Origin of the sequence: Pyxidicoccus trucidator (assembly GCF_010894435.1) — a bacterium.
In the GTDB taxonomy this organism is placed as follows: Bacteria; Myxococcota; Myxococcia; order Myxococcales; family Myxococcaceae; genus Myxococcus; species Myxococcus trucidator.
In genome coordinates, this window is sequence record NZ_JAAIXZ010000018.1 from 1 (window position 1) to 115343 (window position 115343).

A 115343-nucleotide genomic window follows, 5' to 3' on the forward strand; every position below is an offset into this window, starting at 1 on the left:
CGTAGTTGGTGTTGACCACGGGGTCAGCGTGCTCCGGCTGACCCTCGGTGCGCACCACCGCGCCCGGCAGGGTGCTGGTGTTGTTGCCGTTGTGCATCCGGCGGTTGAGCGCCTCGTGGATGGTCGGCACGCGCAGGAGCAGGTCGCCCGTCGTCGCGTCCACCAGGAGGATGTCGCGCACGGGGGTGCCGTCCGCCTTCTCACCGGTCTGCATCAGCTTGTACATCAGGCGCAGCTCGTCGCCGTCACGCCAGTACACCAGCTCCGCGTCGGGGCTGGTCACGAAGCCCTCGAGGGCCTCGCGGTCCGAGGCGGCCGTCGCCACCGCCGTCTCGGCGGAAACGGTGGCCTTCTCCACGGCCTTCAGGTCGCTGCGAACGTTGGTGTTCGCGGCGATGATCTGACCGGCGCGCACGTGCAGACGGAACTCACCGCCGAACACGGGGAGGTCGTTGTGACGCACGGCGTAGCGGAAGTGGCTGTCGCCCTGCTTGTCCTCGTAGCCCTTGATGAACACGAGGTTCGCGGGGGCCAGGTGGAACGTCGGGGCCAGGGCCTCCACCGCGGGGGCCAGCGCCGCCTGCGAGAGGGCCGCCGCACCAGCGCCCGCCAGCACCGGCGTCGCGCCCAGGTTGCCCGTCACGAACGTGGCCACACCGGCCCCGTCCGTCGACACTACGTTCTGCCCATTCTCCAGGGCCGCAGTCTTCGCGGCATCCCCGGACTGAGTCTCGGGGGTAGGGTTGGACTCATTGCAGCCGACAACGACCGACAGCGCCGCGATTCCGAGTGCTCCACGCACCCGATTGTTCTTCGCCATGTAATCCTCCTAAGCGGAAAGATTAGGAAGGATAGTGGCATAGCGCGGCCGGGGATTTCAAGGTTGCGCGATTATTTCAGGCTATCGTCAATTCTCACAAATCAAGGTTTGTCATTCAAGCCTAAAAGTTCCATGGGCTTACACGGACCCAGCCGAGTCCCCCCAGACTTGAGGCAGGACGTAGCAGGTCATCTCCCGATCCACACTTTTTTCGAAAAAGTTGGTGGCCGCCACGCCAGTTACGAGGTCCGCGCGCGAGGCCGGGCGCAAGGCCGGCCCGGCCGGGGCGTGGCCAAAAACCCTACCACGGGGTCCGCGCGCGCGAGGCGGGGCCGAAACGCGGCCAGGCCGCGACGAGGGCGAGGCCCTTCGAGGGCATCACCATCGCGCGGCCGGGCCGGGACTGAGGGAAGGAGAAGTGGCGTCCGAGTGGAGAAGCCGTGAGTTTCAAGGCTCGCGCTCTAACCCCTGAGCTACCTCCCGGCAGCTATCGGGAGGGCCGGATTCGAACCGGCGACAACGGGCACCCAGTGCGTGTAGGGCATCTCCGGCCGGACGCCGAAGCTTGTGAAAGGAATTGAAGCGCCCGAAGGGCGAAGCCATGGGTGCTGCTCGAACGGGCGCTTCAAAAGTGTGGGCGGGGTGTCGGGCGGTGCTGCCGTCGACCTTGCCTGCGAGGAAGAAGACGCGCGCGGTGCGCCGCACCTGACGGCGGGATTTCGCGGCTGAAGAATCCCGCGCCGTGCCGACGTGGGCGCCGTTACGCTAGGGCCACCCTGGAGGTAGAAACATGCGCGCACTGCAGCTGCAGCGGCTGGACGGACCGGACGGACTCCAGCTCGTGGAAACCCCCGAGCCCGAGGGCAGTGATTTGGTGCTCATCGACGTGGTGGCCGCGGGAGTGAGCTTCCCCGACCTGCTGCTCACGCGAGGGCAGTACCAGATGAAGCCCGCGCTGCCCTTCATCCCGGGCGTGGAGGTAGCGGGCGTGGTGCGCAGCGCCCCGGCTCGTGCGGGCGTGAAGCCTGGAGACAGGGTGATGGCGTTCAGCTTCGGGCTGGGCGGCTTCGCCGAGGTGGCGGCGATTCAGCCGGAGATGGTGTTCCGCATCCCCGAGCGCTGGAGCTTCGAGGCGGCGGCGGGCGTGGTGATGAACTACCACACGGCGCACTTCGCGCTGCACCGGCGCGGCCGGGTGAAGGCGGGCGAGACGGTGCTGGTCCACGGCGCCGCGGGCGGCGTGGGGACGGCGGCCGTGCAGGTGGCGCGCGGCGCGGACGCGCGAGTCATCGCCGTGGTGAGCGACGAGCGCAAGGCCGAGGTGGCGAGGAAGGCCGGCGCGCACGAGGTGGTGCTGTCCACCGGCGACTGGGTGGCGCAGGTGCGCGAGAAGACGGGCGGCCTGGGCGCCAACGTGGTGTTGGACCCGGTGGGCGGCGACATCTTCGACAAGAGCCTCAAGTGCCTGGCACCGGAAGGACGGCTGCTGGTGGTGGGCTTCGCGAGCGGCCGCATCCCCGAGGTGCAGGCGAACCGGCTGCTGCTGCGCAACATCGACATCGTCGGCGTCGCCTGGGGCGGGTTCCTCCTGCACGAGCCGTCGCTGACGCCCAGCATCGCCAAGGACCTGGAGGCGATGGCCGAGCACGGCATCCTCGACCCCGTGGTGGGCAGCGTCTTCCCGCTGGAGCAGGGCGCGCAGGCGCTGCGCGAGCTGGAGTCGCGGCGGGCCACGGGCAAGGTCGTGCTGCGCGTCCGGGCAGGCTGAGACGGGAGGCGCCCCGACGCGTCCGGCATCTCCGCTGGACGCGGTGCGGCACCCGCGCGTGAGGCCCGGGTGCCAACCGGACATGCGACCGAGCGCGAGCGCCCGCTCCCCCGCTGCCATCCTCCAGGGCGGGCTGCACCTTGGGGCAGGAGGTGACAGCACCATGGCGGACAACCCCATCGAGAGGCAGCACCAGCGGGAGCGGGAACAGGAGCGGGAGCGGCTGCGCACGCAGGAGGAGAAGGACCTGGAGGTGGAATCCCGCCGGGGGCCTCGTCCGCTGGAAGGCTATGCCGGAGGGCACACCACGTGGACGGGCTCGCAGGACGACGAGGCCGCCGCCCGCGTGCACGCCCGCGACGCCGACGAGTCCTGGGAGGCCAGCCAGCGGCAGGCCCGGCTGGAGCCCGAGCCCGAGTCGCGCAGCCCCGACGAGGACGAGGAAGCACGCAACCGCGGCGAGGAGCCCGTCTCCCGGCGCGAGTAGGCGGGTGAGGCGGTGGATGCACGGAGGCGCCGGAGCGGGGGCCTGTTAACGTCCCGCGCCGTGCCTCCGTCCTCTCTTCCTCCCACCGTGGTGCTGCCTCCGGACGAAGCGCGGCGCTACCTCGTGGGCCAGCTCGGCCTGGCCCGTCAGTCGTTGCCCCCGGGTACTCGCGGGGTTCGCGCGCTGCTGAAGACGCTGCGGTGCATCCAGTTGGATCCGCTGGACGTCCTCGGCACCAACGCGGACCTCGTGGCGCTGGCGCGCGTGGACGGCATCGCCCGTGGCGACGTGTACCGCCACCTGATGCCGGGCCATGCCTTCGAGCACTTCGCGAAGGAGCGCTGTCTGCTGCCCGCCAGCGCCTTCCCCTACTACCGCGAGCGCGCGGCCCAGGCCCCGTGGTGGCGGCTGGAGGAGCGGCTCAAGCGCGTGCCGGAGGCCGTGCTGCAAGCGGTGCTCGAGGAAGTGGACCAGCTGGGCCCCGCGTCCGCGAAGCAGCTGACCGACCACGGAGCCGTGGTGCCCCTGGACTGGAGTGGCTGGAAGGGCACCGCCCGCGCCACCGCCATGGCCCTGGAGGTGCTGTGGACGCGCTGCCAGGTGGTGGTGTGTGGCCGCGCCCCGGGTGGCAAGGTGTACGACGTGCCACGCCGCGCCCTGCCCCGCCTCGCGGACGCGCCGGTGGAGCGCCCCTTCGAGCGGTGGGCCCTGGAAGAGCGCGTGGAGGCCGCGGGCCTGCTCAGCCGCGTCAGCGGGCCGCACTGGTCCATGCTCTCCGACGTGCGCACCTCGCCCCTGCCGGACACGCTGGTGAAGGAGGGCGTGCTGGAGGAGGTGTCGGTGCCGGGCTCGCCCCGCCGCTACCTGGCCCCCCGGGGCTTTCGCGAGCGCGACTTCCCGGAGCCGGATGACCGGATGCGCATCCTCGGGCCGCTGGACCCGGTGCTGTGGGACCGCGCGCTGGTGAGCCTGGCGTTCGGCTTCGACTACGTGTGGGAGGTGTACAAGCCCGCCGCGCAGCGGCAGTGGGGCTGGTACGTGTGCCCGCTGCTGCACCGGGGAAGACTGGTGGGCCGGCTGGAGGCGCGCGTGCGCGAGGACACGCTGCACGTGGACAACCTGTGGCGCGAGAAGGGCGTGAAGCTGGACGACGCGGCGCTGGACGCGGCCCTCGCGCGCCATGCGGTGGCGTGTGGTGTGGAGCTCGTGCGTCGTCCCCGGGCCCGCGTCGCGTCGTGAGCGCGGGCCGGGCTCTGGCCAGGGGTCAGCCCGGCTCGGGCAGCTCGCGCTCCAGCGTCTCCGCCGCGTGGGCGTCCCGCGACACGCCGAAGCGCTGGCGCGAGCAGGCCAGCAGCTGCCCCGCGTAGACGGTGTCTTCCAGCGCCCCCTTGAAGTCGCCTTGCTCCGCGAGGGCCCGCGCCCGCTCGTCCACCAGCCGGGCGAAGATGCGCGCCTGCTCCGCGTGCGCGAACAGGCGGACCACGGAGCGCGCGTCGAAGCACACCAGCGTGTCGAACTCCATGCCCAGCGACAGCGTGCAGGCCTCGCGGATGCCCTGGAGACACTCGTCCAGCGAGGACCTCGCCCTCGCGCGGGCGATGTCCGGAGCCAGCCGGGCGAGCTCACGCACGGCATTCAGCGTGAAGACGTAGCGCAACACGGGCATGCGGAAGGGAACTACACCTCAGACCCGGAGATTCATCCAGTCCCGTCGTCAGGCGCTCCTCGTGAAATCTTCCCGGCTCACTTCAGCCCGTGGGAAGGAACGTGCGGGTCCAGGTGGACCGTGCTCGGTGAGGCGCGCCAGACTCGCCGACATGCACCTGACGCGTGTCGCGATGTTCGTCCTGCTCCAGTCGCTTGCCGCCCAGGCCGCCGAGTACCGGGTGGGTCCCGGCCAGACGTACACCTCCATTGGCGCGGTGCCCTGGGAGTCGCTCGCCCCGGGGGACACCGTGCTCATCCACGCACGGCCCACGCCGTACGCGGAGAAGTGGGTGCTGGGCCGCCGGGGCACCGCCGCCGCGCCCATCACCGTGCGCGGCGTGAAGGACGCCGAGGGCAACCTGCCCATCATCGTCGGCGAGGGCGCCACCACGCGCTCGCAGCTCAACTACTGGAACGAGGAGCGCGGCATCCTCAAGATTGGCGGCGCCAACACGCCCGCGGACACGCTGCCCGCGTACCTCGTGGTGGAAGGACTGCACCTGCGCCGGGCGCGCGGCGCCTTCACCGGCCGCAACGGCGCGTCCTCGTACGCGGACAACGCCGCCGCCATCTTCATCGAGAAGGGGGAGCACATCACCCTGCGTGGCTGCGTGCTGGAGGACAGCGGCAACGGCCTGTTCATCGCCAATGCCGCGTCGGACGTCACCGTCGAGCACAACTCCATCCGCGGCAACGGCAACTCCGGCAGCATCCTGGAGCACAACGCGTATACCGAGGCGCTCGGCATCACCTACCAGTTCAACCACTTCGGCCCGCCCTGCTCCGGCTGCCTGGGCAACAACCTGAAGGACCGCTCCGCCGGCACCGTCATCCGGTACAACTGGATTGAGGGCGGCAACCGGCAGCTGGACCTGGTCGATTCCTCCAGCGCCACGCTGCGCGCGGACCCGTCCTACGCGCGCACCTTCGTGTACGGCAACCTGCTGCTGGAGCCGGAGGGCGCCGGCAACCGGCAGGTGGTCCACTTCGGCGGCGACAGCGGCACCACCGCCAACTACCGGGGCACGCTCTACTTCTTCCACAACACGGTGGTGTCCTCCCGCACGGACCGCACCACGCTGCTGCGCCTGTCCGACAACGCGCAGACCGCGCACGTGACGAGCAACGCCGTGGTGGTAGCCCCCGCCGCTGGCAACACGCTGTCCCTCACGGATGCGGCGGGCACGCTGCGCCACGGTGGCAACTGGTACAAGCCCGGCTACGTGTCCAGCTTCGGCACCGTCACCGGCTCCGTGGTGGACACGGGTGGCAATGTCACTGGCAGCGACCCGGGCTTCGTCGACCTGGCCGGCCAGGACTTCCGCCTCACCGCCGGCTCGCCGCTGCGGGGCAAGGCGGTGGCGCCTCCCGCCGAGGCCAGCGGGCACCCCTTGGCCTTGCAGTACGTGAAGCACACCGCGAGCGGGCTGCGCACGGAGGCCAGCCCGGAGCACATCGGCGCGCATGGGAATGCTGGGTCCTCCGACGATACGGATGGAGGAACTTCAGACGGTGGAATCTGCCGCTGCGATGCGGGCACGGGCACGCCTACCGATGCGGGTACCACTGCTGACGCGGGGACTTCGCCCGACCCCGAGAACCCGCCGGACTCGGATGAAGACGACGACGGCGGATGTGCCGCGACCGGGGGTGCACTCGCCGGTCCGCTCGCGCTCCTCGCGTTGCTGGGAGCCCGGCGAAGGACGCGCGCGGGCTGACCCGGGTGGGGCGACCACTGCCACCGTGCCGCCCCTCCCCTGTCGTCACGCCTCCGCGAACCTGTCCCTCCAGGACGTTGGGCCTCCGGCCTTCGCGTCACTCCGTCAGCATGGCGACAACTCCGGGTGCGGGTGGCACATCCCAGGTGACGGGGCCGCGAAGGTGCGCGAGGAGCGATGGTAGGCTTCCCTGCCTGGAACCTCCGCATGTCCACTGACTTCACACCTCCCGAGTACGAGGTCCGGTCCGCGCCTTCCCAGCCGGGGAACGCGACATGAAAGACCTGGACGCCATCCTCCGCGCCCGGCAGCGCGCCCGGGGTCCGCTGGTGCTGGCCACCGTGGTGGCCGTGTCCGGCTCGTCGTACCGGAAGCCCGGCGCCCGCATGCTGATGGGCGAGGACGGGTGGCTCGCCGGTGGCGTGAGCGGTGGGTGCCTGGAGTCCGACATCGTTCGCAAGGCCTTCTTCTGGACGAGCACGGGGCCCCGCGTGCTGCGCTACGACTCCACCGGCGACAACGCCGAGGAAGAGGGCAGCCTGTCCTTCGCGCTCGGGTGCAACGGCGTGGTGGACGTGCTGCTGGAGCGCTGCGAGCCCGGCCCCGTGGATGCGCTCGCCTACGCGGCCGAGGCCCGGAACGAGGGACGACGCGCCGTCGTGGCCACGGTGTACCGGGGCCCCTCCAATGCGGTGGGCTCGCGGCTGCTGGTGCGCGAGGACGGCTCGGAAGAGGGAGACCTGTCCGGAGCGCTGCGCGACGCCGTGCGCGACGCGGCTCGCGAGGCGCTGGAGGCGGGACGGACGTGGAGCGGCCCGTGCGGCGGCGCGGACGTGCTGGTGGAGGTGGTGGAGCCGCCCCACCCGCTGGTGCTGTTCGGCAGTGGCTTCGACGTGGTGCCCGTGGTGACACAGGCGGCGAGCCTGGGCTGGCAGGTCACCGTCGTGGCGGACCGCCCCTCGGAGACGCTGCGGCGACGCTTTCCGCTGGCGCACGCGGTGGTGTCGGCGAAGGCGCGTGACGCGGTCGATGCGCTGACTCTGTCTCCTCGCACGCTCGCGGTGCTGATGACGCACAGCCTGCCACAGGACCGGGAGCTGCTCCCCCGGCTGCTGCCGAAGGCGCTGCGCTACCTGGGCGTGCTGGGTCCCCGCTCGCGCACGGAGCGGCTGCTCGCGGAGCTGTCCCCGGCCCCCACGCCCGCGCAACTGGAGAAGCTGCACGCGCCCGTGGGGCTCGACCTGGGCGCGGAGGGCGCGGAGGAGATTGCCCTCTCCATCGTCGCGGAGCTGCAGTCGGTGGTGTCGGACCGCGAGGGCGGCAAGCTGCGCGAGCGGCAGGCTCCCATCCATTCTGCGGCCTCACCTCCGGCACGGAAGCTCGCGTGACGGTGGGCGTGGCGCCGACCCTGATGAGCCCATCACAGGTGGCCCGGAGGCTGGCATGACGGTGGGCGTGGTGGTGTTGGCCGCGGGAGGCTCGTCGCGGCTGGGACGACCGAAGCAGCTCGTGGTCCACCAGGGGAAGACGCTGGTGCGGCGGGCCGCGGAAATCGCCGTCACCGCGGAGTGTGGCCCCGTGGTGGTGGTGCTGGGCGCGCATCACGACACCGTCGCCCTGGAGCTGGCCGGGCTTCCCGTGCTCAAGGTGGAGCATGCGGAGTGGGCAGCGGGGCCCGGGGGTTCGCTCGTCGCCGGAGTCCGGGCGCTCACCCAGATGCGCGCCATTGACGGCGGCACCGTGGACGCAGTGCTCGTCATGCTGTGCGACCAGCTCCGCGTGGACTCCGCGCACCTGCGGGCCCTGGTGGAGACGTGGCGACGGACAGGCGCGGACGTGGTGGCGTCCGCCTACGAGGAGACCCGGGGCGTGCCCGCGCTGTTCGCCCGCGCTGTGTTCCCCGAGTTGGCAGCGCTCGGCCCCGAGCAGGGCGCACGCGGCGTGATTGCCCGCGAGCCCTCCCGTGTCACGGAGGTTCCACTGCCCGGCGGCGGTGAGGACGTGGACACGGCGGCGGACCTCGCGCGCTTGAAGTGAGCCGACCTCCCCGCTTCCAGCGCTCCCGTGCCGCGCGCCTTTATTCTCCGGGCCCAGGCACCTTGTGGGCCAGTGACTGCCCAGCGAGCGGACTGCCGAAGCGTCCTGGGACACCCGTTGCCGCCCGGCGGTGACGTCCCAGTCTTGCCGAGGACCCGCGAGCCTCCGTGCGCCGCGGGCCCCACGTGACACCGAAAAGACACCGGAACCGAAAGCGTCACCGTCACGTGACACGCATTCGCACGCTCGAAGGAGACGCACGCCATGGCGAACAGGGACTACGAGAATCGTCGCTACCTGGGAGACGACCGGGAGCGGTGGGGAGCCCGGGAGCGGGACTTCGATGACGGCTACCGGACCGGCGACCTGGGGCCGAGGCAGGAGCGTGGCCCGTGGCAGGGCGGGCAGGGGTACTCGGGTGGCGGCTTCGGCCGCGGCTTCGAGGACTACGGCCGGAGCCCCCGCGAGGACACCAGCCGCTACAACCGGGACTACGAGTCGGGTGGCCTGGGCCGCTCGCAAGGCTTCTCCGGAAACGACGGGTATGGCCGCCCGCTGGCGTACCCGAGCTACTCCACCCCGCCGGGCAACCTCGGCAGCGGCACTTGGTCCGAGCGAGACCTCGGCTACGACCGGGGCTACGACCGCGGCTTCGGAACCTACATGGCGCGCGACAGGGTCGAGGGGCTTCATGGCCGCCGCGACTTCGACGAGCGCGGCCCCCTCGAGCGGTTCGGCGACAGGCTCCGCGAGGGCGTGCGCAAGCTGGGCAAGGGCCCGAAGACGTACACGCGCTCGGATGACCGCGTCCGCGAGGACATCTGCGACCGGCTCATGCACGGGTGGGTGAACGCCGAGGACGTGGAGGTCCAGGTGAAGAGCGGCGAAGTCACCCTGACGGGCTTCGTCGACGAGCGCCGCGACAAGCGCGTCATCGAGGACATCGTCGAGGACGTCCTCGGAGTGAAGGACGTCCACAACCAGCTCAAGGTGGGCCGCCCGGAGACGCTCGGCGCCGCGCCCACCGGGACGCCAGGCACGCCGACCACGAAGCTTCCCCGCTCGTAGCGCGGGCCAGGGAGCCCTTCCAGCTCCCCGCCCCGGTGCGGGGAGCTGCCGTGCACGCAGCCCACGATTCCCCTTCCAGTCCGCCGCGCTGACGGCACCGCCAGGCCCCTCGTGTCCCTGGCGGCCTCGGGCCGTGGCCGCGTAGGGTGGCGACATGGAGAGTCGTCCCATCCTGGTGTTCACCGACGGTGCATGTTCCGGCAACCCTGGCCCGGGCGGCTGGGGCGTCATCATCGTCACGCCCGACGGACAGGTGACCGAGCTGGGCGGCCATGAGCCGGAGACCACCAACAACCGGATGGAGCTGACGGCCACGGGCAAGGCGCTGCGCCACCTGGAGAACACGCCGGGCCCGCTGCACATCCTCACGGACTCCACCTACGTCATCCAGGGCATCACCAAGTGGGCCTTCGGCTGGAGCAAGCGCGGGTGGAAGACCGCCGAAGGCGGCGACGTGGCCAATGCCGCGTACTGGAAGCGGCTCATGTCACTGGTCGTCCAGCGCAAGCAGACCTTCCCGGGCGAGGCCGCCATCGAGTGGAAGTACGTCCGCGGGCACATGGGCGTCCCGGGCAACGAGCGCGTGGACGAAATCGCCGTCGCCTGGTCCAAGCGCCGCCCCATCGAGCTCTACTCCGGCCCGCTGCAGGGCTACGGCGTGGCCGTGCACGACATCCCCGACGACACCTCCGTCCCCGAGAAGAAGCCCGGAGAGCGCACCGGCAACAGCAAGGCGTACTCCTACCTCAGCGAGGTGGGCCGCACCGTGAAGCGCCACGCCACCTGGGCAGCATGCGAGCGCCGGGTGAAGGGCGTGGCGGGTGCCCGCTTCAAGAAGACGCGGAGCGCCCAGGACGAGGCCCAGGTGCTGGAGGAGTGGGGCGTCCAGGCCCAGGACGTCCAGGCCGAGGACTGAGCGCGGCGCCGCGTCCTCCGGGCTACTTCTTCAGCGGGAAGTAGCCCACCCTCGTGACGATGGACTGCCCCTCGGGAGAGAGCGCGAAGTCGATGAACGTCTTCGCCGCGCCCGAGGGCTCGCCGCGCGTGTAGAAGAAGAGGTCGCGGCTGAGCGGGTACAGGCCGCTCTGGATGTTGGCCTCGCTCGGCGCCACCTCCTCGTTGCCGACCTTCACCGCCAGCTCCCGGATGCCCTTGCCGTAGGCCGCGCCACCGAAGCCGATGCCGTGCTTCTCCTTGGCCACCGCGTTGACCACGGCCGCGGTGCCCGGCAGCGTCAGCGCCTCGGAGGTGAAGTCCTCGCCCTTGAGCACCTCGTCCTTCACGAAGACATAGGTGCCCGACGAGTTCTCACGCGAGTAGACGACGATGCGCGCGTCCGAGCCGCCCACCTCCTTCCAGTTCTTCACGTCCCCCAGGTAGATGGCCTGGAGCTGGTCGATGCTCAGCGCCCGCACCGGGTTGGACTCGTGCACGTAGAAGGTGACGCCGTCGCGGGCCACCGGTGTCTCCCGCGCCTGGACCTTGAGCCGCGTCTGGAGCTGCTGCGCCTCGGCCGGCTTGATGGAGCGGCTGGACATCGCAATCTCGGTGGTGCCGTTGAGCAGCGCGGCGATTCCCGTGCCCGAGCCGCCGCCCGTCACCTGGATGCGCTGGTCCGGGTTCGCCTTCATGAAGGCCTCGGCCCACTGCTGGCCGAGGATGACCATGGTGTCACTGCCCTTGATGGTCAGCGCGTTGCCGCCCGCTTGCGGCGCGCTCGCCTCCGGCTTCGCCGCGTCACCCGCCGGCGCCTTCGGGTCCTTGTCCCCTCCCTTGCAACCGGTGACGAGCGCGAGCAGCGCGAGGGTGAGCAGGGAGGCAAAGGCATTCTTCATGGAAGCTCCAGGAGCAATGTGGAACGGGTTCAGGCGCGGAAGCGCGAAGGCCAGGTCCCGGACCTTCCCACGACACTGTCGGAACGCCGGAAGTCACACCACGGCTTCCGTTGTGTCGGCAACTTCGCCCTCCGAGCGGGCCGCTTCCGTGCGTCGACGCCCGCCGCGTCAGGCCCGGTGCGGAAGGTGCGCGAGCAGCCGCTCCAGGTCGGGCTGCAGCTCATCCGGCGTCGCGCTGGCCAGCTCCTCCGGAGAGTGGGTGCCCCACGTCACGGCGTAGGTGCGCAGGCCCGCGGCCTGGCCGGCTCGCAGGTCCAGCGTCGTGTCCCCCACCATCCACAGTCCGCCGGTGCCCAGCGCCGCGAGGGCGCGGTGGAGCACGTCCGGCGCGGGCTTGTGCGGGAAGCCATCCGTGCCCTGCACGTGGTGCAGCAGGTCCCCCAGCCCCAGCGCATCCACGAAGCGCCGCGCCATGTCGCTGCGCTTGGTGGTGGCGACGGCGAGCAGGTAGCCCCGCTCGCGCAGCGTCCGCAGCACCCGCTCCACGCCCGGGAAGGGACGCGAGCTGTTGAGGAAGTTGCGCGGGTAGTGCTCACGGTAGGCCACGCACAGGGCGGGCACGTGCTCCGGAGCGAACTGGTTGTACATCACGTCCAGCGGCTGGCCGATGAGGGCCCGCACCTCCGCATGCGGAGGCACCGGCAGCCCCAGGTGCGTGAAGCCGTGCAGGAAGCTGTCGATGATGTCCGGCAGCGAGTCCACCAGCGTGCCGTCGAGGTCGAAGAGGATGCCACGGGGTTCGTTCGCGCTCACGTGCCAGTCCATACGCCTTCCGGGCCTCCCGTGCACGGAGCTTGTACGCCGCCCCGGAGCCTGCCAGCCCCTGGGGAAAGCGAAGATTGTGAGGCTTCCGCGTTCTGCTCCCACCAAAGGAGTCAACGCACATGAAGTCCTTCCGAATCTTTCAGGCCCGCCGGGCATGGGGGCTGGCGTGCGCGCTGGCCCTGAGCGCCTGCGGTGACGCGGGCCAACTCGGAGCGGGCGCACCTTCCGAGCTGGAGACCGGCACCTCGGCCCAGCCCCTCGCCTTCTCGTCCCCCATGGAGTTCAGCGAGCTGCGCGGACTGCCGCCGCCGCCCGCGGCCATGGACACCACGGTGGCGGAGCTGCTGCGGGTGCTCCCGTCCCCGCGCTTCGATGACGTGCGCGGCGTGCTCTCCACCCGGCACAACCCCACGGACAAGGTGCGGCTGCTGACGTCGTACGCGCGGGACTACCCCGTGTTCCTGCGGAAGAACCAGGCCCTGCTCCCCCAGGCGGATGGCGTCCTGGGCGTACAGTCACCCGTGGTGACGAAGGAGATGCTGTTCGAGGGCGACAGCGCGTGCAGCACCACCCACGCGTGCGCCAACCTGTTCGTGCCCACGACGGAGGAGCCCGCGCTCCAGCCCTATGCGGCCATCGTCCTGGTGGCCCCGCGCGTGGAGTTGGCGGCGCCGGTGCAGACGGGTGGGACGACGCTCATCATCGCCGCCGGAGAATACGTCTCCCACGGCTACCAGGTGGAGACCTCGCCTCTCGAGCGAACCGCCGCGCAACGGCCCGAGGTGTACCCCCTGCCCCCCGCGCGGAACGGCCGCAACGGCGGCAGCTTCGTCCTCTACACCAACGTCCTCAACGGCGTTCGCGTCAACGCCACCGGAGAGAAGGGCGATGACGGCTGGGCGGGCCGCAACGGACTGGCCAGGGACCTCACCGCCACCATCTCCGGCAACAATGGCCCCAACCCCACCGTGAGCTGCACCGCGAGCGCCATCGTCAATGAGGCCCAGAACGGAGGCAAGGGCGGCAAGGGTGGCCGCGCGGGAGACATCGTCGTCCGCTACACCTCGCTCACCGGGCCCGGCCTCATCAACGAGCCCAACAAGTCCGCGCCGGTGACGCCCGAGCAGTGCTTCATGGACGACACGCTGCACTGCCAGAGCCTGCGCTGCCGGTGGAACCCGGCCATCGCCCTGTGCGACGTGATGACGGAGGCGGACAACGCACAGTGCTCCGACGGCATCGACAACGACCACAACGGCTACAAGGACTGCGCGGACTACGGCTGCTCGAAGAACCCCCACGTGACGGTGTGCCCGGAGGCCGCCTGGTCTCCCCTGGCCAGGGAGTCCTCCGCCGAGGCGTGCAGCGACGCCCGGGACAACGACGGCGACGGGAAGACGGACTGCGCGGACCCGCAGTGCGGCATGCGCGGCTTCTGCCAGCAGGGCCGCCCCTCCAACAGCGAGTTCTCCGAGGACGCCTGCCAGGACGGCCTGGACAATGACGGGGACGGCTACAAGGACTGCGCGGACTTCGGCTGCACGAAGTACTCGACGACGTGCGGGAGCGCTGGCGAGGGCGGCGACGAGGAGTGCGCGGACCTGCTCGACAACGACGGGGACGGGCTGGGCGACTGCGCGGACCCGGGCTGCATGAGCCTCTCCGCCTGCTCGCGCGGGCCCGTGCTGGCGCTCACCAGCGGCTTCGAGGAGCTGAGCGACGCGGCGTGCTCGGACGGGTTCGACAATGACCTGGATGGCGACGTGGACTGCGCGGACCGCGAGTGCCGCGTCAGCCCCAAGGTCACCACCGCCTGCGGCAGCGAGCGGACGCCGCAGAGCTGCTCGGACGGCCTCGACAACGACGGGGATGGCCAGGTGGACTGCGGCGACTCCGGGTGCGCGGGCAACCCCTACGTGAAGCTGTGCGAGCCGGACACCTACCCCTTCACCCTGGAGAGCACGGCGGCCACGTGCAGCGACGACGTGGACAACGACGGGGACGGCTACGAGGACTGCTCCGACTTCCAGTGCAGCAACAGCCCACTGACCGGCACCCTCTGCGGCGTGCAGGAGAACACCGTCGCCGAGTGCTCGGACGGGGTGGACAACAACGGGAACAACCTCGTCGACTGCGGTGACAGCACGTGCAGGAACAACCCGTTCTACGGGGACCTGCTCTGCAAGGGGAAGCTGGCGACGTGGCACGACGTGTCGATGTCCGAGCCCTACAACGGGCGCTACACGGACACCCGCGCCGGGTTCCTCGACGTCGCCGCGATTGGCGGCAAGAAGGGCCTGGCTGGCAAACAGGACTCCAGGACGGTGACGGTGGTGGTGCGGGATGCGCCGCCCGGCTCCTGCGAGTTCTACGACGACTACCTCTGCCAGCCGCGCAACGAGCAGCGCATGTGCGTCGTGGGCATCAAGGCCACGGACGGCACCGCCGGAGCCGTGGGCACCGCCGGCACCGTGAGCACCCTGCGCGCGACGCGGCGGGACGTGGACATGCTGCGCGCGCTGCTGGCGCCCCAGTCCTGGCGCGTGTCCGGGGCGCAGGGCAACGAGCTCTTCAAGAAGGGAGAGCTGAAGAAGGCCGCCTTCATCTACACGCAGGACATCACCGAGCTGGGCGGCATCCTCGCCCAGGCGGGGCTCGTCTGTGACGAGGCGCCCACCGGCAGGCCCTTCGCGGACATGTACCTGTACGGGGCGCTCTGCCCGCTGATGGCGCACGACGTGACGAAGCTCAGCTACCTCCAGAACCAGCGCAACTTCCATGGCCTGACGAAGGACACAGTGCTCAACCCGCATGTGCGCTACGAGCAGCTCCGCTCGGAGTTCGACACGCTCTATGGCGTGCTCGACAGCTCGGTGGGCCACTGGCTGACGCTCTCCGCCACCCTGCAGCTCTCCGCGTGGATGTCCGCGCACCAGGCCGAGCTGGGCAACGAGGTGGTGGCGCTGAGCCAGGAGAAGGCCGTGGCGGACCAGCGCATCGTCGTGGCCGCGGCGGGGCTGAACGCCCTGGAGCAGTCCATGGCCAGCCGCAAGGCGGCCATCCAGACGCTGACGCAGGCCACCCAGGCGGCGGACACCCGCATCCAGCAGCACTACAACGGCACGAGCAAGAGCTTCGGTGACTTCCTGCTCGACATGGTGGGGACGGTGGCCAAGGCCTACGGCGCCGAGTTCGCCACCGCGCTGGGAGGCAAGGCGGCGGAAGCGATGTGGGGCGAGGTGAAGAAGAGCTTCAAGTCGGAGACGAGCGCCACGTCGGTGCCCGGCGCGGGCCCGCCCAGCAGCGACAGCAAGTCCTTCCAGTCCCTGGCCTGGGAGGCCCTGAAGACCAGCGGCACCGAGGCGGCGAAGAGCAAGCCCTTCAAGGACAAGCTCAAGAGCGGCGGCACGCAGCTGTGGGACGTCGTCAGCGGCAACCAGAAGAAGCCGGCGCGCAGCGTGCTGTCGGACGAGGTGAAGAAGGAGCTCCTCAGCCAATCGCAGATGGAAATCACCCTGGACCTGCTGGACCTCCAGGCCCAGCTCAGCAAGGCCCAGGCGGAGTACCAACTGGCGATGATGGAGCGCGACACGGTGCTGCTGCGCCAGCGCAACGCGGTGGCGGCGCGCGACGCGCTCAACGCAATCCTCGCCTTCGGTACGAGCACCGAGCTGCGCCAGTTCGACCAGCTGCTCATCGGCCAGCAGGTGTACAGCACGGCGGTGCGCACGCTGGACCAGCTCACCTCGCGCTACTGGGAGCTCATCCGCGTGGCCGAGTACCAGTACCTGCCCTTCGACCCGTCCACCGGCGACAGCGCCATTCCGGCGGACTTCCGGGAGCAGTACGCCTTCAACCTCGTCTCCTACCCGGACATGCTGACGCGGCTGGTGCAGCTGGACAACCTGCAGGCCCACTACGTGCTGAGCAACACGAAGTACTACCAGCGCCTGCCGGGCAGCCGCTTCCACCCGCTGACTCCGGACGAGACGGCGCGGATGACGGAGCTGGGCGACCTCATCACCGGGACGACGACCTACGTGGGGGCGCGCTTCCAGATTACCGGGAGCGACCTGGCGGCCAGTCCGGAGCTGGCGCTGCGCAACGGCCACCGCGTGCGCAACGTGCGCATCAACGTGGTGAACGCCAGCGGCACGACGGTGACGGTGCCGGCCGTGCTGGTGCGCGACACGCTGGATGCCTTCAAGCTCGGCGGCTTCCGCGCGGAGTTCGAGCTGGTGGACAAGGACCGGTACCCCTCCGGCGCCACGCGGCAGGTGCTGCACTACGTGCCCTTCACCGCCTGCGTGTCCCGCCCGCCGGTGTGCGACCTGGAGGACGTGGCGTGCTCCACGGACTTCCAGGCGTCGTCCTTCTCCGACGAGTGCAGCGTGGCGCCGGGCGGCTCCAGCCCCGCCAGCAACTCCTTCTATGACCGGAGCCTGCTGGGCGAGTGGACGCTGCTGGTGGACTCGGTCCGCTTCGCCGCGCTGGGTGAGGTGCGTGCGGTGGAGGTGGTCTTCATGGCCACCGGCACCGTCATCTGAAGCAGGGGCTGGGATGGGCACGCGCCTTGCCGTGTGCCCATCTCACCGCGCCGCCTGGCCAACTCATTTTGCTGCGTTACGGTGGGAAGGCAGTGACCACCTGACGCTCGGACTGAGAGGGACGCATGCAGGCAAGGAACTTCATCGGAAGCGCGCTGCTGGCCGCCGGAATGCTGGTGTCCGGGGGCGCCGCGGCAGCTGAAGCGAGCGAGCCGGGCCACCTCGCCCTGAGCGAGGAAGCACTGCCGGACCGCACGGTTCAGGACTTCGAGTACACGTACTACAGCGACCCTTCGATGACGGACGTCATCGGTGGCCAGGGCCGTTCCTCGGGCTCCTGGTTCCGCTGGGGCACCACGTCGTCCTACTACGACTACACTTCGGGCCCCTTCTACTGAGAGTGCCCCACCGGGACGCACCGCGGCCCGCTCCGGACACCTGCCGGGAGCGGGCCGCCGTGCCGCTGATGCGGGCTACTTGTCGGTAGCGTCCTCGATTTTGTCACCGGCCTCCTCGGCGGCGTCCTCCACCTTGTCGCCGGCCTTCTCCGCGGCGTCCTCGGTCTTCTCGGCGGCCTGCTCCGCGTCGCTCTCGGCGCTCTCGCGGGTGTTGCGGTGACAGCCCACGCCCAGCACCAGCGCGCCCAGGGCCACGGCCAGCAGCGTCTTCCTCTGCATGTGCTCCTCCTCGTGCATGGCGCCAGGGCCCGAGGCCCCGGCGCCGGAATGTGCGCGCGAAGATAGTCACGACCTCCCGGGTGCCAAGTGACCGCTACCGCGTCGCGCGCACCCGGGGCTCGGTGATGTCGTCGAACTTCGACGGGAAGTGGCTCAGGTCCGTGTCGGTGTTCTGGGCCACCGGGTTGTGGCAGCCGAAGCAGCCGGCCTTGTTCGCGTTGGAGAGACCCGAGCCGTTGGGGTCATACGCCGTGGAGCCCGTCTGGAGGTACGTCTCCAGCGTGGTGTTCGCGAGGTTGGGGAAGCCCACGGCCGTCTTTTCGGGCACGCCGGACTTGGGCTGCTGGAAGATGGAGATCCAGAAGTCCTCGTTGGGCGCCTGGGTGCCCTTCGTCCACAGCGTGCCGATGAGCTGGTAGTTCTTCCAGACGCCCGTGAGCTGCGGCCGCACCGTGGCGTTGAGGCACGACACGTTGCCTCCGCTGTTCGCGTTCGGGTCGTTCGTGGACGAGCCCACCACGGCGCAGTTGGCGTCGCTCACGCCCCCCGCGGGCAGCGCGTCGGTCCGACAGATGTTGACCTGCTCGAAGCCCGAGCCCTCATGCGGGTCCAGGTTGCACTGGGGGCTCGCCGGGGTGACGCCGCAGGTCTTCGAGGACATCACCCCCGCGGGCGCCGTCGCCGGGTTGAAGAACGACCACGGCGTCCCGAGCGGCGACTGCGTGTCGATGGGCGTGCTGGAGCCCGGAGCGCAGTCCGGCGTGTTCGCGACGTGCTCGAACGAGGCCCAGACCCACTCACCGTGCGTCGGCGTCTTCTGCACGAGGTGCAGCCCCACCAGCCCCAGGTTGGTGCCGGCGCAGTACATGACTCCGGCGGGGCAGTCGTTGGCGGGGAACTGCCTCCAGGCGCTCTTGATTTCGACGGAGCCCATGGCGGTGCCATCTCCCCACGGCAGCCAGAACTGCTGCGGGTTGTTGCAGTTCGTGAAGGGCGGGCTGCCCGCTGGCGGCTGGCAGAAGGCGTCGTAGTTCTGCTGCGTGTAGTAGCCGCTGCTGACCACCGCGTCATAGAACGGCTGGTTGAAGCGGAGGTCGTAGAGCACCATCTGCCCCGCGACGTCGATGAGCGCGTCCTGCCCCGCGCCGGCCTGCTTCTGGTCCAGCATGGCGACCTCGAGCGTCGTCTCGCCACCGGGGAACGCGCCGGGCGCGGACGAGCCGTTCGGCTTCAGCATGTTGTACCAGGGCGCATAGGACAGGAACCGGGGCTTGGTGGGCGTCACCGGGTCGTTCCCGTCCTCGACGATTTGCGTCAGGTAGAGGAACTGGTTCCACGCGAAGGTGTGGAAGTCGCAGAAGGACTGCTCGGGCAGCGGCACCTCGCCCAGAGGCTGCGGGTTGGCGACGCTGAGGCGCGTCCCGTTGCTGAAGATGCCGTCGCAGCGCACCTGGGGATTCGTGCCCGCGTCCGGCTGAGGCGCGGGCTCGACCGTATTGGAGTCCTTGCAGTGGACCAGGGAGGCCCCGAGGGTCGCCGCCACGAGGGTGGTCTTCAGGAGCTGCCGGGGACGGGAGCGCGACGGGAGTGGCATCGAGGGTCTCTCAGGAAAGAGGAGTCACGGGCCCGCGCCTGGGGGTACGCGGGCCCGTGAGCAGGGGTGGACGGGCGGGCGACGTTGCAGGGCGGATGCCATGGCCCGCCGGAGCCGCCGCCGCGGGTAAGCCCCGGGGATTCCATCGAGGCCTCGTGGCGCCTGCCGGGCCTTGCGTTGTGTGGGTACGCGGGTGCGTCCCGAGCGAACGGCGCTGGCACCTTCACGGGAATGCAGGACGGGCATCCGGTGTCGGTAGGGCCGGATGCCCGCCCACCCGAGGAGCTGGACACGATGAGACAGGCCCATCCAAGGTTGGCTGCCTTCCTGGTGCTGCTGGCAGCCCTGAGCGCGGGCGCAGCTCCGGCGACGGCGCTCCCGGCGCGACTGACTCCCGAGCAGGAAGCGGCCATCACCCGCGCCATCGAGGAAGAGCTGCGCGAGTCCGGCGCTCCCGGCGCGGCCGTCGCCGTGATTCAGGGCGGCGAGACGCTCTACCTCCGCACCTTCGGGGTGCGCAGCAGCGAGGAGCGCACGCCCGTCACGCCGGACACACTGTTCCGCCTGGGCTCCACCACGAAGATGCTCACCGCGCTGGCGACACTCGATGCGGCGGCGAAGGGTCGGCTCGGCCTGGACGTTCCGGTGCGCACGTACGTGAAGGACCTGAACCCGACGCTGGGGAAGGTGACGCCGCGCCAGCTCCTGTCGCACTCGGCGGGCATGCGCGAGGCGTCGCCCTCCGTGCAGTCGAAGGACGACGAGGCCCTGGGGCGGATGGTGCGAGGCTGGAAGGGCGACTACCTCTTCGCGCCTCCGGGCGACGTCTTCTCGTACAGCGGCCCCGGATACTGGCTGGCGGGGCTCGTGCTGGAGCGCGTCCACGGCAAGCCCTATGCGGACACGCTGCGCGAGACGCTGTTCCAGCCGCTCGGCATGGAGCGCAGCACGCTCCGCCCGCTGGAGGCCATCACCTCCGACTTCGCGCAGGGCCATGAAGAGAGCGGCAGTGAGCTGAAGGTCGTCCGTCCCATGGCGGAGAACACCGCGATGTACCCGGCGGGCTCGGCGTTCTCCTCTGCTCGCGAGCTGGCGCGCTTCGCTTCCATCGTGGTGCGGGGCGGCCTGGACGGGGAGCGCCGCGTGCTACCCGAGGCCGCCGTGCGGGACTTCTTCACCGCGCACGTCCCCCTGCCCGGAGCGGGGCCGGAGGAGGCGCGTTATGGCTTCGGCCTGGTGCGGCTCCGTCTCGGTGGCACGGAGGTCTTCGAGCATGGCGGCGTGCGCCGGGGGTATGGCTCGCACTTCCGCTTCCTGCCGGAGAAGCAGGGCGCGGTCATCCTGCTCACCAACAAGAACGGCGTCACGCTGCGGAAGTCACTCGACGTCATCTCCAAGGCGGTCTTCGGCCTGCCGGAGCAGCCCCCACCGCCCGCGGACGACCCGCCGCTCACCGCCGCCGAGGCGGAGCGCTACACCGGCACGTACCGCCACGCGGACCTCGTGAGCTTCGCGGTGGCCTGGGATGGGAAGCAGCTCGTGCTGACCCTGGACACCGCGAAGCCGCTCCAGCGAATGAAGCAGGACGGCTTCCGGACGGCGGACGGGCAGGAGCTGGTGTTCATCTTCAAGCCGGGACAGCCGAAGGCGCGCTACCTCCACATGGACCTGCTGACCGCGGTGCGCTCCGGACGGTAGGCGGAGCCAGCGTCAGTCCAGCGTCTCGGGAACGCGCGCCCCCGCCTGCTCCACCCACTTGCGCGCCTTCGTCAGCGCCTCATCGAGCCAGGCGGCCGCGTTCTCCTCCTCCACCTCGTCCCAGGTGAAGCCCGGGCCTTCCGAGACGTGAAGCGGGTGCTCCCGGCGCCAGCGGGCAGCCATGGCACGCGCCAGGTCCGAGCGGCTCCGGGACAGCGCCACCACCAGCGCCAGCGCCCCCGGCTCACGCTCCATTCCCTGGAGGGCCGCCGCCAGCTCGTGGTGACACCAGGGCCGGTCCAGCACGAAGAGCACGGCCGTGACGAGCTGCCGCGCGATGGGCGTGGTGGAGCGCAGCGCCAGGCGCACCAGCTCACGCGCGTGCTCGTGCGCATACTCCAGCGCGAGCAGCGCGAAGTCGCCGATGAACGGGTTGCCACCGTAGCCCTTCACCGGGTTCACCCGTGCGAAGGCGAGCATCGCTTCGAGGACGCGCTCCCGCTCGATTCCCCGCTTCAGCAGATAGTGCGCGGCGGCGTGCATGGAATAGGGGTGGTGCTCCGTGGGGGACAGCCGCTCCAGCGCGAGGCGCAGCACGGCGTCGCTCCCGGCGGCCCCTGGCATCCTGTCCAGCCGCTGCACGGCTTCCGCCGTCGCCGCGGACACCGGGCCATGCTCGATGACCCGCGTGCAGGCACGGACCTGCTCCTCGTCGGTGGAGAGCGACTCCAGGGCCGCGAGGGCGTCGCCCGCCGTCCAGGGACTCCCGGCTTGCGCGAGGAGCCAGTTCCGCCGGGACTGGCGCACCGCCTCGACCTTCGCCTGGAACACCTCCCCCCCCGGGCGAGACACCAGCGCCTCGAAGTCGCGCAGGTGCGCGAGGCACCGCGCGGTGGCCTCGTCGTTCGATAGGTCGAGCGCCGCCGCGCTCTCCGCGAGCGTCTCCAGCTCGGCGGGGAGCCGGAACACATTCTGTCGCTGGGGCCGTCCAAAGAGCCCCACCGCGCTCAGGTCATCGATGGCGGCCGCCAGGAGCGACGCGCCGGGCAGGAGCGCGCGGAGCCGGGCCTCGGGCAGCTCGGGCGCGGTGAGCGACTCGATTCGATGGGCGAAGAAGTACGCGTCGATGGACGCCCCCTCCTCGTCATGGAAGTCCACGTCGATCAGCTCGCCCGGGCCCTCGAAGCAGCAGCCGATGCCATGGAAGTTGTACCGCCAGCCCGCGTACCCCGGCACGTCGCCTTCATCCTCGTCGAGGCCGCGTCCGGTGATGCGCTCCTTCACCATCTGCGTCACCCAGCGCTGCCGGCTGACCTGCCGAAGCAGGCACAGCAGGAGCCAGCCATGCGCCACCGAGGGGACGTCGTCCTCCTGGAGTAGCTCCTGTGGCGTCGGCGCGGGCGCCTCCGACACCACGGCGCGCACCGCCGCCTCGAGCTTCCGTGCGACTTCGCCGTCCATCTCCGCTGCCTCCTCTCGTCCCGGCCCCGTGCGCGCTACCGCGCCTTCACGCAGCCCGGCGCGCTTCCGAAGAACTTCTCCCACGCGTCGCGGTCATGCGCGGGGAGGAATTGCAGCTCGGGGGCCAGCTCGTGGAGCTGGGACAGCCGGGCCACCTGGTCGCGCGCGGCCTCCGAGTCCGTGTCCGTGAAGAACTGGAGCAGCGTGCTCTTGGGCAGGCGCCGCTCCACCGACTCGACGAGGTTGACGGTGTCGCCCACGTGCACCAGCCGCCGCTCGGGTGAGAGGTTCACGAAGGTGGCGATGCTGCCCGGCGTGTGGCCGGGAATCCGCGCCACCACCACCGCGCCGTCCCCGAAGACGTCGAAGCTCTCGTCGAAGTTCTCATAGGGCCGGGGCTCGAAGGCCATGGCCGTCATGCGCCCCTCCACCGCCTGGGCGTGCTCGGGGAAGACCTCCTTGCGCGTCCGCCAGCCCTCGATGAGCGCCTTCTCCTCCGCCGGCAGCAGCACCGGCACCTGCCGCAGCTCCACCATGCCGCCCAGGTGGTCCAGGTGCGCGTGCGAGGGGATGAACCACTTCAGGCCCTCTGGCGTGGCGCCCACCTTCTGGAACGCCGCCGCCAGCGTGGACCTGTCACGTATCCCCTTCAGCGCCGACTCGTTGAAGAAGCGCGCGAGCGGGGGCCGCTGCTTCACCTCCTCGTGCACGTTCGGGCTGTAGCCCGCATCGATGAGCACGTCTCCCTGGGGATGCCGCACCAGCAGCCCGGAGGCCGTGTTCCGCCACGTGCCCGTGCGCGTGAGCCCCGCCGTGCCGAGCTGGCCCCAGACGTCGCTGCGCGACAGCTCCAGCCAGCACACCTCCACCTCGGGCAGGGCCTTCAAGTCCGGCACGGCCCGGGCATGCGCGGGCGCGGCAGGCAGCTCCGCCGTGAACAGCTTCACGCCGCCCGCGAGCAACCCCGCGACCAGGAACATCCCGAAGAGGCGGCCCCAACGAACCTTGAATCTCGCCATGCGCCGTGCTTACCACGCCCGGCGCGCGGGCTGCCCGGGGGGTGACGACCCGGCAGGGAGAGAAACGAACGAAGAGCGCGCGCAATGTGAGCGCGCCTCGTGCGGAGGATACGCAATGGCACCGCCCGGGCGATGGCCCACGCCCGGGGGAAGGTGCTCGTCCGGATAGGCGAGGCGGCTGGGGAGCGCTTGTCGCTGTAGCGACTGGAGAACGGCTGGTAGCCGCTGGACGCGCTCCCTTCAGCTCATGCCAGTACCGGGGGCGTGGTGCCTCCCTCGTCAGGCGTGAGCGGACCCAGCGCGTCTTCCAGGAAGCGCAGTGCCCCGCGCAGGTCGGAGGAGGCCGCCTCCGCCGGAGCCCTGCGCGCCCGGTCCATGCGCCGACGCGCCGCTTCCCGGAGCTGCCTTGCCCGCTCGCGGCCTTCCGGCAGGGCTCGCGCGTCGGCCACGTCCACCGCCGCACGTAGCAGCGCGCCCAGCTCGCGCAGCACCGGGTCGTCCCGCAGCTCCATCGCCCCCTCCAGCACCACGAAGCTCGCCTCCGCCGCCGCGGGGTCTCCCAGGAAGGCCTCCACCGCCGCGCGGTGGATGGCGAAGCGCAGCGCCTGGCCTCGCGACACCCGGCCCAGGCCGGACACGGCTTCCGACAGCCGCGCCCATGCCGCCTCCATCGCGCCCAGCGCCAGCTCCGCGCGGCCCAGCTCGCCCAGCGCCGTGCCCTCCAGGAGCCGCTGGCCCAGCTGCCGTCCCATGCGCCCCGCCGACAGCAGGTGCTCGCGCGCCTCCAGCGACCGGCCCTCCTCCAACAGGAAGCAGCCCAGGTTGAGGCGCGCCAGTGCGTGGCCCACCCGGTCTCCCACGCTGGCCGAGCGGGTCATCGCATCCTCCAGCAGCGCCAGCGCCTCGCGCGTACGCCCCGCCTCGCCAATGGCCACCGCGCAGTTGGTGAGGAAGCCCACTTCGAACGTCACGTCCCCCACGTCGCGGAACAGCGCCTGCGCCGAGCGCAGGTGGGGAATGGCCGCCTCCGCGCCACAGCGCGCCTGCTCCACCAGTCCCAGGTTGCCCACCGCGTACGCCTCCAGCCAGCGGTCGCCTTCCGAGGGCAGTTGCTGCGCCTCGAGCACCAGCGCCCAGGCGCGGGCCACCTCGCCCTCGTGGCGGGCGACGATGGACAGGTCCACCAGCACGCGCTTCTCCCCCGCCACCGTCCCCAGCACCCGCAGCGTGGAGCGCGCCCCTTCCAGGTCCTTCCGCGCCGCGTCCAGGTGCCCCGCCTCCAGCAGCACCCGGCCCCGCACCGCCAGCGCCTCGGCCACCAGCAGCGGGGAGACGGCGACGGTGCCCGCAATCGCCAGCGCCGAGTCCAGCCGCGCCAGCAGCAGACTCACCGGCCCGCGAGTGATGACCTCCGGCTCCAGCGCGACCAGCGCCTCCAGGGCCCGCTCCACGGAGCCCACCGTGGCCGGCATCACCAGCAGCGCGTTGTCACACGCGGCCAGGAGATTCTCCCGCTCCACTGCCAGCTGCCGCAGCGCCTCCGCGCCCCTGGCGCTGCGCACCCGCTCGCGCAGGCCCCGCGCCAGCGTGAGGTACCAGTCCGCATGTCGCTCCGCCAGCGTCTCCCCCCCGCGCAAATCCCTCAGCTTCGCGGCGGCGTACTGGCGGATGCTCTCGTACTGTCCCAGTCGCGGCTCCCCGTCCGGACCCTCCGCCTCCAGCACCCGCAGCAGCGACTTGGAGCGCAGCGACTCCAGCACCTCCAGCACGTCCGGCGCGTCGGGAGGCAGCGCCAGCACCACCTCCGCCGCCTCCAGCGTGAAGCCCCCGCGGAACACCGAGCACCGCGCCAGGGCCATCTGCTCGACGGGCTCCAGCAGGTTCCAGGACCAGTCGATGGCACCGCGCAGCGTGGCCTGCCGCGCGCTGGCGTCCCGCCGGCCTCCACGCAGCAGCTCGAAGCGGCGCGGCAGCCGCTCGCGGAGCTGGCTCACGCTCAACAGCCCCATGCGCGCCGCCGCCAGCTCCAGGGCCAGGGCAATGCCGTCCAACTGGCGCACGATGTCCGCGACGCGGGGCGCGTCATCCACCGTCAACTCGAAGTCGCCCCGGGCCTCCCTCGCGCGCTGGACGAACAGGCGCACCGCGTCCGAGCGGGCAATCTCCTCCAGCCGCACTTCGCCTGGCTCCGGCACCGCCAGGGGCGTCAAATCCAACAGGCGCTCGCCGGGCAGGCGCAGCGCCTCGCGCGAGGTGGTGACGAAGCGCGCGCGCGGGGCCAGCGCCATCCACCGCCCGAGCGTGGCCGGCACGTGCCGCACCGCCTGCTCCAGGTTGTCGAGGATGACCAGCACGTCCCCGCAGTCGCCCAGCGCGCGGCCCAGCCGCTCCACCGGCTCCGTGGGGTCGCCGTCCCGCCGCAGCGCCACGCCCAGCGCCTGGCCCACGGCATGGCAGAGCGCATCCGCCGTCTGCGCCTCCGCCAGCTCGCACAGCCAGACGCCGCCCTCCCACGCGCCCGACTCCAGCTCCAGCGCGCCGAAGTGCGAGGCCAGCCGCGTCTTGCCCATGCCCCCGGGTCCCAGCACCGTGACGAGCCGCGCACCGTCCGCGAGCCAGCGCCGCAGCGTGCTCAGCTCCGAGCTCCGGCCCACCAGCCCTTCCCGCGCCACCGGCACGTTTCCCTGCCTGTCACGCGGCGCCCTCGGCGCGCCGAAGCGCCGGTCCGACAGCGAGGCAGGCAGCACCTCCACCAGCGCCACCGCGTCGTCGATGCCCTTGAGGCGGAAGGAGCCCAGCGGGCGCACCGCGGTACGGCCCAGCACCTCCACGGAGGGCGCGGCCTGGGCCCAGGCAGTGCCGCTCACCAGCACCTGTCCGCCATGGCCCGCCGACGTCACCCGCGCCGCCACGTTCACCATGCGGCCCAGGTAGTCCGTCCGGCCCGTGCGCTCGTCGACGCGGCACTCGGCCTCGCCCACGTGCACGCCCATGCGCACGCGCAGCCCCCGGTGCAGCGGCCCGCGCGGCCCCGCCTCTTCCGCCGCCTCGGGGTACATGAGGAGCTCCGCCGGCCACGGCGCGCGCAGCAGCGCCTCCTGCGCCTCCAGGCACCAGCGCAGCGCCTCCAGCACCGTGGAGAACGCAATCATGAAGGAGTCGCCCTGCGTCTTCACCTCATAGCCGGAGCCGTCCTCGAGCAGCGAGCGCAGCACCCCGTCATGCACCTCCAATGCGGCGCGCATGCTCGCGCCACAGCGCTCCCACAGCCGGGTGGAGCCCTGCACGTCCGTGAAGACCAGCGCCACCGTGCCCTCGGGCGGCATGGCCCGTGACGTGTCTCCCGGAGCCGCCGACGCACGGCCCGGGAGGGCTCGCAGTGTGCCCGCCGAGGGAAGAGTCAGCCTTCGCAAAGCATCTCCCATCGCCCTCTCCCGCTGTGCCACTCGGGGACCCCGGAGCCAGACAGGCCCGTCTGCTGAAGGAGGATCTCACCACGCGAATTCCACGCCGCCCATCCTCGACGGAGACATGCTCGCAGCGATGACAGGGCGAGCATCAGGCAACGGACGGATGTGAAGCACAGCGTCCACCACGCCACGCGCCAGGTGCCCCGCGAGGCCAGGGGCGCGAAGCCCACGTTGCTGCACCGCGAGTCCCGCGACACCCATGCGCGTGGAACATCCATTCCGGGACGCCTGCGCACACACGCGTTCGCCGCCGCACGCATCGAGTGTCGGGCAACGGGAAGGCCCACGGTGCCCCCCACTTCCTTGGACACGCTCCGGATGCAACTTCTACGCTGGGAATCCCGCCGACATCGTGCCCGTGCTCCTCGCGTGGTCTTCCTGGACCTCGCCCACAGCGAGTCCGCCGGTGACGTCAAGGTTCCGAGGGGCCGATGAAATCGAGACTGTTCGAGAAGACTTGCCGTGTGCTCATCACCGCGCTGCTGTTCACCGGCGGCTGCGGGCCCGTGGAAGAGGAAGCGTCCCCTCCACCGCTGACGTACGGGGTGCAGGCCGAGCTGTCGGACAACGGGCTGTCCTTCAACGGCCTTTCGTTCAACGGGCTGTCCTTCAACGGCCTTTCGTTCAACGGGCTGTCCTTCAACGGCCTGTCCACGAGCAACTTCAACACGTGGTTCCAGGCGGACCCGGCGCTCGCCAGCGGGGTGATGCGCTACCTGGTCCGCTGCGCGGTGCCGGCGGGACAGACGCGCACGTACACGTCGTCCACCGGCCATCACTACGCGTGGGCCGGCGAGCTGGGACTGGCTCCAGCGTGGGCCTCCGGCGCGGCCCCCACGCTGTACGAGCAGCAGGTGGTGTCCGCGTGCCTGGCGGCGCACGCCAACCGGCTCGCGACGGAGGTGTCCATCTCCGTCCTGGGCCGGGACGCGGGGGGAGCGGCCATTCCCTATACGTCGGCGGAGCTGGCCTCGCACTCCCGGCGGGAGTCCTGCTTCTTCGGCAACGTCTTCACCGGGCAGGGCCTCTACGTGGGCACCGAGCGCGAGCCGCTGGGCCCCAACGAGAGCACCAGCCGGGCCTGCGGCGCCCTGCTCCACGGCGGCACCGAGGCCGCGACGCCCTGCGCGCCCCTGGTGCATGTGGGTGACTGCACGGCGTTCTGCACGCTGGACAGCAGCGGGCACTTCTTCTCGTCCTGCACCTACAACGGCACCACCTACCACCGGCCCCTCACCACCCGGCTGCGCGTCGAGGACATCCATAAATGCGGGGACACCCACTGCCAGGCCACGGAGCGGTGCGGGACCTCCTATCGATATGACAGCTGTGGACTGGACTGCGGTTCCTGCCCCTGAGTCCCGGGAGGTGCCTCCTCCCGGCCGGCTATAGTGGGCCGGGTGAAGGGGCTCGCCCGACGGCACCTCGTGGTCCTGCTCGCCTGTGCGTTGCTGATGCTCGTGGCCCTGCCGCGCATCATCGGCGGGCTCAAGGCGGATGAGGCTCCGTTCCGAGCGCCGGCACCGGGCCTCCTGCTGGTGGCGCGGCCGCACCGGGTGAGCGGCCTGTTCGACCAGACGGTGGTGCTCCTGCTGGAGACAGGCGGCGAGCGCACGTGGGGGCTCGTGCTCAACCGTGCGCGGCCCCGCCCGGCGGAGGTGCCGACGACGGGCGTGGACCGCTGGGGCGGCCCCGTGCATCCCGAGCACCGCATCACCCTGGCGCGCGGGGACACGGTCCCCGCGCAGGCCCGCCGCGTCTTCGAGGACCTGTCCTGGTACGAGGGCACGCGGGAGCCAGGCGCGTCCGGGGGCACGTCACTCACCTTCGCGGGCATGGCGGCCTGGGGCCCGGGCCAGCTCGAGGAGGAGCTGGCCCAGGGCGCGTGGTGGCTGGTGGAGGGCAGCACCCGCGCCGTGTTCACCGCGCCCGAGGCGTCATGGGCGGAGCACGCGGCGCGGCGACTGTGACGGCCGCCCCGCACCGGCCTCAGCCGCAGGTGCCGCAGTCCTCCTTGCAGGAGAGGAAGTCGTTCTTGTCCCCGCAGGACTCGGTGGGCTGGCAGATGCCGTCACCGCACTTGTAGAGGCTGCGCCGGTCCAGCCGCGTGGTGAGCGACGGGTAGGTGACACCGTTCCAGGTGCACGACGCATAGAAGGACTTCGACTCATCCATCACACAGTGTCGCGCGCACCGGCCAATGTAGACGAGCGGCGCGCAGCGGTGGCGGTTGAGCTCCAGCTCCTCGGGCGGGTCCTGCTCGCCGCCGTCGAGCTCCTCCGCCGCTTCGTCCTCCTTGTCACCCCGACTGGCCGCCACCGAGCAGGCCCGCGACGAGCTCTCGCGTGGCTTGAGCCGCCCCTTGTCGCGGCCCACGTAGACGCCCTCGCCACTGAAGAGGTTGCCGAAGAAGCAGGACTCCCTCCACTGGTACTGCTTCAGCTCCTCGTCCGTGACGGAGATGGCCACTCCATCCGCCCGGCGCCCGAGCACGGAGATGGGGACCCGCTGGTTGTACTTGTTCGCATGCGCGGCCAGGCAGGCGGAGACCACCTGCTGCTCGCGCACCGTCGCCGTCGCTCCGCCCGCCCACGCCGGAGCCAGGCCCAGCCCCCCCACCCAGCCATACGTGCGGCCTTCCGCCGTGTACGTGCGCACCTCCCCGGCCGGGACGGCGCAGTGGACCAGGTAGCGCATCACCCCGCTGGCGAGCGTCGGGTTCGACTGGAACCAGGAAGCGAAGGCGCTGCTCGACAGCCCGTTGAACGACAGCCCGTTGAACGACAGCCCGTTGAACGACAGGCCATTGAACGACAGCCCGTTCACGGAGAGGCCATTGTCGGTCTCCAGGGCCTGGGCCGTGTTCGCTGCTCCCGCCGACGTGTCGGCCGGCGCCCACACCCCGCGCTCCTCTGTCGGGCCGCAGCCCACCCCGAGCAGCAGCACCGCCAGGCACAGCCCCACTCCCGGCCCGACGCGGCGGCACCGGCGCTCTTCCATCCGTATGAGAGTCATCCGCTTCCTCGTGAGAGTCTTTGGGGACACCGGACGAGGCGCTCCGCCGCATCCGGAGGGGCGAACGGGGGCAGGAAGGAACGCGGAGAACCCCTCGCGAAAGAGATATCCCTCTTTCTCTCAACCCATAAGCCAACCAGCACCGAAGGCGGAGACCTCCCTCCATGGGCAACCTTCGACGCGTCGCTCGGCGGACACGGAGGTTCGACCTTCCGCCAGCAGTCCTCGCGTCCACGCCGTCGAGGGTCATCCTCCCGACAGAGTCTCCCTGCCGAGAGGCGGAAACAGCCGGAGCGCGGGAACGTGGCTTTCTTCACAGGCTTCGCCGTGGGAGCCTGCTTCTCCCCGCATGCGCCCTCCTCGCTCCGACTTCCCGACCCTCCTCGCCTCCGCGCTGCTGCTGGCTTCCGCGCTGCTGGCCCTTCCTTCCCACGCGCAGTCCAACACGCCGCTGGAAGACAACCGCATCATCACCGAGGGCTACATCCAGCTCGCGTACGAGCTGGGCGGCGTGCTGGACCCGACGCTCCAGCCCGGCGGCGTCAGCAGTGTCCGCCCCAACTGGTTCGTCTTCGCGCCGCACGCGTCGCGCACCGGAGGCGAGGGCATGCTCGGCACGGCCATCGCCCGGCGCATCATCAGTGCGGCCCGCGGGCAGCCGTCGCTGTCGGTGCTGCACGCCCTGCAGCGCGTGGGACTCACCGGCAGCCTGAGCCTCTCCGCGCAGCGGCTGGGGCTGGAGCTGGTGCTCTACGGGATTCCCCTCGACGCGGCCGCCTCGCTCGCCGCGCTGGCCACGGCCATGAACTGGGAGGCGCTCGCGGACCCGCGCACGCTGCTCACCACCGCGGCGCGCTTCGCCGCGCTCTACTGGAGCGCTCCCGGCTTCTTCCCGCTCGACAAGGCGGAGCGGCTGGTGGTGACGCTGGAGCGCACGCTGCACGAGGGCAACCTCGCCATCTACACCGACGTCGGGGGGGCCGGACGCCTCTACCTCGACTGGCGCCAGGGCGCGGGCGCGGTGACGCCGGAGCGCGTGCTGACGGAGTTCACGCTGACTGGCGCGGTGCCGGCCCAGGCGCGTCAGGCGTATGACTTCGCGGTGGCCCACGCGTACGACACGCCGCGCCCCTACCAGCTCCACCTCCTCTTCCCGGGCATGAACTGGAAGAGCCTGCTGGTGGCCGCCTTCGCCGTGTACGAGCAGGCCCGCCTCGCGCCCACTCCGGCCGCGCGCGACGCGCTCATCGCCATGGGCAACAACTACGTCGCCTGGCGCGAGCAGCACGACATGGCCCAGCCCGTCTTCACCCCCGCCTCGCCCCGCGCGGACGAGGTGTCCCGCCCGGCGCTGATGGAGACCCTCACCCCGCTGCTCACCACCGACTTCGGCACCATGACGTGGAGCTACGCGGACTATGCCTACAGCCAGGCGGACCGCGACGGCAATCCGCTCACCTCCCAGCCCACCGAGTACAGCTGGGCCGTCTTCTGGGACCGCTGGACGGGAATCCTGTATGCCTTTGACCAGGCCTATCTCCAGCCCGAGGCGCTCTGGGCCATGCCGGAGCCCGTGGTGGACCCCACCGCGCCCTCCACCTGGAACTAGCGCGATGGAAAGCCTCCGGCCCGAAGGTACCCGGGTGGAGTTGCCGACGCTCGAACGGTCCCCGGGGCCATCGGCTGTCGGCAATGGTCATTCGCTTGACGCCCCCCTGACGCGGGGACACCTTGCAGACGACATGAGCTCCGTGCCTCCTTCGGCGCCCGGCAGCCCGGTGGAGCCTCCCTCCACCGAGCGGTCGGCCCAGCCCGCAGCAGCAGCCGACGAGGCGGGCCTCTCCTCCGAGGCGCGGCTGTGCGTGCTGCGGGAGATGATGGACGAGGCCTTCTTCTCCCTGGACGCGCATGGGCGCATCCGCGAGCTGAACACGCGCGCCGCCACGCTGCTGGGCCTGCCCGCCGCCGCGCTCCTGGGCCAGGAGCCCTGGCGCGCGTGGCCCGAGCTGGCGGGCTCCGTGCTGCATGAGCGGCTGATGGCGGCGCTCACCACGCGCGAAGGAGGACGCTTCCTCGCGGAGCTGCCCTCGCGCGTCTGGCTGGAGGTGAATGTCCGCGCCGTGGGCGACGAGACGTGGGTGCTGGCCGCGGACATCACCCGCCGCCAGCAGGCCGAGGACGAGGTGGCGCGCACCGTGGAGCGCTTCCGCCAGCTCGGCGAGCGCTTCCAGGTGGCCCTGGAGTCCGCGCAGATGGCCGTCTGGGAGACGAACCTCGTCACCGGACACGTGTTCCGCTCCGAAGCGCATGACCGGCTCTACGGCTACCCCCAGCCGCTGGAGGAGTGGACACACGAGCGGTTCCTCGCCTCCATCCACCCGGAGGACCGGCCCGCGGTGGAGGCCCAGGTCGCCGCCATCTCCTCCGGGGGCGTGGACGCCTACGCCTCCACCTTCCGCACCCGCTGGCCGGACGGGACGTGGCACTGGCTCACCAGCCGCGCCACGGTGCTGCGCGACGCGGCGGGAGAGGTGGTGGTGGTGCGCGGAGCCATCCTCGACATCACCGCGCTGAAGGAGACGGAGGCCGCGCTCCAGGAGGCGGTGCGCACGCGCGACGACTTCCTGTCCCTGGCCAGCCACGAGCTGCGCACGCCGCTCACCTCGCTGCGCCTCCAGCTCCAGATGCTCCGGCGCATCGCGGACACCACGCCCGGAGAGCCGCTCGGCGCCGTGAAGGTGGCGGCGAAGCTGGACACCACCGAGCGCCAGCTCCGCAGGCTGGGCGCGCTGGTGGAAAACCTGCTGGACGTCAGCCGCATCCAGACGGGCAAGCTGGACTTCCAGTTCAGCGAAGGCGACCTGGCGGCGGTGGTGTCGGACCTCGTCGCGCGCTTCGCGGACGAAGCGCGGCAGGCGGGCGTGATTCTCAGTGCGCGGGTGGACGGGCCGGTGCACGGCCGCTTCGACCGGCTGCGCATGGAGCAGGTGGTGAACAACCTGCTGGTCAATGCCCTGCGCTACGGCGCGGGCACCCCCGTGCGCGTGTCGCTGACCCACGAGGAAGGCACCACCCGGCTGGTGGTGCGCGACGGAGGACCGGGCGTGCCGGAGACGGACCGCGAGCGCATCTTCGAGCGCTTCGCGCAGAACCACCATGCCTCGTACAAGGGCGGCCTGGGGCTGGGGCTCTACATCGTGCGGCAGATTGTCGAGGCGCACGGGGGCCGCGTCCACGTGGAGGACGCGCCCGGAGGCGGCGCGGCCTTCGTGGTGGACCTGCCGCTGTAGGGCCGCGGCTCAGGCCGCGTCGGGCTCGTCCCGGATGAAGGAGAAGCCCTCCGACGCGTCCAGCCGGTAGCCGGGGTCCTCGAACACCACCCGCGTGCCGGTGCCCTCCAGCAGCTCGCGCAGGTAGCTCACGTGGACGCGCAGCGAGTTGTCGTGCAGGCGTGGGTCATGGTCCGTGTCCCACATGGCGCGCACGCACTCCTCCTTCGACAGCGTGCGTCCCGGCTGCCGGGCCAGCGCGTACAGCAGCCGACGCGGGAGGGCCCGCTTCGCCAGGGACACGGTGCGCCCCGCGACACGCAGCTCGTGCTGGCGCGCGTCCACCACCACCGCGTCTGGCGCGCCAGCGGAGGCGTCCAGGCCGGGCCTCGGGTCCCCTGGCGCCGCCGCCGGGGATGGGGCCAGCGCGCGGGCCAGCTCCGGAATCAGCTCCGGGTCCACCTCGCCCTCCGCGGCTTCGCGCGCCGCGGCCTCCAGCGCCGCCTGGGCCTCCGCGCCCCGCTCGGCCCGCTGGTGGAGCAGGGCCCGCGACAGGTGGCCCAGCGCGCGCTCCAGCGCGAAGTCCTCTCCGCGCGCCAGCGGCTCCAGCGAGGCGAGCAGCCCCGTGACTCGCACGCTGTCGCCCTGCGCCGCGGCCTGGAGCGCGGCGAGCGCACGCTGACGTGCGGCCACTCCCGGGCGCACCTCGCGCGGCTCCACGGTGACGGGCAGCGCCACCTGCCGCTTCACGTCCGAGGCGCGCGCCACCTCCGCCGCGCGGGCCAGGCCGCTCGCGCCCCGGGCCCGGGCGTCGGACTCCACCACGTCCAGCAGCGCCAGCCCCTCCGCGCGCCGGCCCAGCTCCAGCAGCATGCGTCCGGCGGCGACGCGGGAGAGGTGACGGATGAAGAGGTAGCCCGCGTGCTCGGCCCGGGCCTCCGTCTCCCGCAGCTCGGCGAGCGCGGCCCGGCGCTCGCCCCGGTCCGCCCGGCACCACGCGGCGATGCAGTCCAGCTCCAGCGCCAGCCGGGGGGCGCCGAGCTGCCCCAGCCGCTCGCGCGCGTTCGACAGCGCGGTCTCCGCCTCCGTGAAGCGCCCCAGCCGGCTGAGGATGCCCGCGGACAGGGCCGTCACCATCGGCCCCCGCGAGTCGAGCGGCGTGCCCTCCAGCAGGGACATGCACCGGGCCAGCGGCTCCGCCAGCTCGCTGTCGCGGCCCTCAATCCAGAGCATCAGCACGCGGGCATACGCGCACCAGCCCAGCACCCGCCGGTCCTCCGACGCGGCCGCCGCGCCATCCACCATCTCCAGGGACTCGGCCATCCGGTCCTGGAAGAAGCGCAGCGCGGCCCAGGCCAGCAACTGCTGGAGGAAGACCTCCGGCGCGCGCGGCATGGGCATGGACCCGAGCGTCCGCTCACACGTGTCCAGCTCCAGCGAGAAGAGCGCCACGCGCACCAGCACCGTGCCCACGTCCTCCCGGAGCGCGTCGTCGCCGCCGGACGGCGCGGTCTCCAGCGAGGCGCGCAGCTCCCGCAGCTCCGTCAGGGCGTGACGCAGGTCGAGCAGGCGCACCAGCGCGCGCGCACGGGCCAGGCGCACCCCGGGCGGGCGCGGCTCCGCGGGCAGGGAGTCGAGCAAGGAGAGCAGCTCCGCGGCGGCACCGTGCCGCACCAGCGGCTCCGCCTGCTCGACGATGAAGGCCGCGCGCTCCGCGTCACGGCCGAGCGCCTGGAGGTGGCGGCACATCGCGCGCACGCGCACCACGGTGGGCAGGGGCTCGCGCGCGAGCAGCGCCAGCAGCGCCTCGTGCGCGGCGCGCACCTCGTCCGGATTGAGCAGCGACGTGAGCGCCTCGCGCACCAGGTCGTGGACGCCGTGCCGGCCCTGCGCGTCCGTCTCCACCAGCAGCCTCGCCGCCAGCCGCCGCAGCACGTCGCCAGAGCCACTCGCGGTAGCGCCACTCGCGGTAGCGCCACCCGTGGTAGCGCCACTCGCGGTAGCGCCACCCGTGGGCGAGTCACTCCCAGGTAGCACGCCCTGGAGCGCCCGCGCCGGCAGCGGCAGCTCGCTGAGCGCCAGCACCGCCGCCAGCCGTCTCTCATCCCCGGGCAGCGCCGCCAGCGCCGCGCGCACCGGCTCCTCGTCGCCCGCGTCATCGGCATGTGCGCGGCGCAGGAGGAAGGGCAGTCCCCGGGAGCGGGCCCACGCGGAGTCAAAGCCCTCGCGCGTGCCGTACAGCGAGTCCAGTTGCTCCCACAGGGCGCGGGCGGCGGGCTCCGGCAGGCCGTCCAGGCGAAGCTCGAAGCGGTCCGGGCTGGTGGTGCGTCGGGGCACCGCCTCGCGAGAGGTGGCCAGCAGCGCCCCCTGCCGCAGGCGCCCGCCCACCTCCTCCAGCAGCGCGGCGCGCTCCTCGGGCTTCAGTCCATGCAGGTCGTCCAGCACGCACAGCGCGCGGCGTGCCTCCAGTTCGCGCGCCAGGTCCTCCAGGCGTGACGCATCCGACAGGGCCTGCGCGACGGGGGCTTCGCGCAGCAGGCGGCGCACGTCGTCCACCACCGCGTCCAGCGTGTCACCGGGACGGATGCGGCGGTGCACGACGGGGCCCCGGTAGCGCGCGGCCACGGCCGCCGCCAGCGCGGACTTGCCTACACCGGGCAGGCCGTAGACGACGCCCGTCCGGACACGCCGCAGCATGCTGCCCAGGCGCTGCACCTCCTCGGCACGGCCCACGAAGACAGCGGGGGGCCCCAGGCCCTGACGAGACGACGTGTGCATTCCTGGACCATTGTAGGGCCGGAACCACCCAGGCCGCGCGGCACCGGCGCGAGGCCCCACGTCAGGCGTGGGTGTCGGCTCCCGTATACATGCGGGGCCGAGCCCCCGGCTGTACCGCACCGGAGACGGGGTTCGGCAACCGGGTGCGAGGCTCACACACTTCAGTTTCTTACATGCTGACGCCTTTCGAGAATGAATTGGCGCCGGAAGTGAAACGAGTCGCTGCTGAATCGCGCATCATGTCGCCGTTACCCGAGGCTCGGGGGCACGCTGTCCAGGTCGCCCGCCGCACCCTCAGGTCCTCCGTCCGGGGTGCTCAAGATGTGGATCGAGACCATCATCATGCCGCGCGAGGAGTCCGAGCCCTATGTGCCCGCGCAGCAGAGAGACCGACGGAACGTCCTCAAGGCCGCGGCCAACGAGGGACGGGCACTCCGTGACGCCGTGCTGGATTACCTGAGCACGCACCAGCTCTCCGACGCAGTGAAGTGGATGAGCGAGCCGGGCTTCCTTCCCATCATCACCATCCACTGCACGGACTTCGCGCTGGCGAAGCTACGCGACGCCGCCGAGTTCGTGGTGGGCTGTGCCGCCCCCGTCGAGGCCTACCCGGCCCTGGCCCAGCCAGGTCCCCACGTGGCGCCCGAGGCGCTGCTGCCCGCCGTCTCCATGTACGAGAGCCGGCTCTGACCCGCTGACCGCTCGAAGCTACCCGCGCCCGGGTTCCACCATCGTCGTGGGCTCGTGCAGGACGGGGAAGTTGACCGAGTTCGCGATGAAGCACTTCGCATGCGCCTCGTGGTGGAGCGCCTGCGCCTTCTCCCGGTCCGAGCCGGCGGTGATGGTGACTCGGGGCCGCAGCACCACTCGAGTGAAGCGGCCGCCGCCATCCGCGCTCTCGGACATGAGGCCCTCGGCCGCGTCCACGTAGTCCGTCACCACCACGCCCGCGGTGGCGCACAGGTTCAGGTACCAGAGCTTGTGACACGCGGCCAGCGAGGCCACGAGCAGCTCCTCGGGGTTCCACCGCTTCGGGTCTCCGCGGAAGGCCGGGTCCGACGAGCCCGGAATCACGGGCTTGCCCTCCACGCTCAGCTCATGCGCGCGCTCGTAGCCACGGTAGCTCGTGGTCCCCGCGCCCGTGTTGCCAGTCCACTTCAACGCCACCGCGTAGCGATGCTCCTGTCCCGACATGACGCCTCCCTGGAGGTCCAGCGCGGGTTGGATACCGCGTCGCGGGCCGCGCGTCACGGCGTTGCGATGCGGCGGTAGCGCGCCTCCAGGAGCTGGTAGACGGCGTACGCCACCAGCCCCAGCGCCACCAGCCCCAGCAGCCACGGGCCGAACGGCTGCGACGCCAGTGTCTCCAGCGCCTCGCCGAGGCCACCCGCCTCGCCCGGGTCCGCCTGCACGGCGGCCTGGAGGAAGAAGGTGCCCACCAGCAGGAACACCACCGAGCGGGCCAGTGCGCCGGCCTTGCTGATGCGCTCCACCCAGGTGCGCTGGCGCGCGGCCAGGCCCGTCAGGCTCAGCTTCTCCAGCATCTTCCCCGTCGTCGCCTGCTTGAACTGGTGCACGGCGAAGCCAATCACCGCCACGCCCACCAGGGCCACCAACACCTGGCCGAAGGGCCGCGACAGCAGCTCCGCCGTCAGGCTCTTCGTGCCGTCGCCTCCACCGCCGCCACGCCCGCGCAGCAGGTTGAAGGCGAACAGCGCGAGGCCGGCGTGAATCACTCCGCTGATGCCGAGCACGACGCGCGTCACCACGCCCTTGCCGGAGCGGCCCTTGCCCTCCACGTCCATCACCGCCTGCACGAAGCGCCAGACAGCGAAGGCCAGCAGGCCCACGCCCAGCACCACCAGCAGCACCGAGCCGAAGGGCTGGCGCGCCACTTCCTCCACCGCGCCGTGCGTGTCCGTGGCGCGGCCTCCCTCGCCCGCCGCGAGCATCAGGGCCAGCACTCCAATCACCGCGTAGACGACCGCGCGGGACGCGTAGCCCACCCGGGCCGCCAGCTCCACACCGCTCCTGCCTGCCTGCCGTCCCGCGTGCGTCATGCGTTGCAGGTCGGGCCCGCGCAGTGTTCCCGTCGCCATGTCCCCCATCCTTTCGTGCCCCCTCCAGGCGGCCTCGGGGACGATGCGCATGAGCAGACGTTCGCCCAACGAGCGCCCGGCTGGCAGCCTGCTCCAGGGGCGCGAGGCCGCGGTGCGCTCCAGCCTGGAGCCACACCGTCGGGTGACGGAGTTGGTCGGTAGCACTTCTCCCTACCCATGAGGCCGGAGGGCCGCTCCATGCCCGCATATAATGATGCGGGCTCGGGGTGGGTTGGCGTCCCCACGCTCCACCGGGCATGCTCGCGGCGGACTCCGCCCAACGCATGAACCTCCTGCCCTTCGCTGGCGTCCGCCGGCCCCCCGTCCCGCTCCCTGGCACCCACCGCGTCGCGGCTCCGGCTCCCAGCCGGAAGCCCTGGCGCCGCGCCCTGCCCTGGCTTGCCGCCGTCTTCCTCGTCGCCTGCAAGGGCTCCGCGCCCGCGCCAGCCGCCTCGGCTCCGGCTCCCGAGACGAAGCCCGCCGCGCCCGTGGCCGCTCCCGCGCTCCAGGCGCCGGACGCGGGCCCCACCGCCGTCACGCCCGTGAAGGACGACACGGCCGCGCGCGAGGAGCTGGCCGGCATCCTCACCCGCTACCGGCAGAACATCGTCCTCGCCGCGGACGAGGACACGCTGGACGAGGACACCCGCGAGCGCGCGTCCGTCATCGGCCGCATGCTCTTCGACGAGAACCGGCACGCGCTGGAGGCCCTCGGCGAGCGGCTCGGCGGCGCGCTGACGTCCGGCGCCGAGCCTGGCCCCGTCACCGCGTTCCTGGACTGGCTGGAGAAGGACGCCGAGCTGCACGACGCCGACAAGCTCGCCTTCAAGGACACGCTGGCGGACCTGCACGACGCGCTCACCGCCCTGTCCCCCGCGCCCGCGTGGAAGGCGCCGCTGCTCGCCCGCCTCGAGGACGACCAGCGCGCGCTCCAGACCATCCGGTCGCTCTACGAGAAGGAGATGCAGGCCGTCTTCGGCCGCTTCGACACCCGGGGCATGACGATGCGCCGCGAGGCCTGGGAGGCGTACCTCGCCTTCCTCAAGGGCCGCTTCACGCGCGAGTCCATCCTCCAGTCCTTCGAGGAGACGCTGGGCTCGCTGGGCGGGGGCATGCGCGGCAAGGGCCCGCGCAAGGAGGACCCGAACATCATCACCGGCAACACGCTGCCGCCGAAGACGCTGGTCCTCACCTTCGACGACGGCCCGCACCCGAAGCACACCGCCTCCATCCTCGCCACGCTGGAGAAGTTCGGCGTGAAGTCCATCTTCTTCGAGGTGGGGCAGAACGTCGCCGTGCGCACGAAGAACGCGGGCGACGCGGGCACGCTCACCCGCACGGAGGCGTCCGCGTACTCGGAGCGCATCCTCCAGGCGGGGCACATGCTCGCCAACCACTCGCTGACGCATGCCTTCCTGCCCAAGCTCAGCGACGAGCGGCTCACCCGGGAAATCGACGAGTCGAAGCGCATCATCGAGGAGGTGACGAACAGCCAGATTGCCCTCTTCCGCCCGCCCTACGGCGCGCGCAACGAGAAGGTGCACGCGGCGCTCGCGGCCCGGAAGCTCAAGGCGTACCTGTGGAACGTGGACTCGCTCGACTGGAGCGACCCCATCCCCACCTCCATCGCCAACCGCGTGGTGCAGCAGGTGGAGGCCAACGGGCGCGGCGTCATCCTCCTCCACGACGTGCACAGCCAGACGGCGGAGGCGCTCCCGCTCATCCTGGAGACGCTCCAGGCCCGGGGCTACCGCTTCGCCCTCTGGGACGGCACCACGGTGGTCGGCGATGCGGCGGACGGCGGCACGCCCCCCGCGCCCACCCCCACGCCCGGCGACCTCTACCGCGAGAGCTGGGCGGTGGTCATCGGCATCAACGCGTACCAGAAGTGGCCGAAGCTCTCCTACGCGGTGAACGACGCGGAGGGCGTGCGGGACTTGCTGGTGCGCAAGTACCGCTTCAAGCCGGAGAACGTCACCGTGCTGCTGGACGCGCAGGCCACGCGCGAGCGCATCCTCTCCGTGCTGGGGGACGCGCTGGCGGACCCGGCGAAGGTGCAGCGCGAGGACCGCGTCTTCGTCTTCTTCGCGGGCCACGGCATCACCCGCCGCCTGCCCAACGGGAAGAGCCTCGGCTACATCGTCCCGGTGGACGCGGACACGTCCAACTACCAGAGCACGGCCATCTCGATGACCAACTTCCAGGACATCAGCGAGGCCATGCCCGCCAAGCACGCCTTCTTCGTCATGGACGCCTGCTACAGCGGGCTGGCGCTGACGCGCGGCGGGGCACCGGCGGGCGCGGACGTGCGCAAGTACCTCCAGGAGGTGACGCGCCGGAGCGTGCGCCAGGTCCTCACCGCGGGCGGCGCCGACGAGCAGGTGGCGGACCAGGGCCCCAACGGCCACTCCATCTTCACCTGGACGCTGCTGCAGGGAATGGAGGGACAGGCGGACCTCAACGCCGACGGCTACGTCACCGCGTCCGAGTTGGCTGCCTACGTGGGCCCCACCGTGTCCTCACTGTCGCGGCAGACGCCCGCCTTCGGCAGCATGCCCGGCAGCGAGGGCGGCGAGTTCGTCTTCGAGCTGTCCCGCGAGGGCGAGTTCCTCAGCGAGAGCTCCGAGCAGCTCGACACCGAGGCCATCACCCTCAACGCCGAGCTGGAGCGCGTGCGCTCCGAAATCGCCGCGAAGACGGCGCGCAACGAGGCCCTGGCGCGCGAGCTGGCGGAGGCGAAGAGCCAGCTGTCCCGCCTGCAGGACGCCGGCACCACGAGCGCCGTGGCGACCACGCCGGTGCCGCCCGCCACGCCCGCGGAGGAGGCCCGCCGCCGCAGCGACCGGGGCATGACGCTCTACCGCGAGAAGCGCTACGACGAGGCCCTGGCCGAGTTCCAGGCCGCCGCGCGCCTGGACCCGACGGATGCGCAGGCCACCAACAACGTGGGCTTCGTCCACTTCCGCCGCGGCGAGTATGCCGAGGCGGTGAAGTGGCTGGAGAAGACGCTCGTGCTGGACCCGCAGCGCGCCGTGGCCTTCCTCAACCTGGGGGACGCGTACGACAAGCTGGGCAAGGGCGCGGACGCGGCGAAGGCCTACGGGCGCTACCTGGCGTTGCTGCCGGACGGCCCCGCCGCCGTCACCGTGAAGGAGAAGCTGGTGCGACTGGGCCGCTGACAGCGGCCCGCTTCAGCCGAAGCGCTCGCGGAAGGCACGCAGGTTGGGTCCATCTCCCCCGCGCTCCCACACCGCGAACACCACCCGCTCGAACACGCCGGGGAACGCGTCCAGGGCCTGGGCAAAGGCCTCCGCCGCGTCGTGCGGGTCGTTCCGGAAGGCGCCGCAGCCCCACGCGCCCAGCACCAGCGTGCGGTGGCCCTCGTGCGCCGCCACCTGGAGCACCTTGAGCGCCCGCGCCTGGAGCACCCCGGGGACCTGGGGGAGCAGGTGCGGAGCGTTCTTCGCGGCCGCTCCGGCATTGGGCGCGGGCGCGGTGATGACGGACACGGAGAAGGGCTGCTCCAGGAGCGTGAGCCCCTCGTCCCGGAAGAAGGGCACCTCGGGTGAGTAGATGAGGTGGTCCGTGTACAGCGGCGAGTGCTGCGCGCGATTGGCGTCGTAGTACTCGCGCTGAGTGAGGAGGCACGCGTACAGCGCCGAGCAGCGCGCCAGGTCCTCCTCCTGGGCCTTCGCCCCGCCCAGGAAGCCGCCGCCCGGGTTCTTCGCCGAGGCGAAGTTGAGCGCGACGGCGTCCGTCACGCCCTCCTTCTCCACCAACCGGCGCGACGCGGCGCCCGTCTTCTCCGACGTCACCTCGATGCGGGGCGGGCCCTGGCCCACGAGGCGCTCGGGCTGTGGCAGCCGCTTGAAGTCACCCGGCCGGTAGAGCGCCGTGCCCTGCATGGCGTGCTCCACCGCGTCCCGGAACGAGACGGGCCGCCCGGACGGCGCCACGTACTCCCCCCGGTGCGTGATTCCCACCGTCTCCTCTGCGAGTCCCTTCAGCGACATGGCCTGCTCCCGGCTGACAGCCACCTCACGGGCTCGGCCCGAAAGGCATGGTGTCCAATGCACACGAAGATTGACCCGGGAGCCTGACAAGCCCGGGGCGCGAGGGGGACCTGCCCCACTCGCGCCCCGGGAGTGACGACGGTGCGACTAGCGACTACTGGCAGCCGATGCGCTGGGTGCTGCTGACCGCGACGTTGTCGATGAACGTCTCGGAACCGGACGGGCCCAGCGGGTGGACGAAGCCGTAGCCCACGTTGAAGGTGTTGAAGGCGCGCATGCCGATGTTGGTGAAGTCGTGGATGAGGGTGCCGTCCACGTAGACGCGGGTGTTGCCGTGCGTGCTCGCCGCCGTGGGGCGACGGATTTCCCACTCCAGGCACACCCAGCGCCCCGCCTCCATGCCACGTGTCACCGGCTCGGGCTGACGGTTCCAGCCCTGGCCCTGGCGGAAGGACCAGTCATCCAGCGCGAAGCCCTTGTCCTGCATCACCTGCAGCTCGAAACCGCCGAAGTCCGAGCCCAGGTTCGAGACGACGAAGAACGTCCCCATCTGGCCGAAGGCGCCGGGCAGCGAGCGCATGAACACGTGCGCGCGAACGAAGAGCTGCGTCCCGAAGGCGGGGATGGAGCGCGACCAGCGCGCGATGGCCTGGCCCTGGCCGTTCCGCTCGTCGAGGCCATTCTCGGTGACGATGTGCAGCCGGCCATTCTCCGCCGCGATGGTGGCGTGCTCCCCGCTGGACTCCCACCCATTGAGGCCGCTGCTGAAGGACTCGCAGACGATGGAGCCGGCCGGGCACGTGCCGGCCGGGCTGGTGCCCGGGTCCGTCCCCGCGTCGGGGAACGTGACGGTGCCCGAGTCCTCGGTGCCCGCGTCGGCGGACGTGCCCGAGTCGGGGTTGTCGTTGTCGTCGTCGTCGTCGTTCGAGCACGCCGGCAGCGCGCCCAGCGCGAGCAACGCGAGGGGCAGCACCACGAACCGATTGAAGCGCATAGGGTCCTTCGTCCTTCCAAGCCGGGCGTTGGAGCCCGGCGATGTTTCCGAGTGCCCGCGGGGCCGGGCTGGCCTGGGGTAATGACGTCGGACGGGCTCCCCGTGCCGGCGCCGACCGCCCTGGACACCTATCACCCGCGCCCGCTCCAGGTCACCTCGGGCCGGGCTGACCCGGTGGTCGCGGGGCCCACCGTGGACCGGCCGGGCGCACGAGGGAGCAGCCAGGCACCGCCGCCCGGTGTGACAGGGAGGGCAGGCGGGGTGGGACAGGGGCTTCGTGAGGGTGGAACAGCAGTCACCGGGTGGCGGGACGCGATGTCACACCCGCGTGCCATGGCTTCGGGCCCAGGGGCCCCAGGGAGGCCCGGACAGCGACGGGGCCTTCCCTCCACCGCCCCGCTCAGCGGTTTTCGATGAAGCTGGCAATCAGGTCCGCGCACAGCCGCGGCGCTTCGTGCTGCGGGCCGTGGCCCATCTGTGGGAGCACCATCAGGTGCACCGACTTCGTCTGCGGCGCCACGTCGAACCAGTTCTCGACCGGGAAGACGATTTCCTGGTCTCCGGAGATGACCAGCACGGGGATGTCGGTGGCCTTGAGGAAGTCACGGTAGCCGTTGTCGTCGACGAAGATGTCGTCGGCCTTCGTCTCCGCCAGCAGCTTCATCACGGTCTCAATCGGAATCGCCGGACTGACATCCGTGGTGCGGGCCGCGATGCGGTTGTGCGAAGCCACTGCGGCGGCGCGGGACTTCTGCGACTCCGGATGGAAGAACAGCACCGTCTCGTCGTCCAGGTCGTTCACCGGCTTCAAGGCGCGCTCGAAGAAGATGGGCTTTGCTCCGGCGCGCACCCGCCCCGGAGGGCTGGTGCCAATCAGCAGCAGCTTGAGGATGCGCTCGGGGTGCAGACGCATCGCCACCTGCGCCGCGAGGCCCCCCAGCGACCAGCCGCCGAGGACGAAGCGCTCCAGGCCGAGCGCGTCCGCCAGGTCGATGGCGTCCTGCGCCAGCCTCGTGCGCACATAGCTGGGCGTGCCGGTCGACTGGCCGAGGCCGGAATAGTCGAAGGTGATGACGCGGTGCTGGGCCGCCAGCGCATCGAGGAAGGCGGGGTCCCAAGAGTCGAGGATGCCACGGAACCGCAGGCACAGGAGGATGGGCACGCCCTCGCCGATGTCGCGATAGGCGAGGCGGCGGCCCTTCACCTCGACGAAGCGGGTGGGCGCGTTGACGGCGGTAACGGCGTGGGTTCGCATGTCCATGAGCAGACTCCTTCAGGGGCTGGCGCTGACGTAAAGGCAGACATGCTGCGGCGTCACCCTCACGAAGCTTGAGCGCAATGATGGCGACCTGGCTTCGCGCCGTCTTCTGTACTGTGGGCCAGCCAACCTAAACCTTCGTATGAGGCCGCCCAAACCCCCGTACGATGGCGCGTCCGAATCCCCCTGCGCATCCTCGCGGCGCCTCAACTCCCTGCGCCGAAAGGAAGCGCCCATGGATACCCGGAGCCGTCCCAACACCGACCAAGCCGGCAAGCTCAGTGGCAGCTATCTCACCACCCGGGACGGCACCCAGCTCTACTTCAAGGACTGGGGCCCGAAGGACGGTCAGCCCATTGTCTTCTCGCACGGCTGGCCCCTCAGCTCCGACGCCTGGGAAGACCAGATGCTGTTCCTGTCGGAGCACGGCTACCGCACCATCGCCCATGACCGCCGCGGCCACGGTCGCTCCTCGCAGCCGTGGGGCGGCCATGAGATGGACACCTATGCTGATGACCTCGCCGAGCTGACGGCCGCGCTCGACCTCAAGAAGGCCGTCCACATCGGCCACTCCACCGGCGGTGGCGAGGTCGCCCGCTACATTGGCCGCCACGGCACCTCGCGCGTCGCCAAGGCCGTGCTCATCGGCGCCGTGCCGCCCATCATGCTCAAGACGGACTGGCACCCGAACGGCCTGCCCCGCGAAGTGTTCGACGGCATCCGTGCCGGCGTGCGCGCCGACCGCTCCAGCTTCTTCAAGGAGCTGAGCATGGCGTTCTACGGCTTCAACCGTCCGGGCGCGAAAGTCTCGGAAGGCCTGCGCGAGAGCTTCTGGATGCAGGGGATGATGGGCGCGCTGAAGGCCGAGTACGACTGCATCAAGGCCTTCTCGGAGACCGACTTCCGCGCCGACCTCGCGAAGTTCGACGTGCCCACGCTGGTGATGCACGGCGACGACGACCAGATTGTCCCCATCGAGGGCGGGGGGAAGCTCACCGCCACGCTCGTCAAGGGCGCGAAGCTGAAGGTCTACCCGGGCTTCAGCCACGGCATGACGGCGGTCAACAAGGACGTCATCAACGCGGACCTGCTGGCCTTCATCAAGGGCTAGGGCGCGTCGACCGGCCGCGCGGCTCGCTTCCGCGCGGCCTGCTTCAGGGCGCGAAAGGCAGGGTGAAGAGGAAGCGCGCCCCGCCGGCTGGCAGGTTCTCCGCCCAGATGCGGCCGCCGTGCGCCTCGATGATGTTGCGGCAGATGGACAGCCCCATTCCGAGGCCGTTCGCCTTGGTGGTGAAGAAGCTCTGGAAGAGCCGGGAGTGAGCCTCCGGCGGGATGCCCGGCCCCGAGTCCTCGAGCTCGAAGCGCAGCTCCCCGTCCCCCGCCCGGGTCCGCAGGACGAGCCGCGGCTGCGAGCAGCGGGCGCGCGTCATCTCCTGCATGGCGTTGAGCGCCAGGTTGACGACGGTCTGCTGGAGCTGCACGCGGTCTGCCTCGATTTCCGGCAGGCCGTCCGCGAGCTCGAGGCGCGGCTCGACCTCATGCGCCAGCAGCTCGTGGTGGAGGAAGTGCACCGCCTCCTCCACGACGGGGTTGGGCGACAGGCGCTGCCGCTCCGAGGCCTTGTTCGAGGCCATGGCGCGGAGGCGGGCGATGATGTCGGCGGCGCGACGCGCGTCACTGACCATGTTGGCGTGGATGGCGCGCACCTCGTCGAGGTCGGGCTGCGGCCGCGACAGCCAGCGTGCCCCCGCCGCGCCATTCGCGGCGATGGCGGCCAGTGGCTGGTTCACCTCGTGGGCAATCGACGCCGTCAGCTCTCCGAGCATCGACAGGCGCGACGCGTGGGCGAACTCGCTCTGCAGTTGCCGCAGCGCCTTCTGGGCCGACACGCTCTCGGTGAAGAGGTTGCGATAGCGCACCTCGCTGGCGCGCACCTCCTGCTCCGCGGCCACCCGGTCGGAGAGGTCGATGACGCCGACCAGGACCGTGCCGCGCCCATGGTGGCCCGACGGCCAGCAGACCGTGAACAGGGCATCAATCATCCGTCCGTCGAGCGTGGACAGGCGCGTCTCGCGCGACAGGCTGGGCAGGCGGTGAATCGAGGCCAGCAGGCTCTCCGCATAGACGTGGCGGCTCTCCGGCGGCCAGAAGGGAGCGACCGTACCGCCGACGAGGGCCTCGCGGCTTCCGGCGGCGAACAGCATCGCCGTCTTGTCGTTGACGTCGACCACCCGAGTCGTGGCGATGGCGGCGTCGATGAACTCGGGATGCGCCTCGAAATAGGCACGGAAGTCCGTGACACCGCCGTGCATGAGCTCGGCCAGCATCTTCCGCACGTCCGAGAAGTCGAGCTCCCAGAACGACGCCGCCATGGCCTGGAACAGGTTGCGGTAGCGGTGCGCCTGCAGCCGGGACTCCAGCTCGAGGTCGCTCAAGCGGGTGATGTCGCGGCCGTATTCGATGATGGCCGCCGGCTGGCCGTCCGGGCCGGGCTGCACCTTCCACCGGACTTCGACGCGCCGCTCCTCGCCGGACGCGGTGGTCCGCTTCAGCTCACCTTCCCAGTGCCCCTGCTCGAGCAGGTGTCGCTCCAGGCCCGCGAGGGTCGACGGGTGATGGGCATTGAGGCTGGCATGGAGGTCGCGGCCCAGCATGGCGTCGCGCGTGAAGCCGTAGAGCGCCTCGGACGCCTTGTTCCACAGCAGGACGCGGCCTCGCGAGTCCCGGACGATGACGCTCTCGACCAGGCCGTCGACAACCGGGGCGAGGAAGTCCACCGAGCCCGGCAAGGTGTCGTCCGACTCCGGCCTGTTTCCTTCGGGCATGACCCGAACCTACAACGAAAGGGCACGCTCGACGCAGGCGACGAACTCCTCGCTGTCGAAGGGCTTCTTCAGGAGGCAGTACGGGTTGCACGCCTGCGCCTTCTCCATCACTGCCGCCTCGTCCCTGGCGGTAATCATGATGACGGGCACCGTGGAGCCCCGCGCGTCGAGCTCCCGCTTGAGGTCGATGCCGCTCATGCCGGGCATGTGGATGTCGGTGATGATGAGGCTCATGCGCGGAAGCTCGCCCGATGCCAGGAACGCCTCGGCGCTGTCGAACGCCAGTCCCTTCAGCCCGAGCGACCTCAGCAGGCTGACCAGCGCCAGGCGGACCGACACGTCGTCGTCGACTACGGAGATGAGGTGTTCTGGCGGCATGACTAGGATTTTCGCGCCTGGGATGGAGTCGGGGCCGGGGTGAGCGCCTTGGGGAGCTTCAGTGCCTCGGCCATGCGCACCAGGTCGGCCAGGGACTGCGCCTCCATCTTCCGCATCACCGAGCCGCGATGAATCTTGACCGTGATTTCACTCAGGTTGAGCTCGCCGGCCACCTGCTTGTTGAGGAGCCCCGCGGTGACCAGCGTCATCACCTGCTGCTCTCGTGCCGACAGGCTGTCGAAGCGCTTGCGCAGGTCGGCCGCGCCCTCGCGCTCGGAGCGCTGGCCGCGATGGCGCTCCACCGCCAGCGCCACGGCGTCGAGCAACTCCTGCTCGCGGAAGGGCTTGGGCAGGAAGTCGACCGCGCCCGCCTTCATCGCACTCACCGACATCGGGATGTCGCCGTGGCCGGTCATCATGATGACCGGCAGGTCGATGCCGAGCGACGCGAGCTGCCCCTGGAAGGCGAGACCACTGGTGCCGGGCAGGCGCACGTCGAGCAGGAGGCAGCCGGGTGCATCCGCCCGCTCGGCATCGAGGAAGGCCCGCACCGAGTCGTAGGCCCTGGCCTTCATTCCGATGGAGCGGAACAGGGTCTGCAGCGCGGTACGCAGCGACGTGTCGTCGTCGATGATGTGGATGACGGCTTCCTCGCTCATGAAGGCAACTTCGCATGGCGAAATAGCGCCCGCAATCGACCCGGCCATGGTGCTGTGCGGGCCTTACGCCGTGCCCGTGCGCGGCTGCGTGTCCTCGCTGGCCGCCTCCACGACCTTGATGGGTGCGAAGGACCGGGCCGCGTCGACCGCCCAGTCGAGGGCGTAGTCGGCCACCTCCTCCCAGCCCTCCTCCTGGCACAGGAAGTGTGAGCGGGCCGGAAAGAACTTGTACTCGGTCTTCGACGGCGACTTCGACTGCTTCTTCGTGATCGACTTGACCATCGGCGTGGGCACCGTGCGGTCGAACTCGGCGGCGGTGAGCAGCAGGGGCGGACGCGTCTTGGGGGACGTGAGCTTCGAGCCCTTGCCCAGCAACGCCTCGAAGAAGATGCGGCCCGGCGTCGGCACGATGTACTTGTCGTAGGCCGCGCGCATCTCCGACTCCGGCAGGGTGTTGGCGAAGCCGGTGGTGAAGTCCTTGAAGCTCATCGTCAGCGCGCGGTTCCACGAGTTCCACGTCGTGAAGACGGACAGCGACGTCCAGACGGCCACGGGATGCGCCGGCACGCCGAAGGGCGGCGCCGGGTCGATGGCGACGCCCGCTGCGCCCAGGCCGCGGTCGAGCAGCATCTGCACGACGAGGCCGCCGAACGAGTGGCCCATCAGGATGGGCTTCTCGGGCAGCGCGCGAATCACCGCGTCATAGTGGTCGACGATGTCCTTGAAGTGCAGCTTGCTGAAGCGCGGGTCCAGGTTGGTGCGAAGCTCATCGACGCTCTTGTCCAGGTAGGGCCAGGCGGGGGTGAGCACCTTGAAGCCCTTGGCTTCGTAGCGGGCGCGGAAGGACTCCCAGGCGGCGGGCGTCAGCCAGGCGCCGTGGATGAGCACAATGGTCTTCGGGGAGGGAAGAGCAGGCATGGGAACTCCTGAGCGGTTGATGACGGCAAGATGCCTGGAGCGTGCGCCAGAACCCATTGCACCTGGGGTTGAGCGGCCTAAACCTTCGTATACCGCTCACCGCTGGGGACGCCGGAAGCGCTGACCGCGCGTTTCCGTGGCGCGGCGACGAAGAAGCGTGCAGAAATCCGCGCCGCTCAACATAGGGCGTAAGGATTCCACACACATGAAGCTCTTCTACACCCCGGGTGCTTGTTCCCTGTCGCCGCACATCGTCCTGCGCGAGGCGGGCCTCTCCTTCGAGACCGAGAAGGTCGACATCCGCGCCAAGAAGACGGAGCACGGCGAGGACTACTTCGGCATCAACCCCAAGGGCTATGTCCCCGCCCTCCAGCTCGACGAAGGCGGCCTGCTCACGGAGGGCCCCGCCATCGTCCAGTACCTCGCGGACAAGGCCCCCGAGAAGAAGCTGGCCCCGGCCAACGGCACCCTGGAGCGCTACCGCCTCCAGGAGCTGCTCAACTTCATCGGCACCGAAATCCACAAGAGCTACAGCCCGCTCTTCAACCCCGCGCTCCCCGAGGAGGTGAAGTCCGCCTTCCGAGACCGCATCGCGCTTCGCTACAAGGTCATCGAGGACCGACTCGCGGCGAAGGGCCCCTTCCTCATGGGCGACCAGTTCACCGTGGCGGACGCGTACCTCTTCACCGTGACGAACTGGGCGGGCAACCTGAAGGTGAGCCTGGAGTCCTTCCCCGCGCTGCGGGCCTTCCAGGCGCGCGTGGCGGAGCGCCCCGCCGTGCAGGCCGCGCTGAAGGCCGAAGGCCTCACGAAGTGACGCCGGCGTTCGTCAAGCTGCTCGTCTCGGACGCCGCGCGCTCGCTGGCGTTCTACGAGGCGCTCGGCTTCGAGCGCGTGGGCACCGAGCCGCCCTTCGTCCACCTCCGGTGGGCGGGGGCGGTGGACGTCTACCTCGTCACGCCTCCCCCCATGCTGAAGCTGGAGGGGCGGCGCGGCCTGGGCGTGCTGGTGGGCTTCCGCACCGAGGGCCAGAGCGGCCTCGACGAGCTGCTCCTGCGCGCCCAGTCGCAGGGCGCCGCCGTGGAGGGCCCCGTGGTGCAGCCCTGGCACACGCGCGAGGTCATCGTCACCGACCCGGACGGCTACCGGCTCAACTTCATCGAGCCCGCGTAGTCCCACCCCCTGGGGGGCGCGCGAAGCCCCCCAGGAGCAGGTCCAGCATCAGGTCGACGGACTTCCCCAGCGGCCGCAGGGTGAGCCACTTGTCCTTGTCCATGACGAGGTGGAGCGACACCAGGCCGTGCAGGCCGCCCCACAGCGTCTGGCTGACGAGGTCCACGTCCTGGTACTCGGGCTTGAAGCAGCCCGCGTCCCGCGCCTCCTGCACCATCTTGCAGACGAAGGCGTAGGCGTCCTGCTCCGGGTTGCCCTGCTGGATGGCGCGGCGGTCTTCGTCCTCGAACTCCGCCGGGTGGCGCTGCATGAAGAGGAGCTTGTAGGTGGTGGGGTGCTCCTGGGCGAAGGCGAGGTACGCCCGTCCCAGCTTCCGCAGCCGCTCCATCGGGTCCTGCACGCGGGCGACCTTGTTCAGCGTCTCGGCGAAGCGCAGGAAGTCATGGGCACACAGCTCACGGATGAGCGCGGCCTTGTCCTTGAAGTGCACGTAGATGGCGGTGGGGCTGTACTCAATCTTCTCGGCGACGCGCCGCATCGTCACCGCCTCGTAGCCCTCATTGACGAAGAGCTCGCGGGCGGCGTCGAGGATGAGCTGCCGCGTCGCCTGCTTCTCCCGCTCTCGCCGCTCCTTGATGCCCATGGTCTCCTTCAGTATCAGGCAGGGGCGGGGGCCACGGGAAGCGCCCCGGTGGCCGGCGCCTCCTCGGACTCCACCTCCGGTGCCAGCAGCTTGTACACCACCGGCGTCACCACGCGAGTCAGCAGCGTGGAGGAGATGAGCCCACCGATGATGACCCACGCCAGGGGCGAATAGAGGCTGCTGTTCTCCAGCGCCAGCGGCAGCAGGCCGCCCAGGGCCGTCAGGGTGGTGAGCAGGATGGGGAGGAAGCGCGTCTCGCCCGCCTGCTCGATGGCGGCGTCCAGCCCCACGCCCTTCGCGCGGAGCTGGTTGGTGAAGTCCACCAGCAGGATGCTGTTCTTCACCTCGATTCCCACCAGGGCGATGAAGCCGATGGAGGCGGTGAAGGACAGCGTGTTGCCGGTGAAGAACAGCGCGGCGATGCCGCCCACCAGCCCCAGCGGAATCACCGACGCCACGATGAGGGTGCTCTTGAAGGTGCGGAACTCCAGCACCAGCACCGCGAGCACGCCGAACGCCGCGATGATGGCCGCCGAGGACACGCCGCTGAAGCTCTCCTCTCGGCTCTCCAGCTCTCCGGCCGCCTCCCAACGGTAGCCCGCGGGCAGCTTCAGCCCCTGGTCCAGCCGCGCCATCACCTGCCGGGTGACGCTGTCGGTGTTGTAGCCGGTGGCGACGCTCGCGGTGACGGTGACGTTGCGCTCGCCGTCCTTGTGGGTGATGCGGCTGGGGCTGGCCTCCAGCCGCACCTGGGCCAACTGCCCCAGCGGCACGAGGTTCCCCGTGACGCCCGCGACGTGCAGCCGCTCCAGCGCGCCCAACTCCGGCCACGCGCCGGACTCCAGCGGCAGCCGGACGAGGATGGGGTGGTCCTCGCCATCCGCGTCGCGGAACGTGCCCGCGGGCAGCCCCGCCAGGCCGAAGCGCACGGTGCGGGCCACCTCGGCCACCGGCACGCCCAGCAGGCCCGCCTTCTCGCGGTCCACGTCCACCTCCAGGTCCGTGCGCCGCGTCTGCACGGGGTTCTTCACGTAGAGGGTGCCCGGCGTCGTCTCCAGCACCTTCTGGACGTCCACCGCCAGCGTGCGCAGCGTGTCCAGTTCCGGCCCCACCAGCCGCACCGCCACGGGCGCGTCGATGGGCGGCCCCTGCTCGAACTCGAGCACCTCGATGCGGGCACCGGGATACGCATCCAGCTCCGCGCGCAGCCCGTCCAGCAGCGCGGGCGTGGTGTCCGCGTCGTACGTGTGGAGCTGCACGAAGACCTCGCCGGTGTTGGGCCGCTCCGCGCCGGGCCGCACGTTGTAGTAGACGGACGGGTGGCCCCGGCCCGTGTTGGCGGCGACGCTGGACACCTCGGGCCGGCGGCGCAGGGCGTCTTCCACGAAGCGCACCGCGCGGTCCGTCTCCGCCAGGCTGGTGCCGTCCGGCGTCTCCACCATGACGTGGAACATGGGCGTGCCCGCCTTGGGGAAGAGGCTGAAGCCCACCACCGGCACCAGCGCGAGGCTGCCCACGAAGAGGGCCACCGCCACGCCCAGCGTCAGCATGGGGCGGGCCAGCGCGCGGTGCAGCACCGGGCGGTAGCTGCGCTCGATGAAGTGGTGGAAGGCGCGCAGCACGCGGTTGCCCTCCGGATGGCCCTCCTCCTTGAGGAACAGGCTGGCCAGCAGCGGAATCACGGTGAGCGACACCAGCAGCGACGCGAGGATGGTGAACACCACCGCCATGGGCAGGCTGCGGATGAACTGCCCGGCCGTGCCCGGCAGGAAGAGGAGCGGCACGAAGGCCAGCACCAGCGTGGCGGTGCAGCCCAGCACCGCGAGGCCAATCTGGGACGTGCCCTCAATCGCCGCGCGCACCCGGCCCATGCCCTGGCGCAGGAAGCGGGCGATGTTCTCCACGACGACGATGCTGTCATCCACCAGCAGGCCCAGGGCAATCACGAAGCCGACGATGGAGAGCTGGTTGAGCGAGTAGCCGGCGAAGTCCAGCGCCGCGAGCCCCAGCGCCAGGGACAGCGGAATGGACACCATGACGATGAGGCTGGCGCGGAAGCCCAGGGGCAGCAGCGTCAGCAGCACCAGCGCCAGGGCCAGCGCGAAGTCCGCGGCGAAGCCACCCAGCCGGCGCCCCACCTGGAGCGACTGGTCAAACCCCGTCTCCAGCCGCATGCCCGGAGGCAGCTCCTTCGCCCACTCGCGGGCGGCGGCGAGCGTGGCGTCGCGCACCGCGAAGACATTCTGTCCCTCCTTCTGGGTGACGCCGAGGAAGGCGGCGCGCTCGCCGTTGTAGCGGCCCAGGTGGACGGCGTCCTGGTCTCTGAAGGACACGTCCGCCACGTCACCCAGGCGCACCACGCCCTGCGCTCCGCCGCCCACCACCGTGGCGCGCACCTGCTCCAGCGAGCTGAACTCGCTGCTCGTCTGCACGTTGAAGCGCCGGGTGCCCACGTCCACGCTGCCCGCCGGCACGTTGAGGTTGGCCCCGCCCAGCCCCTGGAGCACCTGGGACAGCGGCACGCCCACGCGCGTCAGCCGCTCCAAATCCAACGAGACGCGCACCTCCTGCTTGGGCACCGCGAACACCTCGGCCTTCTTCACGCCCGTCACGTTGGACAGGCGCTCGGCCAGCGCGTCGGCCCGCCGCTCCAGCTCTCGCGCCGGAGCGTTGGGGCCCACCAACGCCAGCTGCACCACGTTCACGTTGGCCGCGCTGAAGCGCACCACCTCCAGCCGCAGCAGGCCCGGCGGCAGCTTCGGCCGCGTGGCGTTCACCTGCCGCAGCACCTCCGCGTACTTGTCGTCCGCGTCCGAGGACGCATCGAACTCGATTTCGACGAGCGCCAGCCCGTCCTCCATCCGGCTGCGCACCTCCTTCACGTCGTCCAGTTCGTCGAACGCGTCCTCCAGCGGGTCCACCACGAGCTGCTCCAGGTCTCGGGGACTGGCGCCGGGATAGACGGCGACGATGGAGAAGCCCGGCATGGGGAACACCGGGTCCTCGGCGCGCGGAATGGACATCGCGCTGGAGATGCCGAGCGCCACCAGCATGGCGAACACGACGAGGGTGAACTGCGGGTTCTTCACGGCGGCGGTGGACAGCTTCATGACGCGCCTCGATGGCGGAAGGGGTTGGCGGGCTTCAGGCGGGCTTCAGCGACGCGACGTGGGTCCCCCGGCGGGCGTCTCCACCACCGCCACCGCCTGACCATCCCGGAGGAAGGCGACGCCGTCGGTGATGACGCGCGCGCTCCCGCCCGGCCCCTCGGACAGCGCCGCGCGCCCGTCGGTGGCGGACAGGAAGGCCACCCGGACGCGCTGCCGCCGCGCGGTGCGTCCGTCCTCGGCGAGCGTGAAGACGCTGGCCACCTCGCCGTCCCCCTCCAGCAGCGCCTCCACCGGCACGAGCTGCACCGCCTGCCGCTCCGACGGCGTCACCACTGCCTTGGCGGACAGGCCGGACAGCAGCCTCGGCGCCTCGGTGCCGTCCGCGGCGCGCGTGTCCAGCGCCAGCTCCACCTCGGCGGTGCCCACGCCCGGCGTGGCGGCGCTGGCCACCTCGCTGATGCGCGCGCGGAAGGTGCGGCCCGGGTAGGCGTCCAGCGTCACCTCGGCGGAGTCCCCCTCCTGCACGCGCACCACGTCGCGGTCCGTCAGCCCCACGCGCACCACCCAGCCGCCGTCGGTGCTGGCGAAGAGGAAGAGGGGCTGGCCCGGAGCCACCACCTCCCCCGGCTCCACCATGCGCTTGAGGATGCGGCCATCGGACGGCGCGAGCACGGTGGCCTGCCGCTGGTTGAAGGCCGCCGCGCGCCACGCCGCGTCCGCCACCTCGTAGCCGGTGGTGGCGTCCTGGAGCTGCACCAGCGTGGCCACCTGGTCCGCGTGGAGCTGCTTCACGCGCTCCAAATCCCGCACCGCCTTCTCCCGCGCCTCGCGTGCCTGCGCCACCTGCGGGCCGATCTCCGACAGGTCCAGCGCGGCGAGCACCTGGCCGCGCTTCACCTTCCGTCCCTCGTCCACGGACACCGTCTGCACCACCCCGCCCACCTTGGTGGACAGCCTCACCTCCTGCTTGCCGGCCAGCGTCCCACTGGCGCGCACGGGGCGGGCCACCTCCTCGGTGACGACGGGCGCCAGCCGCACCCGCACGGGAGCCTCGGCGGAGGCCACGGGCGTGGGCGCCGCGGAAGCCGACCCCGAGCACCCCGAGGACAGCAGACCGAAGAGCAGGACCGCGAGCCCGCCGAGCAACGCGGCGGAGAGGGTTGGCGACGGGGCACGCACCATGAGGCGACTCCTTGTTGCCGCGCCTCGGCGGGCGCGGGGCAGACGAATCCCCAGGCGCGGGAACGCGGGCTCCGGGGTTAACTACGCCTCTAGACTTAACGGTGTTAAGTGAGTCAGGCAAGTGCCCTGACAAAACTTCACAAACCGGCGAGCGGCCGTGCGCTGTCGCCCTCGCGACAGGCCGCAAGCCCTCCGGCCGTGCACCGTCCCGAGCTCTCCCACGTGCGGCCTTGCGGGGGTGGTGCGGTGTACGGTGCGGGGTCGGTCCCCCGCTCGTGGTGGGGACGCCTCTCCGCGCATGGACTCCCGCGTCGACTCACTCCTCGCCCACGTTCGCGAGCACGCCGAGAACCGCCCCGGGGTCTACCGGATGCTGGGGCCCTCGGGCGAGGTGCTCTACGTGGGCAAGTCCGTGCGGGTGCGGACGCGGCTGCTCTCCTACTTCCGCGCGGACGACAGGGAGAAGGCGGCGGAAATCATCTCCCACGCCCACCGCGTCGAGTGGGACTACACCGCGAGCGAGTTCGCCGCGCTGCTCCAGGAGTTCCGGCTCATCAAGTCGCAGCGCCCGCTCTACAACGTGGAGCACAAGCGGGACCGGGGCCACTGCTTCATCCACCTCACGCGCGAGGCGGTGCCCCGACTGCGCGTGGTGGGCCGGGCCAACGGAGAGAGCGGCGACTACTACGGCCCCTTCCACGGCCGCGAGTCCGTGTCCGAGGTGGTGCGCGCGGTGAGCGACCTGCTGGAGCTGCGCGACTGCGCCTCGGACACGCCCATGCGGCTGGCGGACCAGGGCCAGCTCTTCCCGCTGAAGCAGGAGCCGCTGTGCATGCGCGGCCAGCTCTCGCGCTGCCTGTCGCCCTGCGCGGGCGGCTGCACGCAGGCGGAGTACCACGCGCGAGTCCTCCAGGCCCGGGCCTTCCTGGAGGGCACGTCCGACACGCCGCTCACCGTGCTGCGCGAGCGCATGGCCCTGGCGGCCCGCCGCCTCCAGTTCGAGTACGCCGCCGAGCTGAGGGACCGCGCGGAGCGGCTGGAGCAGATGCGCGGCTGGATTGTGGAGCTGGGCCGCACGCTCAAGCTCCTCTCCTTCGTCTACACGGTGCCCGGCCACGGCGGCGAGGACCGCACCTACGTCGTGCGTCGCGGCAGCGTGCGAGCGGAGCAGCCCGCGCCCCAGACCGACGAGGAGCGCGAGGCCCTGGAAGCGCGAGCCCGCGAGGTGTTCGAGCGCCCGGAGCCGGAGACACTCGGCCTGCGCGCGCACGAGGCGCAGGAGGTGATGCTCATCGCCCGCTGGTTCCGCCTCCACCCCGAGGAGCTGGAGCGCACGCTCCCCGCGAAGCAGCTCCTCGCGCTCCCGGACCTCTCCACGCCCACACCCTGAGCACCGCCGCTCCAGTCTTCTTGGAAGCTGGCAACCCGGGGTTTTCCGTCGCAAGGCGAAGAATCCGCGCCGGCCTCGTTCTCCAGCCCGTCACCGGACTTCCGAGGCACGTGCATGCCGCATGACCCGAGGCCGTGGCGATGACGCATCGACCTGGGGAACGACACGATGAGCAAGCGGCGGATTCTGTTGGGGGCGCTGGCGGTGGGACTGCTGGGCGGAGCCTGCGGGGGCTCGGAGCAGCAGCACGCCGTGGAGGACGCGGTGAACGGCAGCCTGCTCGCGCGGGTGGAGCTGAGCGCCACGCACCAGGTGGAGTTCTACGAGTTCGCACCGGGCCAGGTGGGCCTGCGCGAGAGCGGCACGGTGGATGAGCCCACCGCGCTGGGGCCAGAGCGCCTGTCGCTGCCCATGGACGCGCTCTATCAGGAGCTGCGCGGTGGCGCTGCACCCGTGCCCCAGGCGCTGGCGGAGGCCCTTCAGCGCCGGCAGGCGGCGAAGGCGCCGGGCGCGGTGGAGGCGATGACGGAGCCCTCGGCCGAGGTGCGACAGAGCGCCAGGCCCGTGGAAGGCCCCGGGCCGCTGGTGAGCTTCGGCAACTGGGAGAGCTGGGAGGCGGATGCGCAGTGGTGGCGGGACAACTTCTGCGGCGGCACCGGGATGGACGAGGTGTTCTGCCCCACGAACACCGGCTGGGCGGACAGCGGCTGGCGCAAGACGACGTACTACGAGGCGTCCGGGCTGGCGGCGGACTTCGTGGGCTCGGCCGTGTTCTTCATGGATGGGTGGAACTGCGACGGGGGCTGTAGCTGGAAGCGCCTGTACACCTGGAACCTGGCGCCGCGTTACTACCAGCGGTGGATCATGGACACGACGGGCTGGTTCCGCTCGCGCATCGACGTCGTCTCGCCCTCCGTGCGCGTGGACTTCGCGGCGAAGTGGCGCAGGGCCTTCCCGGACCTCCAGGTGGCTGGCGAGTTCCCCTCCAACTCCTCGCCCGGCTACACGGACAACATCCAGGGCGTCACCCATGACGCGAGCAACTGGTACATGACCAACACGGGCACGCTCTACAAGATGCCGGTGGGCCGCAACCTGTCGCAGTCGGGCTATGCCTCCATCGCGCGCGGCATCCCCTCGCAGCTCAGCGCCTACAACCACCTGGGAGACCTCTCCTATTACGGCGGCCGGCTGTTCGTGCCGCTCGAGGGCTCCACGCCGGCCGTGGGCGTGTTCGACACGAACCTCAACTACGTCGCCCACTCCATCCTGCCGGGCGCGGGGGACGCGCCGTGGTGCGCGGTGAACCCGGTGGATGGGCACCTGTACGCGTCCAACTTCAACAGCAACGTCATCCGCAAGTACAAGATCATCTGGCTCGGCAGCACGAACCCGACGGTGCCGCTGCGGGTCGAGTTCGAGTGGGTGGCGACCATCTACCTCCGCGACATCAACGGGACTCCCGTCACGCTGTCGCGCCTGCAGGGCGGCGAGTTCTCCCCGAAGGGCAACCTCTACCTCGTCTCGGACGTGGTGGGCCGCGGCGTGATTGGCGTGGACGTCCGCACGGGCCGCATCCAGACGGAGATTCCGGTGAACTACACCGGAGGCAACGAGGAACTGGAGGGCATCACCATCTGGGACCTGGACAGCGGAATCGCTCCGGGCATCAGCGGGCAGGTCCACGTCCAGATGATCGACAACGACTTCTGGAACCAGGACGACTTCTACTTCAAGCACTACCGGGTCGCCGATGCGGCGCTGAAGCAGGACCTCTGAGTGGGAACCGGGCGGCCCGCCCCCACGGGCCGCCCAGGCACGTCCAGCGCCTCGCGGCGTCCGTCCCACCGTCACCCGGAGTGACGCCGCGACGGAGTCCTCTACGGGGTTCTACGCGCATGAAGGACTCCACGCGGCGGGTGGGTCGATAGCAAGGCGGATGTCAGGCACAGGGCGTATGACTGCGTGGACAACCCTTGCCTCGTACCCCAGTGTGCGCGGCGCCACTCTGATGAATCTGGGGGATGAAGACATGAAGACGAAGCTCTCGGCGGCAACCCTCGTGACAGCCCTGCTCGCGTCCTCCGCGGCGTCGGCGGCCGTCACCGTGCGCTACTACAACCGTGACTCGCGCGACTACACGTGGTCGGCGGTGTGCAGCGGCGTGAAGACCAACGTGACGTTCGGCCGGAGCCAGACGGCCTCGGTGACCATCCAGGGCTCCGGTCCCTGCACCGTCCAGACGGACGCGGGCAAGGTGGTCCTCAAGGGCGGCGAGAACCTCGACATCAAGGACGGCAAGCTCCAGGTGAACTAGCCCGCCAGCCCTCGGGTGGGCAGCCAGGCAGGCGCACCATCCGTCATCCACCCACCTGAACCCGCATCCAAAAGAACAAAATGCAGCGGACTTAGCTTAGTTGAGTGAGAATTAAGACCAGCCAGCGTTGAAATTATCGAAGACCCGATCCACAATGCATTGCGTCAGTCTTCCGTGGGGAGGCGCAATGAAGAAGTGGTTGGCGGTGGCCCTTCTGGTGGGTGTGGGTGTGGCGGGCCTGCTGGTGAATCCGGCGGCACAGGTGAAGCAGGGCGGGCCCATCAACGCGGCGGATACCGCGTGGATCCTCACCGCGACGGCGCTGGTGCTGTTGATGACGCCGGGCCTGTCGTTCTTCTACGGCGGGATGGTGCGGCTGAAGAACGTGGTGTCCACGCTGCTTCAGAGCTTCATCGCCATGGCGGTCATCAGCCTGCTCTGGGTGGTGGTGGGCTTCAGCCTGAGCTTCGGCGACAGCTTCCACGGCTTCATCGGCGACCCGCGCACCTTCTTCATGTTCAGCGGCGTGGGTGGCGAGACGCACCCTGACCTGGCGCCGACGATTCCCCTGCTGCTGTTCGCGCTGTTCCAGCTCAAGTTCGCCATCATCACCCCGGCGCTCATCACCGGCGCGTTCGCCGAGCGCGTACGCTTCAAGGCGTACCTGCTGTTCATGGTGCTCTTCACCCTGTTCATCTACGCGCCCCTGGCCCACTGGACGTGGCACCCGGAGGGCTTCCTGCGCAAGTGGGGCGTGCTGGACTTCGCGGGCGGCACGGTGGTGCACATGTCCGCGGGCTTCGCGGCGCTGGCGGGCGCGCTGGTGCTGGGGCGGCGGACGGTGCACGTGGAGAACACCGCGCACACGCCGGCCAATGTCCCCTTCGTGATGCTGGGCACGGGCATGCTGTGGTTCGGCTGGTTCGGCTTCAACGCGGGCTCGGCGCTGTCGGCCTCGTCGCTGGCGGCGCTGGCGTTCGCCACCACGAACACGGCCTCGGCGGCGGCGATGCTGGGGTGGATTGCCTTCGACTGGCTGCGTGGCCGCAAGCCGAGCGCGATGGGTGCCTGCATCGGCGCGGTGGTGGGGCTGGTGGCGGTGACGCCGGCGGCGGGCTTCATCACCGTGGGCCAGAGCATCGTGGTGGGCCTGGTGGCGAGCTTCGTCAGCAACGCGGCGGTGCACTTCAAGAGCCGCACGGCCATCGACGACACGCTGGACGTGTTCCCCTGCCACGGCCTGGGCGGGGTGGTGGGCATGGTGCTGACGGGGGTGCTGGCAAAGGACGTGGGCCTCATCCACGGCGAGACGCGCACCTTCATGATGCACATGGTGGCGCTGGTGCTGGTGTCGGTCTTCTCCTTCGTGGGCTCGTACCTGCTCTACAAGGTGGTGGACCGCATCGTCCCGCTGCGCGTCACCCGCGAGCAGGAGGAGCAGGGGCTCGACCTGAGCCAGCACGGCGAGACGGTGGGCGAGGGGTCCACGACTCCGGCGCCGCACGTGCCCGTCGTCGCCGCGACCACGGCCACCGCCGCGCCGACAGAGCCGCCGAGCACCTCCGTGCCGCTGCCCGCCTGACGCGCACCTCCCGAAGCCTCACCCGGCGCCCGTGCTCCCCAGGGGAGCACGGGCGTTGGCATTTGAAGAGTCCCTGACTCCCAGGGCACCGAACCGTCCTCTTCACAGACGGCGGGAGCCCTTCCAGTCACTGGTACCGGGCCGGCAGTCACTCCACCCTCGGCTCGGGCGTGACGGGAGGAACACATGGGGAACAGGTGGCTTGGAAGTGCCGTATTGGTGGCCTGGCTTTGCGCGGGCTGCCAGGGAGGGACGGAGGAGCAAGCAGGCTCCACGGCTCCCCTGGAGGAGGCAGCACCCGCGGAAGTCACTGCCGCGAACGAGCAGGACTCCCAGGAGGTCTACGACGAGAACTTCGGCCGTGGAGCAGGCCCCGAGTGGAGCCACCGGACAGTCTCTCGGACTCCCAAGGCGGGGCGCCAGTTCCTCGGCCCCTTCAGCCAGCAGGAGGTGACGCTCAGCCTGGAGGACCTGCCGGCCCATGACGAAGTCACCGTCAGCCTGGACCTGTTCGTCCTGAAGTCCTGGGATGGCAGCGACGCGACGAAGGGGCCGGACCGCTGGGTGGCGAGCGTGGACGGTGGCCGTGTCCTGCTCGATGCGACCTTCTCCAACGACAAGGCGCCGTACGACTCGCGCTACTCCCAATCGTACCCGGGGCCGTACCCCGGAGGCAGCCACCCGGGCCTCACCGGCGCGGAGTCGAAGGGGACGCTCGGGTACCGCGACGAGTCCGGCTACGGGAGTGTGGGGGACTCCATCTACCGGCTCAGCTTCACCTTCCGGCACTCGGGCGGCACGTTGACGCTCCGCTTCGCGGACCCGTCGCGCGCGGAGGCCAACGAGCAGTGGGGACTGGACTCGGTGAGCGTGGAGGTCCGCAAGAAGGACGGTGGCGACCTGCTGGTCACCCAGGGGCTCAACGCCAGCGTGCTGCGCTACGACGGAGACACGGGCGAGTTCGTCGGGGTCTTCATCCCGCCCGGCAGTGGCGGGCTGCTGAACCCGCAGGAACTCACGTACGGGCCGGATGGGAACCTCTACATCGCCAGCTTCGACAGCGGGAACGTGCTGCGCTACGACGGGAGGACGGGTGCGTTCATCGACGTGTTCGTTCCCGCGGGCAGCGGCGGGCTGGGAGCGCCGGGCGGCCTCATCTTCGGGCCCGACGGCAACCTGTACGTCGCCGACAGCTTCTTCGGTACCAACAGCGTGCTCCGGTACGACGGGGAGACAGGGGCCTTCATCGACATCTTCGCCACCGGGGGTGGGCTCCTCGTGCCGCAGCGGATGGCCTTCGACAAGCAGGGGAACCTGCTCGTGGTGAGCATCTCGGGCAACGACGTCTTGCGCTACGACGGGGACACGGGTGCGCCCTTCCCGGCGCCGGGACAGCCGGGAGCGGTGTTCGTTCCGGACCTCGAAGCGGTGACGGTGGCCGTCGGCAGGGACGGCAAGGTGTACGTGGGCACGAGGGACGACGACGTGCGGCGCTATGACGGGAGGACGGGCGCGTTCATTGACGTCTTCGTGGAGCCGGGGAGCGGCGGGGTGGCCGATGCCCTCGACCTCGAGTTCGGGCCCGACGGCAACCTGTACCAGGTGGACTTCCTGCCGGGCTCGGTGCTCCGCTACAGCCGGAGGACGGGGGGCTTCATCGACACCTTCGTGCCACCCGGTAGCGGCGGAGGCGGCTTCTCCGCCACCCTGACGTTCATGCCGTCCAAGCGAAACAGGCCCCACGGCGTGGAGCCGACGAGCGAATAGCAGGGGCGGGAAGCCGGAACCCGGAGCCGGAGCTTGCAATGAGTCCGGTCTCCGAGCGTCATGAGCCGCATGAGCACCTCCGGTCCCCGCGGCGCCCCACTCCACCGAGCCCTCCCTCTCCTTGCCCTGCTCCTGAGCACCTCCGTCCTCGCCGAGGCCCAGGGCGTGGGCTTCCGCGAGCTGACGATGAAGGACCCCGTCGGCGGAGGCGCCATGGGCGGCCTCGTCTTCTACCCCGCCGCCCAGCTCTCACAGCCGCTCCCCGTGGGGCTGTGGCTCGTCGATGCGGGCCGTGACCTGGAGCCCGTCCCCGGCCGCTACCCGCTGGTGCTCATCTCCCACGGCCATGGCGGCGACCGCTGGGGGCATCACGACTTCGCCACGGCGCTCGCCCGCGAGGGCTTCATCGTCGCGTCGCTCAACCACCCCGGTGCCAGCTTCAAGGACTCCAACGGTCCGGCGGCCTCCACGGACGAGGTGTGGCTCGGCCGCGCGTGGCACATGAAGACGCTCCTCGACACGGTGCTCGCGGACCCCACGGTGGGCGCCTCCGTGGACCCGGGGCGCGTCGGGGCCCTGGGCTTCTCCGCGGGTGGCTACACCGTGCTGCTGCTGGCCGGTGCGAAGCCGGACCTCGGCCGGCTGGAGCGGTACTGCAAGACGCGAAAGCAGGCGGTGCTCTGCGGGATGCTGCCGAAGGTCCGCGCCACGCGTCCGGACCTCCAGGCCACCGCGGAGCCGCGAGTCCGCGCCGTCTTCTCCATGGCCCCCGTGGGCGTCTTCTTCGACAAGGCCCGGCTCAAGGACGTGAAGGTGCCCGTGCGCCTGTACGCAGCGGCGAAGGACGAGGTGCTCCCGGTGGCGGACCATGCCGGCCACGTCCGCGCCTCGCTGCCCACGCCGCCCGAGTACACCCTCGTCCCGCGCGCCGGGCACTACGTCTTCCTCGCCCCCTGCACCCCGGAGTCGAAGGACGAGGCGCAGGAGCTGTGCATGGATCCGCCCGGAGTGGACCGCGTGAAGCTCCACCGCGAGCTGGCCACCGACGCGGTGCGCTTCTTCACCCGCACGCTGGCAGCCGCCCCCGCGAAGCCCTGAGGCGCCTCCAAACTCGACAGGCGCCTGCTTCCCCAGCAGGCTGGCGGCAGCCACCCGCGCGTCCCGGGGCGGTTGGACGTCCTGCCCCCGTCCCCGGTTCCACTCCGCGTCAAACCACCCCGCATACCCGGGGTGCCCCCCTCCCCGGGTACCCTACGACATCGGGAGGGTTGCTTGCCGGTGGGGTGGGAGGATGGAATGGGGAAAACGCAGCAGTCGTGACACGTGCGAGCCCCAACCTCATGACCCGACCCTCCGACGGTGACCTCCGTACCGACACCGTCTTGCGGAACACCTACAAGATTGCCTCCGTGCTGGGACGGGGTGGCATGGGCTCGGTGTATCTGGCCCAGCACCTGCGTCTTCCCGGCAAGCAGGTGGCCGTCAAGGTGCTCCGCGGCGGCGACCACCTGACGCAGGAGATCTTCACCCGCTTCCGCCGCGAGGCGGAAATCGCGTCCCGGCTGGGCCACCCCAACATCGTCGAGGTGCTGGACTACGACACGCTGGAGGACGGCACCCCGTTCCTGGTGCTGGAGTTCCTGCGCGGAGAGAGCCTCCAGTCCCGACTGGAGCGCGGGCGGCTGCCGCTGGACGAGGTGTTCTCCTACACGCGGCAGATGGGCTCGGCGCTCCAGGCGGCGCACGGCGCGGGCATCGTCCACCGGGACCTCAAGCCGGCCAACGTGTTCCTGGTGCCCACCGACTCCGGCGGCGTGGTGGGGCAGCGCTTGAAGCTGCTCGACTTCGGCATCTCCAAGGTCCTCACCTCGGAGACGCTGCAGACGCAGGAAGCGACCATCATCGGCACGCCTCAGTACATGTCGCCCGAGCAGGCGATGGGCAAGAACCGCGAAATCGACGCGCGCACGGACATCTTCGCGCTCGGCTGCATCGTCTACGAGATGATGTCCGGCCAGCCCGTCTTCGGCGCGGGCAGCCTCGCGCAGATGATCTTCCGCGTGGTCTACGAGCCGGCCGATCCGCTCGGCCCCCTCTGCCCGGAGGCGCCCGCGAGCGCCCTCTCCGCGGTGGAGCGCGCGCTCTCCAAGAGCGCCGCGGACCGCTTCCCGGACGTGGCCTCCTTCGTGGAGGCCCTGACGGGCAGCCCGCTGCACACGCTCTCCCCTCCGTCGGGGGCCTACGCTGCTCCGCGCCCCGTGCAGAAGGCGCCCTCGGGCATCGCCCTGCCATCGCAGAATACGGAGAAGGCGCCCTCGGGCATCGCCCTGCCGTCGCAGAATGCGGAGGAGGGCTTCGACGCCACGATTGCGCCGGGCAGCGTGAAGGTGTCACCGGAGACGGGCCGCATGGGCGTCGTGACGCCCGCGAGTGGCGGGCCCTCCACGGCTCGCATGGGCGTGGCCCAGCCCGAGTCCCCGCCCCAGGGCGCGTGGGGCACGGGGCGCATGGAAGCGCCGCTGATGGACCCGCCGAGCCTGGAGCCCACGCTCATCTCCAAGCAGATCCCCGCGCTGCCCATGCCGGAGCGCCCGCCCCAGCCCATCACCGCGGTGACGCCCCCGGTGGGGCCCGCGCCCCAGCCACTCCCGCCCCCTGTGCCATCCGTAGCCGGGGTCCCCGTCCCGCCGGTGGCGATGGCGCCTCCGCCCGGCACGCAGCCGGCATCCCGAGGCCAGGGACCGCTGTTCGCCGCGGCGGCCGTGGCGCTCTTCGTCGCGGGAGGTGGCGCGGTCTGGTGGATGGGCCGCCCCGCGACGCAGCCCACCGTCCCCGTGACGCTGACGAACCCCACCGCGACGCCGCCTCAGGCTGCCAATGTCACCGGCACGGCGGGGACTACCGCACCCACAGAGCCCACGCCGGGCACGCAGACGGCGGTGGTGCAGCCGCAGCCCACTCCGGGCACGCAGACAGGCGTCGTGCAGCCCCCGCCCACGGCGACGCCTGACCCGGTCCCCACCCAGCCGGTGGCCAGCACCACGCAGGCCCGGCCCACGACGTCCCGTCCGGAGCCGAAGGAGAACCTGCCGGAGAAGGTGCGGCAGGTGGTGGCTGACGCGGAGCGCGCGTTGGACGTCGGCGACACCGCCGAGGCCATCCGGCTGGCGAAGCTCAGCCAGCGTACGGTGGAGGGCGTCAGACCCGTGGCGTCATATTCCATCCTCACTCGCGCCCACTGCCTGCGGAAGGACCTGGGCGCTGCCAGGGGGGAGTGGCCGAAGGTCGCCGCGTCCGACAAGGCGAAAATCAAGAAGCTCTGCGAGAAGAACGACATCAATCTCTGACACACGGGCCTTTCGCGAAGGGGGGCCCTCTTTTGCAGCACGAGGTGATTCGCTTGAGAACCATGGTCGCAGTGATTGTCGCGGCGGTCGCGCTGGGAGCCACGCCCGGGCTGGCGGCGGCTCCCGTGGAAGCAGGCAAGGTGTACTCCGGTACCGAGGGCGAGGAGGTAGCGGTCGTCCCCCTCGCGCCGAGGGCCGCGAAGAAGTACCTCCTGCGCGTGCGGGGCACGGGCTCCGAGTTCGACGGGAAGGTCTTCCCCTACGAGCTGAACGACTGGAGCACCAGCACCAGCGAGCAGTACAACTACAAGACCCAGTGGCACGGCCGGGACTACACGGCCCTGCACGTGCGCGACAAGCGCTACGAGCTGTACGTGCCCGGCCGCCAGCAGGCCATCCGCCTCACCTTCGACGAGAAGAAGACGCAGACCCTGAAGCCGGAGGAGGTCTACGCGACCTACCAGAAGCTCCAGGCGGACGGCACGCTGGCGAAGCTGATGGCGTTCGACCGCAAGGGCGAGGCCGCCCGGCATGACAAGGACTACGCCGCGGCGCTCCTGGAGATGAACAACGCGTGCGGCACCTCGGTGTCGGCCGCCATCGACTGGAGCAGCGTCAACGACGACCTCCTCAAGGAAGTGAGCATCTCCAGCTACTGCGAGTCCCCGCTCACCGCGATGAAGGGCCTGTGCGAGGTCTCCAACGTCGCGAAGCAGACCGTGGGCGAGAAGGTGAAGCAGGTCAGCTGCCGCTTCGCGCCAGTGCAGGAGCCGAAGTTCGAGGCCGACCGCCTCATCTGGACGACCAATAAGGACGCCAGCAACCAGGACACGTACGCCACCAGGTTCTTCAAGAAGAACCTGTAGCCGGAGCCCTCCCGATGAACTTCAAGCGATTCGCCGCGGTAGCGATGTCCCTGGCGTGTGGTGCCTCCCTGGCCGCCGAGCCCGTCCAGCCCCCCTGGGGCAAGGAGGAGAACCTCGGCCAGAAGATGCTGATGGAGGCCACCTCGGTGTGCACCGACGGCAAGGGGCACTACGTGGTGTCGGCGCCCCAGGAGGACGGGAACCGCCCGGTGATGTACTACGGAGACGGGAAGTCCTTCGTCGAGGTGGCCAGCCCCGGCCCCTACGCGCCGTCCAACTCCTTCCTGGAGCCGCGCTTCTTCAACAAGGGCTCCAACCCCAACTTCCGCGGCATGGACTACCGCGTCGTGTCCGAGGTGGACCTGGACGTGAAGGAGAAGACCTGCTCGCTGCGGTGTGGCGAGAAGAAGATTCCCTTCACCCTGATGGACGGCACGCAGGCGGCGGAGCTGCTGCGCAAGGCCACGTACGAGCCCAACCCGCAGAAGTACGCGCCCCACGCGCTGCTGCGCGACACGAAGGGCAACTACTACTTCGTGGACCGCGGCTTCCACCCCTCCGAGCAGAAGAGCTACCGCGTCTTCATCGGCCAGCGTGGCGTCCTCAAGCCGCAGAAGATGACCAACGTCGTCTCGGACTCCGAGGGCGAGATCTTCTCCACGAAGAAGGGCGAGCTCCGGCTCGTGCTGGACCGGGACAAGACCTCGATGTGGATTGAGAACACCAAGAAGTCGTTCGAGCTGCGCCAGGTGCCCGTCCACGAGAACCTGCCGCTCATCTACAACGACCTGGGTGTCTACGAGGGCATGCGGCTGGGCACGCCCTGCGACGACCAGTAGCCGCCACATCTTCGCAAGGCCCTCGGGCCGGGTGGAGCGTCCCAGCCCAAGGGACGCACCTCCCGGCCCGTGCCATTTCCACCGCCCACCGGGCCCGCCCACACCGCCCGTGTCGCCCCGCACCACGCCTGACCGGAGGGCCACGGACGGGCCGGCCTTGATTGCCCCGCCCGGTTGCGCGAGCCTTCCCGCTCCGCCGTGAGCCATCCCCGCTACTTCGTCCCCCATGCCGCCAGCGCGGCCGAGCCCGTCCAGTCGGACGCCTCCGCCGTGGCCCACGTGGTGGATGCGTTCCGCCTGGAAGCGCCACACCTGCTGGAGCAGGAGTGGATTGTCGGCATCGACGCGGTGGGCAACGTGCACGTCGTGCCCGCCAGCCAGCGCGACCTGCTCCCCGCCGCCACGCGCGCCCAGCTCACGCACCACGAGGTGGCCTCCGGCCGCATGCCCCGCCGCATCGCCGCGTCGGAGCTGTTCTTCTTCGCCGTGGAGTTGGTGGAGCACCCCTCCGACGCGGAGGGCTTCAACGACCCGGTGTACCTCTACGGCCACCTGTCGGGCCCCTGGCCGGGTGACGCCCCCGTGCGAGTGCCCGGGCAGCTCACGGTGACGCGAGGGGACGTGCTGTCCGGGCTGGTGCACGGCGCGGCGGACGCCTTCCACTACGTGCCGACGCCGGAGAGCCCGGCCGCGCCGCGCGGCTACCACGCATTGCTGCCGGGAGACCGTCCCGAGCGCCTCGCCGAGGGCCGGGGGCTGGTGCTCACCTGGCCCGCCGTGCCTCCCGAGCTGCAGGTGGGCAACGCCTCCAACGGCCCCATGGTGGCGCGCATCCTCCATGACGTGCTCACGCAACTGCAGGAGGACGCCCACGCCAATGGCGGTCCGGCGCCGCTCGCGCGGATGGAGCTGCCCGTCCCCAGCCGCGACCTGGCCATCGCCGACCTGGAGATGCGCGGCTACGAGGTGAAGGGCGACGTGGCCATCCTCCGGCGCAACCATCCGGGCCTCCTCACGCGCATGGCGGAGTGGCTGCGCGCGGAGAAGGTGAAGGTCCCCGCCGAGGCCGGCGCCCCGGGCTTCATCGACGTCGCCCGTCAGGCCCTCACCGCGCTCCCTGGCTGGCCGAGCGACACGGAGCGTGCGCTTCGAGCCCTCGTCCGCGCGGGCGGCGGTGCGCCCGTCTCCCGGGGCGTGCCCGTCCCCGCCGCAACCGCAGCCCCACGTCCCCTGCCCCCTCGCGCCCCGCCGAAGCCGCCGCGCCCGGATGACTGGATGCGTGACTTCCTGGACGCACACGCCGCGTCCCACCCGGGCGGCGCGCAGCCCAAGCTCACGCGGACGAAGCCGGCCTTCACGGCGCCGCCCGCGCCCGCGAAGCCCGGCACGCCCTCGTGGATGGCGGACTTCGGCGCGAGCACGCCCGCTCCCCCTCCGAGCGCGCGCCGTGAGCCGCCAGCGCCGGCGCCCCCGTCGAAGCCTCCCCCATCGAAGACGCCCCCGGCTTCCGCTCCCACGGGCAAGAAGCCGGACTGGATGTCCGACTTCGACGAGTAGCGCATTGCGACGCCTGCCCGTGGGGCGATACCGTCGCGCCCCACAAGCAGGGGGAACACATGGGACACGAGAAGCCGGTCGAGCCGTTTTCGGACCTTCACGTCGAGGACGACAAGGTACGCGCGGTGCTGCTGCACGACCCCACCGTCGAGGGCCTGGACGTCGCCATCTACATGGACGCCTCGGGCAGCATGCGGGACGAGTACAAGTACAACACGCCCGCGCGCAGCTTCCTGGAGTGGATTCGGGGCGCCCCCTTGAAGGAGCCCGCCAACCAGGTCGAGCCGCAGGTGCAGTGGATGCTCGAGTACCTGGCCACCAAGGACCGCAACGGCCAGCTCCGCGTCGCCTACTGGGCCGCTGGCAACTCCGGCCGTGACGTGGAGGTGGTGGGCGAGCTGAAGGGCGTGGACGTCAAGAAGTACAAGTTCCCCGGCGCGAGGAACCTCGGAAGCCACACGTTCCTGGCACCCGCGCTGAAGGACTACGTGAACTACCTCAAGGAGCAGGTCCCGAAGGGGGCCCGCCGCGGGTGCGCGGTCATCGTCACCGACGGCCAGCTCCACGACGCGGAGGAGGTCGAGAAGTTCTCCGCGCAGGTCGCCAAGGAGATTGCCGCCGGCAAGCTGCCGCGCCTGAACTTCGTCCTGGTGGGCGTGGGTGACGGCATCGACGAGGAGCAGCTGGAGCGGATTGCCCACACCGAGTACCCGGGCGTGGGGCACCTCTGGTGCCACCGCATCGCCAAGGAAATCACCCAGGTGGCGGAGCTGGTGGCGGTGCTCGTGGATGAGAACATGACGGTCGCCGCGGGCGGCACCATCTACGACGACAAGGGCAAGGTGCTGAAGACGTACGAGGGCCGCCTCCCGGCGGTGCTCGAGTTCGACGTGCCCGAGGGCGCGGAGAGCTTCACCCTCGAGGTGAACGGCCAGCGCTACACCCAGCCGCTGCCGGACGAGGACCACCACGACGAGGACGAGGACCACCACTGATGGCCGGCCACGAAGCCATCGTCCGTCCGTTCTCGGACGTGCACCGGATGGGGAACAAGGTCGTCGCCACGCTGCTGCATGACCCGACGGTGGAGGGGCTGGACGTCGCCCTCTACATGGACGGCTCGGCGAGCATGGAGGACGAGTACGGGCCGCGCGGCGTGCTGGCGAAGCTGGCGCCCGTGAAGAACCTGGTCGAGCCGCAGATGCGGTGGATGCTCGAGTACCTCGCGAGCAAGGACCGCGACGGCGGCGTGCGCGTCGCCTACTGGGCCACGGGGGATGGCAGCCAGCTGGAGCAGCTGGGTGACCTGACCGCGGCGCAGGCCAAGGACTTCCGCTTCCCCGGGCCGCGCTTCTACGGCAAGGCCACGGTGATGCTGCCGGTGCTGCGCGACTTCGTGGCGCACATGAAGGGAGCGGTGTCGAAGGGCGCGCGCCAGGGGCTCGCGGTCATCATCACCGACTCGCAGCTGTCGGACGGCCCCGACGTGCGGGCCTACGCCACGCAGGTGGCGAAGGAAATCGCGGCGGGCCGCCTGCCACGGATGAACTTCGTGTTCGTCGGCGTGGGCGACCAGGTGGACGAGGAGCAGATGGAGGAGATCTCCCACGAGACGTACCCGGGCGTGGGCCACCTCTGGTGCCACCGCATCGCCGACCGCATGGAGGAGATGGCGGAGCTGGTGGCGGTGCTGGTGGACGAGACGATGACGGTCGCCGCGGGCGGCACCATCTACGACGAGCAGGGAAAAATCCTGAAGTCGTACGAGGGCCGGCTGCCCGCGGTGCTCGAGTTCGAAGTACCCGTCACGTGCAAGGCCTTCACCCTGGAGGTGGCGGGTCAGAAGTTCACCCAGCCCATCCCCGAGGAGCACGAGGACGAGGACCACCACGAGGACGAGGAGGAGCACAAGCCCGAGCCCGTGAGTGCCCCCTCCCCCGCCCCGTCCCGCAAGCACGGCGGCCACCGCCACTAGCATCAGGAAGACCACGCCATGTCCGAGCAGAAGAAGAGCAACGCGTCGCCCGCCCATGTCCATGGGCCGGGCTGCGAGCATGACCATGCGCATGACCACGACCACGCGCATGAGCACGGGCATGGCGAGCCCCACGTCCACGGGCCGGACTGCAAGCACGACCACGGCCCGTCCCTGGCGGCGGTGAAGCCCGCCGGGAAGCTGTCCTTCAAGGAGCTGAAGGTCATCGGCCCGGCGAAGGCCGAGAAGCACGTGCACGGGCCGGACTGCAACCATGACCACGGCCATGCGCACGCCCACGGTGAGAAGCACGAGCACGGCCCTGGCTGCGACCATGACCACGACCATGGGCACCACCATCACCCGAAGCCGAAGCGCGTCCGTCCGCCCGGGCACCGTCCCGCGGAGGGCGGAGGCGCGGCGCTCCAGCTCGACCTGGAGGGCGCGCTGCCGGGTGAGACGGACGACGCCGGCCGATTCCAGAAACTGGAGGCCGCGCTCGAGGCGCACCGTGGCGTGACGGACGTCCACCTCCGGAGAGACCTCGGACACGGGGAGGTCTGCATCCACTACAAGCCGGAGGTGGTGAGCGCGTCGGAGCTCATCACGGCCGCGCAACGCACCGGCGCCGAGGTGGCGGAGCGCTACAAGCACCAGACGTGGTTCGTGCGCGGGATGACCTCGGCCGACTCGGCCACGGCCATCGAGCATGGACTCGGAAAGCTGAAGGGCATCCTCTCCGCGAGCGTGGCGTACGCCAGCGAGCGGCTCGTCGTGGAGTACGACAGCGAGGAAGTCACGCTGAAGGACGTGGAGGCGAAGGCGAAGGCGCTCGGCTACGCGCTGGAAGTGCCGATGCAGGGCCATGCCTGCTCGCACCACGCGCACGGCGGCGGGCTGGCGCCGCTGCTGGAGATGCCGCTGATGGTGGCCTCTGGCGTGCTGCTGGTCGCCGGCTGGCTGCTGGAGAAGTTCGGTGCGGTGCCGGCGCTGGTACCGACGTTGGTGTGGGCCCTGTCGATGGCGAGCGGTGGCTTCTTCGCCATCCGGGGCTCGGTGAAGTCGCTGCTCCAACTGCGCATCGACATCGAGACGATGATGGTGGTGGCGGCGCTGGGCGCGGCGGTGCTGGGCGCCTGGTTCGAGGGCGCGTTCCTGCTCTTCCTCTTCGCCGCGGGCCACGCGCTGGAGCACCGGGCCATGGACCGCGCGAGGCGCTCCATCGAGTCGCTCGGCGCGCTCCGTCCCGAGGTGGCGCGCGTGCGCCGGGGCAGCGACGTGGTGGAAGTCCCCGTGGGCGACGTGCAGCGCGGAGAGCGCGTGGTGGTGCGCCCCGGCGACCGCGTCCCGCTGGACGGCATCATCCGCGAGGGCAAGAGCTCGCTGGAGCAGGCGGCCATCACGGGTGAGTCCATCCCGGTCGCCAAGAAGGCGGGCGACGAGGTGTTCTCCGGCACCATCAACTGCGAGGGCATGCTGGAGGTGGAGGTCACGCGCCTCTCCTCGGAGTCGGTGCTGGCGCGAGTGGTGGACATGGTGGCGGAGGCCGAGGCCCAGAAGGGCCCCAACCAGCGCTTCGCGCAGCGGCTGGAGCGCACGGTGGCGCCGCTGGTGATGATTGGCGCGGTGGTGTTTCCGGTGGTGCTGATTCTGCTGGGCACGCCGGTGAAGGAAGCCATCCTCCGCGCGGTGGCGCTGCTGGTGGCGGCCTCTCCCTGCGCGCTGGCCATCTCCACGCCGTCGGCGGTGCTCTCCGCGGTGGCGGCGGCGGCGCGAGGCGGCGTGCTGGTGAAGGGCGGCATCTACCTGGAGCTGCTGGCGAAGGTGAACGCCATCGCCTTCGACAAGACGGGCACCCTGACGGTGGGCCGGCCGAAGCTGCTCAGCACGGTGCCGGCGCAGGGCGTGTCGCGCGAGGACCTGCTCGGCACGGCGGCGTCGGTGGAGGCGCTCTCGGCGCACCCGCTGGCGCGCGCGGTGGTGGAGGCGGCGGCGGAGGGCGGCATCCACGCTCCGGCGGGAAGCGACCTGGAGGCGGTGCACGGCAAGGGCATCCGCGCGAAGGTGGGCGACGCGGCGGTGGACGTCGGCAGCCTCGCGCTGTTCGAGGGAGACACCGTCCCGGCGGAGATTGCCGCGGAGGTCCGGAAGCTGGAGGAGTCCGGACAGACGACCATGGTGGTGCGCAAGGCGGGGCGCTACCTGGGCGTGCTGGGCGTGGCGGACACGCTGCGCGCGGGTGCGCGGCACGTGGTGCACACGCTGAAGGACTACGGCATCGAGCACACGGTGATGCTGTCCGGCGACAACGCGCTGGTGGCGCAGTCCATCGCCGCGCAGGTGGGGCTGGACGAGGCGAAGGCGCCGCTGATGCCGGCGGACAAGGTGACGGCGGTGCGGGAGCTGGGCCGCAAGGGCTCGGTGGCCATGGTGGGTGACGGCGTCAACGACGCGCCGGCACTCGCGGCGGCGGCGGTGGGCGTGGCCATGGGCGGCGCGGGCTCGGACGCGGCGCTGGAGACGGCGGACGTGGTGCTGATGAGCGATGACCTGTCCCGGCTGCCCTTCGCGCTGGGGCTGGCGCGTCAGGCGACGGCGGTGATGCAGCAGAACCTGGTCATCTCGCTAGGTATCAGCGGCATCCTCATCATCGCGGCGGTGTTCGGCCTCACGCAGATCAGCCACGCCGTGGTGCTCCACGAGGGCAGCACGCTCCTGGTGGTCGCCAATGGCCTGCGCCTGCTCGCCATCAGGCCCCAGGCCATGAAGTCCGCGCCCGAGGCCGTGGTGGGCGTGCAGCCCGTCGCGGGCTGAGCACGCCTCGCCACGCGGAGGCTAAGGGCTGGCGGTCTTCCGGAAGCTGACCACCAGCCCCTTGTCCCCTCCGGTCCGAATCTCCGCTCGGGACTGGAGCAGCTTCGAGACGTTCACCCGGCTCTCGCGGTTCCAGATGATGAAGTCACCGGCCTCGTCGTCGAAGTTCCACTGGTGCAGGCCGTCGTAGTTCGCGTTGACGGCCTCGTTCCGCGCGTGCGAGAGCACCACGAAGCCACCCGTCTTCGCCACCGTCAGCGCCTGCTCGATGATGCGCACGGGCTCGTAGCTGTGGTCGAGCGAGTTCTCGGCCCACACCAGGTCGAACGACTCCGGGGCGAACCGCGTGGCCAGCATCTCACCATGACACCAGGAGGTGCGGACCGGCGGGGTGACTCCGAACTTCGCCATGACGCGGTCGTACACATCCGCGAGCGGATCCACCGCGGTGATGCGGAGCTTCCGGTTGGCCGACTTCTTCCCCAGCACCGTCAGCGGCCCGGCGCCCACGTCGAGGACCTCGATGGTGTCCTCGCCCCCAGGGGGCGGGAGGTATTCCTCCACGAAGTGCTGGAGCGGAGTGTCCGGGTTCATGCGGACCTTGTAGTCCTCGGGCCACTGGCTTCCCTCGGTCTTGAACCAGTTCTCCCAGAAGGCAATCTCGCTGGGCAGGGCCTCGGTCCAGAGGGCCTTCGCGCTCGGGGACGCAGCCATCAGGGGAGGGGCGGGAACGGCCGGTACGACGCTGTTGGTACCGTCCTGCATGGACGTGGGGAGGTCCACCAGCGCTGCATGGAGACCACGTCGAACTCGGGTAAGCACTCGTGAAAAATCGACCATGGGCCGCAGCATCGTCCCAACTGAATGTCCCATCAAATACCTCCTTCAGCCCGTGACGGGCTGAGCAGGGTCATGCGGGCCAGCCCTTCAAGTCCCGTGGCCGCTGCAGGCACGCCAGTGTCCTCCTGCTGACACCGTGGTTCAGCGAAGACGGAATTGGCGAGCCAGCAGGGCGTCAATCTTCGGAAGCCGCTCCACCGTGTCCTCCCGTTCATCCATCGCGCCAGTCAGGAGGGCGGTGTCTTCAGCGGAGAGCCGGGTAGTGCCCACCACGGACACAGGCGGCCCGCTGATGAGCAGGAGCATGGCGCCACCTCCCGGGCTGAGGTCCGCGAAGACATAACCACCGCCTATGTCGGGCCTCCAGGCTGGGGGAGCGGTGGCCACACGCACCAGATAGTCCAAGCGGAGCGAGATGAGCCTCGTTGTCTTTCGTCCCCGTGAGGCGGCGGTGTGTCCTCGGCTCACCCTGTATTCAAGCAGGGAGCGGCCCTGCACATCCTTGAGCCAGGTCAGCAGCGGATGAAGCGATCCGCCGCGACCATGCTCGAATCGAAGCGGAGCTGACGCGCGCCCGCGAGCGAGCGAGCTCCATCGTCCAGGACGCGGAGAACCGGCGCCAGCAGGAGCTGTCACGGATGGCCGAAGAGCTGGCCCGTGCACGCGAGCAGACGAACACGGCCATCCAGGAAGCCGAGACCCGGCGCCAGCAGGCCCGCTCGGAGCAGACCCAACTCGATGCCGCCATCGCCAGGCTGAAGGCAGAGCTCCAGCCCTTGGAGGAGGAAGCAGTTCTCCGCTCGTTCGGCCTCTACAAGCCCATCTACAACCTCTCCTCGTCGGAGAAGTACGAGCTGCGCCTGGATGCCATCCGTGACCAGCAGAAGGCGATGCTGAAGAACAAGACGGCCGCCTTCTGCCGCATCGAGTGGGAGGTCAATGGCAGCAAGGCGGAGGGCCGCAAGCAGACCGAGCGGACCCTGAAGCTGATGCTTCGGGCCTTCAACGGCGAGGCGGACGCATGCGTCGCCAAGGTCACTTACAAGAACATCAAGGCCATGGAGGCGCGCATCCAGAAGGCCGCCGAGGTCATCAGCGGCCTCACCGAAATCCAGCAGTGCTTCATCTCCGACAAGTACGTGGACCTCAAGCTGGAGGAACTTCGCCTGGCCCACGAATACGAGGAGAAACGGAACGAGGAGAAAGAGGAGCAGCGGCGCATCCGCGAGCAGATGCGCGAGGAGGAAGCCGCGCAGCGCGAGCTGGAGCGGGCGAAGCTCGAAGCCGAGAGAGAGGCCCGGCGCGACGAAGAAGCCCTGCGCAAGGCCCGCGCCGAACTCGAGAAGAGCAAGGGCGCCGAGCAGGAGAAGCTCATGGAACGCATCGCGGAACTGGAGCGCCGGGTGGCAGAGGACCAGGAGCGCACGCGGGTCATCTCCCAGGCACAACTGACTCGCACGGGCCACGTCTACGTCATCTCCAACATCGGCTCCTTCGGCGAGGACGTCTACAAGCTGGGGATGACGCGGCGCCTCGTGCCCCAGGACCGCATCGACGAACTGGGAGACGCCTCCGTCCCCTTCGAGTTCGACGTCCACGCCATCATCCGCACCTCGGATGCGCCGGCGCTGGAAACGGCCCTGCACCGCACTTTCGCGAGCAGACGCATCAACCGCATCAACGAGCGCAAGGAGTTCTTCCGCGCCACGCTGGATGAGATCGCCCAGGCCGTGCGCGAACACCACGGCGAGTTCGAGCTGACGCGCCTGGCCGAGGCCGAGGAGTATCGCAAGACGCTCGCTATCCTTGAGGAGGAGCGCGGAGTGGCACCGGGAAGCAAGTCCGCCAATGTTCCCCTGGAGCGTGCTTTCGCCTGAGCTCCAGGAAACGACCGCGAGGGCTTGCGGCATGACTCCGGCGTCCAGGTCCGCCCCGGCTCACCGGCGGAAGCGGAATGAACGTTCCTTCCTCGGGTGAGGCCCCCCGGAGACGGCCCGTGACAGTTTTTCCCAGGCCACCCTATGACACGCACAGAACGCCCCCTGCGTCTTGAGTCAGCTGGAGGGTTCCGGCTTGTACCAACGGGAGCTCACCTCCAGCAGGTTCCCGACGCCTGCATCGGTCTCGCGAGACCGAGCCCGGAAGACCGGGTCGGCGAACTCGGGCCAGCGAAGGTGCATGACAGCCATCGCAGCGTTGGCGCGCACCTCGACATCCGGAGACTCGAGCCCCGCCCGGATGAGCCTGCTCGCCTCATCGTCATGTCGGTCGAGCGCCATTCCCAGCCGGACATAGGCTCCCGGGTCGCTGGCTCCCTCGTGGCGAACGGCGTCGAGCAGCTCCTCGACGGAGTACGTGGAGAACTGACGTCTCAGTCCGGTGGTCAGCAGCGCGCTGGTGTCCGGGTCCACCGCCGCTACATTCAGGTAGCGCGCGCGGCGGACATCATCGAGCGTGACGGTGATGATGAGGTTCGCATCCGCCACGTGCGTCCACGCAAAGACGACGACGCCGGGTGCCTGGTGCACGGCACCGTTGGAGACGAACTGCAGGTCCGGCGACTTCGCACTCCAGTCACGCAGGAGCCGGTCGACCGACTCCACCAGCTCGATATCGGGCGGCGGCGCTTTGAAGACCAGGGCTGCCATCGTGGCTCCTCCTCCAGGCGCTCAGGGCGTTGATGACGTCGCCTGCAGAAATCGATGGAGCTGCTCCGTGAGTTGCTCACCCGCTGCCCGCGCCTGGGCCGTATCCTGGACGTCCATACCGCGCACCGCCGTCATGAGCCAGCGCTCAAAGGCCCCTCCCACTTGCACCAGCGCATCGCCGCCAGTCACGACGAGCAGCCGCGTCTGGTCCTGCCTCAGCGCCTGCAGGAGCGTATCGAAGGCGACCGCGTAGCTGCCCTGACGTACCCGCGTGGCTGCGTTCGCGAGGGAGGGTTGACCTCTCTGGAAGCGCCGGAATGCGGCCTCGCCCTGCACCGCCGAGCCGCCGGTCGCCATACCGGCCGGGCGGCCGTAGGTGATGTCGCTGGCGGAGAGCACACCGGCCTGATGGAGCGTGGACGTCACCTGAAGGGCGGGCTGACCGCCTGGCGTGCGGGCGCTCTCAAGTACACGCAGACCCCTGATATCGGGCGTCTCGACGCCTGACTCCATCAGCCGGTTCACCGACTGGAGACCATAGGGCGGCATGTAGTTGAAGCTGGTATGAGGGTCATAGTTGGGATCGTTGGGGATTGGCGCAGGTTGGCCCGGGAGATGTCCCGCGGCATAAGCTCCCAGCGTCGGCACCAGGAAGTTCTGTCCTCGGGGCGGCCCTCCGCCAGCGGGTATCCTCACCTCCGTGGAATAGCCCTGCACTGTCGGGTCGAAGAGCTGTTGTCGTTGAACCCGCTGCCCCCTGGCTAGCGGAGGGGGCTGGAGCGTCACGGCACCTGAACGGATACGGTCCCCGAGCAGGTTGAACTGCTCGGGGCTCAGCGCGGTGGGAGCGGTCTGGCCGCTCCGAACCGCGGCCTCCGCCTCCCCGAGTTGCTGGGCGAAGCGCGACGATGATGGCGAAGCAGACCCGAGTTCCCGCAAGAAGCGGGTGCGTGCGGCCACCAGCCGCACCTCCAGCTCCCGCCCGATGAGTACCTCCCGGAAGTTGTACATCGGAGCGGTCGGGTTGATGGCCGCCACGAGGCGCTGCCCCACGACGGACAGGGAGGTCAGCCGGTACTGGCGCTGCCAGACCGCGAGCCGGACCGCCAGCAGTGAGCGCGGGATGCCGCGCCGCAGTAGCGGTGCAATTCGCGGCCGCAGCTCGCGAACCGCGCGGTCCAGGTCGCGCTGCTTCTCTTCGGGAGTGCGCGTGTCCGTCCCCCGGACGGTGCTAGCGATGAACCGCCCCAGCCGCCGCGCCTGCGCGACAATCCAGTCCACCACCCTGTCCAGCGCCCGGTCGATGGGCTGACGCACGCGGTTGACCACGTTCGTCACCGCATCGCTCACCCGCCCCAGCCCGGCGATGCGCGCCAGGAAGCTGATGACCAGCGTGAGCAGGCCGGCCATCGTCTGCTCGACGCGGTTGGCCGCCGGGCCAATCGCGCCACTCGCAATCGCCGCGAGCGAGTCGATGACGGACGCCGCCACCTGGGCGATCTGCCGCATCCGCTCCACGAAGAACATCACCGTGTTGTAGGTGGCGATGATGGCCTGGATGAACGCGCCCGCCGGGTTGAGGCTCGTCACCAGGCGCGTAATCGCCGCCTGCACCACCCTGTCCCGCACGAAGGTCATGACCTGCTCCATGACCATCTCGCGCAGGTTGGACAGGCTCTGCTGAATCTGCTCCCACGCGGCGGCGGGCCCCTGGGTGACGAGCGTCCGGACGATGTCGAACGCCGTCTCCATCGCCCGCACGGCCGTCTCGCCCACGGCCCGCACCAGCTTCTGGCGGATGTTCTGCCAGGTCAGCCCCAGCACGCTGAGGACGAACTTGAGAATCTCCTGCAGGTTGAAGCCCTGCGGAATGTAGATGCCCGCCCCGCTCATCGCCCCGGTGAGCCAGCCGATGAGCGAGCCGCGCAGGTGCGTGAGGAACCGGGCCGCGAACTGCCGCAGGCCCTGGAGCCCCGCGCGCACCAGGTTGCCGACGAAGCCCATCGGGTTGCGGAGAATCGTCCGGAACGTCTCCGCCGCCCGCCGCAGGTACGGCATCACCCCGGGCGCGACGACGGAGAAGATGATTTCCAGCAGGTTCCAGACGGTGTTGCCCGCCCAGCTCAAGAACCCGCCGATGAAGCCGCCGAACGCGCTCGCCACCCGGGCGAACGCGCGCGGCAGCAGCACGATGTCCGCAATCTCCAGCGAGCGCAGCGCCGAGAGGAACAGCCCGGGGACCTGCCGGACGAAGCCCGTCAGCCCGCCGAGCGCGCCCTGGAACCACGCCCACGCGCGGCTCACCGCATTGGCGCGCTTGAGGTTGTTCCAGATTTCCTCCTGGCCGATGAGCTTCATGAAGCCGCCAATCAGCGTCTCGGCATTGCGCGGCACGGCCTCGCCGGTAATCGGGTCTCTGCCGAGCACGGCCTTGAGCAGGTCGTAGCCGCGAGTGCCCTCGGCCAGCCGGGCCAGGGGGCGGAGAATCGCGTCCTTCACCAGCTGGACGATGCCGCTCACCATGGCGCGGGCGGTGCTGATGATGCGGTCGATGGGCTCCGTGAAGATGCGCCGGGCGCGCTCCCACACGCCTCCCGGGTTGAGGAAGTCGCGCAGCCCCAGCGAGTCGATGAAGCGGCTGACGGCCGCCCGGAAGACACTCCCGGTCATCCCGAGCGACTGAATCTGCTGCTCCACCCACGTGCCCGCGCGCTCGAAGACGCCATGGGTGTCGAGCGCCCGGGTGATGAGCCCGCCGCCGGGCATGAACTCCACCACGGCCCGGAGGATGTTGGCCGCGCTCCGGTCCACGCGGCTCATGTTGATGGGGTTCACCCCCAGGACGATGGTGAACATCCGGAAGCCGGGGATGTTGTTCGCCCGGCCGGCGATGAAGTCGAGCACATCGCCCAGCCCCAGCCGCTGCACGCCGGGGCCCTGGGTGCGCTCGTTGACGCGGAACGACGCACCACTCGCTGCGGCCTGGGACGCGTGGTCCGCCTCGCGCTCGTGGGGCCCGCCCTGGCCGGGGGCCGACCTCTGCACCGCGGGAGCCGACTGCTGCTGCACGACGTGCGCGAGCTCGTGCGCCAGCAGCCGGACATCCGTGGCCTGCTCACGGCGTCCCAGGAAGATGTGGTTGCCGTACGTGAAGGCCCGCGCGGACAGGCCCTCGGCCGCCTTCCCCGCGCGCGTATCCGCGTGGACCCGCACCGCGCCCAGGTCGACCCCGAAGCTGGCCTCGGCGGCCTGCCGCACGGCGGGCGCCAGGGGCTCTCCGCCCTCGGGCGCACCGGACATGGGGACGACCTGCAGCGGAAGCGCGGCCCCGGCCCCAGCGGCACGGGCCTGCGCGGAGCGGTCCGCCCCCTCCGGCGCCTGCCGCAGGTGCGCCATGGCTCGGGCGAGGCGAGGGCTGCTCCGGGCTCCCGGCCCCAGTCGGACGGCCGCGCCGCCTGGAGCATCAACAGAGGTCGCCACGGTCCCCGAGCGCGGAGGCGTCGAAGCGCGCGCGGGGGCCGCCGCGGGACCTCGAACCGGAGCGCGCGCGGGAGCGGGCATGCGTCATCCTCTCCCGGGAGCCTGACGAGCAGGACGCGCACGCGGGCCAGGGGACACGAAGGCGCGAGGCCTCAGCCCCTCTCGCATCGACTGCCGTGACTCCACTCCCCAGAGCACGCGCATGCCAGGAACCATAGGCAACCACGGAATCCGGTGTCGAACCGCGCCCGCCAGAACCTCCTTCGCTTCGCATTCTTCGTGACGTTCCGTCAACGCACCGCGTCCAACGCACCACGCCCCGAGGACGAGGCGCCGGCGTCACGGCGCCATCGGCCGAGCGAGCAGCCGACAGCTCGTTGGCATTCCAATGAGCAACGTCCGTCCGGACGCGGACAGCGGCTTCGCCCGCGGGCGCTGGGAGGGAATACGAAACGTGGCATGTTGCGCCCCCCATGGCTGTCAGCGTCTTCGACCTCTTCAAGATTGGCATCGGTCCCTCCAGCTCCCACACCGTCGGGCCCATGCGCGCCGCGCGCACGTTCGCCCTGCGGCTCGAGGAGGGCGGCAAGCTGGAGCGGCTCTCCAAGCTCAAGGTGGAGCTGTTCGGCTCGCTGGGCGCCACCGGCAAGGGGCACGGCAGCGACAAGGCGGTGCTGCTCGGCCTGCGCGGAGAGACGCCCGAGGGCGTGGACGTCGAGTCCATTCCCGCCGTCGTCGCCCGCTGGCGCACCGAGGGCCGCGTGGCCCTGCTGGGCAAGCGCGACGTGACGTTCCGCGACGGCGAGCACCTGGTGATGCACCGCCGCCGCACGCTGCCCTACCACCCGAACGGCATGCGCTTCTCCGCCTTCAGCGCGGACGGCGCGGAGCTGGACGCCCGCGTCTACTACTCCGTGGGCGGAGGCTTCGTGGTGGACGAGACGGCGGCCGCGGGCCAGGACCCGCTGCGCCCGGACATCACGCCGCAGCCCTTCCCCTTCCACTCCGCCGCCGAGCTGCTGGCGCACTGCGAGCGCGAGCGCCAGCCCATCAGCGCCCTCATGCTGGCGAACGAGAAGACGCTGCGGAGCGAGGAGGAGATTCGCGCCGGGCTGCTGCGCATCTGGGAGGTCATGCAGGCCTGCGTGCGCCGGGGCTGCTCCAGCGGCGGCATCCTCCCCGGGGGCCTCAAGGTGGAGCGCCGCGCCGCGGCCATGTACCAGCGACTGCTCAGCCGTCCCGAGGCCGGGCTCACCAACCCGCTCACCGTGCTGGACTGGGTGAACCTCTACGCGCTCGCAGTGAATGAGGAGAACGCCGCTGGCGGCCGCGTCGTCACCGCGCCCACCAACGGCGCGGCGGGCATCATCCCCGCGGTGCTGCACTACTACTGGCGCTTCGTGCCGGGGGCGAACGACGACGGCGTGGTGCGCTTCCTCCTCACGGCCGGCGCCATCGGCGTGCTGTACAAGGAGAACGCCTCCATCAGCGGCGCGGAGGTGGGCTGCCAGGGAGAAGTGGGCAGCGCATGCTCCATGGCGGCCGGCGCGCTCACCGAGGTGCTGGGCGGCACGCCGCTGCACGTGGAGAACGCGGCGGAAATCGCCATGGAGCACAACCTGGGGCTCACCTGCGACCCCATTGGCGGGCTCGTGCAGGTGCCGTGCATCGAGCGCAACGCCATGGCCTCCGTGAAGGCCATCAACGCCTCGCGCATGTCCCTGTCCGGCGACGGGCGGCACTTCGTCAGCCTGGACAAGGTCATCAAGACCATGCGCGACACCGGCCGCGACATGAAGGACAAGTACAAGGAGACCGCGCGCGGCGGCCTCGCCGTCAACGTGCTGGAAGTGGCCAACCTGAGCGTCGGCCTCCCGGAGTGCTGACGGCACACCCGCCTGGGAAAATTCGCATGACGCCGGACTGACCCGGCGCCTCAGGCGGCAACACCGCGGGGTCGGGTTGTGAACTCCGCAAGCAAGCGGATAGATGGGGATTCGCGGGTACGCGCCGCAGTGCAGCGCGACTCAGCGACTGCAAGGAAATCCCCCCATGACACTCATCTCGTTACGGCCCCCCCGGGTCATCCAACGCCTGCGCGCCTGCCTGACAGCGGCGCTCGCTGTCGCGCTCCTCACCCTCCCCACGGGGAGCGCGCTGGCCCAGCCGACGTTCTCCATCTTTGCCCCCAGCAGCACGCCCGCGGTCGCCTCGGTGACCAACGACTTCAGCGCCGTGGAGCTGGGCGTGAAGTTCAAGGCGGACGTGGACGGCGACATCATCGGCCTCCGCTTCTACAAGGGCGCGGCCAACACCGGCACCCACGTGGGCCACCTGTGGAGCGCCACCGGGCAGCTCCTGGGCACCGCCACCTTCGTCAACGAGACGGCCTCCGGCTGGCAGGAGGTAGCGCTCTCCACGCCGGTGCCCGTCACCGCCGGCACCACCTACGTGGCCTCGTACCATGCGCCGGGCGGCGCCTATGCGTTCACCAGCGGCGGGCTGGTGGCGGGCGCGGATGCGCCCCCCATGCACGCGCTCGCGGGCCCCGCCAACGGCGGCAACGGCGTCTTCAGCTACGGCCCGTCCGGCACCTTCCCCAACAACAGCTTCGGTGACGCCAACTACTGGGTGGACGTCGTCTTCCGGCCCGCCGCGCCCGTCACCATCTGGCCGGCGACCGCCACGCCGGCCGTCGCCTCCGTGACGAATGACTTCAGCGCCGTGGAGCTGGGCGTGAAGTTCCAGGCGGACGTGAGCGGCAACGTGCTGGGCATCCGCTTCTACAAGGGCACGAGCAACACCGGCACGCACGCGGGCCACCTGTGGAACGCCGCGGGCCAATTGCTCGCGGGCGCCACCTTCGTCAGCGAGACGGCCTCCGGCTGGCAGGAGGTGACGTTCTCCAGCCCGGTGGCCATCGCCGCCAACACCACCTACATCGCCTCGTACCACGCGCCCAATGGCGCCTATGCCTTCGACAACACCGGCCTCGCCAGCGGCGTGAACAACCCGCCCCTGTACGCGCTGTCCGGCATCAGCAGCGGCGGCAACGGCGTCTACAAGTACGGCGCCTCGGGCTCCTTCCCCACGGACAGCTTCGGAAACTCCAACTACTGGGTGGACGTCGTCTTCCAGGCCACGGGCGCGCCGCCGCCTCCGCCGCCTCCGACCGGCAACGCGCTCACCCTCTTCCCCGCGAGCGCCACGCCGGGCACCCCCACGGCCACCGACACGGTCTCCATCGAGGTCGGCGTGAAGTTCCGCGCGGACGTGGACGGCAAGGTGAAGGGCATCCGCTTCTACAAGGGGGTGGGCAACACCGGCACGCACGTGGGTAACTTGTGGAGCGCCACGGGCCAGAACCTGGCCAGCGCCACGTTCGTCAACGAGACCACGGTGGGCTGGCAGCAGGTGCTGTTCTCCAGCCCGGTCTCCATCACCGCCAACACCACCTACGTCGCCTCGTACTTCGCGCCGTCCGGTGGCTATTCCTTCGACCTCAACGCCCTCGCCAGCGGCGTGGACACGCCGCTCCTGCACGCGCTGCCCGGCACCACCAGCGGCGGCAACGGCGTCTTCACCTATGGCGCGCTGTCCACCTTCCCCACCAGCAGCTACCAGAACACCAACTACTGGGTGGACGTGCTCTTCGAGACCAACGGTCCCCCGCCCCGCCCGGGTGTCACCGGCTCCGGCCCCGTGCTGGTGGCCACCGACCCGGGCAACCACTTCACCGACTACCTGAAGGAAGTCCTCAAGGCCGAGGGCGTCACCACGTTCGCCGCCACCGACGCCGGCAACATTGGCGCCTCGGTGTCGCTCAATGACTACAAGGTGCTCATCCTCGGCGAGGCGACGCTGAGCGCGGCCCAGGTGACGCTGGTCACCAACTGGGTGAGCGCGGGCGGCAGCCTCATCGCCATGCGTCCTTCGGCCAACCTGGACGCGCTGCTCGGCCTCAACCCGTCCTCGGGCACGCAGGACGACGGCTACTTCCTGCTCGACACCACCCAGGCGCCGGGCGCGGGCCTCACCGCGGAGACGATGCAGTACCACGGCACCGCGGACCTCCACACGCTGGTGACCGGCACGCGCGCCGTCGCCACGCTCTACTCCAACGCCACCACGCCCACGACCTACGCGGCCGTCACCCTGCGCACGGTGGGCAGCGGCACGGCCATCGCCTTCGCGTTCGACCTGGCGAAGTCCGTCATCTACACGCGCCAGGGCAACCCGGCGTGGCAGGGGCAGAACCGCGACGGCTCCAACATCGGTCCGGGCGCGCGCGCCAACGACATGTTCTACGGCAACGCGTCCTTCGACCCGAAGCCGGACTGGGTGAACCTGGGCAAGGTGCAGATTCCCCAGGCGGACGAGCAGCAGCGGCTGCTCGCCAACATGCTCCACCTGACGAGCGCCGTCCCGCTGCCGCGCCTCTGGTACTTCCCCAGCGCGAAGAAGGCGGTGGTGGTGATGACGGGAGACGGGCACCCGGGCGGCGCCATCGTTCAGCGCTGGCAGAACTACGTGACGGCCAGCCCCACCGGCTGCAACGTGGACGACTGGCAGTGCATCCGCGGCACCGTCTATGACTTCGTCGGCGGCCTCACCACGACCCAGGCCGCGGGCTACGTCGCCCAGGGCTTCGAGTACGCGCTCCACGTCAACACCGGCTGCGCCGACTACACGTCCACCTCGCTGGACCCGAACTTCTTCACCCCGCAGCTCGCGAGCTTCGCGTCGGCCTACCCGGGCATCCCCGCGCCCACCACCAACCGCACGCACTGCATCGTGTTCAGCGACTGGGCCACCCAGCCGAAGGTCTCCCTGAGCCACGGCATCCGGCTGGACACCAACTACTACTACTGGCCGGACTACTGGGTGCAGAACCGTCCGGGCCTGTTCACCGGCTCGGGCCTGGCCATGCGCTTCGCGGACGTGGACGGCACGCCCATCGACGTCTACCAACTCGCCACGCAGATGACGGACGAGTCGGGCCAGTCGTACCCGCTGCACATCGACACGCTGCTGGCCAACGCGCTCGGGACCCAGGGCTACTACGGCGCCTTCAACGCCAACATGCACGTGGACTCGGACCCGTCGGCGGGCGCCTCGGGCTCGGCGGCCATCATCGCCTCGGCCCAGCGCGAGGGCGTGTCCGTCATCAGCGCCAGGCAGCTCCTCGACTGGCTCGACGCCCGCGAGGCCACGAGCATGTCCTCCGTGGCCTTCACCGGCACGGCGCTCACCTTCACCGTGGCCACCCCGGCGCGCAACCTGTCGCTGATGGTGCCCACGCGCACGGCCACGGGCCTCACGCTCGTCTCCGTGAGCCGCAACGGCTCGCCGGTGACGACGGTGCCGCAGACCATCAAGGGCGTGGGCTTCGCGTTCATCAACGGCGCGCAGGCCGGTACCTACACGGCCACGTACAACTGAGTCGCTCCCCACCCTGTCCCACGGGGTGAGCAGGGCGGTCCGGCGCGGGGTTCCCGCGTCGGGCCGCCCTGTTTCTTCGCGGAGGGTGTGGGCCGCATCCCTGGAGAGTGGAACCCGACGTGGAGGGTGGCCTGTGCGCCAGGGTGCGTCTTGCGTTTGGTTGCCCGGCGGCCCTAAGACGCGCCCCGGCCCGCTCCCCCGCTGGGCCCCGTCCAAAGGAAACACACCCCATGCTCAAGAAGATTCTCGGTGGCCTCGCCGCCGCCATCCTGGTGCTGGTGGGCGTCATCGCCACGCGTCCCGTCGAGTACTCCGTGCAGCGCAGCGCCACCCTGCCCGTGCCGGTCGACGCGGCCTTCGCCGTGGTGAATGACCTCCGCCGGTGGGAGGAGTGGTCGCCGTGGGAGAAGCTGGACCCGCAGCAGAAGACGACGTACTCCGGCGCGGAGTCGGGCACGGGCGCCGTCGTCGCATGGTCCGGCAACGACCAGGTGGGCGAGGGCCAGATGACGATTCAGGAGAGCAAGGCCAACGAGCTCGTCCGCATCAAGCTGGACTTCATCAAGCCCTTCTCCTCCACCAGCACCACCACCTTCGCGTTCAAGCCCGCCGAGGGCGGCACCGAGGTGGTCTGGACGATGGCGGGCACCAACGACTTCATGGGCAAGGCCTTCAGCCTGTTCATGGACATGGACAAGATGGTGGGCGGGGACTTCGAGCGGGGCCTCGCCAGCATGAAGACGGCGGCGGAGGCCGAGGCGAAGAAGCGCGCCGAGGCCGAGGCCGCGCGCGTGGCCGCGGAGAAGGCCGCCGCGGAGAAGGCCGCCGCCGAGGCCGCCGCCGCCGCCATGGCGGCCCAGCCGGCCGAGGGCGGCGCCGCCGTCGCCGCGCCGACGCCGTGATTCACGGCTGACGTGAAGCACCCCGCGCCCCCGTGTCGGCCCTGGCCGCACGGGGGCGCGCTCGTTTCGTCATCAAGCGCGTGCTCGTGGACATTGCCCCGGGTGGAAGCGCGAGGCAGTGCACACTCGCTGACGCCTCGCGGACTCCGAGCCGCACCGACATACGAGGCGAGCGGTAGAGACCTCCCGTGCCGTCTTCCGGCACGTTCACCTCCCCGCTGGTGACAGGTCTTTATGCGACTGCGCAAAACCTCCGCGAAGAATCCCCCCACGTCCCTCAAGAGCGAGAGCCTGGAGCCCTACCGGATGCACTCGGAAGGACAGGTCCTCACCACGGACCAGGGGATTCCCATCTCCGAGACGGACAACTCGCTGAAGGCGGGCGTCCGCGGCCCCACGCTCCTGGAGGACTTCCACTTCCGCGAGAAGATGATGCGCTTCGACCACGAGCGCATCCCCGAGCGCGTGGTGCACGCGCGCGGCGCCGGCGCCCACGGCTACTTCCAGGTCTACAAGTCCCTGGAGAAGTACACGCAGGCGCGCTTCCTCACGGACCCGTCGCTGCGCACGCCGGTGTTCGTGCGCTTCTCCACCGTGGGCGGCTCGCGCGGCTCGGCGGACACCGTCCGCGACGTGCGGGGCTTCGCCACCAAGTTCTACACACCCGAGGGGAACTTCGACCTGGTGGGCAACAACATCCCCGTCTTCTTCATCCAGGACGGCATCAAGTTCCCGGACTTCGTCCACTCGGTGAAGCCCGAGCCGCACAACGAAATCCCCCAGGCCTCCTCCGCGCATGACTCGCTCTGGGACTTCGTCTCGCTCGTCCCGGAGACGACGCACATGGTGATGTGGCTGATGTCGGACCGGGCCATTCCGCGCAGCTTCCGGATGATGGAGGGCTTCGGCGTCCACACCTTCCGGCTGGTCAACGCGGAGGGCAAGGCGACGCTGGTGAAGTTCCACTGGAAGCCGCTGCTCGGCACGCACTCGCTCGTCTGGGACGAGTCCCAGAAGGTGTCCGGCAAGGACCCGGACTTCCACCGCCGGGACTTGTGGGAGGCGATTGAGGACGGGAACTTCCCCGAGTACGAGCTGGGCCTGCAGCTCATCCCGGAAGAAGACGTGCTGAAGTACGGCTTCGACCTGCTGGACGCGACGAAGGTGCTGCCGGAGGAGCTGGTGCCGGTGCAGCGGGTGGGCAAGCTGACGCTGGACCGCAACCCGGACAACTTCTTCGCGGAGACGGAGCAGGTGGCCTTCTGCGTGGCCAACGTGGTGCCCGGCATCGACTTCACGAATGACCCGCTGATGCAGGCGCGGCTGTTCTCGTACCTGGACACGCAGCTCACCCGGCTGGGCGGGCCCAACTTCGCCGAGCTGCCCATCAACAAGCCGGTGGCGCCAGTGCACAACCACCAGCAGGACGGCTTCGGGCGGCAGACGATTCCCACCAGCCGGGCCAACTATCATCCCAACTCGCTGGGCGGGGGCTGCCCGTTCCTGGCCAACCCCAAGCAGGCCTTCACGCACCTGCAGGAGCGCGTGGACGGGCGCAAGATTCGCCAGCGGAGCGCGAGCTTCGACGACCACTTCAGCCAGGCGACGCTCTTCTACAAGAGCCTGTCGAAGCCGGAGCAGGAGCACCTCGTCGCCGCGCTGGAGTTCGAGGTGGGCAAGGTGGAGCGGAAGGAGATTCGCGAGCGCGTCGTGAACCAGATTCTGGTGAACGTGGACCTGGAGGTTGCCACCCGGGTGGCACGCGCGGTGGGCGTCGCGCCGCCGAAGCCGGTCAAGCCGCCGAGGGCGGGGAAGAAGACGAAGACCCCGGTGGAGACGTCACCGGCCCTCAGCATGCAGAACACGCCGCATGACTCCATCAAGACGCGAAAGATTGCCGCGCTGGTGGCGGACGGCTTCGCGGGGAAGGAGCTGGCCCACGTGCGCAAGACGCTGGAGGGGCTGGGTGCGACGGTGGAGGTGGTCGGCCCCACGCTGAGCCCCGTCACCAGCCTGGAGGGCCAGCAGGAGGTGCCGCTGAAGACGTACCAGACGGCGTCCTCGGTGCTGTACGACGCCGTCTACGTCCCGGGCGGAGAGAAGAGCGTGGAGGCGCTGAAGCGGGTGCCGCTGGCGGTGGACTTCGTGCGCGAGGCCTTCGTCCACTGCAAGCCGCTGGCGCTCTCCGGCGAGGCCGCGGCGCTCCTCGACGCCGCGGGAGTGGCTCGGCTCGCGCCGCCGCCTCCGAAGAAGGGCGTGGAGGCGACGGTGGGCGTCGTGCGGAGCGTGAAGACGGAGACGAAGGGCTTCAGCCAGCTCTTCGCCGACGCCATCGCCGCGCACCGGCACTGGGCTCGCGAGGCGCCTCCGCCGGCATAGGCTCAGCCCGGCATCCGCCCCACGTAGAGCCCCAGCAGGAAGGCCAGCACGGCGAGGGTGAGCGCCCAGAACCCCGGGACACCCTTCCGCCGTGCAGAGGCCGAAGGCAGGACGCGCACCGCCGCCTGCTCCTCCGGGACGATGAGGCGGACCTTGATGACGGCCTTGATGAGCACCTCCTCCACGTCCTGGAGGAAGCGCTCGTACTCCTCGGCCTGCATCTCCAGGGGCTCGCCGTGGTGGGACTCGTACCGCTTCGCCACGCCCTCGAAGTTGCGCAGCTGCGCCTCGCGCTTGGACACGTCCACCCAGCCGCACATCACCGACGGCCCGGTGCCCTTCCGGGGCACCAGGGAGATGGCCTGCCGCGCCAGCTTCCCGCCCGCCGTGCTCGGCCCCTCCGGCTCGTCGATGCGCAGCACCCGGTGCGGCCCCCGCCCATACATCTTCGAGGACAGCGCGCTCCGGAGCTGCTCCGCCAGCAGCGCGGAGTGGTTGGCGAACATCGTCCGCAGCGCGGGAGACTCGTCCTCCGCCGCTGCGGCCTTCCCCTTCGCGGGCTCCAGCGGATTCAGGCGCACCACGCCCACCTTCTCCGGCGCCGCGCTCACCCGCTTCTCGCCGCCCTTCGCCAGCCAGCCCGTCGCCTTCGCCGCGCCCGTCTTGGCCGCGGGGGGCTTCTGGCTTGTCACCTCCGTGCGGACGTCCGCCGGGGGCTTCTGGCTCCGGACGTCCGTGATGATGTCTCCCTGCGAGGGCCCCGCCGGCTCGGCGGCACGGCCGCGCGGCTTGCCGGCACGCGCGGGCTGCCCGTCCATGGGCCCCAGGCGCGTCGCATTGGAATCGTCCACTCCCAGCGGTGCCATGCGCGTCTCGAGGGCGCCCGTCTCCAGCGGGGCCATGCGCGTCTCCTCGGCACGGGTGATGAGGGGGATGTCCGCCGTCGCGTCCTCCTCGGAATGAGTGAGGAGCGGGATGTCCCGCGTCGCGTCCGCGTCCTCCTCCGGCGCGATGCGTGTCTCATCGGAGCGCCCCGGATTGGCGGCCCTCCTCTTCCCGTTGGACATGTCCGTTCCTCTCCCGGCCGAGCATACTTCAAGGCCGGGCGGGCTCCCGTAAACGGCTCCCGGCCACCGTTCTCAAGGCACCAGCCGCACCGTGAGGCTGCGGGCGTCGGAGCGCCCCCGGTCATCCACGGCGCGCACCATCCAGGTGCCCGGCCGGGCCGTCCAGTGCAGCGGCTCACCGCGAGGCGCGGTGCCCACGAGCTGCTCGTCCACGAACCAGAAGACGCGGCGCACGTCCGCGTCCGTCACCACGGCCAGCGGCACCGTCTGCGGCCCGGGAGCGGAGGCCCGCAGGCTGTAGTCCACCCCGTCCTCCGGCGTCGTGATTTGCGGCGGGGTGCCCTCGCTCGCGGACTGCTCCAGGCCGCAGCTCGTGTCCTCCGCCGGGGGCACGCGACGCGGCAGGCCCGCCTTCTGGAACAGGCGCAGCAGGTCCGACGGCCAGAACTCGAACACCTCCGCGCGGGTGGAGGGCCCGGGCGCGCAGGCCCGCAGCCCCGTGCGCGTGTCCACCAGCACCTCGCGGTGCACGTCGCAGGCGCGGATGGGCGAGGTGCCCGGGACGAACCAGGTGCTCACCTTCCGGTGGCAGTGCGGCCCGGGGATGCCTCCGGACAGCGCGCACACATGCACGCGGCTGACGCCGGGCGGAGGCGACGGCTGGACACGCCGCACGTCCGGGTCCTTTGCACGCACCGAGTCCACCAGCTCGAACATCAGCGGCGCGGCGGCCGTCTGCCCGACGAAGGCCGGGTTGGGCTGCGCATCGAAGTTGCCCACCCACACGGCCACGACGTACGGCCCCACCACGCCCACGCTCCACGCGTCCCGGAAGCCGGTGGAGGTGCCTGTCTTCCACGACACCGGCACCGTGTCCCGGGCCCACTCGGCGCGGAAGGACTGCGCGGGCCGGGGCCCCTTCGCCAGCGCGTCCAGCACCATGAAGCTGGCCTCGGCGCTCAGCAGGCGCACGCCCTCGTCGCGGGGCGCGTCCACGCCCAGGCGCAGGGGCCGCAGCACGCCGCCATTGGCGAGCATGGCGTACAGCTCCACCAACTCCGCCATGGTGACGCCAGCGGAGCCCAGGGCCAGGGACAGGCCGTAGTGCTCCTCGGCGCGCAGCCCGCCGATGCCTGCCTGACGGAGGAAGCCGTACAGGCCGGGGGGACGGAGCTGCTGTGCCATCGCCACCGCGGGGATGTTGCGGCTGCGCACCAGCGCGTCCTCCGCCGCGAGCGGTCCGACGAACTCGCCGTCGAAGTTCCCCGGGTCATACCCGCGGAAGCCGGTGGACGAGTCCTTCAGCATCGTGCGCGGATGGAGCAGCCCCTGGTCGAAGCCCAGCCCGTAGATGAAGGGCTTGAGCGCCGAGCCCGGCGAGCGCCGCGCCTGCGTGCCATCCACCTGCCCGTCGATGCTCTCCTCGAAGAAGTCCGCCGAGCCCACCGCCGCTCTCACCTCCAGCGAGCGCCAGTCCACGAGCATGGCCACGGCGTTGCGGATGCCCACCTCGCGCCGCCGCTCCACGTACTGCCGCACGTGCCGCTCCAGCAGCCGCTGCAGGGACAAGTCCAGCGTGCTCCTCACACTGGAGCCCGCGGGGCTGGCGCGCAGCGCGCGGCCCACGAAGTGCGGCGCGAGGAAGGGCAGGTCCTCCGGCGTGCGCACCGGCAGCGGCATGGCCAACAGGGCCCGGCGCTCGGCGTCCTCCGGGTGCGGCACGAGCCACCGCTCGAACAGGCGCAGCCGCGCCGCCGTCAGCGCCCCGGCATCGCGGCCCGGGTCCCTGCGCGCGGGGCTCTGCGGGACGACGGCCAGGGTGAGCGCCTCCGCCAGCGACAGCCGCTCCACGTCCTTCGAGAAGTAGACGAGGCTGGCCGCGCCCACGCCCTCCACGTTGCGGCCATACGGGGCGAGGTTGAGATACGCCTCCAGAATCTGGTCCTTGGAGTACGTGCACTCCAATTGGAGCGCCCGCAGCATCTGGAAGATTTTGCCCGCGGGCGTGCGCGACTCGATGCCGTAGCGGATGCGCGCCAGCTGCATGGTGAGCGTGGAGCCGCCCATGCGGCGCCCGCCCGTGAGGTAGGTGCTCCAGACGGCGCGGCCCAGCGCCACGGGGTTGACGCCGAAGTGCTCACGGAAGTGCTGGTCCTCGTGGAGCAGCGTGGCCTCCACGAGCGCCGGAGGGATGCGCTCCAGCGGCACCCAGAGCCGGTACTTCTCGTCCGGCGACAGGGTGAGGCGCAGCAGCCGGCCCTCGCGGTCGAACACCGCCTGCGAGAAGCCCAGCTCCTCGCGCAGCGGCGGCCGGGGCACCGCGGCGTACAGCACCGCGAGCCCCAGCACCGCCAGCAGCCACCGCCGCAACCTCCGGGGGTTCACGGCTTGCTCACCGTCACCGTCGTGCCGACCGAGCGAGCACGCACGCCACGGTCATACATGCCCTCGGCGAAGGCCGGCGGCATCACGAACTTCCCGGTGTTGGTGGCCTTGATGCGGTAGATGTACTCGGTGACGCTGGAGCCCACCGTGCCGTAGAGCACCACCCGGTCCTCGCGCACGTCCACGTACTCGGGCGAGAACGACGAGCGGTCGCTGCCCACCGGGGGCACCCAGCCGCCCGCGACGGGCTCGGGCTCGGCGTAGGACCGCTCCGCCCCCTCGCCCTCGTCATTGGCGTCCTCGGAGGACTCGCTGGACTCCTCCTCGGAGGAGGGCGCGGCCGGCTTCTCCATCACCACCTCGAAGCCGCCCGGTAACAGGTCGGTGATGGCGACGTGGGAGGTATTGCCCTCGAGCGCGCGCAGCTTCAGATGGACCTCCACCTCGCCGCCCAGCGGCACCTCCGTCACCACCTTGCCGTCCAGGTCGCGCAGCTCGCGCTGCACCTCCAGCTTCTGGATGAGAGGCTGGGTCGGCAGCTCCAGGTCGTAGCCCGCCTGCGTCACCTGGAAGAAGAGCGGCGCGTCCGTCGGGCCCTGCACCCGCACGCCGGAGGCCGCCTCGGAGAAGGACACCTGGGGGAAGAGCCCGTCGGGCAGCGTGAGCGGGCGGAGCGCGTCCGCCACCTTCTCCAGGATGGCCGCGCCGCTGCGCGACGGCATCCCCTGCGCACCCAGCGCCTGGGCGTACGCCTCCAGGCCGAGGATGGCGTACGAGGAGGACAGCGAGTTGAAGCGCTCCTCGGCGATGGGCTTCGTCATGGTGACCAGCATCTCTCCGCTGACGTCCTTGAGCCGCTCCGGGAAGTGGCGCGAGAGGAGGTAGAGCACCTGCGAGTCGTAGACGAGCCCGTCATAGAGGGAGTGGTAGTCCGCCTCCTGCGGCTGGCCGATGCGGACCTTCTTCAGCGCCTTCTCCGCCTCCTTGTCCTGCTTGAGCAGCTTGTAGGTCGCCCCGAGGTACGCGGCCGTCAGGTCCGTGGGCCACTGCTCCGCGGCATTCGCATCCAGCCACTCGCGCAGCGACTCCACCGTCTGGCGCGACACCTTTCCGTTGCGGGCGAGCACGTAGTGCGCGTAGGCCATGGCACGCGCCTGGGCCAGGTCGGAGGCCTGGTGCGCCACCAGCGTGGTCAGCCACGTGAGGCCCCGGTTCAGCAGCTCCGGGGACACCGCGAAGCCGCGCTCCTTCGCCTCGGTGAGGAAGTGCAGCGCGTAGACGCTCGGCACCGTGGGCGCGTACGCGTTGGCCGCCCACAGGCCAAAGGCGCCCTCCTCGTTCTGCCGGGTGCGCAGCGTCTGGAGCGCGGTGGCGAAGGAGGCCTCGGCCACCTGCGGCCCCTGCCCCAGCAGCTCGCGCCGGCCCTTCAGCACCACCGCCGGGAAGGCGCGGCTGACGAGCTGCTCGGTGCACCCATAGGGGTACTTCTCCAGGTACGTGGACAGGCCGCGCGCCAGGCCCAGCGGCAGCGGCGAGGCGCTCACCTCCAGCGTCCGGTAGGCGCCGTACAGCTTCCGGGGCACCGCCACGTCCGCCTTGCCATCCTTGAGGTGGCCGCCCACCACGGAGGTGAGGAAGGGCACCGGGGGCCGCACGCTCAGGTCCACCGACTGCTTCACCCGCTCCTTGCCCATGGACGCGGTGAAGGCCAGCGTCCCCGAGCCGAGCACCGACTTCGCCCGCACCCGGAAGGTGGTGCTCGCCTCGCGGCCCTCGTCAATCTTGAGCGGCCGCTTCACCTCGTCCAGCACCTCCAGGTGCTCGGACGTCTTCAGCTCCAGCACCACCTCCGCACCCTTGCCGGAGCCCTCCAGGCTGTTGGCCACCGCCACGCCCACGTTGAACTCGTCTCCGGGCGCCACGAAGGTGGGCACGCTGGGCGTAATCACGAACGGGCCGCGGATGACGGCGCGCTTGCTCGCGGCGCCCACGGACTCCGCGCCCACGGCGACGGCCATCACCCGCAGCTCGCCGTTGAAGAAGTCCGGGACGTTGTAGACGAGGTCCCTCTCTCCCTCGTCGATGTCGACGACGCCGGACCAGTACGCCACCGGCTTGTCGCGCTTGCGCTTGAAGGGGTTCAGGTTCTTCCCAATCGCGGCGGCGCCCTCGTCGTCGCCACCCATGGCGGACACCGCCTTGGACACGGAGAACTCCGGCAGCAACAGGTCCAGAATCTGCCCGGTGCTCACCTCCAGCGCGCGCTTCTTGAAGAAGTGCGCCAGCGGGTCCGGCGTCTGGTAGCCGGCCACCTGGAGGATGCCCTCGTCCACCGCGAACACCACCACCTTGCCCGCGCGGTTGCCCTTGTAGCGGATGCGGTACGGCTCGCCGGGGCGGGCCTTGTCCGCGCTGGTGAGCGTCACCTGCAGCGCGCGGCTGTTCTTGCTCACGGAGAACGGCACCACGCCATAGCTCAGCGGGCTCATGAAGATTTCCTGCGAGTCCATGGCGCGGACGAACGTCACGTTGACGTAGCCATTGCCCTCCAGGCCCGGCGGCAGGCGGATGCTCTGGACGGTGCTGGTGGCGTCCGTCTGGAACCACTTCCACGCGTAGACGCGGTCTCGCTCAATCGTGATGAGGCCCGCGCCGGTGTACGGCGCCTTGATGCTCAGCTCGATGTCGTCGCCCGGCGCGTAGTCCGCCCGGGAGAGCTTCACCTCCAGCTCCGCGTTCTTCTCCAGCGTGCGCGTGAGGTTGGCCTGGCCGGCCACCGAGTACTCCACGCGGCTGAGCTCCGTGCCCTCCGCGTCCTTCACCACCACCACGAAGTCCCCGGGCTGCTCGGTGGACAGCGCGTACTTGAAGCCACCCTCCCCCAGCGGCAGCTCCCGGGTGCGCACCGAAATGTCGCGGCGGATGGACTGGTAGCGATACGTGCCGTTGGACTGCTGCGTGAGCACGGACACCCAGCGCCGCTCGATGAGCTCCGCCTTCAGGCCCTGCACCGCCACCTTTCTCAGCGAGGGGTCCACGGCGATGAAGTCCACCGAGCGCGCGGAGCCCTGGCCCAGGTAGTACAGGCCGCCGTCCGGCTTGAAGCCGACGAGGTACGGCAGCGGCGACACCAGCAGGGACGCCTCGGAGGACACGCCCCGGCCGCCCTCCGCTTCGTAGCCCTCCGCGAGGAAGGACACGCGCCAGGTGGCCTTCTCGAACTTCTCCAGGCCCAGCGCCATCTCCACCTCGCCATTCTCATCGGTGGTGGTCTCCTCCAGGCGCTCGGTGAAGCTGCGCGGGGCGCGCAGCGGGTCATGGAAGAGGTAGCCGGGGTGCTTGCGGAAGCTGGGGTACGCGGGGGTGAGGGACACCTCGGCGGACACGCGCCGGTCCGCGGCGGGAATGCCGAAAAGGTTCTTCAGCGACACCAGGCCCTTGAGGTCCTTCGGAGGCACCCAGCCCTCGGTGCGCTCGGCGCTGAAGCGGGTGGTGATGCGCATGCGGTCCGGCAGGAACTCCTCCACGCGCACGGTGGTGGAGCCCAGCAGGCTGCCCCGGTGGCCGTCCTTCACCACGTACAGGTTCACCTGGTAGTTGCCCGTGGGGGACGTCTCCTCCGTCGTGTACTGGAGCCCCTCCAGCCCGACGGCGGAGAGGGAGAGCTTCTTCTTGTGCACCTCCAGGCCGCGCGGGTCGATGACGGCCGCCTCCAGGGGAACGCCGGTGGGCGGGCGGCTCCAGTCGGCCGCCTTCACCACCAGGGCCACGTGGAAGGTGTCCCCGGGGCGGTAGAGGCCGCGGTCGGAGAAGAGGAAGGCGGAGAGCCGGTCCGGCGAGGCGCCGCTCTCCACGCCACCCACGTCGAAGCGGCTGAAGTTGAGCTGCCGGTCGTACCGGTTGATGGGGAGGAAAGCGAAGTCCTCGCCCTTGCGCGCCAGGTACACCAGGGGCGTCCGCTCGCGGACGAAGTCCGTCAGCTTCGGGAAGGCCACGTGGCCGTCCGGGCCCGTGGTGGCGCTCACCACCGGCAGGCCGTTCTTCCCCAGCACGCTCACCGTCACGCCCTCGGCGGCCTGGCCCGCGCCCAGGCTCTGCACGAACACGTCATGCGAGCCATCCGCGTTGTCCTTCACCACCAGCCCCAGGTCCGTCACCAGCAGCAGTCGGGCGTCTTCCTTCCCGGTGGCCTCATCGTGGTGGGGGTCCCAGCTCTGCACCTTGAAGAAGAACAGCCCGCGCCGTGAGGACGGGTCATTCTCCGGCGTGAGGTAGGGGGCCAGGTCGAAGGCGGCGTACTGCGCCTTGCCACGGCCGGCGCCCTCCAGCGGACGCACCTCGGAGAAGCTCTCGGAGATGTTCTCCTCGTTGAACTGGTACGAGTTGAACTCGGGGTGGGTGAAGCGCCCCTCCGTCTGTGTCACCAGGTGGTTGATCTGCTCCGGCAGCACGCGGCTGAGCGAGAAGCGCAGCGCCTTCACGTCGCGCGACAGCACGGTGACCTTCTTCTCGCCCGCGAGGCTGAGCAGCGCGCCCTCGTGCAGGATGCTCACCTCTTCCGGGAAGGGCTGCACCCGGAGGAGCGTGTTGAACGTTTCGGCCAGCACGTAGCCGCCCGCCGACTGCGTGCCCTTGTTGAGCCGGGCATAGAGGGTACGTCCCACGTCCGCGCGGATGCGGAAGCTGTGCAGGGTGGCGTGCTCCCTGTCCGTGGGCAACGCGTCCAGCTTCAGCCGTGCGGAGGCGGGCAGCAGCTCCTCGCCGATGTCCGCCACGCCGTAGTCGGTCCACGCGGCGCCGGCCACCAGGGGATGGCCGTCCTTCGCGGGCCGGTCCTCGGGGAGCGTCCAGACCTGGAGGTGCTTCCGCAGCTCCGCCTCGGTGACACCCGTGGAGAGGTTGACCACCAGCACCTGCTCCGGCTCGTGACGCTCGTTGTTCACGAGCGACACCTCGGTCCCCGTCACATGGAAGTACGTGTACATGCCGGGAATGGAGACGTTGCGCTCCAGCTTGCTCTTCGTGGCTTCACCGCCCCGCGCCGCGCGCACGCCCGGCTCCACCGTCAGCGTCATGGGGGTGTTGTTCGCCGGAATCGGGATGAGGTCCGACTGGATGAAGGCCTGGCCCTTGAACTTGTCGTAGGTGACGTTGAACGGGAAGCCGTCGGAGCCTCCACCGAGCAGCCCGCGCTTCTCCTCGCCCATCCGCAGCGAGAGGTTGCGCACGAGCGTCGCCGGGTCCACCGCGTGGGAGAAGGCCACCGTCGCCACCACGCGCTTCTCCTTCGGATTGCGCGGGTCCTCGTAGAACTGGAGGTCGGTGATGGTCGCGGAGAAGGGCGCGGACTGGAACGTCGTCTCGTACGCGTCGAGCAGGATGTGGCCCGGGAACAGCGTGCGGTCCAGGACGACCTTGTACTCCTGCCCCACCGCCCAGTCCGCCGTGGGGGTGAAGGTGAGCATCTTGTCATCGGCCCAGCGCCACTCGCCGGGGATGGCGGGCGTCAGGGTGATGCCGGCCGTGACGGGCTTGCCGATGGCCTCCAGGCGCGCCACCGAGCCGGTGAAGTGGAGGTACACCGCCCCGGGCTGAGGCTGCTCCTCCAGCCGGGTCAGCGGAGGGTTGGTGGCGGAGAGCGCGTAGCTCACCGGCTTGGGTCGGCTCTGGTACCAGCGGTAGCCGGCATCCGCGCCGAAGACGAGCAGCACCAGGGCGAGGAGGGAGAGCGCGAAGCGCTTGGGGTGCTCGCGGACCTTGCCTACGCCACGGCGCGCGAGGCCGGCGGTGGCGTGGCCCAGGAAGGCGGCCCAGGAAGGCGGGGTCCAGCGAAGCTCTCCGAATACGCGCGTGAGGAACCGCGGTCGGGGCGGGGTGGGTTCCGATTCGTTTGAGGACATGGGATGGGGTGCGGCACGAAGTGCCTGCCCGGCGAAGAGCAAGCAGGGGGCCAGCTACCCACGATGAAAGCACGACTCGGGCCAGGGATTGAAACGAGGGGCCGTGGGTGGCCAGCCACGGCCCCGTGTGCACCGCGAGCCACGCCGCCGCGAGCCACCGTGGCTGGCTGGCCGCTTGCTCGCTAGCGGGAGCCGGACGAGGTGGACGAGCCCGGCCACGCGGTGCGGAATTGCCGGTGCGAGCCATTCCCCGAGGGAGGCGCGGGCGTTGACGGAGGGGGTGCGGGCTGGACGGGAGCGAAGCTGTCCGGCGGGTCGTGCATCACCACCTCGGAGCGCGTCCCCAGCAGTCCGCTCGCCAAGAGCGCCCCCACGAGCAGCCCGCCCACGGACACGCCCGCGAGCGCCCACCGGAGCATGCGCCGCTTCGAGAGGGCCGGGGCCTCCTCGGCAACGCCCTGCCCCGCCGCCACGACCTCCGCCGGGACCTCCCGGGCCTCGGCCCCTGGAGCCTCGGGACGAGCAGACTCCACGGCCAGGACTGGCGAAGGGACTGGAACCCGGGCCGTACGCAGGGCCGCGAGTGCCTCCGCCGCGGAGCCGAACCGCTCCGAGCGCCTCGGTGCCAGCAACCGCCGGAGGAAGGCCCGGAACGGCTCGGAGCCCTGGACGTACTTCTCGAAGGACAGCGCCATCCCCTCGTCGAGCAGGTCCGCGGGCATCCGACCCGTGTGCGCATGGACCAGCGTGGCGCCCAGCGCATAGAGGTCGCTGGAGGGCTCCACCGTCCCACCGAGCTGCTCCGGCGGCATGTACCCGAAGGTGCCCACCAACGTGGAACCGTGCGTCACGTCCCGGGCCAGGTGCCGGGCCGCGCCGAAGTCCACCAGCGCCGCGCGCCCGTCCGGGCGGAGGATGAGGTTGGCGGGCTTCACGTCCCGGTGGATGAGCGCGGGCGTGCGCTGATGCAGGGCCTGGAGCGTCTGGAGCACCTGCTCCGCCAGCGTCCACGCCTCATCCTCGTCCAGGCGCTGCCGCTCAATCCGCTGGAGGAGCGACTCGCCCTCCAGGAACTCCTGCGCGAGGTAGAGCCGCGTGCCCACCCCGCTGCCCTCCTTGAAGCTCGCGACGAAGCGGGGAATGTCCGGGTGGCTCAGCGAGCGCAGCACGGCGGCCTCGCGCTCGAAGGCCTCCAATTGCTCCACGCCCGGGACCAGCGCGAAGAGCAGCTCCTTCAGCGCCACCCTCCTGCCTGCCGGGTCCACCGCGAGGTACACGCGGCCATGCACGGACTGGGAGATGACCCGCTGGACGCGGTAGCCCCCGGGGGCCGAGGCGGCCCCACAGTGCCCACACCGCGAGGCGTCCAGGGCGGCGTCGCACACCACGCACGCCGGCCCCGTGCCCTCACGCTGCCCCATCACAGGCTGGATGCGCTCCATGCTGCACCTCCCAGGTGGGTCTCAGTCTACGGACCCGCCTCGGAGGATGCGAACCCCGGGCCAACAGGCCCGGAGCCTCACGCGCCAGTGGCCGGTAGCGGCTCCGGCTGCCGGGGCAGCACGGCCTGGAACACCAGCCCCAGCACCACCACCAACGTGCACCCGATGACGTTGAACCACAGGTAGCCGATGTCGCTCATCAGGAAGAGGCCAATCACCGTCGCCTGCGAGATGACGGCCGCGATGAAGACGGCATGCCCGCGCACGCGCTTGAAGAAGAAGGCCACCAGGAAGATGCCCAGCACCGTCCCGTAGAAGATGGACCCGAGGATGTTCACCGCCTGGATGAGGTTGTCGAGCAGCGACGCGAAGGTCGCGAAGCTCACGGCCACCAGTCCCCAGAACACGGTGAACAGCTTGGACGCCACCAGCACGTTCTGGTCCGACGCGTCCCGGCGGAAGACGCGCCGGTAGAAGTCCACCGTCGTCGTCGAGCCCAGGGCGTTCAGCTCACTGGCGATGGAGCTCATCGCCGCTGACAGGATGACGGCGATGAGGAGCCCGAACAGCCCGCTCGGCAGCCAGCGCTTCACGAAGGTGATGAAGATGTAGTCGGAGTCTTTGGTCTCCACGCCCGGCAGCGCGCGCGTCACCACGGCCTTGGCTTCCTTCCGGATGTCACCGGCCGCCTTCGCCGAGCCACGCAGCGACTCCCGCGCGGTGGACTCCGCCGAGGCATCTCCGGAGTCGACGGCAGCGAGGTAGCGCTCCACCTCCTCGCGCTTGCCCGTCTGCACCTGCTCCCACTTCGCCTCGAGCGCGGCGTACTCGCCCGCCTGCGCGGTGCCCTGCACGCGCGCGCGGAGCGGCTCGTTGAACAGCAGGGGCGGCGTGCTGAACTGGTAGAAGACGAAGACGAGGATTCCGACGAACAGGATGAGGAACTGCATCGGAATCTTCAGCACGCCGTTGAAGAGCAGCCCCAGCCGGCTCTCGGTGATGGAGCGCCCCGTCAGGTAGCGGCCCACCTGCGACTGGTCCGTGCCGAAGTACGACAGCGACAGGAAGAGGCCCCCGGTGATGCCGGACCAGAAGTTGTACCGGTCCTGCACGTCCAGGTCGAAGCTCACCACGTTCATCCGGCCGAAGGCGCCCGCGACATCCACCGCCTTGCCGAACGAGATGTGCTCCGGCAGGCGCCACACGATGACGACGGCGGCCACCACCATGCCGCCCATCATCACTATCATCTGCTGCTTCTGCGTCTGGCTCACGGCCTTGGAGCCACCCGCCACCGTGTAGAGGATGACCACGGCGCCCATGACCACCACGGTGGGCTCCAGCGGCCAGCCGAGGATGGAGGAGAGGATGATGGCGGGTGCGTAGATGGTGATGCCGGCCGCCAGGCCGCGCTGGATGAGGAACAGGAACGCGCCCAGCAGCCGCGTCTTCAGGTCGAAGCGTGACTCCAGGTACTCGTACGCGGTGATGACGTTCAGCCGGTAGTAGATGGGGACGAAGACCGCGCTGATGATGATCATCGCGATGGGCAGTCCAAAGTAGAACTGCACGAAGCGCATCCCGTCCTCGTAGGCCTGCCCGGGGACGGAGAGGAACGTAATCGCGCTGGCCTGCGTGGCCATGACGGACAGGCCGATGGTGGGCCACTTCAGCTCGCGGGCGCCCCGCATGTACTCCTCGGAGGACGCCGCCTTGCGGTTCTTCCAGATGCCCCAGCCGACGATGAACGCCGTCGTCCCGATGAGGACCAGCCAGTCGAGCAGTGTCACGAGTACGCCTTGGTGAGCGCCCAGAACAGGGCAACGAACAGGACGAAGGTGCCGAGCACCACGAGGTAGATGTTGCGCCACGAGCCGAGCAGCGGCGGCGCGTCATCCATCTCGGGCCGGGGCGCGGGGGACTTCAGCGGAGGGGAACCGGGTGAGCTCATTGCGCGAGGATGTTCGCCAGGAGGCGGTAGGCGCCGGGAACGCCGGCGGGGAGCTGACGGAAGAAGGCCAGCCCCGTGTAGACGAAGGTGCCCTTGCCATGGCGGGTGACGAGCAGCCCTCCCTGGAGCGGCGCCTCCCCCGCGTCATTCATGGCGAACACGGGCCGGTAGTGCGGGTCCCACTTGGAGGCGAAGTAGAGGCCGCGCTCCTGCACCCAGCCCTCGAAGTCCGCTGCGGACAGCACGTTGGGGGCGCGCAGTAGCGGCTCGTTGGGAGTCATGGGCGTCATCGCCGCCGTCTCGTCCGTCACGCGCTCCCGGCCAATCTCCAGCGGGTACGGGCCGACGAAGGTGGTGAGCGGCCCCACGCGGCTGTTGGTGTTGTACTGGACCACCAGCCGGCCGCCGCCCTCCACGTACTTCAGCAGCCGCTCGCGGTGCACGGCCAGGCGCGGGTTGGCGTTGAAGGCGCGCACGCCCACGAGGATGGCGTCGAAGCGCTCCAGCTTCTCTCCCGCGAGGCGCTCCTCGGGGAGCACCGTCACCTCGTAGCCCACCGCCGCCAGGCTCTCCGCCACGCGGTCGCCCGGCCCGGGGATGTAGCCCAGGCGCTTCACCTTCGTGGCCAGCGTGAAGGGCACCAGCGTCGCCTCGGACGGCTGGCGCACCGCCTGCGGGGGGATGTGCTCGTAGGACACCGTCCGGACGCGCCACGACTCGGTGCGCCCGCCGCTCTCCACGATGGCGCGCAGGCGCCCCTTCCCCGTGGCCCCCTTCGGAGGCGTCACCTTGAAGACCACGGTCCGCTCGTCACCGCGCGCGGCGAGCTGGAACGGCGCTTCCGCGGGCTCCACCTTCCACCCCTCGGGCACCTCCAGCCGGACCTTGCCGCTGGCCTCCGCCCGGCCCGCGGCCAGGACCACGGGGACGGACTGCGCCGCGCCATTGGGGAACATCAGCACGTCGCGCCCCAGCGTCGCGGTGACGGCGGGGACGATTTCGAGGGCACGGTACAGCTCGCCGCGCACCGGGTCCGTCCACACGTAGACCACCGGCCGCGTCACGCTGAAGCGCCGGCCGCTCGCCTCGTAGACGAACGTCACCGACAGGGCGGGCTCGCCCTCGGGCCGGCCGGTGAGCGCGCGGTCCGCGCCCTCCAGCGTGTAGAGGCCGCCCGTGACGGGCTTGCGCAGCCAGTACGGCGTGGAGATGACCGCGTCCTGCGGGAGGGCCAGCTTCCGGTTGAGCTTGAACGGCGCGTGTCCGGCCAGCTCCGTGCTGGCGGCCACGGACTCACCGCCCGGCAGCGTCACGCTCACCAACCGGAGCGCGGCGGGCGAGCGGTTCAGCGCCATCAGGTTCAGCTCCAGTTGCGTGCCCGGCACGGCCGTGGGCTCCGTCGCGCGAGCCTCCAGGAACAGGCCCGAGCACGCGGCCACGAGCGCCTCCGTCTCCCGCAGCTTGAGCGCCTTCCACGGGTTGTCTTCCGGCAGGGCGGACAGCGCCTCGTGGACGCGGACGAGCGCGGGCACGCTGCGGTGGGGCGCGCGTGCGTCAAAGCCCTTCTGCGCCTCGTCCACCGCGCGGGCCACGGCCTCCGTGCCGCCCCAGCGCTTCCACGTGAGGTCCAGCCCCTCGAATACGTCGCCCTTCGGGCGCGTCCCGGCCAGCGGCGTGAAGTACTCCAGCAGCGGTCCGCGCTCGGCCGGCACGCCGAAGCCCTGGCTCTTGTGCTGGCTGCGGCTCTCCGCCGAAATCTCCCCCCAGGAGCGCCCGAGCAGCGCGTCATACCCGCCCACGTCCACCTTCAGGAAGGCGGACATGTCCGCGTCGGGCTTCAGGTTCCAGGTGGCGGCGTTGTTCAGCAGCCGGTCCGCCTTCCAGGGCTTCACCTCCGAGAGCTGCTCGGGGAAGCGCTTCGGGTCGGCGGCGGCGGTGAAGGCCTCCTCGGCGAGGAGCGCGGACGCGGTGTGGTGGCCGTGGTTCGGCGGCCTCGTGGTGAAGCGGGTGACGATGACGTCCGGCCGGAAGCGGCGGATGGCGAGCACCACGTCCGCGAGCACCGCGTCATGGCCCCAGATGCGCAGCGCCTCGTCGGCGCTCTTCGTGTAGCCGAAGTCCCGAGCCCGGGTGAAGAGCTGCTCGGCCCCGTCCACGCGCCGCGCCGCGAGCAGCTCATACGTGCGGATGAGCCCGAGCAACTCGTCCTGCTCGGTGCCGATGAGGTTCTGTCCGCCGTCGCCGCGGGTGATGGAGAGGTAGCCCGCGCGCAGGCCGCGCTCGCCCACGAGCCACGCCAGGAAGCGCGTGTTCTCGTCATCGGGGTGGGCGGCCACGTAGAGCACGCTGCCCGTCACCCCGAGCCGCCGCAGGCCGGCCGCGATTTCCCCCGCGTGGGGTTGGCGGGGGGCCTGTGCGAAAGCCGTCGACCCGACTCCGAGACTCATGAGCAGCGCCATTCCAAAATTGAGCAGGTTCCGCATCCGGGCGGACCCTATAACAAGGCCTCCGTGCTCGCGCGCGCTGCATTCAAACGCGATGACGCGCTTGGCCAGGGAATAAGGACCGCGCGTGAATGTCCCTTCGCGTGCCCATCCACACCGGACCTGTTATCAACCCCGCCCCGTGACGTCCTCGTTCTCTGCCGCGTGGCTCCGCGGAGATGCGCGCGCGCTCTCCATCCTTCCTGACCGCTACCGCCACCCGGCCGCCCGCGCCGAGGCCGTGGCCGACGCCGCGTCGCGCACCGTGCTACCGGCGCTGCTCGACGTGCTCGTGGCCCGCAACGCGCGACTCGCGCCGAGTCCCGCTCGCGAGCGCAATCTGGACTTGCTCTCCAGACCCGGCACCGTGGCCGTCGTCACGGGGCAGCAGATGGGCCTGTTCCTCGGCCCGCTCTTCACCATCTACAAGGCCGCCGCCGCCATCCGCGCGGCCCGTGCGCTAACGGAGGAGACGGGCCGGCCCTGTGTCCCCGTCTTCTGGCTCCAGACGGAGGACCACGACCTGCCGGAGGTCGACCACTGCTTCATCCCGCGCCACACCGGCGGTCCCCTGAAGGTGGCGCTGGATTTGCCCGACGCGGCCGCCTCCCGGGCGCCCATCGCCCACCGCCGCCTCGGCTCGAGCGTCACCGCCGCCCTCGCCACGCTGCGCGCCGAGCTGGGCGCGGAGCCGCACGCAGCCGAGCACCTGGCCCTGCTGGAGCGCGCCTACCGCCCCGAGGCAACACTGGCGGAGGCGTTCACCGAGGTCCTCTCGGCCGTGTTCGCCGAGGAAGGGCTGGTGTTCCTCGACCCTCGTGACGCACGCCTCGCGCCGCTCGCCGCGCCCGTGCACCGCCGCGCCATCCAGGAGGCGGCAGCCATCTCCACCGCGCTCGCGGGCCGGGTTCAAGCGCTCTCCGACGCCGACTTCGCCGTCCAGGTCCACATCCGTCCCGGCTCGCCGCTCGGCTTCTTCTCACCAGACGGCGTCGAGGGCCCGCGCTACCGCCTGGACCCCTCCAGCCCCGGGACGTGGAGCCTCGTCGGCCACCCGGAGGGGCGCTCCGTCACGACGGCCGAGCTGCTCGGCTGGCTGGAGCGCGAGCCGCTCCGCTTCACCACCTCCGCCCTGCTGCGGCCCCTCCTGCAGGACACGTGGCTTCCCACGGCGGCCTACGTCGGCGGCCCCGGGGAGCTCGCCTACTTCGCGCAGCTCGCCCCGCTCTACGAGCAGGCGGGCCTGCCCATGCCGCTCGTCGTGCCACGCGCCCGGTTCCGGGTGCTGGATGACCGGGCCCGCAGGTGGCTCGGCAAGCTGGGCCTCCAGCCCGACGAGCTGAACACGCCGCGCGACGAGCTGCTCACCCGGCTGGCCGCCCGTGATGCCACCCAGCCCATGGAGCCTCCCGAAGCCCTGGAGGCCCGCCTCTTCGGCCACTTCGCTGCGGAGCTGGACCGACTGAATGACTCGCTGCTCCAGCTCGACCCGATGCTCCAGGATGCGCTCGAGCGCACCCGGGGCACCGTCCGCGTCGCCGTGTCCCGCCTCACGGGGCGGTATGGCCGCGCGCTCGTCCGGCGCGACGGCGTGACGGCGGAGCGGGTGGACCGCCTGCGCACGTACCTCACCCCGAATGACGAACCCCAGGAGCGGGTCCTCGGGCTGCCCTACTTCGCCAGCCGCCTCGGGACGCGCGCCTTCACGCAGCGGGTGCTCGACACCTGCGTCCCCTTCTCCGGCGCGCTCCAGGACCTGACGCCATGAGCGAGTCCTACGGCCTCGACGTCCTCGCCTTCGGCCCGCACCCCGACGACGTGGAGCTGTTCTGCGGCGGGCTCCTCGCGCGCATGGCGGGCCAGGGCTACCGCACCGGAATCGTGGACCTGACGCGCGGCGAGAAGAGCTCGCGCGGCACCCCGGAGACGCGGGCCCAGGAGACGGAAGCCGCCTCCCAGGCGCTGGGCCTGTCCCTGCGGGAGAACCTCGGCCTGCCCGACGGCTGGCTCAGCCCGTGGGCCGGCTTCGACGCGCCCGAGACGGAGCGCGCGCGCACCTCCGCCGTGGCCCGCGTGGTGGAGGTGCTCCGCCGCCTTCGTCCAGAGCTGGTCGTCGTCCCGTGGGAAGAGGAGCGCCACCCGGACCACGAGGCCGCCAGCGCGCTGGTGACACGCGCGCTGTTCTTCGCCGGAGTCCGCAAGTTCGAGGCGGAGCCGCCTGGAGCGCCCTTCACTCCGAGGCAGGTGCTCTACTACCCGCTGCGCCACCTCGCCGAGCCGAGCTTCGTCGTGGACGTGTCCTCGGTGTACGAGCGGAAGCGCGCGGCGGTGCGCTGCTACGCAAGCCAGGTGCAGCCCCGGCCGGACGCGCCACCCACGCTGGTGGGCTCCCCCTTGTCCCTCTCCTCGCTGGAGGCCCGGGACGCCTTCTACGGTGCGCAGGTGGGCGTGGCCCACGGCGAGCCTTATGTTGTCCGCGAGACGCTGGGGCTGGCGGACCCGGTGGACCACTTCCGCCGGAATAGCTTCGCGAAGCCCCTGTTCTTTCCCCATCGCCGATGACCGAGCCGCTCAACATCGCCATCACCTGCTTCCCCACCTTCGGTGGCAGCGGCATGGTCGCCACCGAGATTGGTCTGGCCATGGCGGACCGCGGGCACCGCGTCCACTTCATCGCCAAGGACCTGCCGGTGCGGCTGCACGGCATCAGCCGCAAGGTCTTCTTCCACGAGGTGACGGAGAGCGACTACCCGGCGCTCCAGCACTCCAGCACCTACCCCATCGCCCTGGCCTCCAAGATGATTGAGGTGGCCAGCTACGAGCGCCTGGACGTGCTGCACGTCCACTACGCGGTGCCCCACGCCACGGCCGCGTGGATGGCGCGCGAGGTGCTGGGGGACAAGGCGCCGCGAATCGTGACGACGCTGCACGGGACGGACACCACGCTGGTGGGCATCGACCCCAGCTACCTGCCGATTACGCGCTTCTCCATCCTGCGCAGCGACGCGGTGACGACGCCGTCCGACTTCCTCCGGCGCGCCACCTGGAAGGGCTTTGGCATTCCCGAGAGCTTCCCCATCGACGTCGTCTTCAACTTCGTGGACACGCAGCGCTACGCGCCCAACCGGGACCGCGCCTGCCTGCGCACGCTCTTCCCGGACCTGCGCGAGCCGGAGCCGGTGCTCATCCACGTCTCCAACTTCCGCGCGGTGAAGCGCATCACCGACGTGGTGGGCATCTTCACGGAGGTCCACCGCCAGCGACCCTGCCGGCTGGTGATGATTGGCGACGGCCCCGAGCGCTCCCCCGCCGAGCGCAAGCTCCGCGAGCTGGGCCTGGAGCACCGCGTCGCCTTCCTGGGCAAGCAGGACCGCTTCGAGGAACTGCTCGCCGCGGCGGACGTCTTCCTCCTCCCCAGCGAGCAGGAGAGCTTCGGCCTCGCCGCGCTGGAGGCGCTGAGCTGCGGCATCCCCGTGGTGGCGAGCGACATCGGCGGCATCCCCGAACTGGTCTCCCAGGGGGAGACGGGCTTCCTCGCGCCGGTGGGGAACATCGCCGCCATGGCCGGGCACGTGCTCACCCTGGTCCAGGACCCGGCCCGCTGGAAGGCCTTCTCACGCCGCGCGCGGGAGCAGGTGCTGGAGCGCTTCCAGCTCGGACCCGCCATCGACCGCTACGAGGCGCTCTACCGCCGGCTCGCGAAGGGGGCCCCTCAACGTTGAGGGGCTCCCGAGCACTCGCGGCTTCGCGGCGCGACGACTACTTGTTCTTCCAGTCCGCCAGGGCCTTGGAGACCTGGTCGCGGAAGAAGAAGTTCTTGTCCTTGTTGCCCAGGTCCCACGCAATCTGCGCGGCCTTGCGGGCCTCCGCGTAGTTGCCCATGCGCGCCAGGATGTCGGCGCGAATCCACTGGTTGAACCAGTTGGACTGGGTGGCGACGGACGCATCCGCCTCCTTCAGCGCGGCGGGGAGGTCTTTGGTGGCGTCGGCCAGGTAGCGGGCCGCGTTGGCGTGCATGCCCGCGGTGCGCTCCTGCATCTGCTGGATGCTCGCCTTCGCCTGCGCGGCGGTGTCCACCTTGATGGGCACGGACACGCGCAGCTTCTCCCACTCCAGGTCGAGCGACGTCGAGTCGTCGGTGGTGTTGGAGAAGAGGAACGTCAGCCGCTCGCGGTTGGGAATCTCGGTGGTGGTGGCGGTGGCGGTGGCCACGTCATTGGCGGCGGCGTACGGGGCGGGAGTCGCCCACAGCCCCAGCTCCTTGTTCAGCATCACCTTCCAGCCCTTCTGCGAAGGAACGCTGACGATGGAGTAGGTGCCGGCGGGGACGGGCTTGCCACCGAAGGTGACATCGCGGCTGAAGGTAATCTTCGTGGCCGCGTTGGCGCCCGTGCGCCACACCTTGTCGAAGGGGACCAGGTCCCCCCAGATCTTCCGGCCCTTCACGGCGGGGCTGGAGTACTCGATGGAAATCTCGGTAACGCCCACGTCCTGCGCCACCTTGGCGGCAGGGCTGGCGGCGGGGAGCTTGAGCTGGGCCGCCGCGGGCGTGGCCACCAGGGCCACGAGCGCGGACAGCAGACATCCGAGGGCAACGTTCTTCATCGTCCTCACTTCATCCTTTCTCAACCGGGTCGGTTGAAGAGCCGGCGGAGTGTATAGACGAGTCGTTGCCCCACCACACCTTTCACTTCGGCCCGCACCGCGTCATGGCACGGGCCGGTGCGTCACCAGCCCTTGACGCCGCCGCCGCCCGCCTGCGTGCCACCCGCGTCGGGAGCCCCGGCGTCCGGGGAGCCCGAGCCGCCCGTGCCTTCGGTCTCGCGGGAGCGGTCCTCCGCCGTGCGCTTGCCCTGGTCGCAGCCCGTGGCGCCTCCGACCAGCGCGCCGCCCATCACCAGCACCTGGAACAGCTTCCGGTAGTCCATGTCCTGCCTGAACCTTTCCGACGGCGGGTTCGGCCCGCGCGCCACCTGGGGAGGCACCACCCTACCCCGGTACGGTGCTCCCGGGTGTGCCCCCCGGTGCGGAAGCGTGGACGTGGACACTCAGGTGACGGAAGTGTTCCCCCCGTGGACCGGGCTGGCCATGCTGTGGGACGAGGAGAGCCATGAAGCTCACGAGGCTGGTCGTCCACCACTACCGCGGCGTCGCGCCCGGCACCGAGCTGGTGTTCAGCCCGTCGCTCAACCTGGTGCTCGGGGAGAACGGCACCGGGAGGACCACGCTGCTGGAGCTCATCTCCACCGTCGTCGGCTCGGACTTCTCCGGCCTCATCCATGAGACGTTCTCCCTCGAGTACGACCTGACCTTCCCGGGGATGAAGCTCCACGTCTTCGTCCGCAACGAGCAGACCGTCACCCCGCCGGAGCCGGACGAGCCTCCCCGCAAGGGCTCCGCGCTGCTGCCCCTGCGCACGCCTCAGACGGGAGCGTCGGGACTTCACCCTCGCATCGAGGTGGACCTGCGACTCACGTCTCCCCCGGCCCGGCTGCTGATGCGCGCTGACGAGGCGGGCATCGACTGCAAGCTGGACGGTGAGTCCGCGTGGTCTCGGACCATGGCCTGGTCGCTGCTGGACCGCTCGGTGTGGACGCTGCTCTTCATGACGGCGCAGTACATCGACAAGGACATGAAGGAGCGGCTCAAGGAGTTGCTGCGCCGCACCTTCCTGCTGGCGCCCCAGCGATTCGACGAGTCGCTCGGGATGTTCGAGCGCATCGGCGGCATCCGGTACGCCATGGAGGTGCGGGACGGGGAGGTGTTCCCGCTCGGGCTGATGGCGCTGCCCACGTGGATGCCGGCCTGGCTGCGGGAGCAGGTGGAGCGCGAGGCCCCGCCGGACGTGCTGGAGCTACGGCACGACGTGCTCGAACGGAGCTTCCTGGCGCGGTTCGTGGCCCTGGCGGGCTTCGCGTCCGGAACGTTCCGGGTGGAGGTGCAGGAGAAGCGCTCGTTCGAGAACGGCGGGCGCGTGGGCTTCGGTGGGTTCGGCTTCCACTTCACGCGAAGGGACGGCCAGGGGCTGTCGCACGCGGAGCTGGGCTTCGGCCAGAAGCGGCTGCTGTCCTTCCTCTACTACCTGGACGTGAACGAGGACTTCGCCATCACGGACGAGCTGGCCAACGGCCTGCACCCGCGCTGGGTGGAGGCCTGCATGCGGGAGCTGGGGACACGGCAGGTCTTCCTCACCAGCCAGAACCCGCTTCCCTTCGAGCACACGCTGTTCTCGTCAGCGGAAGAGCTGCGGTCCTCGCTCCTGCTGTGCGGCAAGGAGCCCCAGGAGGGCCAGGCTCGCATCGCCTGGTCCAATCCGTCCTGGTCGGCGGCCGGAGCGCTCTTCGATGCCTACCGGCTGGGCGCGCGTCCCCTGGGAGCGCTCCTGCGTGAGCAGGGCATGTGGTGAACCGGGAGCGCGTTAGAAGCGCCCCGCGCGGGCCTCGTCGAAGTCCACCCGGTGCTTCATGTAGAGGGTGTCCAGCATGTGGTTGCTGATGGGGTTGAGGTTGCCGTCGGTGAAGCGGTGCACCACGGCGCCCTTCCCCGCGTCCTTGATGAAGTCGAGCGGGTCGACGCTGCCGCCCAGGCCGGTGAGCGTGGGCACGGGGTCCGCGTTGTTGACGTAGTGGACGTAGTTGGGGCCGTCCGGGTAGCGGGTGGACGCGGCGCCGAAGGTCTCCACGTCGAGCTTGCTCATGAGCTTCTCGACCTGCCCCTTCGACATCCCGTCTTCGATGCGCAGCCGGCGCTCCACGTCGAACAGCGCCCGCGCGGTGATGAGACCGCCCTGGCTGTAGCCCATCAGGTGCACTTCGCGCCCGGCCTTCAGCTCGGAGTAGACGGTGTCCGCGAGCGTATCCACCGCGGGGTTGCGGCCCTTGTCCAGCTTGTCCGTCACGCACTGGGCCAGGTCGGCGACCAGCCCCTGGGTGGCGTTGTGGATGCCGACGACGCGAGCGTCGGCAGTCTCAGCGATGGCCTGCATCTCCTGAAGCTGCCCGGCCATGGGCGTCATGATGCCGTTGACGTAGAGGAGGGTCTTCGACGGGTTCGGATTGTCGAGCGGCGTGACGGCGGGGATGTCCTTGAGCGCGGTGCCGGGCGGGAAGGACTGGCCCTTGGCGCCGACGAACTTTCCATCGCTCATCCGGTCCGGCTTCGCGTCGCCCCCGAAGATGCGCTTCAGCTCGCTCAGGTGCGACGCCTCGAAGACATCCGCGCCCATCTTCACGAAGCGGGGGATGTCGGCCAGTCCCTGCTTCGCGGCATCCAGCACAGACCCGAGCGGGTTCTTCAGCGCCGTCGCGGAGCTACGAGCCGGGGTGGTGCTCGTGGGGACGGAGACACTACGGCTGCGGTCGATGGGGCTCATGGGGGGACCTCCGGCCCACGGGGGCGATGGGCTTGCCTACCATTGTCTACAAAGATGGGACGGAAGTTGCGCGCCCACGGGTGAAGCCACGGGCGCGCTCCTGGAGCGGGTCCTTGATGCCCCGGGCATGCGATTCCAGGCGTCTCCGAGCAGGTCGCGCCATGGCATACCGGTGCCCGTCCCTGTGTGCTGTCTCCGGAGGCGGAGTGCGCTCCTGGTAGCGTCTGTCGGAACACCCGGCGGTGAGGGGGCGCCAGAACCGGGGAGCATGGATGACCTTTCGTAAGGCCGTGTCGCTGTGGCTGGTGTTGCTCCTGACAAGCTGTGCGACGCCGCGCGTGGTGCGGTTGGAGACAGGCCAGGGCCACCCGCTCGAATACACCCCACCCTCCTCGGACCAATCCGTCCCGGTGGACGCGGCCGCGTTCGAGGAGGCACTGACGCAGCTGGTGCTGGAAGTGCCGCTGTCCATCCGCGCGCCTCAAGCCGGTGCACTGGTGCGTGCCACGTCCTCGGGCACCTGGGCCGCCGCGGACAGGGCGTGGCAACTGGCCCTGCGCAAGGACTACGGACGCTGGTGCCACGCCTTCGAGGCCCCGGGAGACTGCCTCTCGCTGCTGGAGGACGGCCTGGGACTCTCGCCCATGGACAAGCTGGCGATGGCCCTGGGCCTGTCGCTGGACCCCATGCACGAGAGCATCGCCGACGCGCTGGAGGACACCTTCAGCCCCACGCTCTTCAAGACGGTGGTGGTGTCCGCCCTGGTCTCCTGGGCGGTACTGGCGGCGAACCCGGAGCCCGTCTTCACCAAGGCGGCGGCGGTGCTTGCGGTGGTCATGGTGGCCTACCTGGGCGTCGACTCCTTCCTGGAGATGGTGCGGGCCTGCAGCGCGCTGAAGGAGGCCAGCGACAGGGCCACCACGTTCCAGGAGCTGAATGCGGCCGGTACGCGCTTCGGCGCGGTGATGGGAGTGGAGGGCGCCCGCGTCTTCGTGCTGGTAGCGACGATGCTGGTGAGCAGGGGCATCGCAGGGAGCGCTTCGCGGCTGGCGGCGCGGCTGCCCCAATTGCCACGCTTCTCGGAGGCGTCGGCGCTGGCGGCAAGGCAGGTGGGGTTGAGGCTGGAGGCCGCGGCGGAGGTGACGTCCGTGGCCGTGGTGGAAGGGCAGCTCGTCATTGCCCTCGCACCCCATGCCGTCGCCATGACGGCCATGGGGTCAGGTGGCGGGAGCGCCGGGGTGAAGGTCCTGCCGTCCGGTGGTCCCGGAGAATGGGTCCAGGTGAACGAGTCGATGTCCGAGAGCTCACGTGCCTTCCAGGAGAGGGCAACCGGAGTGCCCAGGGGCTGGGCTTACCGGGTGAAGGGCGGTGGTGAGGAAGCGGACTTCGATGGCTTCGATCCGAAGGACGTCGCTCTGCTGGAGGTCAAAGGGCCCAATCTGGCGAAGTTCTTCAATGGAGAACTGGATCCCCAGTGGTTCTTCCGGGGCGCGGACAAATTCATCCAGCAGGCAAATCGTCAGTATAGAGCCGCTCAGGGAAGGCGGGTCCGTTGGATCGTCGCAGAGAAAAAATTCGCGGATGCATTGCGCAAGCTGTTCGACAAAAACAACCTCGATAACGTCGAAATCAACCACCTTGCTCCCTGACCCTACGAAGAATGACCGAGACCTACTACTCAGCCTGTTACTGGCCAGCCCGCTACGAGCCCGTTGAATCATGCGCCCAGCGGGCAGAGGACTTCTTTCAGCGAATCGGACCGTTGGAGCCAACCTGGAACCGCTGGCACGAGACAGGAAGTTCCTTCGAGAAAGCCCGCAAGCGTCAGGTCCAGGTAGATGCGGCGGCTTTCGTGAAACGCTTCCAGAAGAAAGAAAACCGAATCGGTCATGATGGTTTTCAGTATTGGCTATGGGCGGGTGACCACCCGAAGGAAACATCAGCCGTCAATGGCGCTTGCGGCTCAGGGGACCCTTGGTCGAGGCCGGCTTGCGTGCTCAATTCCCCCAGCAGGGGAGCTGTCGCGGAACGTGTCCTCACCGCTCCCGTGCTGACCGAGGTGGTGCGGGCCATGGCCCTGGCCTGGGATCCTGAATGTGGAATTGCCACGTCCGACCTCCACCGGGACACCACGTGGCAGCGCCCCCCGGTCGGCACCTTCACCGGCTGGGTGATGTACTTCTCGCGCCAGCGCGGCACCGTGCCTCCACTCCCCGCCCCCGTCCGCATCGAACCCGTGGAGGACAAAGGCACCCTCATCCTCCTCACCCCCGAGCGCTTCACCGCTTCCAACCCGGAGCACGTCGCCCTCGCCGCACGCGTCCAGGAGCTGCTGGACCGGGCAGGCCTTCTGCGCCCGATGAATCAACCCGTGGCGAGATAGGGGGCAGGAAACGAACGTCTTCCCGTCCACTCCAGCGCACCGCCAGTCTCAGCGCCTCAGCACCTTGGCCCCGTGATTCCGGACGCCTCGCACCCGAGCAGGCCGCCCTGGATGGGAATGGGCGTCACGGCGGAGGAGGCGCCCTCTTGCGGATGAAGGGAACCTCTCGCGCCGTGGGATGTCTGAGGTGCCGCATCGCGGAATCCTCACGGAGTGGACATGCCATTGCGACACGCGGCCTGGCTCCTGCTGGCCATCTGGGGCTGTACGACGGGCAGCACCGCCACGAAGCGTCCCACCCACGAGGAGGCCGGGCTCGCCTTCATCGAGGACGACTATGGAGCCGCGCTCCGCCTGGCGCGCGCGCGGCACCTGCCCTTGTTCGTCGAGGCCTGGGCGCCCTGGTGCCAGTCCTGCCGCTCCATGCGCGCGACGGTGCTGACCGACCCGGCCCTCCATCCACGTGCCGACCGCTTCGTCTGGCTGGCCATCGACACGGACAAGCCCGGCAACGAGGCCTTCCTGCGGCGCTTCCCCGTGGACACCTGGCCGACGGTGCTCGTCCTCGACGCGGACAGGGAGACCGTGCTCGCGCGCTCGCTGGGCGCCGTGTCCGTCCCGCAGCTCCTCGGGTTCCTCGACGGGGCCGAGCGCGCCTTCCAGCAGGACCGCCGGGAGCGTCCAGTGGGCCTCGCCCGCGCGGATGCGCTCGCACACGCGGGCTCACACGGGGAGGCCATCACCTCCTATCAAGAGGCCCTCGCGAGGATGTCCCGGGAGGACCCGCTCCGCGCCGGCACGGTGGTGTCCCTGCTCAAGTCCCTCAACGCGTCGGGTGCCTCGGCTGAGTGTATGCGGCTGACGGCCCGGGAGCTGTCGTCCCTGCCTCGCGTGGATGACCGCGCGCGGCTGCTGTACATCGGCATCGGCTGTGCCCTGGACCTGGAGACGGAGGAGGCGGTGGCGCTGCGCACGACGATGGAGGAGGAGGCCATCCGTGGCATCCAGTCCCCGGCGGAGGCGCTGCTTCCCGCCCTGCGCTCCTCCCTCTACGAGGCCACCTTGGAAGTACGGCAGGCGGCGGATGACGAGGCGGGGACGCGAAGAGTCGCGGAGGAGTGGCTCGCCTTCCTGGAAGCGGACGCCAGGAACGCGCGCAGCGCCGAGGAG

General features: G+C 70.4%; 82 protein-coding genes and 1 pseudogene (1 of these 83 running past the window's edge). 46 read left to right on the top strand and 37 right to left on the bottom strand.

Annotation, left to right across the window (positions count from 1 at the left end; all coding sequences use genetic code 11):
• Positions 1-820: pseudogene (locus G4D85_RS37125) on the bottom strand (M4 family metallopeptidase); the annotation flags it as partial.
• 790 nt (positions 821-1610) lie between these two features.
• Here G4D85_RS37125 and G4D85_RS37130 point away from each other — a divergent pair.
• The 3 genes from G4D85_RS37130 (at position 1611) to G4D85_RS37140 (ending at position 4314) form a co-directional block, all read left to right on the top strand.
• Complete coding sequence (locus G4D85_RS37130; RefSeq protein ID WP_164018848.1) at positions 1611-2588, top strand: NADPH:quinone oxidoreductase family protein; 978 nt, start codon at positions 1611-1613, stop codon at positions 2586-2588.
• 163 nt (positions 2589-2751) lie between these two features.
• Positions 2752-3075, top strand: coding sequence for a hypothetical protein (locus G4D85_RS37135; RefSeq protein WP_164018849.1), 324 nt, complete (start codon positions 2752-2754; stop codon positions 3073-3075).
• A gap of 60 nt (positions 3076-3135) precedes the next feature.
• Positions 3136-4314, top strand: a complete 1179-nt coding sequence (locus G4D85_RS37140) for a DNA glycosylase AlkZ-like family protein (RefSeq protein ID WP_205525868.1) — start codon at positions 3136-3138, stop codon at positions 4312-4314.
• A gap of 25 nt (positions 4315-4339) precedes the next feature.
• On the opposite strand, the gene G4D85_RS37145 is transcribed toward G4D85_RS37140, so the two are convergent.
• Positions 4340-4741 (bottom strand): hypothetical protein, encoded by a 402-nt coding sequence (locus G4D85_RS37145; protein ID WP_164018850.1) that lies wholly within the window; start codon positions 4739-4741, stop codon positions 4340-4342.
• 151 nt (positions 4742-4892) lie between these two features.
• Here G4D85_RS37145 and G4D85_RS37150 point away from each other — a divergent pair, with 151 nt between their 5' ends.
• The 5 genes from G4D85_RS37150 to G4D85_RS37170 all read left to right on the top strand — a co-directional run bounded on the left by G4D85_RS37150 (position 4893) and on the right by G4D85_RS37170 (position 10521).
• Positions 4893-6500 (top strand): right-handed parallel beta-helix repeat-containing protein, encoded by a 1608-nt coding sequence (locus tag G4D85_RS37150; protein WP_164018851.1) that lies wholly within the window; start codon positions 4893-4895, stop codon positions 6498-6500.
• A 275-nt stretch (positions 6501-6775) separates the two neighbouring features.
• Positions 6776-7888: an XdhC family protein gene (locus tag G4D85_RS37155; RefSeq protein ID WP_164018852.1), complete on the top strand. Its 1113-nt coding sequence runs from the start codon at positions 6776-6778 to the stop codon at positions 7886-7888.
• A 55-nt stretch (positions 7889-7943) separates the two neighbouring features.
• Positions 7944-8537, top strand: coding sequence for a nucleotidyltransferase family protein (locus tag G4D85_RS37160; RefSeq protein WP_164018853.1), 594 nt, complete (start codon positions 7944-7946; stop codon positions 8535-8537).
• A gap of 264 nt (positions 8538-8801) precedes the next feature.
• The gene (locus G4D85_RS37165) at positions 8802-9605 is read left to right on the top strand and encodes a BON domain-containing protein (RefSeq protein WP_164018854.1); all 804 of its coding nucleotides are present in this window, start codon (positions 8802-8804) and stop codon (positions 9603-9605) included.
• Between the two features lie 154 nt (positions 9606-9759).
• A complete protein-coding gene (locus tag G4D85_RS37170; RefSeq protein WP_164018855.1) occupies positions 9760-10521 on the top strand; it encodes an RNase H family protein in 762 nt (253 codons plus the stop codon).
• A gap of 22 nt (positions 10522-10543) precedes the next feature.
• On the opposite strand, the gene G4D85_RS37175 is transcribed toward G4D85_RS37170, so the two are convergent.
• Both G4D85_RS37175 and G4D85_RS37180 read right to left on the bottom strand, forming a co-directional pair.
• Positions 10544-11440: a phosphate ABC transporter substrate-binding protein gene (locus tag G4D85_RS37175; protein WP_164018856.1), complete on the bottom strand. Its 897-nt coding sequence runs from the start codon at positions 11438-11440 to the stop codon at positions 10544-10546.
• Between the two features lie 168 nt (positions 11441-11608).
• Positions 11609-12253, bottom strand: coding sequence for an HAD family hydrolase (locus G4D85_RS37180; protein ID WP_164018857.1), 645 nt, complete (start codon positions 12251-12253; stop codon positions 11609-11611).
• A 131-nt stretch (positions 12254-12384) separates the two neighbouring features.
• Between G4D85_RS37180 and G4D85_RS37185 the strand changes: the two genes are divergently transcribed.
• Together G4D85_RS37185 and G4D85_RS37190 are read left to right on the top strand one after the other, a co-directional pair.
• Entirely contained in the window at positions 12385-16812 is a 4428-nt protein-coding gene (locus G4D85_RS37185) for a hypothetical protein (protein WP_164018858.1), read from the top strand.
• A 125-nt stretch (positions 16813-16937) separates the two neighbouring features.
• Positions 16938-17210, top strand: coding sequence for a hypothetical protein (locus G4D85_RS37190; protein WP_164018859.1), 273 nt, complete (start codon positions 16938-16940; stop codon positions 17208-17210).
• 75 nt (positions 17211-17285) lie between these two features.
• On the opposite strand, the gene G4D85_RS37195 is transcribed toward G4D85_RS37190, so the two are convergent.
• Both G4D85_RS37195 and G4D85_RS37200 read right to left on the bottom strand, forming a co-directional pair.
• On the bottom strand, positions 17286-17489 hold the full coding sequence (locus G4D85_RS37195; protein ID WP_164018860.1) for a YtxH domain-containing protein: 204 nt from the start codon (positions 17487-17489) through the stop codon (positions 17286-17288).
• Positions 17490-17583: 94 nt separating this feature from the next.
• Positions 17584-19083, bottom strand: coding sequence for a hypothetical protein (locus tag G4D85_RS37200; protein ID WP_164018861.1), 1500 nt, complete (start codon positions 19081-19083; stop codon positions 17584-17586).
• A 294-nt stretch (positions 19084-19377) separates the two neighbouring features.
• Here G4D85_RS37200 and G4D85_RS37205 point away from each other — a divergent pair, with 294 nt between their 5' ends.
• Entirely contained in the window at positions 19378-20781 is a 1404-nt protein-coding gene (locus G4D85_RS37205; RefSeq protein WP_205525869.1) for a serine hydrolase domain-containing protein, read from the top strand.
• A 12-nt stretch (positions 20782-20793) separates the two neighbouring features.
• Here G4D85_RS37205 and G4D85_RS37210 read toward each other — a convergent pair whose 3' ends face one another.
• From G4D85_RS37210 to G4D85_RS37220, 3 genes are all read right to left on the bottom strand, one after another.
• Complete coding sequence (locus G4D85_RS37210; protein WP_164018863.1) at positions 20794-22242, bottom strand: DUF6896 domain-containing protein; 1449 nt, start codon at positions 22240-22242, stop codon at positions 20794-20796.
• Between the two features lie 35 nt (positions 22243-22277).
• A complete protein-coding gene (locus G4D85_RS37215) occupies positions 22278-23261 on the bottom strand; it encodes an MBL fold metallo-hydrolase (RefSeq protein WP_164018864.1) in 984 nt (327 codons plus the stop codon).
• Positions 23262-23506: 245 nt separating this feature from the next.
• On the bottom strand, positions 23507-26686 hold the full coding sequence (locus tag G4D85_RS37220; RefSeq protein ID WP_164018865.1) for an ATP-binding protein: 3180 nt from the start codon (positions 26684-26686) through the stop codon (positions 23507-23509).
• A 476-nt stretch (positions 26687-27162) separates the two neighbouring features.
• Here G4D85_RS37220 and G4D85_RS37225 point away from each other — a divergent pair, with 476 nt between their 5' ends.
• Positions 27163-28089 (top strand): hypothetical protein, encoded by a 927-nt coding sequence (locus G4D85_RS37225; RefSeq protein WP_164018866.1) that lies wholly within the window; start codon positions 27163-27165, stop codon positions 28087-28089.
• 42 nt (positions 28090-28131) lie between these two features.
• Positions 28132-28701 carry a YqgE/AlgH family protein gene (locus G4D85_RS37230; protein WP_164018867.1) on the top strand — a complete coding sequence of 190 codons (570 nt, stop codon included), beginning with the start codon at positions 28132-28134 and terminating at the stop codon, positions 28699-28701.
• Between the two features lie 19 nt (positions 28702-28720).
• On the opposite strand, the gene G4D85_RS37235 is transcribed toward G4D85_RS37230, so the two are convergent.
• Positions 28721-29746, bottom strand: coding sequence for a hypothetical protein (locus tag G4D85_RS37235; RefSeq protein ID WP_164018868.1), 1026 nt, complete (start codon positions 29744-29746; stop codon positions 28721-28723).
• Between the two features lie 349 nt (positions 29747-30095).
• On the opposite strand from G4D85_RS37235, the gene G4D85_RS37240 reads away from it, so the two are divergent.
• Positions 30096-31355 carry a hypothetical protein gene (locus G4D85_RS37240; RefSeq protein ID WP_164018869.1) on the top strand — a complete coding sequence of 420 codons (1260 nt, stop codon included), beginning with the start codon at positions 30096-30098 and terminating at the stop codon, positions 31353-31355.
• Between the two features lie 133 nt (positions 31356-31488).
• Positions 31489-33036: a sensor histidine kinase gene (locus G4D85_RS37245; protein ID WP_240359725.1), complete on the top strand. Its 1548-nt coding sequence runs from the start codon at positions 31489-31491 to the stop codon at positions 33034-33036.
• A gap of 9 nt (positions 33037-33045) precedes the next feature.
• Here the strand turns inward: G4D85_RS37245 and G4D85_RS37250 are convergent, their stop codons facing one another.
• Positions 33046-35793 (bottom strand): AAA family ATPase, encoded by a 2748-nt coding sequence (locus G4D85_RS37250; RefSeq protein WP_164018871.1) that lies wholly within the window; start codon positions 35791-35793, stop codon positions 33046-33048.
• A 321-nt stretch (positions 35794-36114) separates the two neighbouring features.
• On the opposite strand from G4D85_RS37250, the gene G4D85_RS37255 reads away from it, so the two are divergent.
• Positions 36115-36483, top strand: a complete 369-nt coding sequence (locus G4D85_RS37255; protein WP_164018872.1) for a hypothetical protein — start codon at positions 36115-36117, stop codon at positions 36481-36483.
• Positions 36484-36501: 18 nt separating this feature from the next.
• Here the strand turns inward: G4D85_RS37255 and G4D85_RS37260 are convergent, their stop codons facing one another.
• Complete coding sequence (locus G4D85_RS37260) at positions 36502-36987, bottom strand: OsmC family protein (protein ID WP_164018873.1); 486 nt, start codon at positions 36985-36987, stop codon at positions 36502-36504.
• A 53-nt stretch (positions 36988-37040) separates the two neighbouring features.
• Entirely contained in the window at positions 37041-37892 is an 852-nt protein-coding gene (locus G4D85_RS37265; protein WP_164018874.1) for a DUF1206 domain-containing protein, read from the bottom strand.
• 49 nt (positions 37893-37941) lie between these two features.
• Here G4D85_RS37265 and G4D85_RS50440 point away from each other — a divergent pair, with 49 nt between their 5' ends.
• On the top strand, positions 37942-38073 hold the full coding sequence (locus G4D85_RS50440) for a hypothetical protein (protein WP_275900347.1): 132 nt from the start codon (positions 37942-37944) through the stop codon (positions 38071-38073).
• A 103-nt stretch (positions 38074-38176) separates the two neighbouring features.
• Complete coding sequence (locus tag G4D85_RS37270) at positions 38177-41071, top strand: polysaccharide deacetylase family protein (protein WP_164018875.1); 2895 nt, start codon at positions 38177-38179, stop codon at positions 41069-41071.
• A gap of 12 nt (positions 41072-41083) precedes the next feature.
• Here the strand turns inward: G4D85_RS37270 and G4D85_RS37275 are convergent, their stop codons facing one another.
• The 3 genes from G4D85_RS37275 to G4D85_RS37285 all read right to left on the bottom strand — a co-directional run bounded on the left by G4D85_RS37275 (position 41084) and on the right by G4D85_RS37285 (position 44160).
• On the bottom strand, positions 41084-41905 hold the full coding sequence (locus G4D85_RS37275; RefSeq protein WP_164018876.1) for a TIGR02452 family protein: 822 nt from the start codon (positions 41903-41905) through the stop codon (positions 41084-41086).
• 154 nt (positions 41906-42059) lie between these two features.
• Positions 42060-42899: a hypothetical protein gene (locus G4D85_RS37280; protein ID WP_205525870.1), complete on the bottom strand. Its 840-nt coding sequence runs from the start codon at positions 42897-42899 to the stop codon at positions 42060-42062.
• 400 nt (positions 42900-43299) lie between these two features.
• Positions 43300-44160 carry an alpha/beta fold hydrolase gene (locus G4D85_RS37285; protein ID WP_205525871.1) on the bottom strand — a complete coding sequence of 287 codons (861 nt, stop codon included), beginning with the start codon at positions 44158-44160 and terminating at the stop codon, positions 43300-43302.
• 232 nt (positions 44161-44392) lie between these two features.
• Here G4D85_RS37285 and G4D85_RS37290 point away from each other — a divergent pair, with 232 nt between their 5' ends.
• Positions 44393-45268 (top strand): alpha/beta fold hydrolase, encoded by an 876-nt coding sequence (locus G4D85_RS37290; protein ID WP_164018878.1) that lies wholly within the window; start codon positions 44393-44395, stop codon positions 45266-45268.
• A gap of 43 nt (positions 45269-45311) precedes the next feature.
• On the opposite strand, the gene G4D85_RS37295 is transcribed toward G4D85_RS37290, so the two are convergent.
• The 4 genes from G4D85_RS37295 to G4D85_RS37310 all read right to left on the bottom strand — a co-directional run bounded on the left by G4D85_RS37295 (position 45312) and on the right by G4D85_RS37310 (position 48937).
• A complete protein-coding gene (locus G4D85_RS37295; RefSeq protein ID WP_164018879.1) occupies positions 45312-46982 on the bottom strand; it encodes a PAS domain-containing sensor histidine kinase in 1671 nt (556 codons plus the stop codon).
• A gap of 9 nt (positions 46983-46991) precedes the next feature.
• Positions 46992-47360 carry a response regulator transcription factor gene (locus G4D85_RS37300; protein WP_164018880.1) on the bottom strand — a complete coding sequence of 123 codons (369 nt, stop codon included), beginning with the start codon at positions 47358-47360 and terminating at the stop codon, positions 46992-46994.
• Positions 47361-47362: 2 nt separating this feature from the next.
• Entirely contained in the window at positions 47363-48019 is a 657-nt protein-coding gene (locus tag G4D85_RS37305; RefSeq protein WP_164018881.1) for a response regulator transcription factor, read from the bottom strand.
• Positions 48020-48082: 63 nt separating this feature from the next.
• Complete coding sequence (locus tag G4D85_RS37310) at positions 48083-48937, bottom strand: alpha/beta hydrolase (RefSeq protein ID WP_164018882.1); 855 nt, start codon at positions 48935-48937, stop codon at positions 48083-48085.
• A 205-nt stretch (positions 48938-49142) separates the two neighbouring features.
• Between G4D85_RS37310 and gstA the strand changes: the two genes are divergently transcribed.
• Together gstA and G4D85_RS37320 are read left to right on the top strand one after the other, a co-directional pair.
• Positions 49143-49754 (top strand): glutathione transferase GstA, encoded by a 612-nt coding sequence (gene gstA, locus G4D85_RS37315; protein ID WP_164018883.1) that lies wholly within the window; start codon positions 49143-49145, stop codon positions 49752-49754.
• A complete protein-coding gene (locus G4D85_RS37320; RefSeq protein WP_164018884.1) occupies positions 49751-50110 on the top strand; it encodes a VOC family protein in 360 nt (119 codons plus the stop codon). The genes gstA and G4D85_RS37320 overlap by 4 nt, the downstream gene beginning before the upstream one ends.
• Here the strand turns inward: G4D85_RS37320 and G4D85_RS37325 are convergent.
• The 3 genes from G4D85_RS37325 to G4D85_RS37335 are packed head-to-tail and all read right to left on the bottom strand — an operon-like array spanning position 50094 to position 55045.
• Complete coding sequence (locus G4D85_RS37325) at positions 50094-50753, bottom strand: TetR/AcrR family transcriptional regulator (RefSeq protein ID WP_164018885.1); 660 nt, start codon at positions 50751-50753, stop codon at positions 50094-50096. The genes G4D85_RS37320 and G4D85_RS37325 overlap by 17 nt on opposite strands.
• 14 nt (positions 50754-50767) lie before the next feature.
• Complete coding sequence (locus G4D85_RS37330) at positions 50768-53863, bottom strand: efflux RND transporter permease subunit (protein ID WP_164018886.1); 3096 nt, start codon at positions 53861-53863, stop codon at positions 50768-50770.
• A 45-nt stretch (positions 53864-53908) separates the two neighbouring features.
• Positions 53909-55045: an efflux RND transporter periplasmic adaptor subunit gene (locus tag G4D85_RS37335; RefSeq protein WP_164018887.1), complete on the bottom strand. Its 1137-nt coding sequence runs from the start codon at positions 55043-55045 to the stop codon at positions 53909-53911.
• Positions 55046-55343: 298 nt separating this feature from the next.
• Between G4D85_RS37335 and G4D85_RS37340 the strand changes: the two genes are divergently transcribed.
• The 13 genes from G4D85_RS37340 to G4D85_RS37400 all read left to right on the top strand — a co-directional run bounded on the left by G4D85_RS37340 (position 55344) and on the right by G4D85_RS37400 (position 73499).
• Positions 55344-56435, top strand: a complete 1092-nt coding sequence (locus G4D85_RS37340; RefSeq protein WP_164018888.1) for a UvrB/UvrC motif-containing protein — start codon at positions 55344-55346, stop codon at positions 56433-56435.
• A gap of 168 nt (positions 56436-56603) precedes the next feature.
• A complete protein-coding gene (locus G4D85_RS37345; protein WP_164018889.1) occupies positions 56604-58214 on the top strand; it encodes a hypothetical protein in 1611 nt (536 codons plus the stop codon).
• Between the two features lie 253 nt (positions 58215-58467).
• The gene (locus G4D85_RS37350; protein WP_164018890.1) at positions 58468-58752 is read left to right on the top strand and encodes a hypothetical protein; all 285 of its coding nucleotides are present in this window, start codon (positions 58468-58470) and stop codon (positions 58750-58752) included.
• Positions 58753-58939: 187 nt separating this feature from the next.
• Positions 58940-60334, top strand: a complete 1395-nt coding sequence (locus G4D85_RS37355; RefSeq protein WP_164018891.1) for an ammonium transporter — start codon at positions 58940-58942, stop codon at positions 60332-60334.
• A gap of 219 nt (positions 60335-60553) precedes the next feature.
• The gene (locus G4D85_RS37360) at positions 60554-62101 is read left to right on the top strand and encodes a Vgb family protein (RefSeq protein WP_240359726.1); all 1548 of its coding nucleotides are present in this window, start codon (positions 60554-60556) and stop codon (positions 62099-62101) included.
• A 69-nt stretch (positions 62102-62170) separates the two neighbouring features.
• On the top strand, positions 62171-63199 hold the full coding sequence (locus G4D85_RS37365) for an alpha/beta hydrolase family protein (RefSeq protein ID WP_164018893.1): 1029 nt from the start codon (positions 62171-62173) through the stop codon (positions 63197-63199).
• Between the two features lie 242 nt (positions 63200-63441).
• Entirely contained in the window at positions 63442-65448 is a 2007-nt protein-coding gene (locus G4D85_RS37370) for a serine/threonine-protein kinase (protein ID WP_164018894.1), read from the top strand.
• Positions 65449-65510: 62 nt separating this feature from the next.
• Positions 65511-66314 (top strand): hypothetical protein, encoded by an 804-nt coding sequence (locus G4D85_RS37375; RefSeq protein WP_240359742.1) that lies wholly within the window; start codon positions 65511-65513, stop codon positions 66312-66314.
• A 14-nt stretch (positions 66315-66328) separates the two neighbouring features.
• Positions 66329-67153 (top strand): hypothetical protein, encoded by an 825-nt coding sequence (locus G4D85_RS37380; protein ID WP_164018895.1) that lies wholly within the window; start codon positions 66329-66331, stop codon positions 67151-67153.
• A 198-nt stretch (positions 67154-67351) separates the two neighbouring features.
• Positions 67352-68710, top strand: coding sequence for a hypothetical protein (locus G4D85_RS37385; protein ID WP_164018896.1), 1359 nt, complete (start codon positions 67352-67354; stop codon positions 68708-68710).
• Positions 68711-68769: 59 nt separating this feature from the next.
• Complete coding sequence (locus G4D85_RS37390) at positions 68770-69705, top strand: vWA domain-containing protein (protein WP_164018897.1); 936 nt, start codon at positions 68770-68772, stop codon at positions 69703-69705.
• The gene (locus G4D85_RS37395; RefSeq protein WP_164018898.1) at positions 69705-70685 is read left to right on the top strand and encodes a vWA domain-containing protein; all 981 of its coding nucleotides are present in this window, start codon (positions 69705-69707) and stop codon (positions 70683-70685) included. The genes G4D85_RS37390 and G4D85_RS37395 overlap by 1 nt, the downstream gene beginning before the upstream one ends.
• A gap of 18 nt (positions 70686-70703) precedes the next feature.
• Positions 70704-73499 carry a heavy metal translocating P-type ATPase gene (locus G4D85_RS37400; protein ID WP_164018899.1) on the top strand — a complete coding sequence of 932 codons (2796 nt, stop codon included), beginning with the start codon at positions 70704-70706 and terminating at the stop codon, positions 73497-73499.
• Positions 73500-73520: 21 nt separating this feature from the next.
• Here G4D85_RS37400 and G4D85_RS37405 read toward each other — a convergent pair whose 3' ends face one another.
• Positions 73521-74264, bottom strand: coding sequence for a class I SAM-dependent methyltransferase (locus G4D85_RS37405; RefSeq protein ID WP_205525872.1), 744 nt, complete (start codon positions 74262-74264; stop codon positions 73521-73523).
• A gap of 216 nt (positions 74265-74480) precedes the next feature.
• A complete protein-coding gene (locus G4D85_RS37410) occupies positions 74481-74645 on the bottom strand; it encodes a hypothetical protein (protein WP_164018901.1) in 165 nt (54 codons plus the stop codon).
• Between the two features lie 332 nt (positions 74646-74977).
• Here G4D85_RS37410 and G4D85_RS37415 point away from each other — a divergent pair, with 332 nt between their 5' ends.
• Positions 74978-76216 (top strand): SNIPE associated domain-containing protein, encoded by a 1239-nt coding sequence (locus G4D85_RS37415; RefSeq protein ID WP_240359727.1) that lies wholly within the window; start codon positions 74978-74980, stop codon positions 76214-76216.
• Positions 76217-76393: 177 nt separating this feature from the next.
• Here G4D85_RS37415 and G4D85_RS37420 read toward each other — a convergent pair whose 3' ends face one another.
• Together G4D85_RS37420 and G4D85_RS37425 are read right to left on the bottom strand one after the other, a co-directional pair.
• The gene (locus tag G4D85_RS37420) at positions 76394-76987 is read right to left on the bottom strand and encodes a hypothetical protein (protein WP_164018902.1); all 594 of its coding nucleotides are present in this window, start codon (positions 76985-76987) and stop codon (positions 76394-76396) included.
• A 21-nt stretch (positions 76988-77008) separates the two neighbouring features.
• Positions 77009-80287: an eCIS core domain-containing protein gene (locus G4D85_RS37425; protein ID WP_205525873.1), complete on the bottom strand. Its 3279-nt coding sequence runs from the start codon at positions 80285-80287 to the stop codon at positions 77009-77011.
• Positions 80288-80940: 653 nt separating this feature from the next.
• Here G4D85_RS37425 and G4D85_RS37430 point away from each other — a divergent pair.
• The 4 genes from G4D85_RS37430 to G4D85_RS37445 all read left to right on the top strand — a co-directional run bounded on the left by G4D85_RS37430 (position 80941) and on the right by G4D85_RS37445 (position 89190).
• The gene (locus G4D85_RS37430) at positions 80941-82353 is read left to right on the top strand and encodes an L-serine ammonia-lyase (RefSeq protein ID WP_164018904.1); all 1413 of its coding nucleotides are present in this window, start codon (positions 80941-80943) and stop codon (positions 82351-82353) included.
• Positions 82354-82519: 166 nt separating this feature from the next.
• Positions 82520-85909: a DUF4082 domain-containing protein gene (locus tag G4D85_RS37435; RefSeq protein ID WP_164018905.1), complete on the top strand. Its 3390-nt coding sequence runs from the start codon at positions 82520-82522 to the stop codon at positions 85907-85909.
• A 230-nt stretch (positions 85910-86139) separates the two neighbouring features.
• Positions 86140-86811 carry an SRPBCC family protein gene (locus G4D85_RS37440; RefSeq protein ID WP_164018906.1) on the top strand — a complete coding sequence of 224 codons (672 nt, stop codon included), beginning with the start codon at positions 86140-86142 and terminating at the stop codon, positions 86809-86811.
• Between the two features lie 234 nt (positions 86812-87045).
• Complete coding sequence (locus G4D85_RS37445; protein WP_164018907.1) at positions 87046-89190, top strand: catalase; 2145 nt, start codon at positions 87046-87048, stop codon at positions 89188-89190.
• A gap of 2 nt (positions 89191-89192) precedes the next feature.
• Here the strand turns inward: G4D85_RS37445 and G4D85_RS37450 are convergent, their stop codons facing one another.
• The 7 genes from G4D85_RS37450 to G4D85_RS37475 form a co-directional block, all read right to left on the bottom strand.
• Entirely contained in the window at positions 89193-90257 is a 1065-nt protein-coding gene (locus G4D85_RS37450; RefSeq protein WP_164018908.1) for a hypothetical protein, read from the bottom strand.
• Positions 90258-90329: 72 nt separating this feature from the next.
• The gene (gene pbpC, locus G4D85_RS37455; RefSeq protein ID WP_205525874.1) at positions 90330-92642 is read right to left on the bottom strand and encodes a penicillin-binding protein 1C; all 2313 of its coding nucleotides are present in this window, start codon (positions 92640-92642) and stop codon (positions 90330-90332) included.
• A complete protein-coding gene (locus tag G4D85_RS37460; RefSeq protein WP_164018909.1) occupies positions 92639-98542 on the bottom strand; it encodes an alpha-2-macroglobulin family protein in 5904 nt (1967 codons plus the stop codon). The genes pbpC and G4D85_RS37460 overlap by 4 nt, the downstream gene beginning before the upstream one ends.
• A gap of 182 nt (positions 98543-98724) precedes the next feature.
• Positions 98725-99984: a serine/threonine-protein kinase gene (locus tag G4D85_RS37465; RefSeq protein WP_164018910.1), complete on the bottom strand. Its 1260-nt coding sequence runs from the start codon at positions 99982-99984 to the stop codon at positions 98725-98727.
• Positions 99985-100061: 77 nt separating this feature from the next.
• The gene (locus G4D85_RS37470) at positions 100062-101774 is read right to left on the bottom strand and encodes a sodium:solute symporter family protein (RefSeq protein WP_164018911.1); all 1713 of its coding nucleotides are present in this window, start codon (positions 101772-101774) and stop codon (positions 100062-100064) included.
• On the bottom strand, positions 101771-101935 hold the full coding sequence (locus tag G4D85_RS49020) for a hypothetical protein (protein WP_205525875.1): 165 nt from the start codon (positions 101933-101935) through the stop codon (positions 101771-101773). The genes G4D85_RS37470 and G4D85_RS49020 overlap by 4 nt, the downstream gene beginning before the upstream one ends.
• Positions 101932-104418: a PIG-L family deacetylase gene (locus G4D85_RS37475; protein ID WP_164018912.1), complete on the bottom strand. Its 2487-nt coding sequence runs from the start codon at positions 104416-104418 to the stop codon at positions 101932-101934. The genes G4D85_RS49020 and G4D85_RS37475 overlap by 4 nt, the downstream gene beginning before the upstream one ends.
• Positions 104419-104560: 142 nt before the next feature.
• On the opposite strand from G4D85_RS37475, the gene bshC reads away from it, so the two are divergent.
• The 3 genes from bshC to bshA are packed head-to-tail and all read left to right on the top strand — an operon-like array spanning position 104561 to position 108140.
• Entirely contained in the window at positions 104561-106186 is a 1626-nt protein-coding gene (gene bshC / locus G4D85_RS37480; protein WP_164018913.1) for a bacillithiol biosynthesis cysteine-adding enzyme BshC, read from the top strand.
• Entirely contained in the window at positions 106183-106980 is a 798-nt protein-coding gene (gene bshB1, locus G4D85_RS37485) for a bacillithiol biosynthesis deacetylase BshB1 (protein WP_164018914.1), read from the top strand. Before bshC ends, bshB1 begins: the two co-directional genes overlap by 4 nt.
• On the top strand, positions 106977-108140 hold the full coding sequence (gene bshA, locus G4D85_RS37490) for an N-acetyl-alpha-D-glucosaminyl L-malate synthase BshA (protein ID WP_164018915.1): 1164 nt from the start codon (positions 106977-106979) through the stop codon (positions 108138-108140). Before bshB1 ends, bshA begins: the two co-directional genes overlap by 4 nt.
• Positions 108141-108177: 37 nt before the next feature.
• Here bshA and G4D85_RS37495 read toward each other — a convergent pair whose 3' ends face one another.
• Complete coding sequence (locus tag G4D85_RS37495; protein WP_205525876.1) at positions 108178-109023, bottom strand: DUF2911 domain-containing protein; 846 nt, start codon at positions 109021-109023, stop codon at positions 108178-108180.
• 122 nt (positions 109024-109145) lie between these two features.
• Positions 109146-109346, bottom strand: a complete 201-nt coding sequence (locus G4D85_RS37500; RefSeq protein ID WP_164018916.1) for a hypothetical protein — start codon at positions 109344-109346, stop codon at positions 109146-109148.
• A 182-nt stretch (positions 109347-109528) separates the two neighbouring features.
• Here G4D85_RS37500 and G4D85_RS37505 point away from each other — a divergent pair, with 182 nt between their 5' ends.
• Positions 109529-110824: an AAA family ATPase gene (locus tag G4D85_RS37505; RefSeq protein WP_164018917.1), complete on the top strand. Its 1296-nt coding sequence runs from the start codon at positions 109529-109531 to the stop codon at positions 110822-110824.
• 12 nt (positions 110825-110836) lie between these two features.
• On the opposite strand, the gene G4D85_RS37510 is transcribed toward G4D85_RS37505, so the two are convergent.
• Complete coding sequence (locus G4D85_RS37510) at positions 110837-111790, bottom strand: hypothetical protein (protein ID WP_164018918.1); 954 nt, start codon at positions 111788-111790, stop codon at positions 110837-110839.
• 272 nt (positions 111791-112062) lie between these two features.
• Between G4D85_RS37510 and sitA5 the strand changes: the two genes are divergently transcribed.
• From sitA5 to G4D85_RS37525, 3 genes are all read left to right on the top strand, one after another.
• Entirely contained in the window at positions 112063-113439 is a 1377-nt protein-coding gene (gene sitA5 / locus G4D85_RS37515; RefSeq protein WP_164018919.1) for a SitA5 family polymorphic toxin, read from the top strand.
• A gap of 11 nt (positions 113440-113450) precedes the next feature.
• On the top strand, positions 113451-114173 hold the full coding sequence (locus G4D85_RS37520) for an immunity 52 family protein (RefSeq protein ID WP_164018920.1): 723 nt from the start codon (positions 113451-113453) through the stop codon (positions 114171-114173).
• 219 nt (positions 114174-114392) lie between these two features.
• A protein-coding gene (locus tag G4D85_RS37525) for a thioredoxin family protein (protein ID WP_164018921.1) crosses the window boundary here: on the top strand, positions 114393-115343 show its 5' portion. It continues 393 nt past the right edge of the window; only the first 951 of its 1344 coding nucleotides appear in the window; its start codon is at positions 114393-114395; its stop codon lies off the right edge, out of view.

What these genes read in the sequence shown, in the direction of transcription:
- G4D85_RS37190 (WP_164018859.1), top strand. Translation starts at nt 16,938, where the DNA reads ATGCAGGCAAGGAACTTCATCGGAAGCGCGCTGCTGGCCGCCGGAATG.
- G4D85_RS49020 (WP_205525875.1), bottom strand. Translation starts at nt 101,935, where the DNA reads ATGAGCTCACCCGGTTCCCCTCCGCTGAAGTCCCCCGCGCCCCGGCCC.
- G4D85_RS37435 (WP_164018905.1), top strand. Translation starts at nt 82,520, where the DNA reads ATGACACTCATCTCGTTACGGCCCCCCCGGGTCATCCAACGCCTGCGC.
- G4D85_RS37450 (WP_164018908.1), bottom strand. Translation starts at nt 90,257, where the DNA reads ATGTCCAACGGGAAGAGGAGGGCCGCCAATCCGGGGCGCTCCGATGAG.
- G4D85_RS37225 (WP_164018866.1), top strand. Translation starts at nt 27,163, where the DNA reads ATGAAATCGAGACTGTTCGAGAAGACTTGCCGTGTGCTCATCACCGCG.
- G4D85_RS37220 (WP_164018865.1), bottom strand. Translation starts at nt 26,686, where the DNA reads ATGGGAGATGCTTTGCGAAGGCTGACTCTTCCCTCGGCGGGCACACTG.
- G4D85_RS37195 (WP_164018860.1), bottom strand. Translation starts at nt 17,489, where the DNA reads ATGCAGAGGAAGACGCTGCTGGCCGTGGCCCTGGGCGCGCTGGTGCTG.
- G4D85_RS37290 (WP_164018878.1), top strand. Translation starts at nt 44,393, where the DNA reads ATGGATACCCGGAGCCGTCCCAACACCGACCAAGCCGGCAAGCTCAGT.
- G4D85_RS37130 (WP_164018848.1), top strand. Translation starts at nt 1,611, where the DNA reads ATGCGCGCACTGCAGCTGCAGCGGCTGGACGGACCGGACGGACTCCAG.
- G4D85_RS37310 (WP_164018882.1), bottom strand. Translation starts at nt 48,937, where the DNA reads ATGCCTGCTCTTCCCTCCCCGAAGACCATTGTGCTCATCCACGGCGCC.
- G4D85_RS37160 (WP_164018853.1), top strand. Translation starts at nt 7,944, where the DNA reads ATGACGGTGGGCGTGGTGGTGTTGGCCGCGGGAGGCTCGTCGCGGCTG.
- G4D85_RS37345 (WP_164018889.1), top strand. Translation starts at nt 56,604, where the DNA reads ATGAGCAAGCGGCGGATTCTGTTGGGGGCGCTGGCGGTGGGACTGCTG.
- G4D85_RS37400 (WP_164018899.1), top strand. Translation starts at nt 70,704, where the DNA reads ATGTCCGAGCAGAAGAAGAGCAACGCGTCGCCCGCCCATGTCCATGGG.
- G4D85_RS37145 (WP_164018850.1), bottom strand. Translation starts at nt 4,741, where the DNA reads ATGCCCGTGTTGCGCTACGTCTTCACGCTGAATGCCGTGCGTGAGCTC.
- G4D85_RS37245 (WP_240359725.1), top strand. Translation starts at nt 31,489, where the DNA reads ATGAGCTCCGTGCCTCCTTCGGCGCCCGGCAGCCCGGTGGAGCCTCCC.
- G4D85_RS37445 (WP_164018907.1), top strand. Translation starts at nt 87,046, where the DNA reads ATGCGACTGCGCAAAACCTCCGCGAAGAATCCCCCCACGTCCCTCAAG.
- G4D85_RS37355 (WP_164018891.1), top strand. Translation starts at nt 58,940, where the DNA reads ATGAAGAAGTGGTTGGCGGTGGCCCTTCTGGTGGGTGTGGGTGTGGCG.
- G4D85_RS37155 (WP_164018852.1), top strand. Translation starts at nt 6,776, where the DNA reads ATGAAAGACCTGGACGCCATCCTCCGCGCCCGGCAGCGCGCCCGGGGT.
- G4D85_RS37330 (WP_164018886.1), bottom strand. Translation starts at nt 53,863, where the DNA reads ATGAAGCTGTCCACCGCCGCCGTGAAGAACCCGCAGTTCACCCTCGTC.
- G4D85_RS37520 (WP_164018920.1), top strand. Translation starts at nt 113,451, where the DNA reads ATGACCGAGACCTACTACTCAGCCTGTTACTGGCCAGCCCGCTACGAG.
- bshB1 (WP_164018914.1), top strand. Translation starts at nt 106,183, where the DNA reads ATGAGCGAGTCCTACGGCCTCGACGTCCTCGCCTTCGGCCCGCACCCC.
- G4D85_RS37505 (WP_164018917.1), top strand. Translation starts at nt 109,529, where the DNA reads ATGAAGCTCACGAGGCTGGTCGTCCACCACTACCGCGGCGTCGCGCCC.
- G4D85_RS37430 (WP_164018904.1), top strand. Translation starts at nt 80,941, where the DNA reads ATGGCTGTCAGCGTCTTCGACCTCTTCAAGATTGGCATCGGTCCCTCC.
- G4D85_RS37235 (WP_164018868.1), bottom strand. Translation starts at nt 29,746, where the DNA reads ATGACTCTCATACGGATGGAAGAGCGCCGGTGCCGCCGCGTCGGGCCG.
- G4D85_RS37495 (WP_205525876.1), bottom strand. Translation starts at nt 109,023, where the DNA reads ATGAAGAACGTTGCCCTCGGATGTCTGCTGTCCGCGCTCGTGGCCCTG.
- G4D85_RS37210 (WP_164018863.1), bottom strand. Translation starts at nt 22,242, where the DNA reads ATGGACGGCGAAGTCGCACGGAAGCTCGAGGCGGCGGTGCGCGCCGTG.
- G4D85_RS37395 (WP_164018898.1), top strand. Translation starts at nt 69,705, where the DNA reads ATGGCCGGCCACGAAGCCATCGTCCGTCCGTTCTCGGACGTGCACCGG.
- G4D85_RS37415 (WP_240359727.1), top strand. Translation starts at nt 74,978, where the DNA reads ATGGCCGAAGAGCTGGCCCGTGCACGCGAGCAGACGAACACGGCCATC.
- G4D85_RS37265 (WP_164018874.1), bottom strand. Translation starts at nt 37,892, where the DNA reads ATGGCGACGGGAACACTGCGCGGGCCCGACCTGCAACGCATGACGCAC.
- G4D85_RS37200 (WP_164018861.1), bottom strand. Translation starts at nt 19,083, where the DNA reads ATGCCACTCCCGTCGCGCTCCCGTCCCCGGCAGCTCCTGAAGACCACC.
- G4D85_RS37420 (WP_164018902.1), bottom strand. Translation starts at nt 76,987, where the DNA reads ATGGCAGCCCTGGTCTTCAAAGCGCCGCCGCCCGATATCGAGCTGGTG.
- G4D85_RS37275 (WP_164018876.1), bottom strand. Translation starts at nt 41,905, where the DNA reads ATGTCGCTGAAGGGACTCGCAGAGGAGACGGTGGGAATCACGCACCGG.
- G4D85_RS37170 (WP_164018855.1), top strand. Translation starts at nt 9,760, where the DNA reads ATGGAGAGTCGTCCCATCCTGGTGTTCACCGACGGTGCATGTTCCGGC.
- G4D85_RS37375 (WP_240359742.1), top strand. Translation starts at nt 65,511, where the DNA reads ATGGTCGCAGTGATTGTCGCGGCGGTCGCGCTGGGAGCCACGCCCGGG.
- G4D85_RS37185 (WP_164018858.1), top strand. Translation starts at nt 12,385, where the DNA reads ATGAAGTCCTTCCGAATCTTTCAGGCCCGCCGGGCATGGGGGCTGGCG.
- G4D85_RS37350 (WP_164018890.1), top strand. Translation starts at nt 58,468, where the DNA reads ATGAAGACGAAGCTCTCGGCGGCAACCCTCGTGACAGCCCTGCTCGCG.
- G4D85_RS37175 (WP_164018856.1), bottom strand. Translation starts at nt 11,440, where the DNA reads ATGAAGAATGCCTTTGCCTCCCTGCTCACCCTCGCGCTGCTCGCGCTC.
- G4D85_RS37165 (WP_164018854.1), top strand. Translation starts at nt 8,802, where the DNA reads ATGGCGAACAGGGACTACGAGAATCGTCGCTACCTGGGAGACGACCGG.
- G4D85_RS37390 (WP_164018897.1), top strand. Translation starts at nt 68,770, where the DNA reads ATGGGACACGAGAAGCCGGTCGAGCCGTTTTCGGACCTTCACGTCGAG.
- G4D85_RS37250 (WP_164018871.1), bottom strand. Translation starts at nt 35,793, where the DNA reads ATGCACACGTCGTCTCGTCAGGGCCTGGGGCCCCCCGCTGTCTTCGTG.
- G4D85_RS37260 (WP_164018873.1), bottom strand. Translation starts at nt 36,987, where the DNA reads ATGTCGGGACAGGAGCATCGCTACGCGGTGGCGTTGAAGTGGACTGGC.
- G4D85_RS37215 (WP_164018864.1), bottom strand. Translation starts at nt 23,261, where the DNA reads ATGGCGAGATTCAAGGTTCGTTGGGGCCGCCTCTTCGGGATGTTCCTG.
- G4D85_RS37240 (WP_164018869.1), top strand. Translation starts at nt 30,096, where the DNA reads ATGCGCCCTCCTCGCTCCGACTTCCCGACCCTCCTCGCCTCCGCGCTG.
- G4D85_RS37380 (WP_164018895.1), top strand. Translation starts at nt 66,329, where the DNA reads ATGAACTTCAAGCGATTCGCCGCGGTAGCGATGTCCCTGGCGTGTGGT.
- gstA (WP_164018883.1), top strand. Translation starts at nt 49,143, where the DNA reads ATGAAGCTCTTCTACACCCCGGGTGCTTGTTCCCTGTCGCCGCACATC.
- G4D85_RS37365 (WP_164018893.1), top strand. Translation starts at nt 62,171, where the DNA reads ATGAGCACCTCCGGTCCCCGCGGCGCCCCACTCCACCGAGCCCTCCCT.
- bshA (WP_164018915.1), top strand. Translation starts at nt 106,977, where the DNA reads ATGACCGAGCCGCTCAACATCGCCATCACCTGCTTCCCCACCTTCGGT.
- G4D85_RS37440 (WP_164018906.1), top strand. Translation starts at nt 86,140, where the DNA reads ATGCTCAAGAAGATTCTCGGTGGCCTCGCCGCCGCCATCCTGGTGCTG.
- G4D85_RS37325 (WP_164018885.1), bottom strand. Translation starts at nt 50,753, where the DNA reads ATGGGCATCAAGGAGCGGCGAGAGCGGGAGAAGCAGGCGACGCGGCAG.
- G4D85_RS37285 (WP_205525871.1), bottom strand. Translation starts at nt 44,160, where the DNA reads ATGGACATGCGAACCCACGCCGTTACCGCCGTCAACGCGCCCACCCGC.
- G4D85_RS37270 (WP_164018875.1), top strand. Translation starts at nt 38,177, where the DNA reads ATGAACCTCCTGCCCTTCGCTGGCGTCCGCCGGCCCCCCGTCCCGCTC.
- G4D85_RS37305 (WP_164018881.1), bottom strand. Translation starts at nt 48,019, where the DNA reads ATGAGCGAGGAAGCCGTCATCCACATCATCGACGACGACACGTCGCTG.
- G4D85_RS37205 (WP_205525869.1), top strand. Translation starts at nt 19,378, where the DNA reads ATGAGACAGGCCCATCCAAGGTTGGCTGCCTTCCTGGTGCTGCTGGCA.
- G4D85_RS37295 (WP_164018879.1), bottom strand. Translation starts at nt 46,982, where the DNA reads ATGCCCGAAGGAAACAGGCCGGAGTCGGACGACACCTTGCCGGGCTCG.
- G4D85_RS37500 (WP_164018916.1), bottom strand. Translation starts at nt 109,346, where the DNA reads ATGGACTACCGGAAGCTGTTCCAGGTGCTGGTGATGGGCGGCGCGCTG.
- G4D85_RS50440 (WP_275900347.1), top strand. Translation starts at nt 37,942, where the DNA reads ATGAGCAGACGTTCGCCCAACGAGCGCCCGGCTGGCAGCCTGCTCCAG.
- G4D85_RS37405 (WP_205525872.1), bottom strand. Translation starts at nt 74,264, where the DNA reads ATGCAGGACGGTACCAACAGCGTCGTACCGGCCGTTCCCGCCCCTCCC.
- G4D85_RS37475 (WP_164018912.1), bottom strand. Translation starts at nt 104,418, where the DNA reads ATGCGGAACCTGCTCAATTTTGGAATGGCGCTGCTCATGAGTCTCGGA.
- G4D85_RS37370 (WP_164018894.1), top strand. Translation starts at nt 63,442, where the DNA reads ATGACCCGACCCTCCGACGGTGACCTCCGTACCGACACCGTCTTGCGG.
- G4D85_RS37465 (WP_164018910.1), bottom strand. Translation starts at nt 99,984, where the DNA reads ATGGAGCGCATCCAGCCTGTGATGGGGCAGCGTGAGGGCACGGGGCCG.
- sitA5 (WP_164018919.1), top strand. Translation starts at nt 112,063, where the DNA reads ATGACCTTTCGTAAGGCCGTGTCGCTGTGGCTGGTGTTGCTCCTGACA.
- G4D85_RS37135 (WP_164018849.1), top strand. Translation starts at nt 2,752, where the DNA reads ATGGCGGACAACCCCATCGAGAGGCAGCACCAGCGGGAGCGGGAACAG.
- G4D85_RS37510 (WP_164018918.1), bottom strand. Translation starts at nt 111,790, where the DNA reads ATGAGCCCCATCGACCGCAGCCGTAGTGTCTCCGTCCCCACGAGCACC.
- G4D85_RS37425 (WP_205525873.1), bottom strand. Translation starts at nt 80,287, where the DNA reads ATGTCCGGTGCGCCCGAGGGCGGAGAGCCCCTGGCGCCCGCCGTGCGG.
- G4D85_RS37300 (WP_164018880.1), bottom strand. Translation starts at nt 47,360, where the DNA reads ATGCCGCCAGAACACCTCATCTCCGTAGTCGACGACGACGTGTCGGTC.
- G4D85_RS37410 (WP_164018901.1), bottom strand. Translation starts at nt 74,645, where the DNA reads ATGCTCCTGCTCATCAGCGGGCCGCCTGTGTCCGTGGTGGGCACTACC.
- G4D85_RS37335 (WP_164018887.1), bottom strand. Translation starts at nt 55,045, where the DNA reads ATGGTGCGTGCCCCGTCGCCAACCCTCTCCGCCGCGTTGCTCGGCGGG.
- G4D85_RS37255 (WP_164018872.1), top strand. Translation starts at nt 36,115, where the DNA reads ATGTGGATCGAGACCATCATCATGCCGCGCGAGGAGTCCGAGCCCTAT.
- G4D85_RS37460 (WP_164018909.1), bottom strand. Translation starts at nt 98,542, where the DNA reads ATGTCCTCAAACGAATCGGAACCCACCCCGCCCCGACCGCGGTTCCTC.
- G4D85_RS37280 (WP_205525870.1), bottom strand. Translation starts at nt 42,899, where the DNA reads ATGCGCTTCAATCGGTTCGTGGTGCTGCCCCTCGCGTTGCTCGCGCTG.
- G4D85_RS37340 (WP_164018888.1), top strand. Translation starts at nt 55,344, where the DNA reads ATGGACTCCCGCGTCGACTCACTCCTCGCCCACGTTCGCGAGCACGCC.
- G4D85_RS37150 (WP_164018851.1), top strand. Translation starts at nt 4,893, where the DNA reads ATGCACCTGACGCGTGTCGCGATGTTCGTCCTGCTCCAGTCGCTTGCC.